The sequence below is a fragment of the Methylobacterium sp. 1A genome (genome assembly GCF_058072805.1).
Genome location: NZ_JBYQVE010000001.1, coordinates 1 through 111895 on the forward strand (window position 1 = coordinate 1; position 111895 = coordinate 111895).

At 70.7% G+C, this 111895-nt stretch carries 99 protein-coding genes, 1 tRNA gene, 8 pseudogenes and 1 other annotated feature (1 of these 109 cut by a window edge); of the genes and pseudogenes, 49 read left to right on the plus strand and 59 right to left on the minus strand.

Translation table 11 applies throughout. The annotated features are described in order from the left end of the window. Positions 1 to 398 precede the first annotated feature (398 nt). The 4 genes and pseudogenes from ACX9MN_RS00005 to ACX9MN_RS00020 all read right to left on the minus strand — a co-directional run. Positions 399 to 878 (minus strand): annotated as a pseudogene (locus ACX9MN_RS00005) (integrase core domain-containing protein); the annotation flags it as partial. A gap of 65 nt (positions 879 to 943) precedes the next feature. Next, positions 944 to 2172, minus strand: a protein-coding gene (locus tag ACX9MN_RS00010; protein WP_091713013.1) for an IS3 family transposase whose coding sequence is annotated in 2 segments (ribosomal slippage) — positions 944 to 1884 and positions 1884 to 2172 — 1230 coding nt in all. Because the reading frame shifts where the segments join, the coding sequence is not laid out codon by codon here. Beyond that, positions 1775 to 1891: a sequence feature (AL1L pseudoknot), on the minus strand. It overlaps the preceding gene by 117 nt. Positions 2173 to 2222: 50 nt before the next feature. Beyond that, positions 2223 to 2959 (minus strand): annotated as a pseudogene (locus ACX9MN_RS00015) (transposase); the annotation flags it as partial. Positions 2960 to 3338: 379 nt separating this feature from the next. Beyond that, positions 3339 to 3902 (minus strand): annotated as a pseudogene (locus tag ACX9MN_RS00020) (IS5 family transposase); the annotation flags it as partial. Positions 3903 to 4021: 119 nt separating this feature from the next. Between ACX9MN_RS00020 and ACX9MN_RS00025 the strand changes: the two are divergent. Next, positions 4022 to 4609 (plus strand): hypothetical protein, encoded by a 588-nt coding sequence (locus ACX9MN_RS00025; RefSeq protein ID WP_489723470.1) that lies wholly within the window; start codon positions 4022 to 4024, stop codon positions 4607 to 4609. A gap of 56 nt (positions 4610 to 4665) precedes the next feature. Here the strand turns inward: ACX9MN_RS00025 and ACX9MN_RS00030 are convergent, their stop codons facing one another. Both ACX9MN_RS00030 and ACX9MN_RS00035 read right to left on the minus strand, forming a co-directional pair. Then, positions 4666 to 5049 carry a hypothetical protein gene (locus ACX9MN_RS00030; RefSeq protein ID WP_489723471.1) on the minus strand — a complete coding sequence of 128 codons (384 nt, stop codon included), beginning with the start codon at positions 5047 to 5049 and terminating at the stop codon, positions 4666 to 4668. Between the two features lie 199 nt (positions 5050 to 5248). Further along, a pseudogene (locus tag ACX9MN_RS00035) lies at positions 5249 to 6468 on the minus strand (IS256 family transposase). A 62-nt stretch (positions 6469 to 6530) separates the two neighbouring features. Between ACX9MN_RS00035 and ACX9MN_RS00040 the strand changes: the two are divergent. The 5 genes and pseudogenes from ACX9MN_RS00040 to ACX9MN_RS00060 form a co-directional block, all read left to right on the plus strand. Then, positions 6531 to 6638, plus strand: a pseudogene (locus tag ACX9MN_RS00040) (IS481 family transposase); the annotation flags it as partial. Positions 6639 to 6823: 185 nt separating this feature from the next. After that, complete coding sequence (gene tnpA, locus ACX9MN_RS00045; protein ID WP_489723472.1) at positions 6824 to 7231, plus strand: IS66-like element accessory protein TnpA; 408 nt, start codon at positions 6824 to 6826, stop codon at positions 7229 to 7231. Further along, positions 7228 to 7583 (plus strand): annotated as a pseudogene (gene tnpB / locus ACX9MN_RS00050) (IS66 family insertion sequence element accessory protein TnpB). The gene tnpA and the pseudogene tnpB overlap by 4 nt, the downstream one beginning before the upstream one ends. Before the next feature lie 68 nt (positions 7584 to 7651). Further along, positions 7652 to 9175: an IS66 family transposase gene (gene tnpC / locus ACX9MN_RS00055; protein ID WP_489723473.1), complete on the plus strand. Its 1524-nt coding sequence runs from the start codon at positions 7652 to 7654 to the stop codon at positions 9173 to 9175. Beyond that, positions 9176 to 9430 (plus strand): annotated as a pseudogene (locus ACX9MN_RS00060) (transposase); the annotation flags it as partial. Between the two features lie 15 nt (positions 9431 to 9445). Here ACX9MN_RS00060 and ACX9MN_RS00065 read toward each other — a convergent pair. The 5 genes from ACX9MN_RS00065 to ACX9MN_RS00085 all read right to left on the minus strand — a co-directional run bounded on the left by ACX9MN_RS00065 (position 9446) and on the right by ACX9MN_RS00085 (position 12736). Further along, positions 9446 to 10570: a UDP-galactopyranose mutase gene (locus tag ACX9MN_RS00065; protein ID WP_489723474.1), complete on the minus strand. Its 1125-nt coding sequence runs from the start codon at positions 10568 to 10570 to the stop codon at positions 9446 to 9448. Positions 10571 to 10605: 35 nt separating this feature from the next. After that, entirely contained in the window at positions 10606 to 11661 is a 1056-nt protein-coding gene (locus ACX9MN_RS00070) for a glycosyltransferase family 61 protein (protein ID WP_489723475.1), read from the minus strand. Between the two features lie 288 nt (positions 11662 to 11949). Beyond that, complete coding sequence (locus tag ACX9MN_RS00075; protein ID WP_489723476.1) at positions 11950 to 12210, minus strand: hypothetical protein; 261 nt, start codon at positions 12208 to 12210, stop codon at positions 11950 to 11952. After that, a complete protein-coding gene (locus ACX9MN_RS00080) occupies positions 12207 to 12497 on the minus strand; it encodes a hypothetical protein (protein ID WP_489723477.1) in 291 nt (96 codons plus the stop codon). Before ACX9MN_RS00080 ends, ACX9MN_RS00075 begins: the two co-directional genes overlap by 4 nt. Next, positions 12494 to 12736, minus strand: coding sequence for a hypothetical protein (locus ACX9MN_RS00085; RefSeq protein WP_489723478.1), 243 nt, complete (start codon positions 12734 to 12736; stop codon positions 12494 to 12496). The genes ACX9MN_RS00080 and ACX9MN_RS00085 overlap by 4 nt, the downstream gene beginning before the upstream one ends. A 347-nt stretch (positions 12737 to 13083) precedes the next feature. Between ACX9MN_RS00085 and ACX9MN_RS00090 the strand changes: the two genes are divergently transcribed. Next, positions 13084 to 14604: an ISL3 family transposase gene (locus ACX9MN_RS00090; protein ID WP_489725196.1), complete on the plus strand. Its 1521-nt coding sequence runs from the start codon at positions 13084 to 13086 to the stop codon at positions 14602 to 14604. Positions 14605 to 15593: 989 nt separating this feature from the next. Here ACX9MN_RS00090 and ACX9MN_RS00095 read toward each other — a convergent pair. The 6 genes from ACX9MN_RS00095 to pdxY all read right to left on the minus strand — a co-directional run bounded on the left by ACX9MN_RS00095 (position 15594) and on the right by pdxY (position 21889). Beyond that, positions 15594 to 15683, minus strand: a tRNA-Ser gene (locus ACX9MN_RS00095). A 141-nt stretch (positions 15684 to 15824) separates the two neighbouring features. Continuing rightward, complete coding sequence (glgX, locus tag ACX9MN_RS00100) at positions 15825 to 18095, minus strand: glycogen debranching protein GlgX (protein WP_489723479.1); 2271 nt, start codon at positions 18093 to 18095, stop codon at positions 15825 to 15827. A 124-nt stretch (positions 18096 to 18219) separates the two neighbouring features. Then, positions 18220 to 19203: an ABC transporter substrate-binding protein gene (locus tag ACX9MN_RS00105; RefSeq protein ID WP_489723480.1), complete on the minus strand. Its 984-nt coding sequence runs from the start codon at positions 19201 to 19203 to the stop codon at positions 18220 to 18222. Between the two features lie 180 nt (positions 19204 to 19383). After that, positions 19384 to 20106, minus strand: coding sequence for an NUDIX hydrolase (locus ACX9MN_RS00110; RefSeq protein ID WP_489723481.1), 723 nt, complete (start codon positions 20104 to 20106; stop codon positions 19384 to 19386). Beyond that, on the minus strand, positions 20099 to 20983 hold the full coding sequence (locus ACX9MN_RS00115) for a PhzF family phenazine biosynthesis protein (RefSeq protein WP_489723482.1): 885 nt from the start codon (positions 20981 to 20983) through the stop codon (positions 20099 to 20101). Before ACX9MN_RS00115 ends, ACX9MN_RS00110 begins: the two co-directional genes overlap by 8 nt. 57 nt (positions 20984 to 21040) lie before the next feature. Then, positions 21041 to 21889, minus strand: a complete 849-nt coding sequence (pdxY, locus tag ACX9MN_RS00120; RefSeq protein WP_489723483.1) for a pyridoxal kinase PdxY — start codon at positions 21887 to 21889, stop codon at positions 21041 to 21043. A gap of 136 nt (positions 21890 to 22025) precedes the next feature. Between pdxY and ACX9MN_RS00125 the strand changes: the two genes are divergently transcribed. The 4 genes from ACX9MN_RS00125 (at position 22026) to ACX9MN_RS00140 (ending at position 25708) form a co-directional block, all read left to right on the plus strand. Continuing rightward, on the plus strand, positions 22026 to 22547 hold the full coding sequence (locus ACX9MN_RS00125; protein ID WP_020092475.1) for a DedA family protein: 522 nt from the start codon (positions 22026 to 22028) through the stop codon (positions 22545 to 22547). A gap of 33 nt (positions 22548 to 22580) precedes the next feature. Then, the gene (locus ACX9MN_RS00130) at positions 22581 to 23357 is read left to right on the plus strand and encodes a cobalamin-binding protein (protein ID WP_489723484.1); all 777 of its coding nucleotides are present in this window, start codon (positions 22581 to 22583) and stop codon (positions 23355 to 23357) included. A gap of 115 nt (positions 23358 to 23472) precedes the next feature. Then, positions 23473 to 23985 (plus strand): MmcB family DNA repair protein, encoded by a 513-nt coding sequence (locus ACX9MN_RS00135; RefSeq protein ID WP_273562923.1) that lies wholly within the window; start codon positions 23473 to 23475, stop codon positions 23983 to 23985. Positions 23986 to 24103: 118 nt separating this feature from the next. Further along, positions 24104 to 25708 carry a Na+/H+ antiporter gene (locus ACX9MN_RS00140; protein WP_489723485.1) on the plus strand — a complete coding sequence of 535 codons (1605 nt, stop codon included), beginning with the start codon at positions 24104 to 24106 and terminating at the stop codon, positions 25706 to 25708. Between the two features lie 15 nt (positions 25709 to 25723). Here the strand turns inward: ACX9MN_RS00140 and ACX9MN_RS00145 are convergent, their stop codons facing one another. After that, positions 25724 to 26002 carry a hypothetical protein gene (locus ACX9MN_RS00145; RefSeq protein WP_489723486.1) on the minus strand — a complete coding sequence of 93 codons (279 nt, stop codon included), beginning with the start codon at positions 26000 to 26002 and terminating at the stop codon, positions 25724 to 25726. A 149-nt stretch (positions 26003 to 26151) separates the two neighbouring features. Beyond that, the gene (locus ACX9MN_RS00150; RefSeq protein WP_273562921.1) at positions 26152 to 26601 is read right to left on the minus strand and encodes a GNAT family N-acetyltransferase; all 450 of its coding nucleotides are present in this window, start codon (positions 26599 to 26601) and stop codon (positions 26152 to 26154) included. A gap of 176 nt (positions 26602 to 26777) precedes the next feature. Between ACX9MN_RS00150 and ACX9MN_RS00155 the strand changes: the two genes are divergently transcribed. From ACX9MN_RS00155 to glyS, 3 genes are all read left to right on the plus strand, one after another. Then, positions 26778 to 27686 carry a glycine--tRNA ligase subunit alpha gene (locus ACX9MN_RS00155; RefSeq protein WP_103985503.1) on the plus strand — a complete coding sequence of 303 codons (909 nt, stop codon included), beginning with the start codon at positions 26778 to 26780 and terminating at the stop codon, positions 27684 to 27686. 230 nt (positions 27687 to 27916) lie between these two features. Next, entirely contained in the window at positions 27917 to 28360 is a 444-nt protein-coding gene (locus ACX9MN_RS00160) for a DUF3828 domain-containing protein (RefSeq protein ID WP_489723487.1), read from the plus strand. A 52-nt stretch (positions 28361 to 28412) separates the two neighbouring features. Further along, positions 28413 to 30512 (plus strand): glycine--tRNA ligase subunit beta, encoded by a 2100-nt coding sequence (glyS, locus tag ACX9MN_RS00165; protein ID WP_489723488.1) that lies wholly within the window; start codon positions 28413 to 28415, stop codon positions 30510 to 30512. Between the two features lie 93 nt (positions 30513 to 30605). Here glyS and otnC read toward each other — a convergent pair whose 3' ends face one another. Continuing rightward, positions 30606 to 31286: a 3-oxo-tetronate 4-phosphate decarboxylase gene (otnC, locus tag ACX9MN_RS00170; RefSeq protein WP_489723489.1), complete on the minus strand. Its 681-nt coding sequence runs from the start codon at positions 31284 to 31286 to the stop codon at positions 30606 to 30608. Beyond that, positions 31283 to 32290: a LacI family DNA-binding transcriptional regulator gene (locus ACX9MN_RS00175; RefSeq protein WP_489723490.1), complete on the minus strand. Its 1008-nt coding sequence runs from the start codon at positions 32288 to 32290 to the stop codon at positions 31283 to 31285. Before ACX9MN_RS00175 ends, otnC begins: the two co-directional genes overlap by 4 nt. Before the next feature lie 307 nt (positions 32291 to 32597). Between ACX9MN_RS00175 and ACX9MN_RS00180 the strand changes: the two genes are divergently transcribed. From ACX9MN_RS00180 to denD, 5 genes are all read left to right on the plus strand, one after another. Next, positions 32598 to 33920: an MFS transporter gene (locus tag ACX9MN_RS00180; protein WP_091682313.1), complete on the plus strand. Its 1323-nt coding sequence runs from the start codon at positions 32598 to 32600 to the stop codon at positions 33918 to 33920. Positions 33921 to 34026: 106 nt separating this feature from the next. After that, the gene (gene ltnD, locus ACX9MN_RS00185; RefSeq protein WP_489723491.1) at positions 34027 to 34935 is read left to right on the plus strand and encodes an L-threonate dehydrogenase; all 909 of its coding nucleotides are present in this window, start codon (positions 34027 to 34029) and stop codon (positions 34933 to 34935) included. Between the two features lie 12 nt (positions 34936 to 34947). Beyond that, positions 34948 to 35730: a 2-oxo-tetronate isomerase gene (gene otnI, locus ACX9MN_RS00190; protein WP_489723492.1), complete on the plus strand. Its 783-nt coding sequence runs from the start codon at positions 34948 to 34950 to the stop codon at positions 35728 to 35730. Continuing rightward, the gene (otnK, locus tag ACX9MN_RS00195; protein ID WP_489723493.1) at positions 35727 to 37001 is read left to right on the plus strand and encodes a 3-oxo-tetronate kinase; all 1275 of its coding nucleotides are present in this window, start codon (positions 35727 to 35729) and stop codon (positions 36999 to 37001) included. Before otnI ends, otnK begins: the two co-directional genes overlap by 4 nt. A 26-nt stretch (positions 37002 to 37027) precedes the next feature. Continuing rightward, positions 37028 to 38005: a D-erythronate dehydrogenase gene (denD, locus tag ACX9MN_RS00200; protein WP_489723494.1), complete on the plus strand. Its 978-nt coding sequence runs from the start codon at positions 37028 to 37030 to the stop codon at positions 38003 to 38005. 4 nt (positions 38006 to 38009) lie between these two features. On the opposite strand, the gene ACX9MN_RS00205 is transcribed toward denD, so the two are convergent. Together ACX9MN_RS00205 and ACX9MN_RS00210 are read right to left on the minus strand one after the other, a co-directional pair. Continuing rightward, positions 38010 to 38411: a type II toxin-antitoxin system VapC family toxin gene (locus ACX9MN_RS00205; protein WP_020092459.1), complete on the minus strand. Its 402-nt coding sequence runs from the start codon at positions 38409 to 38411 to the stop codon at positions 38010 to 38012. Further along, on the minus strand, positions 38411 to 38650 hold the full coding sequence (locus ACX9MN_RS00210; RefSeq protein WP_056523518.1) for a type II toxin-antitoxin system VapB family antitoxin: 240 nt from the start codon (positions 38648 to 38650) through the stop codon (positions 38411 to 38413). Before ACX9MN_RS00210 ends, ACX9MN_RS00205 begins: the two co-directional genes overlap by 1 nt. Before the next feature lie 82 nt (positions 38651 to 38732). Between ACX9MN_RS00210 and recQ the strand changes: the two genes are divergently transcribed. The 5 genes from recQ (at position 38733) to grxD (ending at position 44113) form a co-directional block, all read left to right on the plus strand. Next, positions 38733 to 40574: a DNA helicase RecQ gene (recQ, locus tag ACX9MN_RS00215; RefSeq protein ID WP_091927279.1), complete on the plus strand. Its 1842-nt coding sequence runs from the start codon at positions 38733 to 38735 to the stop codon at positions 40572 to 40574. A gap of 154 nt (positions 40575 to 40728) precedes the next feature. Beyond that, a complete protein-coding gene (purL, locus tag ACX9MN_RS00220; protein WP_489723495.1) occupies positions 40729 to 42954 on the plus strand; it encodes a phosphoribosylformylglycinamidine synthase subunit PurL in 2226 nt (741 codons plus the stop codon). A gap of 26 nt (positions 42955 to 42980) precedes the next feature. Further along, complete coding sequence (locus ACX9MN_RS00225; RefSeq protein WP_007568343.1) at positions 42981 to 43217, plus strand: BolA family protein; 237 nt, start codon at positions 42981 to 42983, stop codon at positions 43215 to 43217. Between the two features lie 23 nt (positions 43218 to 43240). Further along, the gene (locus tag ACX9MN_RS00230; protein WP_489723496.1) at positions 43241 to 43735 is read left to right on the plus strand and encodes a DUF29 domain-containing protein; all 495 of its coding nucleotides are present in this window, start codon (positions 43241 to 43243) and stop codon (positions 43733 to 43735) included. A 39-nt stretch (positions 43736 to 43774) separates the two neighbouring features. Further along, positions 43775 to 44113 carry a Grx4 family monothiol glutaredoxin gene (grxD, locus tag ACX9MN_RS00235; protein ID WP_012318124.1) on the plus strand — a complete coding sequence of 113 codons (339 nt, stop codon included), beginning with the start codon at positions 43775 to 43777 and terminating at the stop codon, positions 44111 to 44113. A 156-nt stretch (positions 44114 to 44269) separates the two neighbouring features. Here the strand turns inward: grxD and ACX9MN_RS00240 are convergent, their stop codons facing one another. Then, entirely contained in the window at positions 44270 to 44926 is a 657-nt protein-coding gene (locus ACX9MN_RS00240) for a class I SAM-dependent methyltransferase (protein WP_489723497.1), read from the minus strand. 98 nt (positions 44927 to 45024) lie between these two features. Between ACX9MN_RS00240 and rlmN the strand changes: the two genes are divergently transcribed. Beyond that, the gene (gene rlmN, locus ACX9MN_RS00245; RefSeq protein ID WP_489723498.1) at positions 45025 to 46299 is read left to right on the plus strand and encodes a dual-specificity RNA methyltransferase RlmN; all 1275 of its coding nucleotides are present in this window, start codon (positions 45025 to 45027) and stop codon (positions 46297 to 46299) included. A 103-nt stretch (positions 46300 to 46402) separates the two neighbouring features. On the opposite strand, the gene ACX9MN_RS00250 is transcribed toward rlmN, so the two are convergent. The 4 genes and pseudogenes from ACX9MN_RS00250 to ACX9MN_RS00265 form a co-directional block, all read right to left on the minus strand. Beyond that, positions 46403 to 47527: a mechanosensitive ion channel family protein gene (locus ACX9MN_RS00250; RefSeq protein ID WP_489723499.1), complete on the minus strand. Its 1125-nt coding sequence runs from the start codon at positions 47525 to 47527 to the stop codon at positions 46403 to 46405. A gap of 293 nt (positions 47528 to 47820) precedes the next feature. After that, positions 47821 to 53127 (minus strand): alpha-2-macroglobulin family protein, encoded by a 5307-nt coding sequence (locus ACX9MN_RS00255; protein WP_132368665.1) that lies wholly within the window; start codon positions 53125 to 53127, stop codon positions 47821 to 47823. A 126-nt stretch (positions 53128 to 53253) separates the two neighbouring features. Next, positions 53254 to 53553 (minus strand): antibiotic biosynthesis monooxygenase family protein, encoded by a 300-nt coding sequence (locus ACX9MN_RS00260; RefSeq protein ID WP_010685588.1) that lies wholly within the window; start codon positions 53551 to 53553, stop codon positions 53254 to 53256. 16 nt (positions 53554 to 53569) lie between these two features. Then, positions 53570 to 53990, minus strand: a pseudogene (locus ACX9MN_RS00265) (Kdo hydroxylase family protein). A gap of 206 nt (positions 53991 to 54196) precedes the next feature. Between ACX9MN_RS00265 and ACX9MN_RS00270 the strand changes: the two are divergent. Beyond that, positions 54197 to 54646 (plus strand): DNA-directed RNA polymerase sigma-70 factor, encoded by a 450-nt coding sequence (locus tag ACX9MN_RS00270; RefSeq protein WP_026604809.1) that lies wholly within the window; start codon positions 54197 to 54199, stop codon positions 54644 to 54646. A gap of 134 nt (positions 54647 to 54780) precedes the next feature. On the opposite strand, the gene olsB is transcribed toward ACX9MN_RS00270, so the two are convergent. Then, positions 54781 to 55779, minus strand: a complete 999-nt coding sequence (olsB, locus tag ACX9MN_RS00275) for a l-ornithine N(alpha)-acyltransferase (protein ID WP_091682363.1) — start codon at positions 55777 to 55779, stop codon at positions 54781 to 54783. A 172-nt stretch (positions 55780 to 55951) separates the two neighbouring features. Beyond that, positions 55952 to 56434 (minus strand): Hsp20 family protein, encoded by a 483-nt coding sequence (locus ACX9MN_RS00280; RefSeq protein ID WP_042673074.1) that lies wholly within the window; start codon positions 56432 to 56434, stop codon positions 55952 to 55954. 217 nt (positions 56435 to 56651) lie between these two features. Here ACX9MN_RS00280 and ACX9MN_RS00285 point away from each other — a divergent pair, with 217 nt between their 5' ends. Beyond that, positions 56652 to 57686: an alpha/beta fold hydrolase gene (locus ACX9MN_RS00285; RefSeq protein WP_056523499.1), complete on the plus strand. Its 1035-nt coding sequence runs from the start codon at positions 56652 to 56654 to the stop codon at positions 57684 to 57686. A gap of 4 nt (positions 57687 to 57690) precedes the next feature. Here the strand turns inward: ACX9MN_RS00285 and ACX9MN_RS00290 are convergent, their stop codons facing one another. After that, positions 57691 to 58215: a SixA phosphatase family protein gene (locus ACX9MN_RS00290; RefSeq protein WP_091979813.1), complete on the minus strand. Its 525-nt coding sequence runs from the start codon at positions 58213 to 58215 to the stop codon at positions 57691 to 57693. Positions 58216 to 58429: 214 nt separating this feature from the next. Between ACX9MN_RS00290 and ACX9MN_RS00295 the strand changes: the two genes are divergently transcribed. Continuing rightward, on the plus strand, positions 58430 to 59353 hold the full coding sequence (locus tag ACX9MN_RS00295; RefSeq protein ID WP_020092444.1) for a class I fructose-bisphosphate aldolase: 924 nt from the start codon (positions 58430 to 58432) through the stop codon (positions 59351 to 59353). Between the two features lie 13 nt (positions 59354 to 59366). Here ACX9MN_RS00295 and ACX9MN_RS00300 read toward each other — a convergent pair whose 3' ends face one another. The 4 genes from ACX9MN_RS00300 to ACX9MN_RS00315 all read right to left on the minus strand — a co-directional run bounded on the left by ACX9MN_RS00300 (position 59367) and on the right by ACX9MN_RS00315 (position 65290). Next, positions 59367 to 60287: an NAD-dependent epimerase/dehydratase family protein gene (locus ACX9MN_RS00300; RefSeq protein WP_489723500.1), complete on the minus strand. Its 921-nt coding sequence runs from the start codon at positions 60285 to 60287 to the stop codon at positions 59367 to 59369. A 16-nt stretch (positions 60288 to 60303) separates the two neighbouring features. After that, entirely contained in the window at positions 60304 to 61329 is a 1026-nt protein-coding gene (locus ACX9MN_RS00305; protein WP_244539991.1) for an MraY family glycosyltransferase, read from the minus strand. A gap of 122 nt (positions 61330 to 61451) precedes the next feature. Next, positions 61452 to 63137 (minus strand): methyl-accepting chemotaxis protein, encoded by a 1686-nt coding sequence (locus ACX9MN_RS00310; protein WP_331326228.1) that lies wholly within the window; start codon positions 63135 to 63137, stop codon positions 61452 to 61454. A gap of 110 nt (positions 63138 to 63247) precedes the next feature. Then, the gene (locus ACX9MN_RS00315; RefSeq protein WP_489723501.1) at positions 63248 to 65290 is read right to left on the minus strand and encodes a protein meaA; all 2043 of its coding nucleotides are present in this window, start codon (positions 65288 to 65290) and stop codon (positions 63248 to 63250) included. Between the two features lie 612 nt (positions 65291 to 65902). Here ACX9MN_RS00315 and ccrA point away from each other — a divergent pair. Further along, positions 65903 to 67189, plus strand: a complete 1287-nt coding sequence (ccrA, locus tag ACX9MN_RS00320) for a crotonyl-CoA carboxylase/reductase (protein ID WP_042672037.1) — start codon at positions 65903 to 65905, stop codon at positions 67187 to 67189. A 166-nt stretch (positions 67190 to 67355) separates the two neighbouring features. Then, positions 67356 to 67655, plus strand: a complete 300-nt coding sequence (locus ACX9MN_RS00325) for an alkylphosphonate utilization protein (protein WP_020092438.1) — start codon at positions 67356 to 67358, stop codon at positions 67653 to 67655. Between the two features lie 33 nt (positions 67656 to 67688). Here the strand turns inward: ACX9MN_RS00325 and ACX9MN_RS00330 are convergent, their stop codons facing one another. Next, a complete protein-coding gene (locus tag ACX9MN_RS00330) occupies positions 67689 to 67865 on the minus strand; it encodes a hypothetical protein (protein WP_012318104.1) in 177 nt (58 codons plus the stop codon). Positions 67866 to 68089: 224 nt separating this feature from the next. Here ACX9MN_RS00330 and ACX9MN_RS00335 point away from each other — a divergent pair, with 224 nt between their 5' ends. Then, the gene (locus tag ACX9MN_RS00335; RefSeq protein ID WP_132368670.1) at positions 68090 to 69559 is read left to right on the plus strand and encodes a S1 family serine peptidase; all 1470 of its coding nucleotides are present in this window, start codon (positions 68090 to 68092) and stop codon (positions 69557 to 69559) included. A 100-nt stretch (positions 69560 to 69659) separates the two neighbouring features. Here ACX9MN_RS00335 and ACX9MN_RS00340 read toward each other — a convergent pair whose 3' ends face one another. The 7 genes from ACX9MN_RS00340 to ACX9MN_RS00370 all read right to left on the minus strand — a co-directional run bounded on the left by ACX9MN_RS00340 (position 69660) and on the right by ACX9MN_RS00370 (position 75416). Further along, the gene (locus ACX9MN_RS00340; RefSeq protein WP_007563230.1) at positions 69660 to 69815 is read right to left on the minus strand and encodes a hypothetical protein; all 156 of its coding nucleotides are present in this window, start codon (positions 69813 to 69815) and stop codon (positions 69660 to 69662) included. 121 nt (positions 69816 to 69936) lie between these two features. Then, positions 69937 to 70986, minus strand: a complete 1050-nt coding sequence (locus tag ACX9MN_RS00345) for a cysteine synthase A (protein ID WP_091979824.1) — start codon at positions 70984 to 70986, stop codon at positions 69937 to 69939. A 39-nt stretch (positions 70987 to 71025) separates the two neighbouring features. Next, on the minus strand, positions 71026 to 72096 hold the full coding sequence (locus tag ACX9MN_RS00350; RefSeq protein ID WP_234080988.1) for a sulfate/molybdate ABC transporter ATP-binding protein: 1071 nt from the start codon (positions 72094 to 72096) through the stop codon (positions 71026 to 71028). After that, the gene (gene cysW / locus ACX9MN_RS00355) at positions 72068 to 72949 is read right to left on the minus strand and encodes a sulfate ABC transporter permease subunit CysW (RefSeq protein ID WP_091682273.1); all 882 of its coding nucleotides are present in this window, start codon (positions 72947 to 72949) and stop codon (positions 72068 to 72070) included. The genes ACX9MN_RS00350 and cysW overlap by 29 nt, the downstream gene beginning before the upstream one ends. Beyond that, positions 72942 to 73796 carry a sulfate ABC transporter permease subunit CysT gene (gene cysT, locus ACX9MN_RS00360; protein WP_012318099.1) on the minus strand — a complete coding sequence of 285 codons (855 nt, stop codon included), beginning with the start codon at positions 73794 to 73796 and terminating at the stop codon, positions 72942 to 72944. Before cysT ends, cysW begins: the two co-directional genes overlap by 8 nt. 11 nt (positions 73797 to 73807) lie before the next feature. Next, a complete protein-coding gene (locus tag ACX9MN_RS00365) occupies positions 73808 to 74818 on the minus strand; it encodes a sulfate ABC transporter substrate-binding protein (RefSeq protein WP_132368683.1) in 1011 nt (336 codons plus the stop codon). A gap of 412 nt (positions 74819 to 75230) precedes the next feature. Next, positions 75231 to 75416 (minus strand): hypothetical protein, encoded by a 186-nt coding sequence (locus ACX9MN_RS00370; RefSeq protein ID WP_042672044.1) that lies wholly within the window; start codon positions 75414 to 75416, stop codon positions 75231 to 75233. 223 nt (positions 75417 to 75639) lie between these two features. Here ACX9MN_RS00370 and ACX9MN_RS00375 point away from each other — a divergent pair, with 223 nt between their 5' ends. From ACX9MN_RS00375 to fdhE, 5 genes are all read left to right on the plus strand, one after another. Then, positions 75640 to 75981 (plus strand): hypothetical protein, encoded by a 342-nt coding sequence (locus ACX9MN_RS00375; RefSeq protein WP_091682271.1) that lies wholly within the window; start codon positions 75640 to 75642, stop codon positions 75979 to 75981. A gap of 153 nt (positions 75982 to 76134) precedes the next feature. Further along, positions 76135 to 79215, plus strand: coding sequence for a formate dehydrogenase-N subunit alpha (gene fdnG / locus ACX9MN_RS00380; protein WP_091682269.1), 3081 nt, complete (start codon positions 76135 to 76137; stop codon positions 79213 to 79215). Between the two features lie 15 nt (positions 79216 to 79230). Then, positions 79231 to 80163, plus strand: a complete 933-nt coding sequence (fdxH, locus tag ACX9MN_RS00385; RefSeq protein ID WP_020092426.1) for a formate dehydrogenase subunit beta — start codon at positions 79231 to 79233, stop codon at positions 80161 to 80163. A 149-nt stretch (positions 80164 to 80312) separates the two neighbouring features. Then, positions 80313 to 81035: a formate dehydrogenase subunit gamma gene (locus ACX9MN_RS00390; protein ID WP_020092425.1), complete on the plus strand. Its 723-nt coding sequence runs from the start codon at positions 80313 to 80315 to the stop codon at positions 81033 to 81035. Positions 81036 to 81039: 4 nt separating this feature from the next. After that, positions 81040 to 82035 carry a formate dehydrogenase accessory protein FdhE gene (gene fdhE, locus ACX9MN_RS00395; RefSeq protein WP_091927261.1) on the plus strand — a complete coding sequence of 332 codons (996 nt, stop codon included), beginning with the start codon at positions 81040 to 81042 and terminating at the stop codon, positions 82033 to 82035. A 211-nt stretch (positions 82036 to 82246) separates the two neighbouring features. Here fdhE and ACX9MN_RS00400 read toward each other — a convergent pair whose 3' ends face one another. The 4 genes from ACX9MN_RS00400 to ACX9MN_RS00415 all read right to left on the minus strand — a co-directional run bounded on the left by ACX9MN_RS00400 (position 82247) and on the right by ACX9MN_RS00415 (position 85281). Then, the gene (locus tag ACX9MN_RS00400) at positions 82247 to 82591 is read right to left on the minus strand and encodes a hypothetical protein (protein WP_020092423.1); all 345 of its coding nucleotides are present in this window, start codon (positions 82589 to 82591) and stop codon (positions 82247 to 82249) included. Between the two features lie 199 nt (positions 82592 to 82790). Further along, positions 82791 to 83276, minus strand: coding sequence for an SRPBCC family protein (locus ACX9MN_RS00405; RefSeq protein ID WP_012318087.1), 486 nt, complete (start codon positions 83274 to 83276; stop codon positions 82791 to 82793). A gap of 212 nt (positions 83277 to 83488) precedes the next feature. Continuing rightward, positions 83489 to 84127, minus strand: a complete 639-nt coding sequence (locus tag ACX9MN_RS00410; RefSeq protein WP_091927260.1) for a L,D-transpeptidase — start codon at positions 84125 to 84127, stop codon at positions 83489 to 83491. A gap of 167 nt (positions 84128 to 84294) precedes the next feature. Further along, positions 84295 to 85281, minus strand: coding sequence for an NAD(P)H-dependent flavin oxidoreductase (locus ACX9MN_RS00415; protein ID WP_091979832.1), 987 nt, complete (start codon positions 85279 to 85281; stop codon positions 84295 to 84297). A gap of 116 nt (positions 85282 to 85397) precedes the next feature. Between ACX9MN_RS00415 and ACX9MN_RS00420 the strand changes: the two genes are divergently transcribed. Both ACX9MN_RS00420 and ACX9MN_RS00425 read left to right on the plus strand, forming a co-directional pair. Then, positions 85398 to 86288 (plus strand): LysR family transcriptional regulator, encoded by an 891-nt coding sequence (locus tag ACX9MN_RS00420; RefSeq protein WP_091979834.1) that lies wholly within the window; start codon positions 85398 to 85400, stop codon positions 86286 to 86288. A gap of 99 nt (positions 86289 to 86387) precedes the next feature. Further along, a complete protein-coding gene (locus ACX9MN_RS00425; RefSeq protein WP_091927257.1) occupies positions 86388 to 87680 on the plus strand; it encodes an ArgE/DapE family deacylase in 1293 nt (430 codons plus the stop codon). Positions 87681 to 87793: 113 nt separating this feature from the next. Here ACX9MN_RS00425 and ACX9MN_RS00430 read toward each other — a convergent pair whose 3' ends face one another. Beyond that, on the minus strand, positions 87794 to 88855 hold the full coding sequence (locus ACX9MN_RS00430) for an SDR family oxidoreductase (RefSeq protein WP_091979836.1): 1062 nt from the start codon (positions 88853 to 88855) through the stop codon (positions 87794 to 87796). Positions 88856 to 89093: 238 nt separating this feature from the next. Further along, positions 89094 to 90428 carry an omega-aminotransferase AptA gene (gene aptA / locus ACX9MN_RS00435; RefSeq protein WP_091979838.1) on the minus strand — a complete coding sequence of 445 codons (1335 nt, stop codon included), beginning with the start codon at positions 90426 to 90428 and terminating at the stop codon, positions 89094 to 89096. A gap of 165 nt (positions 90429 to 90593) precedes the next feature. Between aptA and ACX9MN_RS00440 the strand changes: the two genes are divergently transcribed. From ACX9MN_RS00440 to ACX9MN_RS00450, 3 genes are all read left to right on the plus strand, one after another. Beyond that, positions 90594 to 91154: a cupin domain-containing protein gene (locus ACX9MN_RS00440; protein ID WP_020092415.1), complete on the plus strand. Its 561-nt coding sequence runs from the start codon at positions 90594 to 90596 to the stop codon at positions 91152 to 91154. A 118-nt stretch (positions 91155 to 91272) separates the two neighbouring features. Continuing rightward, entirely contained in the window at positions 91273 to 92592 is a 1320-nt protein-coding gene (locus ACX9MN_RS00445; protein ID WP_020092414.1) for an MFS transporter, read from the plus strand. A 68-nt stretch (positions 92593 to 92660) separates the two neighbouring features. After that, positions 92661 to 92858, plus strand: coding sequence for a hypothetical protein (locus ACX9MN_RS00450; RefSeq protein WP_091682246.1), 198 nt, complete (start codon positions 92661 to 92663; stop codon positions 92856 to 92858). 102 nt (positions 92859 to 92960) lie between these two features. Here ACX9MN_RS00450 and ACX9MN_RS00455 read toward each other — a convergent pair whose 3' ends face one another. From ACX9MN_RS00455 to ACX9MN_RS00465, 3 genes are all read right to left on the minus strand, one after another. Further along, complete coding sequence (locus ACX9MN_RS00455; RefSeq protein WP_020092412.1) at positions 92961 to 93830, minus strand: amidohydrolase family protein; 870 nt, start codon at positions 93828 to 93830, stop codon at positions 92961 to 92963. 2 nt (positions 93831 to 93832) lie between these two features. After that, on the minus strand, positions 93833 to 95137 hold the full coding sequence (locus ACX9MN_RS00460; protein WP_026604804.1) for an MFS transporter: 1305 nt from the start codon (positions 95135 to 95137) through the stop codon (positions 93833 to 93835). A 139-nt stretch (positions 95138 to 95276) separates the two neighbouring features. Beyond that, the gene (locus ACX9MN_RS00465) at positions 95277 to 95810 is read right to left on the minus strand and encodes a hypothetical protein (protein ID WP_091927252.1); all 534 of its coding nucleotides are present in this window, start codon (positions 95808 to 95810) and stop codon (positions 95277 to 95279) included. A gap of 223 nt (positions 95811 to 96033) precedes the next feature. On the opposite strand from ACX9MN_RS00465, the gene ACX9MN_RS00470 reads away from it, so the two are divergent. Continuing rightward, the gene (locus ACX9MN_RS00470; RefSeq protein WP_091927307.1) at positions 96034 to 96783 is read left to right on the plus strand and encodes a phosphodiester glycosidase family protein; all 750 of its coding nucleotides are present in this window, start codon (positions 96034 to 96036) and stop codon (positions 96781 to 96783) included. A gap of 9 nt (positions 96784 to 96792) precedes the next feature. Here the strand turns inward: ACX9MN_RS00470 and ACX9MN_RS00475 are convergent, their stop codons facing one another. After that, the gene (locus ACX9MN_RS00475) at positions 96793 to 97911 is read right to left on the minus strand and encodes an NADH:flavin oxidoreductase/NADH oxidase (RefSeq protein WP_091927251.1); all 1119 of its coding nucleotides are present in this window, start codon (positions 97909 to 97911) and stop codon (positions 96793 to 96795) included. A gap of 187 nt (positions 97912 to 98098) precedes the next feature. Here ACX9MN_RS00475 and ACX9MN_RS00480 point away from each other — a divergent pair, with 187 nt between their 5' ends. Beyond that, positions 98099 to 98572: a phospholipase A2 family protein gene (locus ACX9MN_RS00480; protein ID WP_020092407.1), complete on the plus strand. Its 474-nt coding sequence runs from the start codon at positions 98099 to 98101 to the stop codon at positions 98570 to 98572. Between the two features lie 48 nt (positions 98573 to 98620). Here the strand turns inward: ACX9MN_RS00480 and ACX9MN_RS00485 are convergent, their stop codons facing one another. Next, complete coding sequence (locus tag ACX9MN_RS00485; protein WP_103985464.1) at positions 98621 to 100549, minus strand: propionyl-CoA synthetase; 1929 nt, start codon at positions 100547 to 100549, stop codon at positions 98621 to 98623. 205 nt (positions 100550 to 100754) lie between these two features. Continuing rightward, positions 100755 to 100937 carry a YdcH family protein gene (locus ACX9MN_RS00490; protein ID WP_012318068.1) on the minus strand — a complete coding sequence of 61 codons (183 nt, stop codon included), beginning with the start codon at positions 100935 to 100937 and terminating at the stop codon, positions 100755 to 100757. 131 nt (positions 100938 to 101068) lie between these two features. Between ACX9MN_RS00490 and ACX9MN_RS00495 the strand changes: the two genes are divergently transcribed. The 4 genes from ACX9MN_RS00495 to ACX9MN_RS00510 all read left to right on the plus strand — a co-directional run bounded on the left by ACX9MN_RS00495 (position 101069) and on the right by ACX9MN_RS00510 (position 104223). Beyond that, positions 101069 to 101329 (plus strand): YdcH family protein, encoded by a 261-nt coding sequence (locus ACX9MN_RS00495; protein ID WP_081636461.1) that lies wholly within the window; start codon positions 101069 to 101071, stop codon positions 101327 to 101329. 78 nt (positions 101330 to 101407) lie between these two features. Next, on the plus strand, positions 101408 to 101908 hold the full coding sequence (gene purE, locus ACX9MN_RS00500) for a 5-(carboxyamino)imidazole ribonucleotide mutase (RefSeq protein ID WP_020092404.1): 501 nt from the start codon (positions 101408 to 101410) through the stop codon (positions 101906 to 101908). Next, the gene (locus ACX9MN_RS00505; protein ID WP_091979844.1) at positions 101905 to 103017 is read left to right on the plus strand and encodes a 5-(carboxyamino)imidazole ribonucleotide synthase; all 1113 of its coding nucleotides are present in this window, start codon (positions 101905 to 101907) and stop codon (positions 103015 to 103017) included. The genes purE and ACX9MN_RS00505 overlap by 4 nt, the downstream gene beginning before the upstream one ends. A gap of 333 nt (positions 103018 to 103350) precedes the next feature. After that, entirely contained in the window at positions 103351 to 104223 is an 873-nt protein-coding gene (locus ACX9MN_RS00510; protein ID WP_020092402.1) for a tetratricopeptide repeat protein, read from the plus strand. A 116-nt stretch (positions 104224 to 104339) separates the two neighbouring features. Here ACX9MN_RS00510 and ACX9MN_RS00515 read toward each other — a convergent pair whose 3' ends face one another. From ACX9MN_RS00515 to ACX9MN_RS00530, 4 genes are all read right to left on the minus strand, one after another. Next, a complete protein-coding gene (locus tag ACX9MN_RS00515; protein WP_132368673.1) occupies positions 104340 to 105494 on the minus strand; it encodes an acyl-CoA dehydrogenase family protein in 1155 nt (384 codons plus the stop codon). 74 nt (positions 105495 to 105568) lie between these two features. After that, on the minus strand, positions 105569 to 106765 hold the full coding sequence (locus ACX9MN_RS00520; protein WP_091979848.1) for an acyl-CoA dehydrogenase family protein: 1197 nt from the start codon (positions 106763 to 106765) through the stop codon (positions 105569 to 105571). 4 nt (positions 106766 to 106769) lie between these two features. Further along, a complete protein-coding gene (locus ACX9MN_RS00525) occupies positions 106770 to 107957 on the minus strand; it encodes an acetyl-CoA C-acyltransferase (protein WP_132368674.1) in 1188 nt (395 codons plus the stop codon). Positions 107958 to 107971: 14 nt separating this feature from the next. Further along, positions 107972 to 110041, minus strand: coding sequence for a 3-hydroxyacyl-CoA dehydrogenase NAD-binding domain-containing protein (locus ACX9MN_RS00530; RefSeq protein WP_331297954.1), 2070 nt, complete (start codon positions 110039 to 110041; stop codon positions 107972 to 107974). A 337-nt stretch (positions 110042 to 110378) separates the two neighbouring features. On the opposite strand from ACX9MN_RS00530, the gene ACX9MN_RS00535 reads away from it, so the two are divergent. Continuing rightward, entirely contained in the window at positions 110379 to 111419 is a 1041-nt protein-coding gene (locus ACX9MN_RS00535; protein ID WP_489723502.1) for an NAD(P)H-dependent flavin oxidoreductase, read from the plus strand. Beyond that, positions 111416 to 111895, plus strand: the 5' portion of a protein-coding gene (locus tag ACX9MN_RS00540) for an enoyl-CoA hydratase-related protein (protein ID WP_056523441.1). 258 nt of this gene lie beyond the right edge of the window; the window shows 480 of its 738 coding nt (coding positions 1-480); the start codon lies at positions 111416 to 111418; its stop codon lies beyond the right edge, outside the window. The genes ACX9MN_RS00535 and ACX9MN_RS00540 overlap by 4 nt, the downstream gene beginning before the upstream one ends.

Below are 111895 nucleotides of genomic sequence, written 5' to 3' on the forward strand. Positions count from 1 at the left end.
GGGCTGTATCTCTGGTTAGCCTTCGTCGTTGGTGCTCGCCAATTAGGCGCGGACCGCGCGTGACAACGGCGCTTAGAAGCTGTTCCAGGGAAGGCTGCCGTGACTGGGACAGGTGAACATAGGGTATGTCAGTGGCTTACTTCTGTCGCTTTCTGGGGCGCCGGTGGATGGAGGAGAAATCATTTGCTGCCGTGCTCCATCGCGTTGGGGAATTGGCCGGCGTTATGCCATTATCACGTACTGAAATGTGACAGCTCCATGTCTGCTATGGCTTGGCCATGACCGTAGGACGAGGCTGATGGGCGTCCGCGACATAGCATCTCGGCGAAGTAGCTTCCGCAAAAGATTCGCTGCCGCTGGAGTGCACCCTGTTTGACCGGGCAGGCAGCGGGGCCGGTTTAGGCAGTCCGGCTGAGGTACTCTCGGGGCGAGAGCATGCGCAGGCCGGAGTGCGGGTGGATCGTGTTGTAGTCCTCGAACCAAGCCGGCAGAAGCCGCATCACCGTCTCGGCGTCGACCAAGAGCGCCAAGCGGGCATAGTCGCGCTTGAGCGTCTTCACGAACGCCTCCGCGATGCCGTTGCTCTGCGGCGAACGCACCGGGGTGAACAGCAGCCGTAGGCCGAGCGCGGCGGCCGTCTGCGCTGTCTCCTTGGCGATGTAGGCGGAGCCGTTGTCGGACAGCTACTCGACCGGGTGCGGGGTCTTCGTCGCGCCGAACCGGCGCTCGCAGCAGGCGATCATCAGGTTGCAGACCATCTCGGCCGAGACTCCCGTCGTGGTCGCCGACCACGCCATGATCTCACGGTCGCACGCGTCGATGGCAAACAGCACGCGGACGACCGCTCCGTCCCGGCAGCGCAGTTCGAGGTGATCCGAGCGACCCGCTCCACGTTCGAGCGTAATGAATCGCCCCGGGTTTTCCGGAGGCCGTTTGGTTTGGCTCAGGCGGCCAAGGCTTGGACCTCGGCCTGGGCATAATAGCGTGCCTCCGCCTCGGCGGGAGGGATGTGGCCGATTGGTTCGAGCAGCCGACGGTGGTTGAACCAGTCCACCCATTCCAGCGTGGCGTACTCGACCGCCTCAAAGGACCGCCACGGCCCGCGTCGATGGATGACCTCCGCCTTGAACAGGCCGATCACCGTCTCGGCGAGAGCGTTATCGTACGAGTCGCCAACACTGCCGACGGAGGGTTCGACGCCCGCCTCGGCCAAGCGCTCGGTGTAGCGGATGCTCACATATTGCGATCCGCGATCCGAGTGACAGACGAGGCCGCTGCCGGCGAAGGGGCGGCGCTCGTGCAGGGCCTGCTCCAAGGCATCGAGCACGAAGTCGGCCCGGGCCGAGCGCGACACACGCCAGCCCACGATCCGGCGGGCGAAGACGTCGATCACGAAGGCCGCATAGACGAAGCCGCCCCAGGTGGCGATGTAGGTAAAATCCGCCACCCATAGCCGGTTCGGGCATTCGGCCCTGAACTGTCGATTGACCCGGTCGAGCGGGCAGGCCGCCGCCGGATCGGGAACGGTGGTGCGAACCCTCCGCCCCCGGACGACGCCAGCCAAGCCCATCGTTCGCATCAGCCGGACCACCGTGCAGCGCGCCACAATGATCCCTTCGCGGGCGAGCTGCCGCCAGACCTTGCGCACGCCGTAGACCCGGAAGTTTGCCTCGTACACGCGCCGGATCTCGACCATGAGTGCCGCGTCCCGCTTGGCTCGAGCCGACAGCCTCCCGGGATCGGCTCGTCGCGCGGCATGGGCGTGGTACGTCGACGGGGCGATCGGCAGAACCTTGCAGATCGGCTCGACCCCGTAGAGCGCACGATGATCGTCGATGAAGGCGATCATGACCGGAACCGGCGGTCGAGCTCCGCCTGGGCAAAATACGCGCTCGCCTTCCTGAGGATCTCGTTGGCCTGCCGGAGCTCGCGGTTCTCCCGCTCCAGCGCCTTGATCCGCTCGCGCTCATCCGTCGTCGGTCCGGCCCGCACGCCCCGGTCGCGCTCGGCCTGACGGACCCACTTGCGCAGCGTTTCGCCAGAGCAACCGATTTTGGCCGCGATCGACTGGATCGCGGCCCATTGCGAACCGTGCTCGCTCTCATGCTCCCGGGCCAGCCGGACTGCCCGCTCGCGAACCTCAGGGGAAAAGGGTGGGGTATGCTTCGTCATGGCTCCAGTCTCTCAAGAGTTGGAGCCTCCGAAAATCCCGGGGCGATTCATAACGCCACCACGGTGCCGTCGTGGGTGCGGCCGGGCCGCCGGGCGGTGTGCGGCGCGAGGGTGAGCCCGTTCGCCCGCAGGATGCGCAGCACCCGCTTGGCATTGACGCTCGCCTCGCCGCGCGAGTGCAGTGCCTGGTTCACCAGTGCGGTGACGCGGCGATAGCCGTAGCTTGGGCGGGCATCGACGATCGCGCAGATCGTCGGCAGCAGCTGCGCATCCTCGGGCTTGCGGTAGGGACCGCGCGGCTGGGCGGGGCGGCTCAGGCGCTCGGCCAGGTGGGAGCAGGCCACGCCGAGCGTGTCGGCGACCGCCTTCACCGCGAACCGCCCGTCGAACCGCCCCAGGAGCTGAGCGGCGAGGTCGGTTTTTTTGTGCGGGCGAGGTCGAGCGCCTCCTTCAGGATCTCGACCTCCATGGTCTTGCGCCCGAGCAGACGTTCGAGGTCGCGCACGCGCCGCTCCAGCTCACGAACCCGGCTGGTGCCGACGACCTCCTCGTCGGCGTGCACGGCCTGATGGCCGCCCTCCAGCATGCGCCGCTTCCACGAGAACAGCAGGCTGGGCGAGATGCCGTAGCGGCGGGCGACGAACGACACGGACGAGCCGGGCTGCTGGCTCTCCTCGACGAGGCGGATCTTCTCGGTGGTAGACCAGCGCCGTCGACGCTGAACGCCGGTCAGGATCTCGCCGTGCACCGGTGGGGCGGTCGGATCGGATGACATAGCCTTACCCATAGGCCAACGCCTATGCCTTCGTGAGCTATGCCGCCTGTCCGGTCAAAACGGGGTGCGGTTCAGCCGCCCTCGTGTGGCTGATCCGCCCCTCGGTGAAGTGGCTGTTCGTTAAGTTTGGTGGATCAGGCTGCGAGGAAGAAGCGGCGACGCAGCAGGTCGAGCTTGGCCCGGCCGTACATGGAGCGCTTGAGCAGCTTCAGCGGGCGAAGCAGGGTCATGCCCTGATTTGCGTTCTCACAACAACCTTCGTCACGGACCAACCGTCACGTGAACATTCCACCAAACCCGGCGAAGAGCCACTTCAGTCGGGGCGGATCACGGGAAGCCGCGAGATTCCATAGCGTTGCAGGTAACGGGACAGGCTTGAGCGTGTGAGTTACAGGATCGCATTCAACGCAAACTGCTCGTGGCGCTCGCCCGCCGTCAGCACCGCCGTGATCGGCTTACCCCCGCCCTCGGCACGGAGATGCAGCTTGGTCGAGAGCCCCCCTGGCTGCGCCCGGGCGCTTCGCCCATGCCCTCGACGGTCGCTTCACCCCCCGATGGCGCCGGACCGGTGTGCCCCGGCGGCGTGCTGGTGGGCGCGCACCAACGCGGCATCCACGAAGTGCGGGTCCCAATCGAGATCCCCGCACGCATATGCCTGCGCTTGCAGACGCTTCAGCACGCGGTCGAACACACCCGCTTTGCGCCACCGGTCGAACCGGCTCGACTCGGTTCCCATAACACCGTAGCGCGCCGGTAGATCCTCCCAGGGTGCGCCCGTGCGCAGGATCCAGAGCATGCCGTTGAGGACTTGCCGGTGATCTTCCGAAGGCCGGTCCGTGCCCGGCTTCTGCGGAGGCAGCAGCGGGGCAATCTGCTCCCACTGCCCGTCAGTCAGTTCAAAGCGTCGCTTGCCAGAGACATGGGGATCACCGACGAACCTGTGAAAACTTTGCAGAGACGCCCTATGTGCCCGTTCAGAAAGCGCGGCCTCCAGGTCCTGATGAACTTATCGGGTTGATACTATTTGTTAACCATTCCTATTCATGTTTTTTAAAACACAGGCTGGAGCGCGTCGTGCCCCCGCAACTCGCTACTCCGAACGGCACCTCCGCGACGGAATTTACAGACCCGGGTCGTGCGCCGGGTGGCGTCGACTTTGAAGACGTTCTTACTCTGACACATAGGCTTAGCGAGGAAGTGCTCTGCGCAAAACTGAGCGGGAGTAAACCCCAGGAACGGCATATAACAAAATTGGTTATCATCGCGACAGAATTGAAGAAAGTCGGGATTGAGTACCCACCGTCATTACGATACGCGCTAGATATACCCCGTGAGACGAGCGAAGCAGAAATAATCCAATTAAAGCAATATGGACGACTTAAGGGATTTGTTGAAGAGGCCACATCGAAATATGTCCGAGGCTGGGCTCTAAATGAGGGAAGGCCGGGGAAATTTGCGGAACTAGAGATATTAGTCAACAAAGTTCTTGTGGCCATCGTCAATGCGAATGCGTTCCGAGAAGACTTGGCAATCGCGGGCATTGGCGCGGGATATCATGCTTTCCATTATAGGTTTGTCTCGCCTATTTCTCTGATACGAGACAAAAAAATTGTGGTCCGACGGCGCGCCGACAGAGCTATTCTTCAAGTCATTGCTATGTAAATGGCGTTGCGGCGCTCACTACGAAGAGCTCACGCCGGCTAACCGGGCGGACTAATTCAGATCCGCGCCAGTAGGGGCAGAGGCTTGGATCCGACAACAGGATGCCGATCACCGGTTAATGAAAATGCCCCGCGCAGCGATGCCGCCTGGGCTGCAGGTGTGGAGGATCGCTGACGGGATAGCAGCGATGCGGTCATCGCGACATCACCTGTTCGGGGGAGGCCCGCGCGCATGAAAAGGCCCGCCTCGGCTAGGCCGGGCGGGCTGAAGTAGCGGCGGCCGTCCAAGCTGCCGGTCGCGGTGCAATAGCAGATTGCCGGGCACGAAAAAACCGCCGCGGCCGCAGCCGGGCGGTTCGATGTTAGATGTTTGATCTCAGAGTTTGATGGTGCAGTTTTCTTAAGCGAGTGGAAGGACGCGCTATGGGTCAGGTTCAGCACGGGAGTTCCACGACGACAGCGGCAGCCCGTCGAGCGTACAGCATAGTCAAGCGAGCCTAAGGGCACCGGTGGGTCGTTACGGCGTCAACCTGAAGACCATCGCGAAGTGGAAGAAGCGGTCTTCGGTGGCTGACCGGAAGACGGGCCACACGGACCCCGGGACTGTCAGGAATTCCGTGTGCGGGCGGCGGGTTGAACATCACGCCGCCATGGCCCGGGTGAAGCGCTCACCGAAGATGACGGCAAACTGCGCCTTGGCCATGACCCACTCACGTGGCCCCATCTTCCACGCCTTCTCGGAGCGGTTCAAGACCAGCTAGAGCAGCTTGAGCGCGGCCTCGTCGGTCGGGAAGTGACCGCGGGCGCGCACGGCCCGGCGCAGCGTGGCGTTCAGGGCCTCGATGGCGTTCGTGGTGTACAAGATCCGGCGAACCTCGCTGGGGAAGGCATAGAACGGGATCACCTCGCCCCAGGCTCGTCGCCAGCTCTGGGCGATGGCCGGGTAGCGTCGACCCCATTCGCTCGTCTCGAAGGCCGCCAAAGCTGCCTCGCCAGCCGCGGCATCGAGCGCGCGGTAGATGTCCTTCAGCGCGCCGCCACGAGCTTGCGGTCCTTGTAGGACACGAAGTCGAGGCTGTGGCGCAGGAGGTGGACGATGCAGGTCTGGACCAGCGCCTCGGGGAACACCGCCCGGATCGCATCGGGGAAGCCCTTCAGGCCATCGACCACGGCCAGCAGCGCGTCCTCGACGGCGCGGTTCCTGAGTTCGTTCATGACCCGCAACCAGAACTTGGCGCCCTCGTTCTGCTCCAGCCACAGGCCGAGGATCTCTTTGGCGCCGTCGGCGCGCACGCCCAGCGCGATATGGACGCCCTTGTTGCGGACCACGCCCTCGTCACGCACCTTGATCCGCAGGGCGTCGAAGAACACGATCGGATAGACCGGCTCGAGCGGCCGGGCCTGCCAGGCGGCGACCTCCTCCAGGACCGCGTCGGTCACCGCGCTGATCAGGTCGGGTGAGACCTCGATGCCGTAGAGCTCGCGCAGGTGCGCGACGATCTCCCGGGTGCTCATGCCACGCGCGTACATCGACACGATCTTGTCGTCGAAGCCGGGAAAGCGTCGCTGATAGCGGGCGATCAGCTGCGGATCGAACGTCGCCTGCCGGTCGCGCGGGATCGAAAGCTCGATCCGGCCGGTCTCGGTCGTGACCGTCTTGCGGCCATAGCCATTGCGCGTGTTGCCGGCGTCCTCGCCCGCCAGATGGTGGTCCATCTCAGCGTTGAGTGCCCGCTCGGCCAGAGCCTTCTTCAACTCGTCCAACAGACCGTCGGCCTCGAAGGCCGTCTTCGGATCCGCACCGGCCAGAAGCTGGTCCAGGATCGCGTCAGGGATGCGGGGTGCTTTGCGTCGTGCCATCGGGAAACTCCTTCGGATTCACTATGGCCGCCCCCACAAGAAATTCCTGACAGTCCCCGGACCCCCGATCCACGGTGCGGTCGGCCGAGAACGAGGCGGTGACCGTCGCCTTCAGCCGGTATACCCTTCTGCCACTCGACGACTGCCTCTGCGCCCTGCAACCGACGATCATAGACATGGGCGTCATGCCACGCCCAAGGCGAGGCACCACGCCTGCCTCCCCGCCGGACAGCAGGCGACCAGGGCTACTCCAGTGTAAGCGCTGTCTGGGCGGCACCTTCCGGCAGACGGTGTGAAGGCGACATACGGAGCGGAATGGGAGCTCCGTCACATGTCGATGTCAGGGCATATGGCTATGTCGGAGCCGATCCGGCGCCTGGAGCTGTTCACCGGGGTCGGTCGGCGCCGGACGTGGTCGGATGAGGAAAAGGCCGCCATCGTCGCCGAGAGCGACGGGCCGGCCACGTCGATCAGTGCGGTGGCGCGCCGGCATGGATTGAGCGCCTCGCAGCTGTTCACGTGGCGACGCCTGGTGCGTCAGGCTGGGAGGCACGACGGCGAGCGCCCACTGCAGTTCGTGCCGGCCGTGATGAGTGTGGGCCCGCAGGAGCCGACCTCTGCCGAGATGAGCCCCGAGCTGAGGGAGCGATGCGGCGGCCACAGCATCGAAGTTGAGATCGCTGGCGCCACGGTCCGCATCGCTCAGGGCGCGAGCGCGGTTCAGATCGCCGCGGTGATCCGGGCGCTGAAGACTTGTCCATGATCGGGCCATCTGGCGCGGTGCGCGTGATGCTGGCCACCCGGCCCTGGACTTCCGCAAGGGCATGGACGGGCTGGCCGCTCTGGTCCGGGACGCGATGGGTGCGGATCCGTTCTCCGGTACGGTCTACGTGTTCCGGTCAAAACGCGCCGACCGGGTGAAGCTCCTAGTCTGGGATGGAAGCGGGCTGGTCCTCGCGACCAAGCGTCTGGAGGCGGGTCAGTTCTGTTGGCCGAAGATCGATGACGGCGTGGTCCGGCTGAGCGCGGCGCAGCTCTCGGCGCTCGTCGAAGGCTTGGACTGGAAGCGCGTCCAGGCGGCGCGTGCCGTGGGCGTACCGGCGATTGCCGGCTGAGCAAAAAGGCTGGCCAGCGGGCTTCATCGCAGTGGTAAGTCACTGGCGGATCTGCTCTAATCCGCTTCGTGGCCGCGCCTGCTTCGCCCTCGTCCGACGATCCCGAGACGCTCAAGGCGCTGCTCGCCGAGGAGCGCGCCGAGAACGAGCGGCTGCGCCAGATCATCCTGACCATGCAGCGCCATCGGTTTGGCCGCCGCGCCGAGAGCCTGCCTGAGGATCAGCTCCTGCTCGGGCTTGAGGAGGCTGAGCAGGTCGAGGCTGCGGGCTTTGCCGCCGAGGAGAGCGAGCCCGCCAAGCAGGAAGCCCGGAGGGTCAAGCGGCGCACGAACCGTGGGGCGCTGCCCGTCCACCTGCCACGGGTCGAGTGCCTCGTCGATATCGACAGCACCGCCTGTCCATGCTGCTCAGGTGCCCTGCACCGGATCGGCGAGGACGTCTCTGAGCGCCTCGACGTGGTGCCGGTGCAGTTCCGGGTGCTGGTGATCCGGCGCCCGCGCTACGCTTGCCACGCCTGCGGGGACGCGATCGTGCAGGTACCCGCGCCGGCGCGGCTGATCGAGGGCGGCCTACCCACCGACGCTTTGGTCGCGCAGGTCCTCGTCTCCAAATACGCCGACCACCTGCCGCTCTACCGGCAGGCGCAGATCTTCGCCCGCCAGGGCGTCAGCCTCGACCGCTCGACGCTGGCCGACTGGGTCGGACGCGCCGCCTTCCTCCTCCGGCCCGTGCACGCGCGGCTGCTGGAGACGCTCAAGCGCTCGGGCAAGGTGTTTGCCGACGAGACCACGGCACCGGTGCTCGATCCGGGCCGCGGCCGCACCAAGATCGGCCAGCTTTGGGCGTATGCGCGCGACGACCGGCCCTGGGGCGGGACGGATCCGCCCGGCGTCGCCTACGTCTACGCCCCCGACCGCACGGCCGGACGACTGATCGCGCATCTCTGCGGGTTTGCAGGCGTGCTCCAAGTCGACGGCTACGCGGCCTACGAGAGCTTGGCCAAGGGCGGCGCAGTGCGGCTGGCCCACTGCTGGAGCCATGTGCGTCGGCAATTCTATGACCTTGCCGCGGCCTCGCCGATCGCCACGGAGACGCTGTCGCGCATTGCCGTGCTCTACCGGATCGAGGCCGAGATCCGCGGGCGTCCGGCCGAGGAGCGACGGGCGGCCCGTCAGGAGCGAAGCCGGCCGGTGGTCGAAGCGCTGGAGCCGTGGCTGCGGGAGAAGCTCGACCTCCTGAGCCGCAAGAGCAACCTCGCGGAGGCGATCCGCTACGCCCTGAGCCGCTGGGCGGGGCTGAGCCTGTTCCTCGATGATGGGCGCGTGGAGATCGACTCCAACACCGTCGAGCGCGCGATCTGGCCGCTGGCCCTCAATCGCAAGAATGCCCTGTTTGCTGGTTTGGACGGCGGAGGCGAGCACTGGGCGGTGATCGCCTCGCTGATTGAGACCTGCAAGCTCGTCGGCGTCGAGCCGCAGGCCTATCTGGCTGACATCATCACCCGCATCGTCGAGGGCCATCCGCAGCGGCACCTCAATGATCTGCTGCCATGGGCTTACCAGCCAACGTCAGCCCTCAAAGCCGTGGCCTGAGGACAGCGCTTACACTCCAGTCCGCCGGCCCATCGCCGCCTCCGACAACGCCGGATCGAGCCGCTGATCCCCGCCCGCAAGGATCAGCCCCGCCAGCTCAATTTCGACAAAGCCGCCTATTGCGAGCGCAACAAGGTCGAGCGGTTGATCGGCCGGCTCAAGCAGTATCGCCGCATCGCCACCCACTACGAGAAGCGAGCCGCGAACTACCTCGCCATGGTCACGCTCGGCATGACCATGCTCTGGCTTAAATGAATTTGCAGCGACACCCTAGATTCCCGCAAGCCATTTAGTTGCCCCGGCGATCGATTGATTTATAACTTGATGCATGTCGAGATACTGGTAGGTGCCGCACCGACCAATAAATTGCACCTTCCTGATTTTCGAGGCCTCGGCCTCATACAATCTATATCGCTCCTCGTTCTTTCCGTCTTGGGTCTTGATGGGATAGTAGCGTTCAAAATTATTCTGCTTGTAATCGCAAGGCTCCTCGATGGTCTTTGGCACTTTGTCAGACGCCCTCGTCATGTGCCCCGGGATGTTGTGCCACCAAGTCTCTCGTGTATACGGGCTGGTGTCGGTGTAGTTTATCGTAGTATGCTCAGGCGAGGATTCTTTCTGCTCTTCGAACAAATGGAATTTTATGGATCTATATGGCAATTCGCCGTGAACGAAATCAAAATATAAATCTATAGGCATGCTATTAAAACAAAAATCATAACCCTTTGTGTGCTTTCGGTCGAACATAGTTTCGAGATTGATGGAAATGTTCTCATGATCAAGAATCCGGTCAAAGAGCGCCGTGTATCCGTTTTTTGGCATGGCCTGAAATGTGTCCCCGGGAAAATATCTTGAATCTTCGTCCGTGCGAATTTGTATGCGTTGAACGACTGAGGCGCTTATCTCGCTAAGATCAAGATCCCACATTTTTTTTGTATATGGGCGGAAAAACAAATTAGTTAGCTTCGCTCCGATCCGAGAGTAAAGCCAATCTTCAGCCGATACCAAGGATGTCCGCGGCTCGCTCATGCCTCGAAGAAAATCTTCCACTTCTTCGTCCGAACGCAGATTTTTTTCATATACCTTGTTGATTGTAACTCTGTTTACTGGCAGCGGCACTAGCCTACTGTCGGGCAGCTTAGCCACTACGGAGTGGGAATAATTCACCCACTCGGTGTACTGCGACAACCATTCAACCACCCGCAGGTTTGATGTGTGAAACAAATGTGGGCCGTACTTGTGAATCCTGACCCCATTGCTATCAATGTAATCGTAGCAATTTCCAGCCACATGATCGCGGCTGTCAATAACGTCGACACAATGTCCTGCCTCCGCAATGATGCGAGCGTAAGTTGCGCCCGCAAAACCGGCGCCGACGATTAGCACGTGCTTCACGTTTTCATATCTCCAAACTGCTGAGAAGGAAGAAATCAAATGAAAGGTTCGCGCTGAAGCATACTTGAAAATAGATCTGGATCCAGACGCCACGGGCCGTCGTGTATATTCGACTGGTACGCTGGGTCGTGCAAATCCTGTCCTATCAAGCATCCATATCTGAGGCGAGCAGCTGAGGCGGTCCTTCTTATGGACCACTGCACCGTCGTATTTTTATGAAGCTCGCACAGAACCGTGTCAGGATCGCAGAAAATAACATTTGCTAGGCCTGCTCCATGCGGGCCTATGACATGCGTTGCTCCGGCAAATATCCTTATCTGTTCAGATACATCTTTTCCGGACAATACAACAATGTCGAAGCCAGCATCATTAGCTATGCCTTCAATCTCGGATTCATTGACCAACTTTCTGATTTGGCTGTCCGAACGGCTCACATAAATTCTTCTATCCGGCCGGCGCGTTGCACCGACGCGTGACCTCAAATGCGCTATCATACTCATCCTAGACGGGTGAGGATAATAGTCAGACCAAGTTATGCGCGGAACAAATTTGAGGGAAGCGCAGTTTACTAATATGTTTTCATCAAGAAAAATTGCTTTGCCGTCCATCTCGGGCATTAATTTTAGCGTCGCGCTTTGCCACTTTGCGCGTACTTTGGGCATTAGAATAATTGTGTCCGCGAAGGTGCTGCCGAATGGAGGAACCAGTAGAGCTGGGACAATATTGCTCCACCAGTGCCCATAGTTGCGGTTACCGCCTGCTCCACACAAAGCGTGCGCGGCTGAATGCACATGAAGTTCGGATCCAGCGGCAGGAATCGAAAGATGATCCTCATCTTCCCATCGCATGCTCCATGCTTCAGGGAACGCGAGATACAGCGATTCTCTAATCAGCAAATCGTCGACTGTGATTATGCCAGACTCGCCGTGTACCACAGCGTTGCTGATATGATAAACGAATCCGTCCTCAAACGCATAGTCTTTGCGAAGCCATTCTCCCGCCGGAAACTCGTTATAATCGAAATCCGGAGGCCGCACCTGACCGAAAGACGTTTCTACAATTGGAACAACCATATCCGTGAGGCAAGGCATTTTACTAACGAGTTGCCGCGCATCAACGTCGGACCGTAGCTTTGAGAGCGCCAGATCCGTGATTGATACTGCCTTATAAACTTTGCGCGTCCGATTTTGTGACATTTATTTGATTCTCGCATTCTTTTTTAGCAAAATTTGTAGATGTTGATGCACAGCCAGGTCGGTTGGCCTTAGCTTAACGTCGATCATGATAGTGCAACTGACTGAGGATAATAAAGGCATTATCCGTCGCGCAGGTGCTTGTGCAAGATGGCTGACGCGTTGGGCATTCAATGTTTGGTCAGCCTAGTAGGCAGCGACCTCGGTGTCGATCTCCTTATCGGCGGCCTTGCGCAGCTCGGATCCTGATCGACGCACTGGCTGACGATCATCCTCATCCCCGGCAGCGTGTCGCTTTTTCGGACCGATCAGCAGGTCGAGGTAGGCGATGGTCTCCTTGTGAACCTGCATGGCCCGCACGTCGCTGATCGCCTGACCGATCTGCGAGCGGTGGCATGAGCGCAGGTTGGACATCTCCTGCAGATAATCCTTCTGCCCGTCGGTCATGATCTACCATGCGCCAACGGCAGCCCGGTCCGCATGCTCCTAGCCTTGGCCCGGGCCCACGCAGCGGCGAGAGTCTCGATCGCCTCGTCCAGGGTGTCAGCCATCCCGTGCAGCGGCCCGACGCCGTCGACCTCGTGCACACGCTGGCAGCCGGTGCAGCTCCAGGTCGACGTGCCGTTCTGCGGGCCGCCAGCGATACGGCGGATGCGGCCGACATGCTGCCCGCCTTCCTCGGCCACGAAGTCGTGTTGGGCATCTGGGAAGGTCCGGGCCCAGACGAAGGTCACGGCTCGGCGCCCGCTCGGCTCCCAAGGCACGAAACCAGCCTGCGCCCAGCCTCGGTCATGTACCAGGCGCGCCGACCGATCCGCCCGCGAGTAGCGCGCTCCTCGACGTAGCCGAGTTCTTGCAGGATCGGCATGACGGTCGGGTAGGCCTTATGTCTGAGGCCGCCGAGATTCTCGGCGACGGCGCAAAAGGGCTCAAGGTGGCGGCCGCGGACCGGCGCGATCGGTTCGGTAGGCATGACGGCACCGAGCTACCGCGAGTGGCCACCATCTACGAGTCCCCGGCTCGCGGCGAGGCGCCACATGTCGGCGTCCGTAAAGGTAGCGGATCAGTTTGAAATTACTGCCGGATCTGATAGCATCTGCAGAGGCGGTAAGCCTCCATCAGAATGTAGCTCAGGAAGTTGTCAACGCCGAGTGCGGCGTGGTTCCTCTGCACTTCGTGTGGCGAAGTGTGTCGGCCGGAATGACGTGCCCCATCTGCGGAGATGGGCTTTTCTGAGGACGCCATGCCCGCCGTATCCTGCCCCTCGTGCCCGATGGCCTGACCGTCGTCGGCATCGAGCCAGCAACCGACCCGCTCATCGTGCGCGTCGTACCCCGTCCGGGCCCGACGTGCTGTCCCACCTGTCAATCGTCCGCGGGCCGCAAGCACGGTCACTGCGAGCGCACCCTCGCCGATTTGCCCTGGCAGGGCCAGTCCGTCCGCCTCCGGCTGCGACACTTCCGCTGTGCGAACCCAGCTTGCCCGCGGCGAACCTTCAGCGAGAGCGTCGGTGAAGTCGCTGTCGCTCACGCCCGCCGATCCGAGCGGCTGCGCGTGCTCCAGCGTCATCTCGGTCTCGCCCTCGGTGGTGCACCCGCCGCCCGTATGGCGCATCGTCTCGCGATGCCGGTGAGTGGCGATACCCTCGTGCGTCTCGTGCGTGCGGCGCTTCTGCCGGCACCGCCCGAGCCCCGCATCGTCGGGTGGGCATGGCGGCGCGGGCGCAGCTACGGCACCATGGTTGTCGACCTCGAACGTCACACCGTCCTCGATCTCCTGCCCGACCGGGACGCCGGGAGCGTCGCCGCTTGGCTGCGCGCCCGTCCGGGCATCGAGGTCGTCGCTCGCGACCGCGCCGACGTCTTCGCCGAGGGCTCCCGCGCGGGCGCGCCGCAAGCCCAGCACGTCCTCGATCGTTTTCACCTTCGGCGTAACCTCAGCGTCGCCCTGCGTGCAATCGTCGCCCATCATCATGGCGTGATCGGCGCCGTCGGTCGTGCGCGCATCGATCAGGAGGTCGAGGCAGCGCAGGCTGCGAAGGAAGCCACGCGTCCGCCGACGGTGATCGAGGTTCGGGAGCGGGCGACGCACGCGCGGCATTGGGCTCGGTACTCCGAGCTCAAGCGGCTGTCCGAGGGCGGCGCCTCGGTGGCCGGCATGGCTCGGGCTCTGGATCTCGATCGCACGACGGTGCGGGTCTGGCTGCGCCAGGACGCGCCGCCCTCCTGGCGGCGACGCCGCACCGTGCCGGCGATCCTCGACCCCTACCGCGATCATCTCGAGGCGCGCTGGCAGGCCGGCTGCCGCAACGCCGCCGAGTTCGCCCGCGGGCTGATCCGCGCGGGGGCCGACATCCGTCCGCGGGTGGTGAGGGATTGGGCGATGAGACGGCGTCGCGCGAGCGCGGACGTTATGGACGCTACGCCGGGCTCGATGAGCGCGCCGCGATGGCGGCCCCCGTCGATCAACCGAACGGCGTGGCTTCTGCAGGCGGAACCGAGCACAGGCGTTGCGGACGATCGCCACTTCCTCGATCGCCTGCGGGTGAAGGCACCCGATCTGGCGAAGAGCGTGGCCGTCGCGACGCGCTTTGCTGACCTCGTGCGACGGCGCTCGAGCGAGAGCCTGGAGGCTTGGTTCGCGGCGGCGGCCGCGACGCCGCTGGCGAAGTTCGCCGCCGGTCTCGAGCGCGACAGGGACGCGTTACGCGGTGCGATCACGACGCCCTGGTCGACGAGTCTGGTGGAGGGGCAGATCGGCAGGCTGAAGATGCTCAAGCGCACGATGTTCGGCCGCGCGGGCTTCGCTCTGTTACGCCAGCGCGCCCTCACCGCGACCTGACTTGGCGTTCCGCGCCACACGAAATGCCGAAGAACCATCATTCATCCGGCGTCGACAGGGGTTAAAGCGCTCGTTTCAGAAGCGAGAGGTCGTTGGTTCGAGTTCGACTGCCCTCGCTCTGAGTGCAGCAGCACCTGTCAGCCAGCCGGCTTGAACTTCGGGTCCCAGTCCGAAAGCTGGATGCTCGGGATGTGGTCAGGGAGGAGGCGAGCGCAGCCTAATAGGAAGTAGGCCAGTGCTGTATCCACGAAGATCTGGTGGTCTTCGGCTGCCACTTGAAGGCCCGGACCGTCCCACCGTCCCTGCCCGAGGACGCCGTAGCCTTCATCGAAGCCAAAGGGCGGCACGAATTTCTCGTCGCCCAGAGTAAACCGGGCTCACTTCGCATCACCGCCGCAGTGCTTTGCGCCATTGGCCATGCCCTCGATCACGTCGTACCACTCCTTCAAGTCCTGCTAGAGCGCCCAGCGGATGCGCTTGAGCTCGGCGTCAGCCGCGGCCCTCCTCGTTGGCTGAGCGGCCCGCATCAGGTAATCCGTGATGTGATAGGCAGCGATTGCCGACAGGTAGGCGAGTCGTCTGTCCCCGGCCTTCTCCATGAAGTCTCGCACCGTCGGCAAAACGACGACCCGGACGTACTCCGCGGGCGTCACCGAGCTGCCTCAATCATCCCTTCACCGGGTGCGTCAGCAGGATCGCGGTCCGGACCATGTTGCGCTTCCAGGCCGGCTTGGTGGCGGTCAGCGCCTCGGCCACACCGGGTGTTGGTGTGGAGCGTCTCGACGAGGTCGAGGGTGCAGCCCTTCGCGAGCGGGTAGGCTTCGGTCGCCAGATCCGAGAGCACTGCGTTGGCCGCCGCGTCAGTCTCCTGATCGGCGACATCGCGTTGCTCAGCTCGGAGACGATCGGGGGGCCTTGCCATCACATCCCGTCTTTTGGGGTGGCGGAGGCTCTAGTCTCAGAAATTCGTCAATAAAATCAACGAATAGTGGCGGAGGGAGCGGGATTCGAACCCGCGATACCGTTTCCGGTATACACACTTTCCAGGCGTGCGCCTTCAACCACTCGGCCACCCCTCCGTCCGCGAACCGGGTACCCGGGCGCGCAAGCGGCACGCCGGGCGCGGCCAGGGCCGCGCGGTGCCGTGCTGTTAGCCGGGTGCGCCGTCCGACGCAAGGCGCTGACGGACGGGCGATGCGAAAACCGCCCGGCCGCGTCGCTTACCCTTCGGCGTCGTCGAGGTGGAATCGGACATGCTCCACGTTCGCCCGTTCGAAGGCCTGCATCACGTGCTGGTAGGAGCGCTCCATAGCGTTGTCCTCGACCCCCGGGCTGTCCTCGGGCTTCAGCACGAACATCAGGAGCGAGCGCCCGGTCACGTCGTAGCCGGAGCCGAACTTGAAGCTCTCCACGTCCTGGCTGTCGGGCAGGTTGGTGTCGAGGAGCCGCGTCCAGGCCACGCCGCCGACCGATTCCGGCAGCGTGAACGTCACGAGGTCGTGGTAGGCGTTGAACATGATCAGCAGCGTCGCGTCGCCGCCGCGGCGGTGCAGGCCGGTGGCCTGGGCGCGCCCGTCGAGCTGGACCGCAAAGGCCCGGGCCTCGCCGTCCGACCAGTTCTCGCCGGCCATCTCGCTCCCGTCCGGCCGCAGCCACGTCACGTCCTTGACGCCGAACTCCTCGTCGTACTGGCCGGTGAGGAACCGCCCGCGGCTCAGGATCGGCAGGGCGTTGCGCAGGATGATCAGGCGCTGGGTGAACTCGGCTAGATCCCGCTCCTCGTCGCCGATCGCCCCCCAGTCGAGCCAGGAGACCTCGTTGTCCTGGCAGTATGCGTTGTTGTTGCCATTCTGGGTCCGGGCGAATTCGTCCCCGGCGAGCAGCATCGGCGTACCGCGGGACAGGAACAGGGTCGCCAGCATGTTGCGCATCTGGCGCAGGCGCACCGCCCGGATCTCGGGATCGTCCGTCGGGCCCTCCACGCCGTAATTGTACGAGAGGTTGTGTGAGTGGCCGTCGCGGTTGCCCTCACCGTTCGCCTCGTTGTGCTTGTCGTTGTACGAGACCGTGTCGTGCAGGGTGAAACCGTCGTGGGCGGTGAGGAAGTTCACCGAGGCCCAGGGCTTGCGCCCGCGCTTGTTGAACTTGTCGGCCGAACCCGAGACGCGCGCGGCCAAGTCCGGCAGCAGGCCACCGTCACCCTTCCAGTAGGCGCGGACGTCGTCGCGGAAGCGGTCGTTCCACTCGGCCCAGCCGGGCGGGAAACCGCCGACCTGATAGCCGCCCGGGCCGCAATCCCACGGCTCGGCGATCAGCTTGACGTTGTTGAGCACTGGGTCCTGCCGGCAGGTGTCGAGGAAGCCGCCGCCCTCGTCGAAGCCGTAGGGCTCGCGGCCGAGGATCGTGGCGAGGTCGAAGCGGAACCCGTCGACTTGCATCTCCTGCGCCCAGTAGCGCAGCGAATCGGTCACGAGCTGCAGCACCCGCGGGTGCGACAGATTGAAGGTGTTCCCGGTGCCGGTGTCGTTGATGTAGTAGCGCGGCTCGTTCGGCAGCAGCCGGTAGTAGGAGGCGTTGTCGACGCCCTTGAATGACAGGGTCGGGCCCTTCTCGTTGCCCTCGGCGGTGTGGTTGTAGACCACGTCGAGGATCACCTCGAGGCCGGCGCCGTGGAAGCGCGAGACCATCTCCTTGAACTCGGAGAAGGCGAAATCCGGCACCGCGGCGTAGCGCCGTGCGGGGGTGAAGAACGAGATCGTGTTGTAGCCCCAGTAATTCACCAAGTCCTTCTGCTGCAGGTAGTCGTCCTGCACGAAAGAGTGGACCGGCAGCAGCTCCACCGAGGTGACACCGAGACTCTTGATGTAGTCGAGCACGTCCCGGGTGCCGAGGCCGGCATAGGTGCCGCGCAGCTTCTCCGGCACCCGCGGGTCGAGCTTGGTCATGCCCTTGACATGGGCCTCGTAGACAATGGTCTTCTCCCAGGGGATCAGCGGCTTGCGGTGGCGTCCCCAGGTGAAGGCCGGGTCGATGACGCGGGAGCGGCGCGTGTAGGGGGCGCTGTCGCGCTCGTCGAAGGTCAGGTCGTCGCCCGTCTCCATCTGGTAGCCGAACAGGGCCGGGTTCCAAGTGATCGATCCGACGAGCCCTTTGGCGTAGGGGTCGATCAGCAGCTTGTTGGGGTTGAACCGGTGTCCGGCCTTCGGCTCGTAGGGGCCGTGGACGCGGTAGCCGTAGATCGTGCCGGGGCGCGCGTCGGGCAGATAGCCGTGCCAGATCTCGTCCGTGTACTCGGGCAGTTCGATGCGCTCGATCTCCTGCTCGCCCTGGTCATCGAACAGGCAGAGCTCGACCTTGGTGGCGTGGGCCGAGAACAGCGCGAAGTTGACCCCGAGCCCGTCCCAGGTGGCGCCGAGGGGATAGGGTTGGCCTTCCTGGATGCGCGAGCGGGTCGCGCGGGCCTGCGATGCGGGACGACGGGAATCGGACATGGACACTCCGGAACGCGACCCGCCCGGCCACGTGCCGCTGCGGGGAGCCCCTGGTGAACGTGCCGGAAACAGCGAAGCTCCCGCAGTGCCGCAAAAATCGCGGGGCGTGACGACCGCGCCTCCCTCAGTTTGAGGCCGCTTCCGTGAAGCTCCGGTTCACGGCCCGGCCGACGTCGAGCGTCTTCGACAGGATGCCGTACCGCGTCGCTCGGTCCGAGGCGTCCTGGACCTCCTTCACGACGCCCTCGTCGAGCGCGATCGGGCTGGTCCGCTGCGCCGTGTAGGCCGCGCGCAGGACGTCCTCCGGCATCTTGGTCAGCGCGGCCGTGTTCCGGGCGTAGGCGTCCAGATGGTCCAGCGACCAGAGCCGCGCCCGGTTCAGGCGGCTCAGGAAGTCCTGCAGCGCCGCCCGCTTGGTGGCGATGGCGCTGTCCGAGCCGACGATGAAGGTGATGGTCGGCGTAACGCCCGCGCCGTCCGCGATCGGCCGGGCCTTGTCCTTGAGCGTCGCGAACGCGACGTAGGGCTCCCAGACCGCCCAGGCATCCACCGAGCCGGCCATCAGCGCGACCTTCGCGTCGACCGGGTTGAGTGGCGCGAAGGTTGCCTCGGACGGCGCGATCCCGGCCTTCTCCAGCGTCGCGCTGATCAGGAACTGGCCCCAGCCGCCGCGGGTGCCGGCGAGTCGCTTGCCCCTCAGATCCGCGGCCGAGCGGATCGGCGAATCCGCGCGGACCAGGATCGCCTGCGTCCGGGGATCGGACTTGGTGCCGCCGATCGCCTTGATCGGTGCCCCGGCCGCGACGACGGTGAGGAAGGAGAGGTCGCCGGTGTAGCCGACATCGAGGGCGCCGGCGTTGAGCGCCTCCAGGATCGGCGCGGCGGCGGGGAATTCCGACCACACGATCCGGTAGGGCAGCTCCTTCGCGTAGCCGGCGATTTCGAGGAGCGACCGGTTCCCACCCTTCTGGTCGCCGACCCTCAGAACGACCTCTTCCGCACGGGCGGCCACCGCGGCCAGCGTCACGGTGGCCAGCGTCAGTGCGGTCGCGAGCCGCGCCCCGGCGAGCCGGCGGCCACCGGGCCGCAAGTGAGATCGGATGAACATGGGGCCTGCCGGGATACGCTGCCCACGTTGTGCGGGCCTGTTAGGTGGAAGGCCGAGTTTATGCTTGCCGCAAGGGCGGCCAATGAAACGGAAATCTGTATTGCCCGCGGTCGGCAAACGAGACGACATCCGGCTGACCTCCGCGGGGAGACGAATGTCTTTCCCCGCGCGCCGCGCCGGTCAGCGGGCGGGCGGGAACGCGTCCGCTAGGTAGGCCCGCACGAAGCCCGGCATCCGCGCGGCGTCGATGTCGTCGCGGCCCCGCACCACGTGCATCCCGGCGAGTTCCGGCTCGTCCTCGGCGCCGAGATGGTCGGCGATGCGCGCCACGAGCTGCGCGGCCGGCTCGGGAAAGCGCACTGGCCGCAGGAAGGCGAGCTGGCCCTCCCCCTCCAGCAGAACCCATTCCGTCTCGGCCTCGGCGGGCAGCGCGAGGCCGGTCTCCTCGGCGAGTTCCCGTGCGGCGCTGCCGGTAAGATCGACTCGCGCGCCGCGCACGTCGTCCGGATCCGGGGTGCCACAGGGGAAGTAGAGCTGGCCGGCATTGGCCGTGTGGGCGCCCATCTCGCCGAGCAGGACGGCGCCGTCCGCCGTCCAGGGTACGATCGCCGCGAAGGCGTTGGCGATGCGGGCCTCTGCGTGGGGCTTGTCCCGGTAGTAGGTGAAGGTCGCGTAGCGCGTCGCGAACAGGTCGAGGCGGGCGACCCCGTCGGCGACGGTGTGGTCGCAGCACAGCAGGACGGTGCCGTCGAACATGCCGGGGCTGCGCTGCAGCCGGGCCTGCCAATGGGCCGCGATGGCGGCCGCGTGGTCCCGGGGGAAGGCCCAGTCGTGCTCCACGAACCGCACCGCCACGTCCGCGACGCGGGTGATCTGGAAACCGTCGGAGACGCCGTCAGACATGCAGAGTGCCGTCAGACAGGATCACGGCGGCGCCGCCGATCTCGACGCCCTGCAGGGCGCCGGCCGCGATCGTGAGCTGGAGCGCGATGTCGCTCGGCCGCCCCATCGCCTCGCCCTGGCGGATCGCCACGTCGTGGGTGCCGTCGCCCAGCGCCTCGAACTGCATCAGCACCCCCGCGAAGGCGGAGGCCGCCGAGCCGGTGGCGGGATCCTCCGGGACGCCGACATTCGGCGCGAACATGCGGACGCGCCAGCGCTGGCCGGTGCCCTCGGGATCCGGGGTGTAGAGGTAGAGCCCGTCGGCCGGATCGGGTGCCTGGGCCGAGCGGGCGGCGTCGAGGGCGGCGACCGACGCCACCGGCACGCAGGTGAAGGTCGGCCCCACGCCGTGGCGGCTCGGCACGTGCCGGCCGGTGCCGATGTCGCCGGGCTGGAGGCCCAGCAGCGGCGCCAGCGCCGCGGGATCGGGGCCGGGCCCGAGGTAGTCCGGCAGGACCGGCAGCCGGAACCGGGCCCGGCCGCCGGTCCCGTCCGCCAGGGTCTCGACCACGCAGGGGACGATGCCGATCCCCTCCTCCAGGCCGAAGGCCCGGGCATCGCCCCGTGTCGGGTCCTGCAGCGCCAGGAGCACGGCGGTGCCCACCGTCGGGTGGCCGGCGAAGGGAAGCTCCCGGGCGGGGGTGAAGATTCGCAGCGCCGCCCGGTGCCGGGCCTCCGTGGGTGGGAGGACGAAGACCGTCTCCGACAGGTTGAACTCCCGCGCGATGGCCTGCATGGCGGCGGTGTCGAGCCCCTCCGCATCGAGCACCACGGCCAGGGGATTGCCGGCGAGCCTCCGCTCGGTGAACACGTCGAGGGTGACGAAGCGGCGCGCCATCGTGTCGATCCTTGCTGCTCTCTGCGGACTTGGACGGAGCGGTTTGCCGGGGGCGCCTCAGACCGCCTCGACCGGAAACCGCGCGCTCGGGTTCACGTACTCCTCCTGCGCGGCGACCGTCAGGATCTCCCGCGATCCCGCCTCGGCGGTGCGCTTGAGCAGCCCGTAGATCGAGGCCGCCGCCGCGCCCAGCGCCGCCTCGGCCGAGCCGGTCCGGGCGTAATGCACCAGGAACAGCGCCGCGATGCAGTCGCCGGCCCCGTTCACCGCGATGGCGAGCCGCGGCGTCCGGACCCGGAACACCCGCCCCTCCGCGCCCGCGAGCAGGTCGATGCTGTCGGCGGGCGTGTCGGCGCAGAGCGCCGAGGTGACCAGGACCACCCGCGGCCCGCGCGCCCGGAGCGCCGCGATCGCGGCCGCGGCCTCCGCCAGGGTGCCGCTCGGCAGGCCGGTGAGCAGGCCGAGCTCGAACTGGTTGGGGGTAAGGATGTCGGCGGCCGGGACAGCGCGCTCGCGCAGGAACGCCTCGATGCCGGGCCGCACGTAGACGCCCTCCTCGACGTCGCCGATCACCGGGTCGCAGCAGTAGAGCGCCCGCGGGTTCGCCGCGCGCACGGCGTCCACCGCCTCCAGGATCGCGGCGCCGATCTCCGCCGAGCCCATGTAGCCCGACAGGACCGCGTCGCAGCGGCCCAGGACGCCGCGCTCGCCGATGCCGCGCACCACCTCGCGGATCATCGCCGCGTCGAAGACAGGGCCGCGCCACGCGCCGTAGCCGGTGTGGTTTGAGAACTGAACCGTGTGGACCGGCCAGACCTCGACCCCGAGCCGCTGCATCGGGAACACCGCCGAGGCGTTGCCGACATGGCCGTAGGCGACGTGGGACTGGATCGACAGGACGTTCAACGCGGGACTCGCTCGTTGTCCCGCTACGGTTAGCCGGTTCCCGCGCCGGCCGCACCCCTGTCCCTTGCCGCCCTCCCCCGCGCGCCTCAGATGGGACCGACCCTTCTCCCATCCCCCGAGCCCCGTTCGGAGCCCCATGGACATCGAAGCCCTGCGCACCTCGACCCTCGCCTTCGTGGAGGCGCACAAGGCCTGGACGCCGGTCATCGCGGGCGGCCTCGCCTTCTGCGAATCGATCGCGATCCTGTCGCTGTTCGTCCCGGCAACCGTGATCCTGGTCGGCATCGGGGCCCTCGTCGGCGGCGCCGACATCCCGTTCTGGCCGGTGGTGATCGCCGCGGCGCTCGGGGCCGCCCTCGGCGACTGGATCTCCTACGAGGCCGGGCGCTGGCTCGGGCCGGGGGCAAAGACCAAGTGGCCGCTGCGGCGCTATCCCGAGCTCATGGCCAAGGCCGAGGCCTTCATCGGCCGGTGGGGCATCGCCGCGGTGGCCCTGGGGCGCTTCTTCGGGCCGGCCCGCGCTCTGGTCCCGCTCTTCGCTGGGATCCTCGGCCTGGCGCGGCTGCCGTTCCAGCTGGCCAACGTCGCCTCGGCGCTCATCTGGGCCTTCGTGCTGCTGGCCCCCGGGGCCGGGCTGCTCACGTGGCTCGACCGATAATGCGGCTCGACCGATGATCCGGCCCGACCGCTGATGCGCCGCTTCCCACCCGAGCGGATCGTCTGCCTCACCGAGGAGACGGTCGAGACCCTGTACCTCCTGGGCGCGGAGGCGCGGATCGTCGGCGTCTCGGGCTACGCGGTGCGCCCGCCCCGGGTCCGCCGGGAGAAGCCGCGCGTCTCGGCCTTCACCAGCGCGGACATCCCGAAAATCCTGGCGCTGGCGCCGGACCTCGTCCTGGCCTTCTCGGACCTCCAGGCCGGCATCGTCGCCGACCTCGCCCGCGCGGGCGTGGCGGTCCACCTGTTCAACCAGCGCGACGTAGCGGGCTGCCTCGCGATGGTGCGCACGCTCGGCGCCCTCGTGGGCCTGCCGGAGCGGGCCGAGATCCTGGCGGCGGGCCTCGAGGCGCGGCTGGCCGCGGCCGCCGCAGAGGTGCCGGACCGGCCGCCGCCGCGCGTCTACTTCGAGGAGTGGGACGCGCCGATGATCTCCGGCATCGGCTGGGTCTCGGACCTGATCGGCCTCGCCGGCGGCCGGGACGTCTTCCCGGAGCTGAGCCGCCAGCCGGCCGCGAGGGACCGGATCGTCACCGCCGAGCAGGTGATCGCGGCCGCGCCCGACGTGATCCTCGCCTCGTGGTGCGGCAAGCGGGTCAACGCCGAGCGGATCCGGTCCCGGCCCGGCTGGGCCGCGATCCCGGCGGTGCGCGACGGGCGCATCCACGAGATCAAGTCGCCGCTGATCCTGCAGCCCGGCCCGGCCGCGCTCACCGACGGGTTCGACGCGATCCGGGCCTGCCTCGGGTGATCGCCCCGGGCGCTGCCGCGGGGCGGTGCCGCGCCGCAGGTGACGGAGCGGGCGCGACTTGGCAGGATGTCCCGATTCGGAACAGACGCACCCGCAGACGCATCCCCCGAGCTCGATGTCCGCTTCCCTCGGCCTTCCCGATTCCGCACCCCCGTCCGTCGAGGCGCTGCTGCCGCCCGACCGGCGGCAATCGCCCACGGCCCTGCGCATCCAGCGCGGCGTGCGCCGGCTGTTCTCCGAGATGGGCTGCGTCACCCTGCCGGAATTCTCCCTCGTCAACGGCCGCCGCGCCGACGTGATCGCGCTCTGCGGCGCCGGCAAGCTCACCATCGTAGAGATCAAGTCGAGCGTGGCCGATTTCCGCGCTGACCGGAAATGGCCGGATTACCGCGACTTCTGCGACCGGTTCTTCTTCGCCATCCCGGAGGACGTGCCCGAGTCGCTGATCCCGGAGGAGTGCGGCCTGATCGTCGCCGACGCCTACGGGGCCGGGATCCTGCGGGAACCGCCCGAGCACCCGCTGAGCGGCGCCCGCCGCAAGGCCGTGACGCTGCGCTTCGCCCACAGCGCCGCGCGCATCCTGCACGCGCTGGCCGATCCGGGTGCCGTGCGGGAAGGGGCGCTCTAGGTCGCGGCCCGCGCCGCGACCCTCGGCGGACCTTCGGCCGACGCGGTATTCATCCGACCAGGAAACGTCCTAGAACGGCCGCGCTTCCTGCAGATCCAGCGCCGGGCCCGATCCACCGATGACCTCCGTCGCCCTGTTCGAGCTGATCCTCGGCCTCCTCGGCGCGGCCCTGCTGCTGTCGCTGGCGGCCGGGCGCCTGGGCTTCCCGCCGGCCGCCGCCCTCGTCGTCGGCGGCATGGCGCTGGCGGTGGTGCCGGGCCTGCCGGCCTTCGATCTCGACCCGGACCTGATCATGGTCCTGTTCCTGCCGCCGCTCCTGCTCGAATCCGCCTACTTCACCGTCTGGCGCGACTTCCGGGCGAGCCTCGGCCCGATCCTGTCCCTGTCGCTCGGCGCGGTCCTGTTCACGACCCTCGTGGTCGGGCTCGTCGCCCACGCGGTGGTGCCGTCCCTGCCCTGGGCCGCCTGCTTCGCCCTCGGCGCCATCGTCTCGCCGCCGGACGCGGTGGCTGCCAAGGCGGTGCTGGCCCGCGTCGCCCTGCCCCGCCGGATGATCACGGTCCTGGAGGGCGAGAGCCTCGTGAACGACGCCTCGGGCCTCGTGCTCTACCGCTTCGCGGTGGCGGCGGCGCTCACCGGCACCTTCAGCGCCTGGGCGGCGGCCGGCAGCTTCGCGTGGCTCGCGGTGGCGGGCGTCGCGGTCGGGATCGCGTGCGGGGTGGCGGTGACCCTGGTGATGCGGCGGATGCACGACGCCAACGCCATCACGGTGCTGAGCTTCCTCGCGGCCTACGTCGCCTACCTCGCGGCCGAGGAGATCCACGCCTCCGGCGTCCTGGCCGTGGTCGCCTGCGGCCTGATGATGGGCGGCCGGGAGCACGAGACCTTCGACGCGCATGCCCGCCGCCACTCCGTGGCGGTGTGGGAGTTCGTGGTCTTCGTGCTGGAGGCCCTGGTCTTCGTCCTGATCGGGCTGGCGCTCCGCGGCGTGCTGGCCCGGACCGGCGGCCAGCTGGGGGCGCTCTCGGCGGAGCTGCCGCTGGCCCTCGCCGTCACGACAACCTGCGTGGTCGCCCGCCTGCTCTGGGTGTTCCCCGCCGTCTACCTGCGGCGGCTCCTGTCGCCGCGGTTCCGCGCGCAGGAACCGTCGCCGAACCCGGCGGTGCCGCTGATCGTCGGGTGGGCCGGCATGCGCGGGGTCGTGACCCTGGCGGCCGCCCTGGCGCTGCCGGTGGACTTCCCGGGCCGCGACGCGATCCTGGTCGCGGCCTTCGCGGTGATCCTGTTCACCGTGCTGGTGCAGGGCACGACGCTGGGGCCGCTGATCCGGCGGCTGCGCCTCGACCCCGCGGCGCACCTCCCCGACGGCCATCTCGACGCGCCGATGGCCCGCGTGGTCGTGAACGAGGCCGGGCTCGCCGCCCTGGAAGGCCTGGTGTTCCCCGAGACCGGGGCGCCGCAGCACCCGCGCCTCGTGGAGGAGTACCGCCGCCGGGTGCGGGCGTCCTCGCGGGACCGCGACGAGCGGGCGGCGCTGGAGGCCGAGAAGACCGAGCACTTCGCCGCCGCGCTGCTCGCCGTGCGCTCAGGCCGGTCGGCCCTGATCGACCTGCACCGGCAGAACCGGATCCACAGCTCGGTTCTGCGGCAGCTGGAGACGGAGATCGACCTGGAGGAGCTCCATCTCAAGCGTCTGGCCGGGACCGCACCGGCCCACGTCTGAGTCGGGGCGCGGGCGTCAGTGGGCCGCGCAGCCGTCCGCCGACTGGCCGTAGCCGCTGTAGACCACCCGCACCTTGCGCAGGCAGCTTCCCTCAGCCTTCGGCGCGGCCGCCACGGGGGCGACCTCCACCGGCTCGACCCGCAGGGTCGCGGCCACCGGCTGGTCCTCGGACGTGGCGAGTGCGCGGCTGGCGCTCATCACGAAGGGCGTGGCGGCCAGCGACGAGATGGCGAGCGCGGCGAAGACGGCGATGTTCTTGCGGCCGAAGGTGGTGTGGGTGCGAGCATTGAACATGACGGGTCGTCCGACGTCTAATATTCGGCAGCGCTGAGGTGCCGAGATCCCCTGTTGCGCTGATAACTTGGCCGTCAGCTCGGCGGTTCCGGTTTATCGCCCAAAAACCGCCACGCTTGGGTGTCCCGGCGCACGCGGGGCGCCGGCGCTCAGAAGATCCTGCGGTACTGCACGAAGCCCGACTTCTCAGCGATCCGGTCGTAGAGCTGCATCGCGTCCGCGTTGGTCTCGTGCGTCAGCCAGTGGACGCGGGAGCAGCCGGCGGCCTGCGCGGCCGCGTAGACGTGCTCGATCAGCCGACGGCCGATCCCGAGCCCGCGGGTGCCGTCCGCCACGAACAGGTCCTGAAGGTAGCAGTAGTCGCCGACCGTCCAGGCCGAGCGGTGGCGGATGTGGTGGACGAGGCCGACCGCCTCGGCGCCGCGCCACGCTAGGGCGCCGTCCACCGGCTCGGCCGGATCGTTGAGGCGCTGCCAGGTCGTGTCGGTGACGGCGTCCGACAGGTCGACCTTGTAGAACGCCTGGTAGCCCCGCCAGAGCGGCAGCCAAGCGTCCCGGTCGCCGGGGCCGATCGGGCGGATCGCGAGGTCAGGATCCATGATTCTCTCCGTGGGTGCGCGGCCAGCGGACCATCATCGGGACCGCAGAGGCAACCCGGGATGCCGGCGCCGCGCTCCCGCGGTCGACACCCTTCGCCTTGCACCCCCGCGCGCCCGCACCTAAACCGGCCCGCTGGCGGCCCGAGCCGACGCGCGATCCCGAGCTTCCGAGACCGATGTCCGAGAAAAAATCCTTCCAGGGTCTGATCCTGACGCTTCAGGAATTCTGGGCGGCGCAGGGCTGCGTGATCCTCCAGCCCTACGACATGGAGGTCGGCGCCGGCACGTTCCATCCGGCCACGACCCTGCGGGCGCTCGGCCCGAAGCCCTGGAAGGCGGCCTACGTCCAGCCCTCGCGCCGGCCCAAGGACGGCCGCTACGGCGAGAACCCCAACCGGCTCCAGCACTATTACCAGTTCCAGGTCATCCTGAAGCCGAACCCGCCGAACCTGCAGGAGCTCTACCTCGCCTCGCTCGCCGCCATCGGCGTCGACCTGAAGCTCCACGACATCCGCTTCGTCGAGGACGACTGGGAGAGCCCGACGCTGGGCGCCTGGGGTCTCGGCTGGGAGTGCTGGTGCGACGGGATGGAGGTGTCCCAGTTTACCTATTTCCAGCAGGTCGCGGGCTTCGAGTGCGCGCCGGTGGCGGGCGAGCTGACCTACGGGCTGGAGCGGCTCGCCATGTACGTCCAGGGCGTCGAGAACGTCTACGACCTCGACTTCAACGGCGCCGAGGGCGCCGACCGGATCACCTACGGGGACGTGTTCCTGCAGGCCGAGCAGGAATATTCCCGCCACAACTTCGAGGCGGCCGACACCGCGATGCTGTTCCGCCAGTTCACCGACGCGGAGGCCGCCTGCCGGTCCTACCTCGCGGCGGGCGCGCCGGACGCGGAGGGCGCGCGCCATCGCATGGCGCAGCCGGCCTACGACCAGTGCATCAAGGCGAGCCACGTCTTCAACCTGCTCGACGCGCGCGGCGTGATCTCGGTGACGGAGCGCCAGAGCTACATCCTGCGCGTGCGCGAGCTGGCCAAGGCCTGCGGCGCGGCGTGGCTGAAGACGGCGGCCGGGGGCGCGTGAGCCATTCCGACGAAGCCGGCGCGCGTCGCAGACTTCGCACGCCCCGTCTTTGCGAGCGGAGCGAAGCGATCCAGCGGCGCCACGGCTAGGGACGTTCCGCTGCCCTGGGTCGCTTCGCTCCGCTCGCGATGACCGAGCGGCCCCCATCGCGGAGCCCCTTGAGCCCTCGCGCGTTGCAACCCCCGCCAACCGGCGCGCCTCGGCGCGTCCGCAGACGCGGGACATGCCCAATGAAGAAGACGATCCTCGCCCTCAGCCTCCTCGGATTCGGCCTCGCCCCCGCGCTGGCGGCCGATCCCGGGCCCGAGGCCACGGTCAAGAAGCTCTACGCCGAGCCGCACCCGAATCACTCCTCCGTGTACTCGAAGCGCCTGCAGAGCCTGTTCGACGCCGACGCGAAGCAGGCCAACGGCGCCACCGGCAACCTCGACTTCGACTACCGCCTGAACGGCGAGCCCCTGAAGCCCGACACGGTGAAGAACCTGACCTTCAAGGAAGCCACCGAGGGCAAGGACCAGGCGAAGGTCACGGTCGAGCGCAAGGGCGGCAACGGCGCCAACGTCATCGTGTACGACCTCGTGCGCGAGGACGGCGGCTGGAAGGTCTCCGACGCCCACGCGATCGGCGACCGGAAGTGGCAGCTCTCGACCATCCTCAAGGGCGAGGCGCGCTGAGCCCCGCGCGCCGACCCTCGACAGGGGTGCGGCGCGGCGATATGGCCGCCCCATGCCCGACCTCCTGCTCGAACTCCGCTCGGAAGAGATCCCCGCCCGCATGCAGCGGCGCGCGGCGGAGGATCTCAAGAAGCTCGTCACCGACGCCCTCGTGGCGCGCGGCTTCCTGTACGAGGGCGCCCGGGCGTTCTCGACGCCGCGGCGCCTCGCGCTCCACATCGCCGGGCTGCCCGCGCGGGGCGAGGCCGTGCGCGAGGAGCGCCGCGGCCCGCGGGTCGGCGCCCCCGAGGCGGCCGTCCAGGGCTTCCTGAAGGGCGCGGGTCTGACGAGCCTCGACCAGGCCACGACCGTCACCGATCCGAAGAAGGGCGAGTTCTACCTCGCGGTGATCGAGCGCCCCGGCCGCGAGACGCTGGACGTCCTGGCCGAACTCCTGCCCGAGATCGTCCGGACCTTTCCCTGGCCGAAATCCATGCGCTGGGGCGCGGCCTCGGCCGAGCCGGGCTCTCTGCGCTGGGTGCGCCCGCTGCAGTCGATCGTCGCGACCTTCGGGCCCGAGACGGAGACGCCGGAGGTGGTCCCCGTCTCGGTCGGCGGGATCGCGGCCGGCACGGTGACCTATGGCCACCGCTTCCTCGCCCCCGAGGCGATCGAGGTGCGCCGGTTCGACGACTACATCCAGGCGCTGGAGCGCGCGAAGGTCATCCTCGACGCCGACCGGCGCAAGGACGTGATCCTGCACGACGCCCGCGACCTCGCCTTCGCCCGCGGCCTCGACCTCGTGGAGGACGAGGGCCTGCTGGAAGAGGTGTCGGGCCTCGTAGAATGGCCGGTGGTGCTGATGGGCTCGTTCGACGAGTCGTTCCTCGACATCCCCGCCGAGGCGATCCGCGCGACCATCCGGGCGAACCAGAAGTGCTTCGTGCTGCGCAAGGGCGGCTCCGAGGACCTGGCGCCGGCCTTCATCCTGGTCTCGAACCTCGTCGCCACCGACGGCGGCCAGGCGATCACCGCCGGCAACGAGCGGGTGGTGCGGGCACGCCTCTCGGACGCGAAGTTCTTCTGGAAGACCGACAAGGCCACCCGCCTGGAAGAGCGCCTGCCCAAGCTCGACGCCATCGTCTTCCACGAGAAGCTCGGCACACAGGGCGAGCGGATCGCCCGCATCGCCGCGCTCGCGAAGGATCTCGCCCCGCGCGTGGGCGCCGACCCGGCGCTCGCCGAGCGCGCCGCCCGCCTCGCCAAGGCCGACCTCGTCACCGAGATGGTCGGCGAGTTCCCCGAGCTCCAGGGCCTGATGGGCCGGAAATACGCGGTGCTCCAGGGCGAGCACGACAGCGTCTGCGCCGCCATCGAGGAGCACTACAAGCCGCTCGGCCCCTCCGACCGGGTGCCGACCGACCCGGTCTCCATCGCGGTGGCGCTCGCCGACAAGCTCGACACGCTGGCGGGCTTCTGGGCGATCGACGAGAAGCCGACGGGCAGCAAGGACCCGTTCGCCCTGCGCCGGGCGGCGCTGGGCGTGATCCGGCTGATCCTCGACCGCGGCCTGCGCCTGCGCCTTCTGGAGCAGGTCGGCGCGGCGGATCGCGGCCTTGCCGGGCGGGCCGGTGCCGACGCGCGGGATCTCCTCGGCTTCCTCGCAGACCGCCTGAAGGTCTATCTCCGCGACCAGGGCGCCCGCCACGACCTGATCGACGCCGTCTTCGCCCTGCCCGGCCAGGACGACCTGCTGATGGTCGTGCGCCGCGTCGAGGCGCTGGCCACCTTCCTCGACACCGAGGACGGGAAGAACCTGCTCGCGGGCTACAAGCGCGCGGCCAACATCCTGCGGATCGAGGAGAAGAAGGACGGCCGCGCCTACGATTCCGCGCCCGACGCCGCCCTCGCCGCCGCGGGCGAGCCGGCCGAGCGCGCCCTGGCCGAGGCCCTGGCGAAGGCGCGGGAGACCGCCTCGGCGTCCGTGGCCCGCGAGGATTTCGCCGGGGCGATGCAGGCGCTCTCGACGCTCCGCGCGCCGGTGGACGCGTTCTTCCAGGACGTGACCGTCAACGCGCCCGATCCGAAGCTCCGCGAGAACCGCTTGGCTCTGCTCAACGCGCTGCGGGCCGCGACGCGGGAGGTGGCGGAGTTCGCGAAGATCGAGGGGTGAGCGTCGGCGCGCCGAGCTCGGAATCGGGCGCGGGTCCCCTCTCCCGCACGGGAGAGGGGGTGCGTCGCGCCTCGCACCGACCCCGAGGCACCCTCACCCGTGATCGTGCCCGGCATGGTCGTCCGGCTCCGGCAGGGTCAGGCCGAAATGGCTCACCAGATCGGCGACCTGCCCGGGGCTCAGCGGCCGCGGGTTGAGGTTGCGCAGGAGCAGGTAGAGCTTGGCGGTCTCCTCCAGCTCCTCGGTGGCGAAGACCGCGCCCTCCAGGCTATCGCCGGCCACCACCGGGCCGTGATTGGCGAGCAGCACCGAGCTGTACTTCCCGGCCAAGCCCCGGATCGCGTCCGCCACGGCCGGGTCGCCCGGGCGATAGTAGGGCACGAGCGCCGTGCCGCCGGTGCGCATCAGGTAGTAGGGCGTCAGCGGCGGCAGCACCTGACGCGGGTCGATCTCCGGCAGCATCGACACCGCCACCGCGTGGGTCGAGTGCAGGTGGACGATGGCCTTGGCCTCGCTCCGGCTCTCGTAGAGCGCGCTGTGCAGTGGGATCTCCTTGGTAGGCTTGTCGCCCGACACCAGCCGCCCCGCATCGTCCAGCCGCGCGATCCGCGCCGGGTCAAGGAATCCGAGCGACGCGTTGGTCGGCGTCACCAGCCAGCCGCCGTCGGGCAGGCGCAGCGAGATGTTGCCGGACGACCCCGGCGTCAGGCCGCGCTCGAACAGCGAGCGGCCGTAGCGGCAGATCTCCTCGCGCAGCCGGCTCTCGTCGCTCATGCGGTCGCTCCCTCGATCAGTTCGAACCCGAGATCGATTTTTCTCGGGCCTTCGCCGGTCAGGCAGGCGGCAGCCCGCCGGCCGATCTCCAGGCGCGGCGTGCGCACCGTCGACAGGGGCTGGGGCATCGCCGCCGCGAAGTCGAGCCCGTTGAAGCCGAACAGCGCGATCCGTCCCGGCACCGCCAGCCCCGCCGACAGGCAGGCGAAGTAGCCGCCGAGCGCCATGTCGTCGTTGGAGAAGTAGACCGCGTCGAGATCGGGCACGCGCGCCAGCAGCGCCTCCAGCCCGGCCCGGCCCGAGGCCGGCGAGGACGGCCCCGGCCGGATTTCCTTGCCACAGAGCGCCAAACCCGCCTCCGCCAGGGCTTGCTCGAACCCGGCCAGCCGCTTGCCCGCCCGCAGGTCGACCGCGAGATCGTGCCCGAGATAGGCCATGCGGCGATAGCCGCGCGCGACGAGGTGCCGGGCGCTCGCCGCCCCCACGGCCCGGTTGGAGAAGCCGACCACGGCGTCGATCCCCTCCCCGTCCGTGTCGATCATCTCAACCACGCGCACGCCCCCGGCCTTCGCCAGGGCGACGGTGCCGGGATTGTGCTCCAGCCCGGTGAGCAGCAGCGCCGCCGGCCGCCAGGACAGGAGCGCGGCGGCCAGCGCCTCCTCCCGGTCCGGGTCGTAGTCGCTGACGCCGATCACGCAGGGGATGCCATCGGCGTCGAGGGCGGCGGTCAGGCCGCGCAGCAGGTCAGGGAAGACCACGTTGGCGAGCGACGGGATGACGACGCCCACGAGCCGCGCGCTCGCCCCCTGGCCGGCGAGGCTGCCGGCAAGGCGATTCGGCACGTAGCCGAGCCGGGCCACCGCCTCCGCCACCCGCTCGCCGGCGCGCTTGGAGTAGGAACCGTGGTTGCGCAGGACCCGTGAGACCGTGCTCTCGCCGACCCCGGCCTCGCGGGCGACGTCGGTGAGGGTGACGAGCCGCCCCTGCGGCTGGATGTCGTCCATGGCCCCGCTCTCCCGGCGCGGTTTTTTTTCACGACGCCCGTCGAACCTCCTGGCGTCCTTCCCTCATCCTGAGACGACCGCGAAGCGGGCCCCGAAGGAGGCCTCCGCCACGCTGCAGCGCCTCGGCATAAGGCAGGAATGGGAAGACCGTCCGCGTCGATCCACGACTGACATAGCGGCCTGCATTATCTCGCACAACCGGATTGGCAGCGCTGCCAAAAGGCGATATGGCACCGCCCCAGCGCCGCCCGACGAGCGGTGAAGAGCAATGTCCGGCAGCCGTGCGGCCCGGACCAGGGAGTACGCCATGTCGGTTCAAGCCGCCCCGCTGGGGGGCGCCACCGCACCCGCGGACGAGAAGTCCTTCGCCGACCGCACCTACGCGAAGGTGTTCTGGCGTCTCGTGCCGTTCCTGATGCTCTGCTACGTCGTGGCATATCTCGACCGGGTGAATGTCGGCTTCGCCAAGCTCCAGATGTCCCAGGAGCTGAAATTCTCCGAGACGGTCTACGGCCTAGGCGCCGGCATTTTCTTCCTCGGCTACTTCCTGTTCGAGGTGCCCTCGAACGTGATCCTGCACCGGGTCGGCGCCCGGGTGTGGATCGCCCGGATCATGATCACCTGGGGGGTGATCTCCGGGGCGTTCCTGTTCGTGAACTCCGAGTGGAGCTTCTACGGGATGCGCTTCCTCCTCGGTCTCGCCGAGGCCGGGTTCTACCCGGGCGTCATCCTCTACACGACCTCGTGGTTCCCGGCCCATCGCCGGGCCCGGGTGATCGCCGTGTTCATGGCGGCGATCCCGATCTCCGGCATCTTCGGCAACCCGCTCTCCGGCTGGATCATGGACGCGTTCAACGGCGCCCACGGCCTGTCCGGCTGGCAGTGGATGTTCCTGATCGAGGCGGTGCCGGCGGTGCTGATCGGCCTCGCGGTGTTCTTCTACCTCGACAACCGCCCCGCCGAGGCCAAGTGGCTGACCGACGCCGAGAAGCAGCTCCTCGAGCGCGACATCGCGGCCGACAACCAGGGCAAGGAATCGAGCCCGCACTCTATCGCCACCGTGTTCCGCAACGGCCGCGTGTGGTTCATGAGCCTGATCTACTTCGCCTTCGTCACCGGCCAGTACGGGCTGACCTTCTGGATGCCGACGATCGTCAAGGCGTCGGGCGTGCAGGGCAACTTCAACATCGGCCTGATCAGCGCGATCCCGTTCGTCTGCGCGGCGATCGTGATGATTCTGCTCGGCCGCTCCGCCGACCGGATGCGCGAGCGCCGCTGGCACCTGATCATCCCGGCGCTGATCGGCGCGGTCGCCTTCGTGGTCTCGGCCAATGCCGGCTCGACGACGCTCGCCATCGCGGCGCTGTCGGTGGCGGCGGCCGGCGTGCTGACCTGCTCGCCCCTGTTCTGGTCGCTGCCCACGGCGTTCCTCAGCGGCGCGGGCGCGGCGGCCGGCATCGCGCTGATCAACTCGGTTGGGAACCTCGCGGGCTTCGTTAGCCCCTACGTGATCGGCGCCCTGCGTGATGCCACCGGCAGCACCGCCACGGGCCTCTACGCGCTCGCCGCCATGCTGGTGGTCGGCGCGGTCTGCGTGTTCGTGACGCCCGCCCGGATGGTCAACCGCTGACCTCTGATCCGGGCGCGACTTGGCCCCTCTCCCGCACGGGAGAGGGGACCCGCGCTTCGAGCGGCGACGCCGAGGCGCCCTTTCCCAGCTTCAGGAGCCGTCCCCGATGACCAACGCAACACCCCGCGCCGCGGTGATCGGCCTGGGCTCCATGGGCTCCGGGATGGCCGGCTCGCTCCTGCGGGCGGGCTTCGCGGTCTCCGCCTGCGACGTGAACCCGGAGGCGGTGGCGCGCTTCGCGACCGCCGGCGGCCGGGGCGCCGCGAACCCCGCCGAAGCGGCGCGGGACGCCGACGTGGTGGTGAGCGTGGTGGTCAACGCCGCCCAGACCGAGGCGGTCCTGTTCGGCGAGGACGGCGCCGCCGCCGCGATGCCGGAGGGCGCGGTGTTCGTCTCCTCCGCCACCATGGATCCGGCCGTCGCCCGGGCGCTGGCGGCGCGGTTGGAGGCCACCGGCCGCCACTACCTCGACGCCCCGATGAGCGGCGGCGCCGCCCGCGCGGCGGAGGGCGGCCTGACCTTCCTGGCCTCGGGCTCGGCGGCGGCCTTCGCGAAGGCGCGGCCCGCCCTCGATGCCATGGCGGGCACGCTCTACGAGCTCGGCGACGCCGCCGGCCAGGGCGCGGCCTTCAAGATGATCAACCAGCTGCTCGCGGGCGTGCACATCGCCGCCGCCTCGGAGGCGATGGCCTTCGCGGCCAAGCAGGGGCTCGACCTCCGGCGCGTCTACGATGTGATCACCAAGTCGGCCGGCAATTCCTGGATGTTCGAGAACCGGGTGCCGCACATCCTCGACGCCGACTACAGCCCGAAGAGCGCGGTCGACATCTTCGTCAAGGATCTCGGCATCGTGCAGGACATGGCCCGGGCCGAGAAGTACCCGGTCCCGGTGGCGGCGGCGGCCCTGCAGATGTTCCTGATGGCGTCGGGCGCCGGCATGGGCCGGGACGACGACGCCTCGGTGGCGCGGCTCTACGCCCAGGTCTCGGGGGCGAAGCTGCCCGAGAAAGCTTGAGGGGACAGAACCATGCCGCGCTTCGCCGCCAACCTGAGCCTCATGTTCAACGAGGTGCCGTTCCTCGACCGGTTTGAGGCCGCCGCCAAGGCCGGGTTCGACGCCGTCGAGTTCCTGTTCCCCTACGAGCACGCGCCGGACGACATCGGCGCGCGGCTCCGCGCGAACGGCCTGACCCAGGCCCTGTTCAACCTGCCGCCGGGCGACTTCGCCGAGGGCGAGCGCGGGATCGCGGCCTTCCCCGAGCGGTTCGACGAGCTGAAGGCGGGGGTCGACACGGCGCTCCGCTACGCCGAGGCGACCGGCGTCGGCCGGCTCCACCTCATGGCGGGCCTCGCCCCGTGGGACGATCCCAGGGCGGTCGAATCCTACCGCCGGGCCGTGACCTGGACGGCGGAGCGGCTGGCGCCGGCCGGCCTCGACCTCGTCCTGGAGCCGATCAACGGCCGCAACATGCCGGGCTACTTCCTCAACGATTTCGGCCGCGCGGCCGACCTGATCCGCGAGCTCGCCCTGCCTAACCTGAAGCTCCAGTTCGACCTCTACCATTGCCAGATCCTGCACGGCGACGTGACCGTGCGGCTGCGCGCCCTGATGCCGCTCATCGGCCACGTCCAGACCGCGAGCGTGCCCGAGCGGCATGAGCCCGGGACCGGCGAGATGGCCGACTTCTTCCTGTTCGACGAGCTGGACCGGCTCGGCTACCGCGGCTTCGTCGGCTGCGAGTACATTCCGGCCGCCGACACCGTCGCGGGCCTCGGCTGGCTCGCCGCCTACAAGGGGAGCGCCCGATGAGCCTCGCGCTGGGATGCGTCGCCGACGACTACACGGGCGCCTCGGACCTCGCCAACACGCTGACCAAGGCGGGTCTGCGCACGATCCAGACCATCGGCGTGCCTGAGGACGGCCGGTCGCTGCCGAAGGCCGACGCGGTGGTGGTGGCCCTCAAGAGCCGCTCGATCCCCGCCGACCAGGCCGTGGCGCGCTCCCGCGAGGCGGAAGCCTGGCTGCGGGCCCGGGGCGCGGCCCACGTGATGTTCAAGGTCTGCTCGACCTTCGACTCCACCGATGCGGGCAATATCGGTCCCGTGATGGACGCCCTGCGGGCCGAGGCCGGAGAGACCGTCGCCCTCGTCACCCCGGCTTTCCCCGAGACTGGGCGGAGCGTCTACCAGGGCAACCTGTTCGTCGGCTCGGTGCCGCTGAACGAGAGCCCGCTCAAGGACCACCCGCTGAACCCGATGCGCGACGCCAACCTCGTGCGCGTGCTCGGGCGCCAGAGCGGCAGTCCCGTCGGCCTGATCGACACCGCCACGGTGGCGAAGGGCGCGGAGGCCGTGGCCGCCCGCCTCGACGCCCTCGCGCAGGAGGGCAAGGGCGCCGCCATCGCGGACGCGATCTTCGACAGCGACCTCGAGGTGCTCGGCCGGGCGATCGTCGGCCGCAAGTTCTCGGTGGGCGCGTCCGGCCTCGGCCTCGGCCTCGCCCGGGCGCTCGCGGCCGACGGGCGGGGAACCAAGGACGCCGCCGGCGCGGCCGTGGGCGAACCGGTGGGTGGCGCCTCCGCCTGCCTCGCCGGCAGCTGCTCGCAGGCGACCCTCCAGCAGGTCGCCGCCGCGGAAACGATCATGCCGGTGCTGCACCTCGACCCGGCGCGGCTGCTCGCGGGCGACGACGTGGTCGCCGAGGCCCTGGCCTTCGCGGACAAGCACTTGGCCTCGGGCCCGGTACTGATCGCCACCTCGGCCCGGCCCGAGGCGGTGCGCGCGCTCCAGGCCGCCCACGGCGTCGACGCGGCCGGCCACGCCATCGAGGCGGCGCTGGCAGCGATCGCCGAGGGCCTCGTCGCCCGCGGGGTGCGCCGGCTCGTGGTCGCCGGCGGCGAGACCTCCGGCGCGGTGGTCGACCGGCTGGGCCTCACGGCCTTCCTGCTCGGCCCCGAGATCGCCGCGGGTGTGCCGGTGCTGCGCACGGCGGGCCGGCCCGAGCCGATGCTGCTCGCCCTCAAATCCGGCAATTTCGGCGGCGCCGATTTCTTCGGCCGCGCCCTCGACATGATGGCCTGACGCCACAACCCGACGGGAGGTTTTCCATGCACGCCCTGATTCTCGGCGCCGCCGGCATGATCGGCCGCCGCCTCGTGGACGCCCTGGTGAGGGATGGCCGGGTCGGCGGACAGCCGCTCACCGCCCTCACCCTCCTCGACGTGGTACCGCCCGCGGCGCCCGAGGGCTTCTCCGGTCCGGTGCGGGCCGAGGCCGCCGACCTCACGGCGCCCGGCGCCGCCGAGGCCGCCATCGCCGAGCGGCCGGGGGTCATCTTCCACCTCGCCGCCGTGGTCTCCGGCGAGGCCGAGGCGAACCTCGAGCTGGGCTACCGGGTCAACCTCGACGGCACCCGCCTGCTCCTCGACGCGATCCGGGCGGCCAGCGCGGCGGACGGCTACCGGCCGAAGCTGGTCTTCACCTCCTCACTCGCGGTGTTCGGGCCGCCCTTCCCCAAGGTCATCCCGGACGACCACATCCTGCGCCCGGCCTCCTCCTACGGGGTCCAGAAGGCCATGGGCGAGCTGATGCTCGCCGACTACGCGCGCCGCGGCTTCCTCGACGGGATCGGCCTGCGGCTGCCGACGATCTGCGTGCGGCCGGGCAAGCCCAACAAGGCGGCCTCGGGCTTCTTCTCGGGCATTATCCGCGAGCCGCTCGCCGGCCAGGAGGCGATCATGCCGGTGCCCGACACGGTGCGGCACTGGTTCGCCAGCCCTGCGGCGGCGGTGGGCTTCCTCACGCACGCGGCCGGGCTCGACCTCGCGGCGATCGGCCCGCGGATCAGCCTGACCATGCCGGGCGTCTCGGCGACGGTGGCGGAGGAGATCGAGGCTCTGCGCCGCGCGGCGGGCGACAAGGCCGTGGCGCTGATCCGGCGCGAACCCGACGCCACCATCGCGCGGATCGTCGGCTCCTGGCCGGAGGCGTTCGAGCCGGAGGCCGCCCTGGCCCTGGGCTTCCGGGCGGATGAATCCTTCGACGCGATCGTGGCCCAGCACGTGGCCGAGTTCCACGGGGGCTGAAGCCTCAGGCGAGGGCGGAGCGGATGTCGGTCTGCGGGAAATCGTCGCCGACATAGAGCAGCGGCACGCCGTGCACCTGTGCGCAGGCATAGGCGAAGCAGTCGCCGAGGTTCAGGCGCGCCGGGTGGCGGCCCTTGCCGTAGCGGGCATGGGCCGCAACGGCGATGCGGATTTCTGCAAGGCCGAGGGAGACCATCCCGATACCGACCGTCTCGCGGAAGCTGTTCACGAGTCTCTCGGCGGTCTCAGGCGGCAGCGACCGAATGCGAGCCACCGCCAAGACAGCCTCGAACTGGGCGAGGGCACTGGTCAGACGACGCGGAGCTTGGCGGAGACAATCTGCCACCCGTTCATATCCCTGCTCCTGGCACAGGATCGCCACCAGCGCCGACGCATCGATGAACATCAGTCCTCATAGAGGCTGTCGTAGAAGGTCTTGTCGGCCTTGAGGCCGGTCTTCGGGTAGGCGGCAAGGGCCTCCTGTATCGGGCGAATCTTCTCCAGAAATTCGGTCAGCGACTCTTCCCGCCGATCCAGCTCGTTCTGAAGCGCGATCCGCACCGCCTCGGTCTTGCTCACGCCGGCCCGCGATGCCAGCTTCTCGGCCAGCTGATTCACCACTTCGCTGCGGATGTTGAGCGGCATGGCGGCCCCCGTGTAGACACGGAGAGGCTAGTGTCTACACACCCCTGCCGCAAGGGCGGCCAGACTCCGACCAAGGATCCCGATGACCCGCCTCGACGAGGCCCGCGCCGCGCTGAAGAAGACGTTCGGCTACGAGGATTTCCGCCCCGGCCAGGACGAGGTGATCGGCGCGGTGCTCGACGGGACCGACGTGTTCGCCGTGATGCCCACGGGCTCGGGCAAGTCGATGACCTACCAGCTCCCGGCGCTGGTCGATCCGGGGCTCACCGTGGTGGTCTCGCCGCTGATCGCGCTGATGCACGATCAGGTCCAGCAGATGCGCAGCGTCGGCATCCGCGCCGCGACCCTGAACTCGACGGTCGGGGAATCCGAGTCCCGCGAGACGTGGCGCGCCCTGCGCTCCGGCGACCTGCGGCTGCTGTTCGTCTCCCCCGAGCGCCTGCTGATGGACGGCTGCATGGACGCCCTGCGCGGCGCCGGCGTCCGGCGGCTCGCCGTCGACGAGGCCCACTGCGTCTCGCAGTGGGGGCACGATTTCCGACCGGAGTACCGTGAGATCGCCCGCGCCCGGACGGCGCTGGGCAACGTCCAGACCCTGGCGCTCACCGCCACCGCCGACGCCGCGACCCGCGCCGAGATCGCCGAGCGCCTGTTCCCGCAGGACCGGCCCCCGAAGATCTTCGTCCACTCCTTCGACCGGCCGAACATCCGTCTGACCTTCCAGCCCAAGGACAACCCGGCCCGGCAGATCGAGCGGTTCCTGAAGCACCGGCGCGCGGAGAGCGGGATCATCTACTGCTCGTCGCGCAAGCGCACCGAGCAGCTCGCCGAAACCCTCCGGAAGGACGGCTTCGACGCCCTGCCCTACCATGCCGGCCTCGACCAAGCGACGCGGATGGCGAACCAGGACCGGTTCCTGCAGGAGGACGGGGTGGTGATGACCGCCACCGTCGCCTTCGGCATGGGCATCAACAAGCCGGACGTGCGCTTCGTCTGCCACGCCGACATGCCCAACAACGTCGAGGGCTACTATCAGGAGATCGGCCGCGCCGGCCGCGACGGGCTGCCCGCCGACACCCTGACCCTCTACGGCCTCGACGACATGGCGCTCCGTCGCCGCCAGATCGACGAGAAGGAGATCTCGGACGACCGCCGCCGGGTCGAGCGGCGCAAGCTCGAGGCGATGATCACCCTGTGCGAGGGCGCCACCTGCCGCCGCCAGTCGCTGCTCGCCTATTTCGGCGAGTCGAGCGGTGCTTGCGGCCGCTGCGACCTGTGCCGCGGCGGCGTCACCCTCGTGGACGGGACGGTCCCGGCCCAGAAGATCCTGTCGGCGATCGTGCGCACCGGCCAGCGCTTCGGCGCGGCCTATATCTGCGACGTGGTCCACGGGAAGGAGAGCGACCAGATCCGCCGCAACGGCCACGCGAGCCTCAAGACCTTCGGGGTCGGGGCGGACAAGCCGGTGGCGGCGTGGCGGGCGATCCTGCGCCAGCTTTTCGCCGCCGGGGCGATCGCCGAGAACGCCGACGGCTACGGCGGCCTGTCCATGACCGAGAAGGGCGAGGCGATCCTGTTCGGCCGGGAGCCGGTCCAGCTCCGCCCCGATCCGGAGCCGAAGACCGAGTCCCGCGAGCGCCGCCGGGCCGCCGCCCGCGAGGACGGCGAGATCGCCCTCTCGGAGACCGACGAGGCGCTGTTCCAGCACCTGCGCGGCCTGCGCGCCACGCTCGCCCGGGCCGAGGGCATCGCGGCCTTCATGGTCTTCCCGGACCGGACCCTCATCGAGATGGCCCGCCAGAAGCCCGTCGATCTCTGGGCGCTGCGCACCGTCCACGGGGTCGGCGAGCGCAAGCGCGAGGCCTACGGCGACAGGTTCGTGGCCGCGATCGCCGATTTTCTGGCCCATCCGCCGGCCGCGTGACCGGCACCCATACACGGCCAGCAGGGCCGGCGTATTGCAACGCGGTGGCGGAACGCACTAATCCGTCACCGTCGCCGCGCGCGGCCCGGTTCGGGTCGCGCATCGGGTCGAGGGCCCTGCCGGGGCTCCCGGACCGCCCTCGTCGAGACCGCCCATGTTCCGCAACGACGTTCCGATCACCCCCGAGCTCGTGGCCCAGCACGGCCTGACGCCGGACGAGTACGAGCGCTTCCGCGGCCTGATCGGGCGCGACCCGACGCTGACCGAGCTCGGCATCGTCTCGGCCATGTGGAACGAGCACTGTTCCTACAAGTCCTCCCGCAAGCATCTGCGCGGGCTGCCGACCTCGGCGCCGTGGGTGATCCAGGGACCGGGCGAGAACGCGGGCGTCATCGACATCGGCGACGGCCACGCCTGCGTCTTCAAGATGGAGAGCCACAACCACCCGAGCTACATCGAGCCTTACCAGGGCGCGGCGACCGGGGTCGGCGGCATCCTGCGCGACGTCTTCACCATGGGCGCGCGGCCGATCGCGGCGCTCAACGCCCTGCGCTTCGGCTCCCCCGACCATCCGCGCACCCGCAGCCTCGTCTCGGGCGTGGTCGCGGGCGTCGGAGGCTACGGCAACTCCTTCGGCGTGCCGACCGTTGGAGGCCTGACCGGCTTCCACAAGCGCTACGACGGCAACATCCTGGTCAACGCCATGGCGGTGGGGCTCGCCCGCACCGACGGCATCTTCTACGCGGCCGCCGCCGGCGTCGGGAACCCGATCGTCTATCTCGGCTCCAAGACCGGCCGCGACGGCATCCACGGCGCCACCATGGCGTCGGCCGAGTTCGACGAGGAATCCGAGTCGAAGCGCCCGACCGTGCAGGTCGGCGACCCCTTCGCCGAGAAGCTGCTGCTGGAGGCCTGCCTGGAGCTGATGGCCTCGGGCGCGGTCATCGCCATCCAGGACATGGGCGCGGCCGGCCTCACCTGCTCGGCGGTGGAGATGGGCGCCAAGGGCGACCTCGGCGTCGAGCTCGACATCGACAAGGTGCCGGCCCGCGAGGAGGGCATGACCCCCTACGAGATGATGCTCTCGGAGAGCCAGGAGCGCATGCTCATGGTGCTCAAGCCCGGCATGGAGGCCGAGGCGGAAGCCATCTTCGTGAAGTGGGGCCTCGACTTCGCGGTGATCGGCCGGACCACCGACACGCTGCGCTTCGTCATCAAGTGGCACGGCGAGACAGTGGCCGACCTGCCGATCAAGGAGCTCGGCGACGAGGCCCCGCTCTACGACCGGCCGCACCTCGCCAACACGCACCAGCCGGTGATCGCGGCCGCCGATGTGGCGGCCCCGGCCTCGCTCACCGACGCGCTGAGGCGCCTCGTCGGCTCACCCGACCTCGCCTCGAAGCGCTGGGTGTTCGAGCAGTACGACCACTTCATCCTCGGCAATACCGTCCAGAAGCCCGGCGGCGACGCCGCCATCGTGCGGGTCGAGGACGGGCCGAAGGGGCTGGCGCTCACCTGCGACGTCACCCCGCGCTACTGCGAGGCCGACCCGGTCGAGGGCGGCCGGCAGGCCGTGGCCGAAGCGTGGCGCAACATCACGGCGGTCGGCGCCAAGCCGCTCGCCATCACCGACAACCTGAACTTCGGCAACCCCGAGAAGCCCGAGGTGATGGGCCAGCTCGTCGGCTGCCTCCAGGGCATCGGCGAGGCCTGTCGGGCGCTCGACTTCCCGGTCGTGTCGGGCAACGTCTCGCTCTACAACGAGACCAACGGCGTCGGCATCCTGCCGACCCCGACCATCGGCGGCGTCGGCGTGCTCGACGACGTGGCGCGCCACGCGACCATCGCCCTGAAGCGCGAAGGCGACGTGCTGGTGCTGATCGGGGACAGCGAGGGCTGGCTCGGTCAGTCGGCCTACCTGTCGGTGATCGAGGGCCGCGAGGAGGGGGCGCCGCCGCCCGTCGACCTCGCCCTGGAGCGCCGCAACGGCGACTTCGTCCGCGGCCTGATCCAGGCCGGCACCGTCGACACGGTCCACGACCTCGCGGATGGCGGCCTCGCCGTCGCGCTCGCCGAGATGGCCATGGCGGGCCGGATCGGCGTGGCGCTCTCCGACGTGCCGGTGGACCTGCCGCCCCACGCCTACCTCTTCGGCGAGGACCAGGGCCGCTACCTGCTGGCGGTGCGGCCGGAAACGGCCACCGATCTCCTCGCGGCTGCCGCGGCCCAGGGCGTGGCCGCGGCCTCGGTCGGCGTCGCCGGCTCCGACCGTTTGACCCTGCCGGGCGGCGAGACCATATCGCTCGCCGACCTGAATGCGGCGCACGAGGGCTGGCTGCCCGACTACATGGCGAGCCAACCGGCCGCGCCGGCCGCCTGAGCCCCGTTCTGACGAGGAGTTTCCCGATGCCGATGGATGCGGGCGAGATCGAGCGCATGATCCGCGAGGCCCTGCCGGACGCGCAGGTGGAGATCCGCGACCTCGCGGGCGACGGCGACCACTACGCCGCCACCGTCCTGTCGGCGGCCTTCAAGGGCAAGACCCGGGTGGCGCAGCACCAGATGGTCTACGGCGCCCTCCAGGGCCGGATGGGCGGCGTGCTCCACGCCCTTGCGCTGACCACGGGCGTCCCGCAGGATTGAGCCTTCTCGCGGGAGCTCTCCCGATGGATCGACCGAGTCTCTACGACGACGACATCGTGACCTGGGCCGAGGAGCAGGCGGCGGCCCTGCGCGCGCTGGCCGAACGGCCTGAGCTGTCGAACGCGGTCGATTGGGAGAACGTTGCCGAGGAGATCGAGAGCAAGGGGCGTTCGCATCTGCGGGCCGTCGAGGGGCTGTTGATCCAGACGCTCGCCCACCTCCTCAAGCGCGCGTCCGCCCCGCTCGCGCCGGCCAGCCTGCATTGGCGGGAGGAGGTCGCGACCTTCCAGATCACCGCCTGGAACGCCTACGAAGCGTCGATGCGGCAAAGGCTGAACTGGAGCAGGATCTGGAAATCGGCCTTCACGGCTGCCGAGGCTGGTCTTAGCGCCTATGGGAACGCGCTGCTCCCGGGGCTGCCGGAAGCCTGCCCGATCCGTCCTGAGGATCTGCTGACCGAGACTTTCGATATCGAGCGCGCACTTCGTACGATCGCTGCTTCGGTTGCGCGCCGCTGACTCAGACCTCACATACGACCCACGAACAAGGACAGAGCGATGACCGACGTCAACACGACCATCCAGAACGAGATCGCCTCCCAGGACGTGGTGGTGTTCATGAAGGGCACGCCGCAGATGCCGCAATGCGGCTTCTCGGGGCAGGTGGTGCAGATCCTCAACTACCTCGGCGTGCCGTTCAAGGGCGTGAATGTCCTGGCCGACCAGGAGATCCGGGAGGGCATCAAGGCCTTCTCGAACTGGCCGACCATCCCGCAGATCTACGTGAAGGGCGAGTTCGTCGGCGGCTGCGACATCACTCGCGAGATGTTCCAGTCGGGCGAGCTGCAGACTTTCCTGTCCGAGAAGGGCGTGCCGGTGAAGACCGCCGCCGCCTGACTCTTTCGAGACTCGGCACATTGGATGAGGGCGCCCGCGGGCGCCCTTTTTCGTGCCCGTCTTTGCGAGCGGAGCGAAGCAACCCAGGGCAGCGCGAGCTCGGCGGGCGTGGCGCCGCTGGATTGCTTCGCTCCGCTCGCAAAGACGGCAACCGACTCAGCGCGGCTCGCGCGCGACGAACAGCGCCACGCAGCCGACGACCGTGATCTCGACCGACCGGAACCGCTGCTCCAGCGCCGCGCGCAGCGCCGGCAGGGTGTCGGCGGCGTTCGAGAACACCCCCTTGCGGTTGTAGACCCGCATCAGCGCCCGCGCCGCCCCCGTGGTCGGGACGCCGCCCGCGAGGATCGTGGCGCCGAACACCACGCCGTCATCGGCCAGGCACGGTCGCACCGTGTCGAAGGCCCTCGCCTTCGCGGCGATGTCGCCCGGCAGGCAGTGCAGCAGGTAGGTCATCCCGATCGAGTCGAACGGCGCGATGCCGGTGGCCGGGGCGGCGAGCACGTCGACCCGGTAGGTCTCGGGCCGGTAGCGCGCGATCCGGTCGGCCGCGAAGGCGAGGCTGTCGGCGTTGAGGTCCATCAGGCCGACCCGCGGCGCGGGCGCCGGGAACCGGCATCGGTCGAGGTACCAGCCGGTCCCGACCCCGACGTCGAGATGCGCGAGGCCCGCGTGCCGGTCGTAGAGATCAAGGATCCGCGCCGTGGGGCAGCGCCAGATCAGCGGGTTCGACAGGCGCAGCACCACGAGGTCGTAGATCTGCAGCGTCCGCGGATTGTAGATCGCCTGCCCGGCTCGGGTGTCGGTCGCCATGGCTCTCCGTCAGGCCCCCTGTGGGCGGCGCGCATTCGCCTTCGCCGCCGCGATCGCGTATATCAGACCCTTTCCAACGTATGGATCGTTTGAACGCCATGGCGACGCCGTCGCTCGACAGCGCCCGCGCGGCCGATGCCGCGATCGAGAAGGCGCCGGATCTCCTCCCCGAGGCGCTGCCCGGCCGCCGCCCCTCGCTGGTCGGCCTGACCCGCGACGCCCTCAAGGCGCAGCTCATCGGCATGGGCGTGCCCGAGCGCGAGAGCCGGATGCGCGCCGGCCAAGTCTGGCACTGGGTCAATTTCCGCGGGGCGTCTGACTTCGCCGAGATGACCAATGTCGGCAAGGCGCTGAAGGCGCAGCTCGCCGAGCACTTCACCCTGGAGCGGCCGGAGGTGGCGAGCCGGCAGGTCTCGCGCGACGGCACCCGCAAGTGGCTCCTGCGCATGGCGCCGACCAACCGGCAGGAGCACAACCGCGGCGCCGAGATCGAGTGCGTCTACATTCCGGGGCCCGACCGCGGCACGCTGTGCGTGTCCTCCCAGGTCGGCTGCACGCTGACCTGCTCGTTCTGCCACACCGGCACGCAGCGCCTCGTGCGCAACCTGTCGGCCGCCGAGATCGTGCAGCAGCTCGTCACCGCCCGGGACGAGCTCGGCGACTGGCCCGGCCAGATGCCGAGCCGCGACGCCGGCGGCGCCGGCGAGGTCGGCCGGCTCGTGACCAACATCGTGTTCATGGGCATGGGCGAGCCCCTCTACAACCTCGACGCCGTGGTCGACGCGGTCGGGGTGATGTCGGACCAGGAGGGCCTCGGCCTGTCCCGCCGCCGGATCACGGTCTCGACCTCGGGGGTCGTGCCGCAGATCCCGCGGCTCGGCGAGCAGGCCAACGCCATGCTGGCGATCTCGCTGCACGCCGTGCGCGACGACCTGCGCAACGAGTTGGTGCCGCTCAACCGCAAGTACCCGATTGCCGAGCTGCTCGCGGCCTGCCGCGCCTATCCGGGCCTGAGCAACGCCCGCCGGATCACCTTCGAGTACGTGATGCTGAAGGGCGTCAACGATTCGGACGCGGACGCGCGGGAGCTGGTCCGCCTGCTCAAGGGCATCCCGGCCAAGATCAACCTGATCCCGTTCAACCCCTGGCCGGGTAGCCGCTACGAGTGCTCGGACTGGGACCGGATCGAGCGCTTCTCCGAGATCGTGTTCAACGCCGGCTACGCCTCGCCGGTGCGCACGCCCCGCGGCCGGGATATCCTGGCGGCCTGCGGCCAGCTCAAGAGCGAGACCGAGAAGCTGCGCGCCCGCGCCCGGCTGATGCAGGAGGAAGGCATCGGCGTGGAGAGTTTTTACGCCGGCGCCGACGACTGACACCCGTCTTTGCGAGCGCAGCGAAGCAATCCAGAGTAGCGCCACGCGCACAGATGGCGCGCAGCCCTGGGTCCCTTCGCTGCGCTCGCGATGACGAGGTGGCTCACGCCGCAAACCGCCGCTCCTCTGCACGGCGAAGCGGCATCTCCGCGGCCCCGACCCATTCCGTGCGGTGCCGCGGCAGGGCCTCCGGGTGCTCGGCCTGGAGCCACGTGATCATCGCCTCGCGGACCACGCAGCGCAGGTCCCAGGCCTGCGGCGCGTTGCGGGCGCTCACCAGCATCCGGATCTCGATCGTCGCTTCCTTCGCGTCCGAGACCTGGAGGTTGACCACCTTGCCGTCCCACAGGGGCGTGGCCCTGGCGATCTCGGCGAGCTTCTCGCGCATCGCCGCGACCGGCGCCCGGTGGTCGACGTAGACGAACACGCTGCCGATCAGCGAGGCGCCGTCGCGGGTCCAGTTCTGGAACGGCTTCTGGATGAAGTAGGTCAGGGGCAGGACCAGCCTGCGCCAGTCCCAGAGGCGGACCACCACGTAGGTCGCGGTGATCTCCTCGACCCAGCCCCACTCGTTCTCGACGATGATCGCGTCCTCGATCCGGATCGGCTGCGTGATGGCGATCTGGATGCCGGCCACGAGGTTCGACAGGACCGGCTGCATGGCCAGACCGAGGACGAGGCCCGCCGCGCCCGCCGAGGCGAGCAGGCTGACGCCGTACTGGCGCACCGGCTCGAAGGTCATCAGCGCCACCGACAGGGTGACCAGCGCCACCAGCGTCACGCCGGCCCGCTCCAGGATGCGCATCTGCGTGAAGTGCTTGCGCGCCAGGAGGTTGTCCTCGGCGTCGAGCTTGAACCGCCGCAGGTAGATCACCGTGGCGATGTGGAGCGCGGTGGCGCAGCACCAGCCGGTCAGCGTCACGAACGCCACCAGCAGGATCTGGTTGAGGGCGATCCGCACCTCCCAGGACAGGTGCACGGTGGTCGAGGCGAGGCTGATCGCCACGACGATCAGGCCGAGGCGGCTCGGCCCGCGGGTGCGCGAGACCAGCGAGCGCCAGAACAGGCTCTTGCCCGCGACCGCCCGCTTCATCGCCCGGTAGACCACCCCGTGCAGGGGCATCACCACGGCGCAGCAGGCGACGATGAGGATCAGGCTCTCGGCCCACCACGGCAGGTAGGCCAGCGCGCGGGCTGCGGAGCCGGCGAGCGCGTCGAGGTCCGGCATCGGGCATCGCTCCACGGGTTCCGAACGGGACCTGTGGGAATGGGTGGGCGCTCGCGGCGGTTCCGCAGCGCACCATGTGCCTGCCGCAACGCAGCAGCCCGGCCCGGCGGGTTGCGCCTCCGTGCTCGAGGCCGAGGCCGGACGATGCCCTCAGCACCACCGTCCTTGCGAGCGGAGCGAAGCAATCCAGGGAAGCGCCACGCTCACCGACGGCGCGCTGGCCCTGGGTCGCTTCGCTTCGCTCGCGATGACGGGAGGTTGAAGTCGAGCGGAGCGCGCGAACGCCGGCCGCCCTACTTGGCCGCCCCCACCGTCACGCTGCCCGAGGCGGTCCGGCCGAACCGCGCCGGCCGGTACATGTCTTCCACGGTGGCGCCCGGATGGACGTAGGTCCCCGGCGAGACCGCACGCACCGTGTAGGCCACCGTGAAGAAGGCCGACTGGCTCGGGTCGCGGTCGTAGGCGGCCACGAACCGGTCGTCCCGGAACTCGGTGTGGACCGGCTGCACGTCGGACTTGGCGAAGGCGAGCCCCTGGAGTGCGTCGGCGTCGAGGAGCTTCGGATTGTCGATCTCCAGCCCCGCCGGCAGCGGATCGACCAGCAGGAGCCGCGCCGCCTCCGCCTTGGCCTCGGTGACCTTGAGCACCACCACCAGCCTGTCGTTCTGGCGCAGGCCGCTCGCCGGATCGACGACGCTGCCGTCGAGGCGGCGGAAGCTGCGCTCGATCGTGTAGCCCTGCTGCGCCGCCGGCTCCGGCACCAGGGGGCTGCCGTTGACGGTCACGGCCACCTGCACAGGCGCGCGGCCGGTATTGGTGAGCTGAACGCCTCGGTCGGCCAGGGCCGCCTCCCGATAGACCCGGGCCAGCAGGCCGGTCTGCGAGGCGCCGTCCAGGGTGAACGAGAGGGTGCCCGCCTCGTTCGACAGGCTCTCGGCGGCGAGCACCAGCCAAGCATTCTCCTGCGTGCTCGTCGAGCGCTCGGATTGCTGCTCCTCGCCGAGCACGGAAGCCGCGGGGCCCAGCGCCCCCTGCGCCAGCCCGCTCTCGGCGGCGAGCGTGATCAGCCCGGCTCCGTCGCGCAGGCGGGAGCCGTAATCGGCGCGGTAGACACCCTTGTCGCGCTCGGCGCGCAGGACCGTGAGCGCCGATTCCATGGTCTTGGCGGCGCGGCCGCGGTCGCCGAGCAGCGCCAGGGCGGCGGCGAGCTGCGCGCGCCCGAGGGCGGAGGAGAAGTCGCCGATCTTGGTGTCGGCGAGGTAGCGCAGGTCGCCCATCACCGGCCGCCCGTTCCGGGCGAGCACGTACGCCGCGTAGGCGAGGTCGGCGCCGCCGTTGCGCACCTCGGTGGCGTTGGCCACCGCGTTGCGCAGGTAGTCGAGGGCCTGGGCGAAGGCCTTCTGCGGCACCGCGAAGTTGCGCTCGCGGGCGCGGGTCAGGAAGTCGGTCACGTAGGCGTCGAGCCAGAGGTCGCTCGATCCCTGCGCCGACCACAGGCCGAAATCCCCGCTCGAATCCTGGCGGGCGAGCAGGCGCTCGATCGACTCGCGCACCCTTTCGTCGGCGCCGTTGTCGAGGGCGAGCTTCTCCAGCGCCGCGAGCTTGTTGACGTAGAGCAGCGGCATCGCCCGGCTCACCACCTGCTCGGAGCAGCCGTAGGGGTAGCGGTCGAGCGCCCGGAGCAGGGCCGCCACGTCGACCCCCGGCAGGGCCGTGGCCGAGAGCGAGACGCTGCCGGTGCCCGGCTGCAGGTCGGCGAGGAGGTCCGAGGTCAGCGTCAGGTTCGCCCCCGGGGCGAGGCTGCGCACCGAGCGGCGCAGCAGGGCGCCCGTCCCCGGCGAGATCCCAAGGGCGAAGCTCTGGTTGAGGGCGGCCGGGAGGCCGGGCCCCGACAGGGCGAGGTCGAGCCGGGCCGTGCCGGGTCCGGCGGCGGTGAGGGGGATCGCGAACTGGCCCTTCGCGCCGGCCTCCAGCCGCAGCGTCTGGCGCAGCGCGCTGGCGCCGACCACGACCGGGCCGGTCGGGCTCAGGTCGACCGTGTACTCGCCCGCCTGCCCCTCGACGTTGTCGAGGGCCACGAACAGGCGCGAGCGGTCGCCGGTGTCGAGGAAGCGCGGCAGCGTGGCGCTGAGCACGACCGGGTCGCGGATGATCACGTCGGCCTGGGCCTGCCCGACCCGGTCGCCGCTCCAGGCGGTGACCATGACGCGGCCGGTGCCGTTGAAGGCCGGGATCGGGAAGGTGACGCTGGCCGCGCTGTCCGGCCCCACGGTCACGACGCCGGAATAGAGCGCCAGCGGCGCCTGGGTCGGCGGGGAATCGGCGAGCTCGCCGCCGCCCGCGTCGCCGCCGGAGCGGATCGCCCCGGCCGAGCCCTGCATGCCGTCGATCAGGTAGCCGTAGAGGTCGCGGACCTCCGGCCCGAGTGCCCGCTGGCCGAGGAAGTACTGGGTCGGGTCCGGCGCCGCGTAGCGGGTCAGGTTGAGGATGCCGACATCGACCAGCGCCACGGTGATCCGCGCCGGCTCGCCGGCCTTCAGCCCGGTGAGCTGGACCGGCAGGGTCAGGTCCTGGCGCGGGCGCGCCCGCTCCGGCGCCTTCAGGGCGACCCCGAGGCTGCGGCGCTCCCGGTCCACCGAGAACCACGCCAGACCCAGCGCCCGGCCGGGCAGGCGCTTGGCCGCTTGGTCGAGGGGCCGGTAGGCGGTGGCCACCAAGTAGGCGCCGGCGCCCCACTCGGCCTTCACCGGGATGCTGACCGTGGTGCCGCCCTCCGGCACGCTGACCTCCAGGGTCTGGTGCACGCGGTCGCTGACGACCATCAAGCTGGCCTGACCCTTGAACTTCGGGCTGAGCTTGGCCCGCAGCGTGTCGCCGGCGGCGTAGGCGGCCTTGTCGAGGGTCAGGTCGAGCAGGTCGGGCGCCTCCGCGGTCTCGGAGCCGCCCCAGCCCACCTCGAAGCCGAGGCTCGCACCCGCCTCCGGAGCGCCCGCGGTCGAGACCTCCAGCCGGTAGCGGCCGAGGCCGACCGGCGCCTCGATCCGGCTCGGGCCGGCGGCCGTGAGGTCGACGGTGCCGCTGGCGACGCGCCGGGCGGACTTCACCGCCTCGAACGACCAGCGCCCGTCCGCCCGGTACCACTGGTAGGAGGAGTCGATCCGCGACAGGGTCCAGCTCACGCCCGGCCGGGCAACGAGCGCCCCGTCGGGGCGCGCGAACACCACGTCGAAGCCGGCGATCCCGCCCTCCTTGAGGTCGGTGAAGCCCTTGCGCAGGGCGAGGACCGGGCTCGCCGGGAGGATCGGCAGGGTCAGGCTGCGCGACAGCGCCCGGCCTCCGGGCTCGCCGACCGCCAGCGTGATCTTCGCCTCCAGCGCCCGCGGCGCCGCGACCTGGGGCACCGGCACCGTGACGGTGGCGGCGCCCTGCGCGTTCGTGGTGGCGTGGTCCTGCAACTCCTGGGTCGTCGGCTCCACGGCCTCGTCGTCGAGACCGATGGAATAAGTCTCCAGTCCCTTGATGCCGCTGGTGGCCGCCGCCTGCACGGTCACGCTGCCCGACACGTCGAGATCGGAGCCCGGGGCGCCGTAGAGGTAGCGGGCGGCGACGTCGACCTGCGCGGCCTCGCCCCGGTTCAGGGCCGCCTGCCGGGCCTTGAGGGTCACCTCCAGCCGCTCGGGGACGTAATCCTCCACGAGGAAGCTGGTCTCGCCGATCGCGGGCGCCTTCGGGTCCGTGTAGGCGGAGACCCGCCACGTGCCGTGCATCGCCCCCGACAGGAGCGGCAGCGGCAGGGCCCGGCCGCCGAGCCCCTGGTCGGGCACCGAGACGCGCCGGTACTCGACGCCGTCCGGCCGCTTCACCACCAGGGTCAGCGGCAGGTCCGGCACGGCGGCGCCGCGGGGGTCGCGCAGCAGGGCGGTGAGCTGGACGGTCTCGCCCGTGCGGTAGACCCCGCGCTCCGGGAACAGGTAGGCGTCGAGGCCGCCGGTCTCGGGCCGTCCCTTCACGCCGCGGTCGGTGAGGTCGAAGGCGCCGAGGTTGAGGTCGAGGAAGCCGTAATCGCCGCCCGCCTGGGCGACCACGAGGCTCGGCGCCAGACCGCCCTCCCCGCGGGCGAGCCCGGGATCGAAGGCGACGTGGCCCTGCGCGTCCGTGGTCCGGGTGCCCAGCACCTCGTTGTTGCGGGCGACAAGCCGGATCTCGGCGCCCGGCATCACCTGCGCGGAGGCGAGCGAGCGCAGGACCACGGTGACCCCGTCCCGGCCCTTGGTGGCGGTGAGCCCCAGGTCGGAGACCACGAACCACTGGGTCGCCTGGGTGTCGTACTCCTCGTCGGAGGCGGCCGTGCCGGAGGGGCGGGCCAGCATCACGTAGAGGCCGGGCTCGAGCTTGCCCACGGCCTGAAGGACCGGGAAGGCGGTGACGGCCTCCTGGTTCAGCTCGGCCTTGGCGGTGTCGAGGGTGCCCTTCCAGACGCGCTGACCCTTCTCAGACGCGATCGTCCGGGCGGTGGACCCGCTGAGCTGGCCCAGGAAGTCCTCCGACCGCAGGGTCGGCAGCAGGCCGCGATCGCCGATCCGCAGAACCTCGACGTCGAGCTTCGGCGCGTTCACCGAGACCAGGGGCACGCCCGCTTGGCCCGTCCGGGGCAGGACGTAGTTGCGCCCGGTGAAGCGCACCTGCGGGGCGCGGTCGCGGACGTAGATCTCGTAATCGGCGGCCTTGAGCAGGCTCTCGCCGACCGCGGAGGGCAGGCCCTGGCGGACCACGATGGCGTAGCGGCCGCCGTGCTTGAGTCCGTCGACGCAGACCTGAGAGCCCTCCCCGGTCACGGCGGCCGCGCTGCTGCCGGAGACGGCCACGAAGGGGGCGTAGTCGGTCTTGGGGCGGATCGCCTCCGAGAAGGTGAAGCAGGCCCGGGGAGCGGCCGCGTCGGAATCGACCTTGTAGTCGAGGATGCGGAAGCCGTGCTGCGCCCGCACGGTCTCGTAGGTCTCCCGGACCGAACCGGTCTCGGCCAGGGCGAGGCTCGCCGCGTAGGCGTCGAGCGCCGGGCGCCACGATTCCTGCTCGGCCTCGGCGGCGCCGAGCGCCGCCAGCGCGGCTGCGGCGTCGGCCGCCGTGCCGGCGCGCTCGTAGGCGCGGTAGGCGGCGGCCGTCACCCGCCCGCGCAGACGCGACCGGCCCTGGTAGTCGTTGTCCTCGAGGGCACCCAGGGCCGCCGCGGCCCCCCGGGCATAGGCCTGCCAGTTGCGCGCGTCGGCGGGATCGGCCGCCACCGCGGCGGTCAAAGGCGCCAGCGCCTCGTCGGGCTTGTCGGCGGCGAGCAGGGCCAGCCCGGCCGCGCGGGACTGGCCGGCGGGCCGCAGCGGGCCCCCGGCCTCCGCCTTCAGCGCGGTCTCCAGGCGGACCGCCGCGCTGGCGAGGTCGGCCCGGACGAAGGTCCTGGCGAACGGCGCGGCGACAGCCGTCGCCGGGCGGGGCGCGGTGCGGGCCGCAGGTGGGGACAGGGCTGGCGAGGTCTGGGCGAGGGCCGGATTGCCGGCGATTCCTCCGAGGAGCGCCAGGGCACCCGCGAGCCGTCCGAGCCGCGCCATCAGCCTGTTCCCCACCCGCAATCCCGATGATTCGTTCCGGGTCCCGTCGCGCGGGAGCCTAGCACCGGCGGTCGGGCTCGCAACGCTTCGGATCGCTGTAGGCCCCGCCCGGCTTCGCGCCGAGGCTCAGAACGCCTTCAGCACCTGCTCGGCGTGCTCGACGGCGACCGGGCCGGCGAAGCAGTGGGAGACCAGGGCGCGGTAATCCTGCCAGGGCTGCGAGCCGGTGAAGTCCTTGGTGTGGGCCTCCAGCGTGTCCCAGTGGATCAGCAGGCGGTAGCGCTGCGGATGCTCGATCGAGCGCCGAACCTCGAAGTGCCGGCAGCCCTTGGCCTGCTTGAAGATCGCCGAGGCCTCGGTGATGCCCTTCTCGAACTCGGCCTCGAGGCCGGGCTTGATCTCGATCTGCGCGATTTCGAGGATCATCGGTGCGGTTCCTGTCTCAGGTGCGACGGGCGCGGCCGAGCTTGGCCGCGAGGATGCGCTGCGGGCTTAAGGTGGGGTCGGCCTGGGCGGCGACCGGCAGGTAGGCGGTCTGCTCCAGCATGTAGCGGCCGCCCATGGCACCGTGCATCACGAGGTCCGAGAGGGTCCCGGGTGAAGGCGGGGACGCGGATCAGCAGCCGGCGCAGGAACTCCTGCACCTCCGGCGTGCCGGCCGCGCCGCGCAGCTCGGCGGCCGCGCCGCGGATGCTGACGTTCTCGGCCCTGCCGTCCGCGAAGGGCCGCTCGGTGAACCGGCGCTCGAACGCGCTGAACGGGAAGGGCAGATCGGGGAACAGCAGCACCGCCGCGGCCTCCAGCCCCCGCGCCCGGGAGCCGGACGCCTCGCCGGGGACAATTCTGCGGATCGGGGTGATCATCGTCTGCGCGCCCGCGGCCGTCACGGTCCGGCCCCCTCTAGCGGAGCCGCCGGGGGGAGGCCAGGGCCGCGCATTTCCGGTGGACGGCGGGTGTCATCCACCGGCGCGGCGGTGGGCACCCGCCGGATCGGCTTGCGCAACCGCTTCGTTCCCGGCACGTTCCCCGGCCAGCACCCGGCCCGAGAGCCCGGCGGAGGATGGCGCCGATGGCGACCCTGAAGGAATTCGAGGAGGCCCTGCGCGAGCACGGCATGAACATGGCGCTGGCGCTGCTGGAGCGCCTGCGCGAGCGCGACCGCGCCACCCGGACGGTGAAGCCCGCCCGGCGGCTGACCGGACAGAAGATGACCCCGGAACTCGCGCGGGCGATCCTGGACCTGCACGCCACGACGGGCATGACCCAGCAGGAGATCGCCTTCAAGGTCGGGGTCAACCAGGGCCGCGTGAACGAGGTGATCAAGCGCGGCAAGTGGCTGAGCGACGACCCGAACGCCCCGGAGGCCGTGGCCCGCGACAAGGCGGTGGCCCGGATGCGCGGCGACCCGAAGCCCAGGAAGGCGGCCGCCGCGCGCCCCGCCTCCGGGCGGGCCAAGGAGCGCAAGGCCGCGCCGCCGAAGGCGCGCAACCAGGGTCAGCTGGCGCTGGGGGATCTCTGAGGGGCGGCCGCCGTCGTCCTCGCGCGGATCGGAGCAACCCAGGGCAGCGCGACCCTGCGAAGCGCGGCGACGCTGGATCGCTCCGCTCTGCTCGCGAGGACGGTACGGGCTCCCGCCTCCGATGCCCCGCGCTCTCACCCGGCCGGCGCGAAATGGCCCCGGTAGCGCGCCCCGATCACCTCGACCGGCAGCGCGACGAACACGTCCGTCGTTCCGAACTGGCGGTCGATCACCGCGCCGTCGCCGAAGGTGGCGCCGAGGCGCAGGTAGCCCTTGATCAGTGGCGGCAGCGCCTGCAGGGCCGCCTTGGCGTCCACCGCCTCGCGCGGCATCCGGTCCATCGCCACCGCCCGCTCCGGCAGCGCCCGGGCCCGCCAGCCCTCCGGCGCGCGGGCGTGGTGGTGCAGGAAGGCGAGCGGCAGGGCCAGCCGGTCCGGGTCGGTGCCCTCCAGGCTCGCGCAGCCGATCAGCGCGTCGATCCGGTGGTGCAGGACGTAGGCGTAGATCCCCTGCCACAGCAGCTCGACGGTCCGCTTGCTCCGGTAGGGCTTGAGCACGCAGGAGCGGCCGAGCTCTAGGAGCCGCCGGTGCCCCTGCGCGGCGAGAAGCGGCGCGAGGTCGTACTCGCTCTCCGAGTAGAAGCCGGTATGCCGCTCGGCCACCTCGCCGCGCAACAGCCGGTAGGTGCCGACGACCTTCGGGCGCGGCTCGACGAAGGGCTTCTTCCGCCGCGGCGCCGCGTGGTCGAGGACGAGGAGGTGGTCGCAGACCGCGTCGTAACCGTCGACGTCGCGGCGGGACAGGGCGGCGAGCCCGGAGGGCACCGCCGACATCTCCTCGTAGAAGACCTTGTAGCGCAGCCGCTGGGCCCGCCGGATCTCCGATTTCCGCGTCGCCAGCCGGACCTCGAGGCTGCCGATGCGGCCGAGGCTGCGGCCCTCGAACGGCTCGGGCAGGCGGATCGCCCGCTCGGCCGAGAGCACGTCGTCGATTCCGCCCACGCCCGCGACGCCCGGCAGCGGGACCGACCGGCGGCGCAGCTTGGCGATCGGCGCGCCGACGCCCCATTGCACGCCCCTGTGCCAGCCGGCTCCGAGCGCGCTGTAGGCTCCGCGGGCGAGATTGGCGACCATCGTCGGGTTCACTCCGGGTGCGCGTCCGTGCACCGTCGAATCCGACAGAGAGCACGACGGCCACACGCCATTATGACAGCCGCCACGAGAAAGCGCCCCGGCCGGGGCCGGGGCGCTCCAAGAACCTCATCGGTACCTGATATGGACCTGACGGTTCCCCCGCGGGGCGGGGTCAGGCGGCCTGCTGGACCGCGTCCTTGCGGACGTCGCCCTCGATCACCGGGGCGCTGGGGCGCGCCGCCGAGGCGATCTCGATGCGACGGGGCTTCTTCGCCTCCGGAACCTCGCGGACGAGGTCGATGTGGAGGAGGCCGTTCTCGAGCGCCGCACCCGTCACCTGGACGTGGTCGGCGAGCTGGAACCGCCGCTCGAAGGCGCGGGCCGCGATGCCCTGGTGCAGGAACTCCGCCCTGCCCTCGGCCTTGCGCTCGCCCTTCAGCGTGAGGGCGTTCTCCCGCACCTCGATCGACAGGTCTGACTCGGTGAAGCCGGCGACCGCGACGGTGATGCGGTAGGCGTTCTCGCCGGTCCGCTCGATGTTGTAGGGCGGGTAGGTCGGGGCCGCCTCGGCGCTCGCGAACTGGTCGAGGGCGGAGAACAGGCGGTCGAAGCCGACGGTGGAGCGGTACAGGGGAGCGAGATCGAACTGACGCATGACATATCCTCGTCTGAGCAACATGCAATTCCGGTCCGCCCGATGGGCCGGACCCGTCTCTCGTGCCGCCTGACGGCCGGCACAGACGAGATATCGGAGGGGGAAAATCGCGCTTCAAGACCCCCGGTGAGGGTCGGAAACGAGATTTTTTCGCTACGGTCGCAGAGTGCATCCGGGCGTGTATCGGACGATGCGCGGAGGCGCTGAGGTGAGGCCAGTGAGACGCTTCGACGGTGACACCGGGCGCGAGCCGCCGCTCCTGACCCTGCGCAGCACGCCCGACAACCCGGTCCCGCCGGGCGGCACGCTGATCGCCGTCGGCACGCGCGACGACTGCACCCTGCGGGCGGCCTACTGGCAGACCACGGCGCGCACCTGCCGGGGCACGGTCTGCCTGCTCCAGGGCCGGGCCGAGTTCATCGAGAAGTACTACGAGACGATCCACGAGCTGCGCGCCCGGGGCTTCGCGGTCGTGGCGTTCGACTGGCGCGGCCAGGGCGAATCGGACCGCCGGGTCGACGACCCCCACAAGGGCCACGTCGCCCGGTTCGACGATTACCGGCTCGACCTGCGGGCGGTGGCCGAGACGATCTTGGTGCCGCTGATGCCCGAGCCCCATGTCGGCCTCGCGCATTCCATGGGCGGATGCGTCGCCCTCCTCGCGGCCCTCGACGGGGCGCTGCCGTTCCGGCGGTTGGTGACCCTGGCGCCGATGCTGTCGATCCGGATGGTCCGCTGGCCGGCCGGCGCCGCGATCCTGTCGCGGGGCCTGCAGAGGCTCGGCCTCGGGAGCCGCTACATCCCGTTCGGCAAGCCGGTCTCGATCGCCACCAACCCGTACGCCGGCAACCGCCTGTCGCGCGATCCCATCCGCTACGCCCGCAACGCCGCGGCGGCGCGGCAGGTCGGCGCCGGCGCGGTCGGCGACCCGACGATCGCGTGGCTCGCCGAGGCGTTCCGCGCGATGGCGCGGCTGCGCGACCCGCGGGCGGCGCCGCGGATCGGGCTGCCGACCCTGATCGTCGCGGCGGGCGCCGACCCCGTCTGCGGCACGGCGGAGACCGAACGCTTCGCCGCCCGGCTGAAGGCCGGCCATATCCTGGTCCTGCCGGATTCCCGGCACGAGATCCTGACCGAGCGCGACGCGATCCGGCAGGATTTCTGGGCGGCCTTCGAGGCCTTCGTGCCGGGCTCGCCCCTGCCGACCCACGCGGAGGTCGAGGCGCACGCCGTGGCGGTGCCGGTCGCCTGAGGCGTCAGCCGCCGAGATCCGGGTCGATGTCCCGCGGGCGCACGTACCGGTCGAGGTGCCCGCGGTCCGGCGCGATCTCCGCCCAGCGGTCGCCGTCGAAGTCGATCACCACGAAGGCCGCGGTCGGGAATTCCAGGGCCAGCCGGTCCCGGGCCGCCCGCGGTCCCGAGCCCGCGAGGATTGCGGCGAGGTCGCCGAGGCCCGGATTGTGGCCGACGACGATCAGCGTGGCGGCCGCGTCGGGCGCCTGCCGGATCACCCCGAGGATCCGGTCCGCCGGCGCCTCGTAGATCTCGGAATGCCAGCGCGTCTCGGGGCTGCCGAGGGCCGCCTCCATCGCGGCCCAGGTCTCGCGGGTCCGCGTGGCGGTGGAGACCAGGGCGAGGTCCGGGCACAGGCCCTCCCGCGCGAGGTGGGCGCCCACCGCAGGGGCGGCCCGGTCCCCGCGCGCGTTGAGCGGGCGCTCGTGGTCCGCCACGCCCGGCGGACGGTCGGACTTGGCGTGCCGCAGCAGGATCAGCCTGCGCATGAGCGAACCTCTGACGCGTCTCGTGGGCCGGTCTCGGGGCTGCCGGTCCGGGCGCGCGCGACCGGACCGGGCGGCGCCCGCTCCCGCCCGGTTAGCCGAAAGCGCCGCGTGCGGGAACCGCGGCTTTGCCCGCACCGTTCCGACCGGGAGCCGTCCGCAGCACGGCCCGCGGCCCGATCCGCGGCGCGACGGTCTCTGGCCAGGAGGCTGCCCGATGGACCGATCCGCCCGCGTCACCGAGATCCTGTCGTGGTACGGGGCCGACAGCCCCGGGACCCTCACCAACCTCGCCCGGATGCTGGAGCACGGCAAGCTCGGCGGCACCGGCAAGATGCTGATCCTGCCCGTCGACCAGGGCTTCGAGCACGGGCCCGCCCGCAGCTTCGGCCCGAACCCGCCGGCCTACGACCCGCACTACCATTTCGAGCTGGCCCTGGCGGCGGGCTGCAACGCCTACGCGGCGCCGCTCGGCTTCCTCGAGGCGGGCGCGCGCGACTATGCCGGGCGCATCCCGCTCATCCTGAAGCTCAACGATCACGACCTCCTGGCCGACGAGGAGGATCCCGAGCAGGCGATCACCGGCTCGGTGGCCGACGCCCTGCGGCTCGGCGCCTGCGCCATCGGCTTCACGATCTACCCGGGCTCCGCCCACCGCAACGCCATGTACGGGCAGATCCGCGCGATCGCAGAGGAGGCCAAGAGCGTCGGCCTCGCCGTGGTGATCTGGTCCTACGCCCGCGGCTCGGCCCTGTCGAAGGAGGGCGAGACCGCCATCGACGTGATCGGCTACGCGGCCCAGATCGCCGCGCAGCTCGGCGCCCACATCATCAAGGTGAAGCTGCCCTCGGCCCATATCGAGCAGCCGGCGGCGAAGAAGGTCTACGAATCGACCGGCATTCCGATCGGCACGGCGGCCGAGCGCGTCCGCCACGTGGTGCAGTGCGCGTTCAACGGCCGGCGGATCGTGATCTTCTCCGGCGGCGCCCAGGCCGAGGAGGCCAGCTTCCTCGACGAGATCCGCGCCATCCAGGCGGGCGGCGGCTTCGGCTCGATCGTGGGCCGCAACGCGTTCCAGCGCTCGAAGGCGGACGCCCTGTCGCTGCTCGGCAAGATCACCGACATCTACGCGGGCCGCTGAGGCAGCCCCGCGTTCAGCCGCCGTCGCGGGCCAGCCGGGCGAGCCCGTCGCGGGTCGGCCCGGCCGGCCGCCAGCCGAGGGACGCGAGCCCGTCGGCGCGGGCGACGAGACCCTCGGCGACGCGGGCGAACTGCGCGTCCCGGCCGGTCAGCCGGCAGGCCAGCCGGAGGAGCCCGGCCGGGACCGGGACGAGGCCCGGGCCGCGGCCGAGGCCTCGTCGGAGGGCCGCGATCATCTCGGGCAGGCTGAGCGGGTCCGGATCGGCCGCGACGAGGGCGCGGTTCAGGGGGGCGGGCGCCGCCAGCACCGCGTCCACGGCACCCGACAGGCTCTCCAGCGAGATCAGCGAGCGCCGCGCCGCGAGGCCGCCCAGCGGCAGCGGGTAGGGACTGCGCGCCAGTCGCAGGAGCGCGGCCATGTTGCCCTTCACGCCGGCGCCGTAGACGAGGACCGGGCGCAGCGCGACCCAGTCCAGGCCCGTCTCGGCGAGCGCCGCCTCGGCCTCGAGCTTTGAGCGGCCGTAGGCGTCGGTGGGCCGGGGCGGATCGCCCTCCCCGACCACGCCCGGCGCGCTCGCCCCGACCTGCGCGCGGATCGACGACAGGAACACGAAGCGGCGCACCTTCGCGCGCGCCGCGGCCTCCGCCAGCCGGCGCGTCGCCTCGGTATTGAGCGTGCGGTAGTCGTCCTCCGGTGCCCCCGACATAGCATGGGCGAGGCCGGCCGAGTGCACCACCGCGTCGACGCCGCTGAGGGCCGCCGCCATGTTGATCGGGCGGGTCAGGTCGCCGACGACCGCGCTCGCCGCGCCCTCCGGCACGGTCGTGGGCCGGCGCAGCAGCACGCGGACCCGGTAGCCGCGCGCGGTGAGGTCGGCGAGCAGGTGGCGGCCGATGAACCCGGTCGCCCCGGTGAGCGCGATGAGTCCGGTCACGGCTGGGCGGCCTCTGTCACGGCTGGGCGGCACCTTCGGCTGGGGCCGGCGCCGGGGCGCGGGCGAAGCGGCGGAGCAGGACGGAAACCAGGGCGAGCCCGGCGACCGATGCGGCGAGCGTGACCGGCCAGGACGGCCAAAACAAGGTCGCGGCGGCGAGCGCCGCCAGGGCGAGATTGACCGCGAACACCCGTCCGACCACGCCGGGCACGGACAGCCCGTTGACGGTGGCCCGCTGGTAATAGTGCCCGCGATGGGCCTCCCAGACCCGCTCGCCCCGCGCCGCCCGCGCGGCGAGGGTCAGGCTGGCATCGGCGAGGTAGACGAGCGGCAGCAGCAGGGCGGCGGCGAGCCCGCCCGCCAGGGCGAGCTGGCACAGCAGCCACGCGGTGACGAGCCCGACCGGCAGCGAGCCGACATCCCCGAGGAAGAGCCGCGCGACCGGCCGGTTGAACGGCGCGAAGCCCAGCACCGCGCCCAGCAGGCTCGCCGCCACCAGGGTCGGCAGCGGCGGCAGGTGCCCGGCGAGGCCGATGAGCAGGAGCGCGCCCGCCACTGGGACGATCTCCGCGACCGTCATCCAGTCGAGCCCGTCCATGAAGTTCGTCAGGTTGACGAACCACAGGCCCGCCAGCAGCGCGAGGCCGCGCTCCAGCCAGAGCGGCAGGCCGGGCAGCAGGCGCCCGTCCAGGTGCCAGACCAGCAGGCCGACCACGACGGCCTGCACGGCGAGCCGCAGGGCGGCTGGCAGCGGCCGGACGTCGTCCACGGCGCCGAGGACCGCCAGGGCCAGGGCTCCGCCGGCGAGCCAGATCCAGTCCGGCCGGCCGCCGATCTCCGGCGCCGCGATCAGCAGGCCCGAGATCGTGACCAGCGCCGTCACCACGGCGATCCCGCCCCCCTGGGGGGTCGGCACGGTGTGGCTGGAGCGGGCGTTCGGCCGGGCCAGAGCGTAGCGCTGCAGCAGCGGGCGCAGGCGCAGGATCAGGCCCGCCGAGAGCGCGGCGGCGAGGGGCACCGCCAGGAGCAGGATCGCGGTCAGGGCGGACGGCAAGGCGGACGGGAGGACGGACAGGGCGGGCGGCGCGTCGGGCGGCAAGTTGGGCGGCAAGTTGGGCGGCATGGCGCCGTCCTACGCGATCCGCCGCCCGACCGTGAGGGGGGCTACGCCGCCCGCACCGTGTCGAGGAAGCGCGCGACCTCGGCCCCGAGATGCTCGGACTGACGCGACATCTCGCTCGCGGCCCCGAGCACCTGGGCGGCGGCGGCGCCGGTCTCCTCGGCGGACTGGGCGAGGCTCGCGATGGTGCCGGTGACCGCGCCGGTGCCGGCGGCCGCCTCGGCGACGTTGCGGACGATCTCCTGCGTGGCCGCGCCCTGCTGCTCCACGGCGGCCGCGATGCTGGAGGCCACGCCGTCGATCTCGCGGATGCGCCGGCCGATCCCGTCGATCGCCGACGCCGCCTGCCCGGTGGAGGACTGGATCCGGCCGATCTGGCCGGTGATCTCCTCGGTGGCCCGGGCGGTCTGCTCGGCGAGCGCCTTGACCTCCGAGGCCACCACCGCGAAGCCGCGGCCCGCGGCGCCGGCGCGCGCCGCCTCGATCGTGGCGTTGAGCGCCAGGAGGTTGGTCTGGGCGGCGATCCCGGAGATCAGCGCCACCACGTCGCCGACCTTCGCGGCCGCGCCGCTCAGGTCCTGGACCAGCGCCACCGTGTTGGTCGCCTCGGCGACCGCGACCCGCGCGAGCTCCGCCGAGCTGCTGACCTGCCGGCCGATCTCCTGCACCGAGGAGCCGAGCTCCTCGGCGGCGGCCGCGACGGTGTTGACGTTGGCGGCGGCGTCGCTCGCGGCGCCCGCGACGGTGCCGGACTGCCCGGCGGCCTCGGTCGCGCTGCCGGTCAGGGTCCGGGCGGTGGCCTCCAGCTCGGTCGCGGCCGCCGACACGCCGCCGACGATGCCGCCCACCGCCTGCTCGAAGGCGTCGGCCATGGCCCGGGTCGCGGCCCGGCGCTGCGTCTCGGCATCGGCGCGGGCCAGCGCCGTCTCGGCCTCCAGGGCGCGCGCGCGGACGAGGTTGTCGCGGAACACCACCACGGAGCCCGCGAGCGCCCCGATCTCGTCGCGGCGCTCCTGCCCGGAGATCGCCACCTCGGCGTCGCCCGCCGCGAGGCGCTGCGTGACGGCGGCGATCTTGCGGAGCGGCCCGCTGACGCCGCGGGTCACCAGCACGAAGGCCCCGAGCGCCACCAGCAGGGCGAGGCCGGCGAGCGCCAGCACGTTCCGCTTGGCGGCGTCGTAGGTCTGCCCGATCAGCGTGCCGCTCGCCTGCGAGCCTTCGCCGTTCAGGGCGACGAGCTTCTCCCAGTCGGCCATGATGGCGCGGATGCTGTCCGACATCACCGTGTTGTAGATCCGCTGGCCGCCGGCAACGTCGCCCGCCTCGGCCTTGGCCACCGCCTCCCGCTGCTGCTCGGCGTAGGTGGCCACGTGCTGGCGGAAGGCCGCGTAGGCCTCGCGCTCGGGCTGGGTCAGCGGCAGGGCCTCGTACCGGGCGTACTGGGCCGCGAGCAGCGCGTCACGCTTGGCGATCTGGTCGGCGACCTCTGCGCGCAGCGCGGGCGTGTCGGCGGTGATCAGGCGGACGGCGTTGACCCGCTGCCGCATGAAGTTAATGCCGATCCGGCCGAGGGCGTCGGTGGCCGGGATGCGCGTGTCGCGCAGCTGCGCGGCGGCGGACTCGATGCGGCCGAGCTCGGCCAGCGAGAGGCCGCTCGTCGCGGCGATCAGCAGCACCAGGGCCGCGAGACACAGGCCGAGCTTGGCCGCGATGGAGATACCGGCGCGCATAGGATTCGTCCCCGGTCCCGCACTTGGGACCGGGGCCTATGCTTGTCTGAGAAATATTAAGGTTGTTTGGTCCTGCCCGGACCGCGCGCGGTCCGGGCAGGCTCGGTCCGCTAGTAGACCTGGGCCTCGGCGCGCGGCGGATCCGCCGGGCCGTCCCGTCGATCCAGACCCTTCTCCACGACCTTGGCGAGCCCGACCATGATCTGGTCGATGGCGTAGTCCTTCGGCGTGTAGACGGCGCGCACGCCCATGTTCTTGAGGACCAGCTCGTCCTCCGGCGAGATGATGCCGCCGACCACCACCGGGATGTGGTCGAGCCCGGCCTCGCGCATCTTGGCGCGGACCTCCCGCACCAGCGGCACGTGGGAGCCGGACAGGATCGACAGGCCGACCACGTGGGCGCCGGTCTCCTTGGCCTTCGCGACGATCTCGGCCGGCGTCTGGCGGATGCCGTCGTAGGTGACGTCGAAGCCGACGTCCCGGGCGCGGAGCGCGATCTGCTCGGCGCCGTTGGAGTGGCCGTCGAGGCCCGGCTTGCCGACCACGAGCTTCGGCGTCTCGCCGAGCCGCTCGCCGAGATCGGCGATCAGGAGCTTGGCCTCCTCGGCCGCGCCGCTGGAGACGGTCTCCACGGTGACGCCGGTGGGCGCCCGGTACTCGCCGAAGACCGCGCGCAGGCGCGCGCCCCACTCGCCCGTCGTGACGCCGGCCCTGGCGGCCTCGATCGAGGGCGGCATGATGTTGGCGCCGGAGCGCGCCGCCTGCTCCAGGGCGTCGAGGGCTTGGCCCACGACGTTCTCGTCGCGGCGGCCGCGCCACTCGCGGATCCGGCTCTGCGCCTCCATCTCGACGGTCTCGGAGACGGAGAAGATCGCCCCCTCCCCGGCCGTGAGCGGCGACGGCTCGCCCTGCTGCCACTTGTTGACGCCGACCACGATCTGATCGCCGGCCTCGATGGCCGAGATCCGGCGCGCGTTCGACTCCACCAGCGCGCGCTTGAGCGCCCCGGTTTCCACCGCCGCGACCGCGCCGCCGATGCCGCCGATCCGCTCCAGCTCGGCGCGGGTCTGCGCCTTCAGCTCCTCGACCTTGGCCTCGATCACGTGGCTGCCGTCGAAGATGTCGTCGTATTCGAGGAGGTCGGTCTCGAAGGCCAGGATCTGCTGCATGCGCATGGACCATTGCTGGTCCCAGGGCCGCGGCAGGCCGAGCGCCTCGTTCCAGGCCGGGAGCTGCACCGCGCGGGCGCGGGCGCGCTTGGACAGCGTCACCGCCAGCATCTCGATCAGGATGCGGTGGACGTTGTTCTCGGGCTGCTGCTCGGTGAGCCCCAGGGAGTTCACCTGCACGCCGTACCGGAAGATGCGCTTCTTCGGGTCGTCGATGCCGTAGCGCTCCCGGGCGATCTCGTCCCAGAGCTCCGAGAACGCCCGCATCTTGCAGATCTCGGTGACGAACCGCAGGCCCGCGTTCACGAAGAACGAGATCCGGCCGAAGACGTCGGAGAAGCTCTCGGCGTCGAACTCGGGGTCCTCGCGCACGGTGTCGAGCACCGCGATGGCGATGGCCAGCGCGTAGGAGAGCTCCTGGACCGGCGTCGCCCCCGCCTCCTGCAGGTGGTAGGAGCAGACGTTCATCGGGTTCCACTTCGGCACGTTCTTGGTCGTGAACAGGATCACGTCCTTGGTGAGCCGGAGGGACGGCGCGGGCGGGAACACGTAGGTGCCGCGCGACAGGTACTCCTTGATGATGTCGTTCTGGGTCGTGCCCTGGAGGGCGGCGATCGGCGCGCCCTGCTCCTCGGCCACCGCGAGGTAGAGCGCCAGCAGCCACGGGGCCGTGGCGTTGATCGTCATCGAGGTGTTCATCTGGGCGAGCGGGATGTCCTGGAACAGGGTCCGCATGTCGCCGAGATGCGCGATCGAGACGCCGACCTTGCCGACCTCGCCGCGGGACAGCTCGTGGTCGGGGTCGTAGCCGGTCTGGGTCGGCAGGTCGAAGGCAACCGACAGGCCGGTCTGGCCCTTGGCGAGGTTGCCCCGATAGAGCTTGTTGGACTCCGCCGCGGTCGAGTGCCCCGCGTAGGTGCGGATGATCCAGGGCTTGTCGCGGCTCGACTTGTCGCTCCTGGTCTCGGCGACGCTCGCGCCCATTCCTCGCCTCCGTGTGATCTTTGTATCCGCGCGGGGCGCGGCCTTGCGGTCACCGTAGCGAAGGCTTGAGCACGCGTCATCCGGGACGGAAGTGCAAGACGCCCGCGCGGGCATCCGCGGCTCATGAAAAAACTTGCCCGCCGGAACAGCGGGATTTGAAGGCGCCGCGGCGCGCCGCCGCTCGCGCGCCGCCCGCACCCGCGGTCCGGACGGCGCCGCGCGACGGTCCCGATCCGCTTTATCAGTGCTGGTATAATGTCCACCTGAACTGTTCTTCGCGGGACTTGCCGCTGTTCAGGCGCGAGAGGGCAAGTCGAACCAATGACTTAGAGGTGCATGTGCTCGCCGGACGGCCCGGAGCAGCTCGGGCGCGCGGCGGTGGAGTCGGGCAAGGTCTCGGGGTCGGGGCGACCGAGGCCGGCGCCGAATAATACTTGGTCTGCCGGAAAGCCGATTTTGAATACGTGGTCGCGCGCCCTGTGCTCGCGCTTTTTTCATGTCGGAAACCGTCGGCTTTCGACTTTCGGCCCACTTGGACGCCTCCGGCATCGCCGGTATAGCGCGATGGAGAACCGCGGCCGTGAGAAACACGCGGGACGAGAGGAGAGCGAGATGGCGGCGAGCGCTGCGATCAGTCCGACGGGCGGGGAGGTCAAGGACCTCTACGAGATGGGTGAGATCCCGCCGCTGGGTCATGTGCCGGCCAAGATGTATGCCTGGGCGATCCGGCGCGAGCGGCACGGTCCCCCGGAACAGTCCCACCAGCTCGAGGTGCTGCCGGTCTGGGAGATCGGCGACGACGAGGTGCTGGTCTACGTCATGGCGGCGGGCGTCAACTACAACGGCGTCTGGGCCGGCCTCGGCGAGCCGATCTCGCCCTTCGACGTCCACAAGGGCGAGTACCACATCGCGGGCTCCGACGCCTCCGGCATCGTCTGGAAGGTCGGCTCCAAGGTGAAGCGCTGGAAGGTCGGCGACGAGGTCATCGTCCACTGCAACCGCGACGACGGCGACGACGAGGAGTGCAACGGCGGCGACCCGATGTTCTCGCCCTCGCAGCGGATCTGGGGCTACGAGACCGGCGACGGCTCGTTCGCGCAGTTCTGCCGGGTGCAGTCCCGCCAGCTCATGGTCCGGCCGAAGCACCTCACCTGGGAGGAGGCCGCCTGCTACACGCTGACGCTCGCCACCGCCTACCGCATGCTGTTCGGCCACGCCCCGCACACGGTGAAGCCGGGCCAGAACGTGCTGATCTGGGGTGCCTCCGGCGGCCTCGGCGTGTTCGGCGTGCAGCTCTGCGCGGCCTCGGGCGCCAACGCCATCGCGGTGATCTCGGACGAGTCGAAGCGCGACTACGTGATGAGCCTCGGCGCCAAGGGCGTCATCAACCGCAAGGACTTCGACTGCTGGGGCCAGCTGCCCAAGGTCAACAGCCCCGAGTTCCACGCCTGGACCAAGGAGGCGCGGAAGTTCGGCAAGGCGATCTGGGACATCACCGGCAAGCAGGACGTCGACATCGTGTTCGAGCATCCGGGCGAGGCGACCTTCCCGGTCTCGGCGCTGGTGGTGAAGCGCGGCGGCATGGTGGTGTTCTGCGCCGGCACGACCGGCTTCAACATCACCTTCGACGCCCGCTACGTCTGGATGCGGCAGAAGCGCATCCAGGGCTCGCACTTCGCCCACCTCAAGCAGGCCTCGTCGGCGAACCAGTTCGTGCTCGACCGGCGGATCGACCCGTGCATGAGCGAGGTCTTCCCCTGGGACAAGATCCCCCAGGCCCACACCAAGATGTGGAAGAACCAGCACCCGCCGGGCAACATGGCCTGCCTCGTCAACTCCCCGCGCGCCGGCCTGCGCACGGTCGAGGACGTGATCGAGGCCGGTCCGCTGAAGCGGTAAGGCGCTCCGTCGGGCCGGTTCCCGCTCTCGCGCGGGGCCGGCCCGATCGGCTAGGCTCGCGGCGTCCCGCGCCGACTCGGCGACCGATTCGGTGTGCCGGGGCGCTGATGACGGGCCCACGCGATCCTCACAGGACCCGGCCCCGATCCGGACAGGGGGCACGGTTTTGAGCGGCGACGACGAGGCTTACGTCTACGACGAGGCGACGGGCGAGTGGCTCCCGCCCGGGTCCGCGGCCGCGCCCGCCGAGGCGAGAGCCGTCCGCGACGCGGCCGGCAACGTCCTGGCCGACGGCGATTCGGTCACGCTGATCAAGGACCTCAAGGTCAAGGGCGCGAACCAGACCCTGAAGCAGGGTACGGTCATCCGGTCGATCCGGCTCACGGACGATCCGGAGGAGATCGACTGCCGCCACGACACCATCAAGGGCCTCGTGCTGCGCACCGAGTTCGTGCGCAAGCGCTGAGGCCGATGCGGGGCGGCGCTTCTCCCGGCCGCGCTACCGCCGCCGCGTCTCGTCCTGCGGCAGGTGGCGGCCGTAGGCCTCCTGCTTCTCGGCGCGCTCCTGGATCAGGTCGGCGTAGGCCTGCCGCATCTCCGGCGAGACGCTGATGCTCTTGCCCTTGGCGGCCTTGCGCTTGGGCGCCTTCTTGAAGGTGTTGTTCGTGTCGCTCATGCCGGGCTCCGCGTCGAACCGTGGCGGCATCGCGTGGCCGGACGACCGACCCGGGATCCGGCCGCCGCCCAGGGCCGGACATCCGCCCTGTAGCGCATCGCGGCGCCGGACGCACGGCTGCCGGGACCGGGCCGACACCGGCCCGGCACCGGATTGATCTGGCCTGTCGCGGCGGCCTCTGCCAGGATCGGGACGACGCGGTGCAAAGCGGGTCGGGGGCGGGCATGGATTCGGGTGACGCGTCGCGGTGTCGGAACCCGGATACCCTGCGCGGCCGCGCCCGGCGCGCGACGGCCCTCGCGATCCTGATCGTTCTCGGCACCGGGCCTGTCGGGGCCCAGGACCGGCCGGCGCCCGCCCGGGCCGCCCCCAGACCCGCGCCGGCGGCCGGCGCGCCGGCCGACCCCGTCTTCGAGGCGATGCGGGCGGGCTTCGAGGCCCTGCCGGAGGCCGACCGCAAGGCCGTCCAGGACGCCCTGGTCTGGACCGGCGATTTCAACGCCGTCGTGTCGGGGGCCTTCGGGCGCCGGACCTTCGAGGCGCTCACCGCCTACGGCGCCCGGACCGGCGGGGCCGACCCCCTCGATCCGCGCGGCCGGGCGGCGCTCCTGGCCGCCGGCGCGGCGGCGCGGAACGCGGCGCGCTTCCGCGTCGCGGTCGATCCCGGGACCGGCGCCGTGATGGGCGTGCCCGAGAGGCTCCTGGCGAGACGGACCGCCCTGCCCTCCGGAACCCGCTGGCAGAGCCAGGACGGCCGCGTCACCCTGGAATCCCGCGCCTTCCCGCCGGGGGCCGAGAGCCTCGACGCGCTGTTCGAGAAGGCGACCGCGCCGCTCCCCGGCCGCAAGGTGACCTACAAGCTGCGGCGGCCGGACACCGTGGTGGTCACCGCCGAGACCGGGCCGGGACTGTCCTACATCCGCTACGCGTCCGGACCGGAGGGCGTGCGTGGGTTCCTGCTCGGCTACGATCGCGCCCTGGCGCCGGAGGTCGACCGGCTCGTGATCGCCGTGGCGAACGCCTTCGTGCCGTTTCCCGATCCTGCCGCGGCGCCGGCCGCGCAGCTACCCCCGGGTCTGGCGCCGGCGGCCCGCGCCGCCGCCCACCCGGCGCCCCAGCCGCAGGCCGCGCCGCTGAGGCCGGCGAGCCTCTCCCCCGCGCCGGCCTCGGGCGCGGGTCTCGCGGTGGCGCCAGGACGCGTGCTGACCGCCGCCGCCGTGCTGGAGGGCTGCGCCCAGCCCAGGATCGGCGCGGCATCGGCGCGGGTGCTCGCCACCGATCCCGCCGGCCTCGCCCTCCTCGATGTGCCCGGCGCCCCCGCCCCGCTCCGGCCCGCGCTCCGGACCGAGCCCGTCGGTGCCGAGGAGAGCGTGATCGCCCTGGCGCCGGGTGCGGACGGGGTCCAGGCCGCTCCCGGTGAGGCGCGGGGCGGCGACGTGATCGCGGCGCTCCAGCCGGGTTCCGGCGGCGCGCCGGTGCTGGACCGGTCGGGGGCCCTCGTCGGTCTCGTCGCCCGCTATCCCGCGGCGCCGCGCCGGGTCGCCGGGGTGGTGCCGCCGGCACGCCTGCCGGTCGTTTCGGCGCGGGCGATCTCCGCCTTCCTCGCCGCCCAGGGCATCGCCGCGGCGGCGCCGCATTCGGGTGGCGGGCCCAGCGCGGTCGCGCCTGCCGTGGTGGGGATCACCTGTCGCTGAGATGCGGATCGCGCGGCGGATCCCCTGTCGCTCGCGCGGGATCCGCCAGCGTTCACGAGCCTGGGCGGACGAGCCGTCCGCCCAGGCGACGGGCCGCCGCTCAGAGCCGCCCGGTGACCAGGAGCACGATCAGCACGATGAGCAGGATGCCGCCCAGGCCGAAGCCGGGGCCGCGATACGCGCCGCCGCCGAGGAAGCCGCCGCCGCCGAAGGCCAGAATGATCAGGATGATGAGCAGGATGGTGACGAGGGACATCGGTCGCGTTCTCCGGACGGTCGCGCTGGTGCGAGCGTGACCGTTCAAACGCTGCGACATTCCGTTCCGTTCAACGCCAAGCCACGCTTTTGTGAGGAAAATTCCGGATGAGACCCCGGCCTCAGGCGTGCCAGTCCGGCAGAGCGTCCGCGGGCGCGTCGAGCCAGCCGGGAACCGGCAGGTCGCGCTCGGTGAGGAAGGCCGGGTTGAACAGCTTCGAGGCGTAGCGGGCCGCCCCGTCGCAGAGGATCGTCACGATCGTGTGACCGGGCCCGAGGTCCCGGGCCAGCCGGATCGCCCCGGCGACGTTGATGCCCGACGAGCCGCCCAGCGACAGCCCCTCCTCCTGCATCAGCCCGAAGACGATGTCGAGAGCCTCGCGGTCCGGGATCCGGAAGGCGCGGTCGGGGGTGAAGCCCTCGAGGTTCCGGGTGATCCGCCCCTGGCCGATCCCCTCGGTGATCGAGGAGCCCTCGGCCTTCAGGGTGCCGGTCGTGTAGTGGGCGTAGAGGGCCGAGCCCTCCGGATCCGACAGCGCGATCCGCACCTGCGGGTTGCGGGCGCGCAGGGCCTCGGCGGTGCCGGCCAGCGTGCCGCCGGTGCCGGCCGCGCAGACGAAGCCGTCGACCCGGCCACCGGTCTGCGCCCAGATCTCCGGGCCGGTGCCGTCGACATGTGCCTGCCGATTGGCGACGTTGTCGAACTGGTCGGCGAAGAAGGCGCCCGCCGGCTCGGTGGCGGCGAGCTTCTCCGCGAGCCGCCGGGCCACGTGGACGTAGTTGTTCGGGTTGGCGAAGGGCACCGCCGGCACTTCCACCAGCCGGGCGCCCGCGAGCCGCAGGGTCTGCTTCTTCTCCTCGGACTGGGTGACCGGGATGACGATCAGCGTCCGGTAGCCGCGCACCGAGGCCACCAGGGCGAGACCGATGCCGGTGTTGCCGGCGGTGCCCTCGACGATCGTGCCGCCCGGGCGGATCAGGCCCCGCGCCTCCGCGTCCCGCACGATCGAGAGCGCCGCCCGGTCCTTCACCGACAGGCCGGGATTTAGGAACTCCGCCTTGCCGTAGATGGTGCAGCCGGTCTCCTCGGAGGCGCGGCGCAGGCGGATCAGCGGCGTCTGGCCGATGGCGGCCAGGACGTCGGAGGCGGGTTCGCGACTCGGTACGGTCATGGTCGGGAGCCTAGGGTGCCGCGCGGCCGCTGGCGAGCCTCACCCGAACACGTGCCCGCCGTTGATCCGCAGGCCGACCGGGTGGCCGGCCGGGTAGCGCACGCCGTCGAAATCCTCCACGGCGAGGACGCGCCCCTCAGCGTCGGCCACCTCGATCCGCTGGCGCCCCTGCGTCCGGTACGAGCTGCGCACGGTGCCCGACAGGTGCGCGGCCTCGGGCTCGGCGAGCTGCAGCTGCCAGGGCCGGACGTAGAGCTTGACCGGGCCGAACAGGCTGGCGGGCGCGGCGACCGGCGTCTCCCGGCCCCGGACCAGCACCCGGCCGCCCTCGGCGATCGCCTCCACCTCGACGGAATCGCCCAGGAACTTCATCACGGTGGCGGAGGCCGGGTTCTCCTGCACCTCGTCCGGGGTGCCGACCTGCTCCAGGCGGCCGCGATCGAGCACGGCCACGCGGTCGGACAGCTCCAGCGCCTCGTCCTGGTCGTGGGTGACGAAGATCGTGGTCTGGCCGGTGCGGTCGTGGATCTCGCGCAGCCAGCGGCGCAGGTCCTTGCGGACCTGGGCGTCGAGCGCGCCGAAGGGCTCGTCCAGCAGGAGAACCCGCGGCTCGACCGCGAGGGCCCGGGCGAGCGCCACCCGCTGCCGCTGGCCGCCGGAGAGCTGCGACGGGTAGCGGTCGCCGAAGCCGGAGAGGCGGATCAGGTCGAGCAGGTCGCCGACCCGGCGCTTGATCTCGGCCTTGGCCGGCCGGTCGGCGCGGCGCCGCGCGTTCAGCCCGTAGGCGATGTTGTCGGCCACGCTCATGTGCTTGAACAGGGCGTAGTGCTGGAACACGAAGCCCACGGCCCGCTCCTGCACCGGCAGGCCGGTGGCGTCGTCGCCGCCGAACAGGATCCGGCCCCGGTCCGGCGCGTCGAGCCCGGCGATGATCCGCAGCAGCGTCGTCTTGCCCGAGCCCGACGGGCCGAGGAGCCCGATCAGCTCGCCCGCCCGCACGTCCAGCGACAGGTCGTGCAGCACCGCCGCCGTGTCGAACGTCTTCGAGACGTTCTCGACCCGGATCGCCGTGGAGGGGCGATCAGTGTGCCCGGCCGTGCGCGAGCTCACCCGCGAAGCGCCATTCGAGGACGGATTTGAGGACGAGGGTGATGAGGGCAAGGACGGCGAGGAGCGAAGCGACGGCGAATGCGGCGACGAAGTTGTACTCATTGTAGAGGATCTCCACGTGGAGTGGGATGGTGTTGGTCAGGCCGCGGATGTGGCCCGACACCACCGACACCGCTCCGAATTCGCCCATCGCCCGGGCATTGCAGAGGAGCACGCTGTAGAGCAGGCCCCAGCGGATATTGGGCAGCGTCACCGTCCGGAACGCGTGCAGGCCCGAGGCGCCGAGCGTCAGCGCCGCCTCCTCCTCGGCGGTGCCCTGCTCCTGCATCAGCGGGATCAGCTCGCGGGCGACGAACGGGAAGGTCACGAACACCGTCGCCAGGACGATCCCCGGCAGGGCGAACAGGATCTGGACGCCGTGGTTGAGGAGCCAGGAGCCGAACAGGCCCTGGGACCCGAACAGCAGCACGTAGATCAGGCCGGAGACCACCGGAGAGACCGAGAACGGCAGGTCGATCAGGGTGATCAGCAGCGCCTTGCCGGGAAACTCGAACTTGGCGATCGCCCAGGAGGCGGCCAGCCCGAACACGACGTTGAACGGCACCGCGATCGCCGCCACGGTCAGCGTCAGGCGGATCGCGCTCCAGGCGTCGGGCTCCCGGAACGCGTCCAGGAAGGCCCCGAGCCCCTTGGAGAAGGCCTGGAGGAAGACCGCGAACAGCGGCAGCACCAGGAACAGCGCCAGGAACGCCACGGCGATCCCGATCAGGACTGCGCGGACGCCGACCCCTTCCGAGGCGACCGGGGCCGGCTTGGCGGCCGGCACGAAGGCGGGGGAGAAGATCTCAGACATAGCCGAACCGCCGCCGTGACCAGGCCTGGATGAGGTTGATGGCGAGCAGCGTCAGGAACGAGATCCCGAGCATGATCGTCGCGATGGCCGCCGCGCCGCCGTAGTCGAACTCGGAGAGCTTGATGACGATGAGCAGCGGCGCGATCTCCGACACGTAGGGCAGGTTGCCGGCGATGAAGATGATCGAGCCGTACTCGCCGACACCCCGGGCGAAGGCGAGCGCGAAGCCGGTGAGCACCGCCGGGATCAGGGGCGGCAGCACCACCCGGGTGAGGGTGACGAGGCGCGTCGCCCCGAGGGTGGCCGAGGCCTCCTCGATCTCCTTGTCGATCTCGGCGATCAGCGGCTGCACGGTCCGCACCGCGAAGGGCAGGCCGATGAACACCATGGCGATGAAGATGCCGACCGGCGTGTAGGCCGCCTGGATGCCGAGGCGCGCGAGCGGCGCGCCGAGCAGACCGTCCGGCGCGTAGAGCGAGGCGAGCGCGATGCCGGCGACCGCGGTGGGCAAGGCGAAGGGCAGGTCGACGGCGGCGTCGACCAGCTTGCGGCCCGGGAAGCGGTAGCGGGTCAGCACCCAGGCCACCAGGAAGCCGAAGGCCGATGCGACGAGCGCCGCGATGGCCGAGACGCCGAAGCTGATCCGCAGGGCGCTGGCGACCCGCGGATCGGTGGCGACCTCCCAGATGCCCGACAGGCCGAGCCCCGAGGCCTTCACCACCAGTCCGGCCAGCGGCAGCAGGACGATCAGGCCGAGGCAGGTCAGCGTGTAGCCGAAGCTGATCCCGAAGCCCGGGATCACGCTCGGCCGTCGGAATGTCCGACGGGGACGGGGCGTCTGGACCATGATCTGATGCCTCAGCGGCCGGCCCGGCTCAGACGGTCGAACAGGCCGCCGGCGTCGAAGTTCCGCTTCTGGATCTCGTCCCAGGATCCCTGGAGGTCCTCGATCTTGAACAGCTTGATCTCGGGCAGCTGGGCGAGGTCCGCCGGGGCGGCCGCCTCCCGGCGGATCGGCCGGTAATGGTGCTTGGCGAAGATCGCCTGGGCGCGGTCGCTGTAGAGGAAGTCGAGATAGGCCTGGGCCGCCTTCGTGGTGCCCTTCCGCTCGGCATTGACCGCCACCAGGGCCACAGGCGGCTCGGCGTAGATCGAGGTCGGCGGCGAGACGATGTCGAACTTGTCGGCGCCGAACTCCTGGAGCACGAGGTAGGCCTCGTTCTCCCAGGTCGGCAGGACGTCGCCGAGGCCGCGCTGCGCAAAGGTCACGGTCGAGCCCCGGGCGCCGGTGTCGAGCACCGGCACGTTCTTGTAGACCTGCCCGACGAAGGCGTCGGCCTTCGCGGCGTCCTTGTCCTTCCCGTAGGCGTAGCCCCAGGCGGCGAGGAAGTTCCAGCGCCCGCCGGCCGAGGTCTTCGGATTCGGGGTGATCACCTTCACGTCGGGCTTGACCAGGTCGTCCCAGTCCTTGACGCCCTTCGGGTTGCCCTTCCGGACCAGGAACACCACCGTCGAGGTGTAGGGCGTCCCCTGGTTCGGCAGCTTGCTGCGCCAATCCTCGGGGATCTTGTGGGTGAGCTTGGCGATCGCGTCGATGTCGGACGGGATGCCGAGGGTGACCACGTCGGCGTCCACCCCGTCGATCACCGTGCGCGCCTGCGCGCCCGAGCCGCCGTGCGAGGCCCGCACCGTGATGGCCTCGCCGGTCTTCGCCTTCCACTCCTCCGCGAAGGCGGCGTTGATCTCGCGGTAGAGCTCGCGGGTCGGGTCGTACGAGACGTTGAGGAGCGCGGTCTCGGCCGCGGCCGGCAGCGCGCAGGTCAGCAGGCCGGCTCCGGCCAGAAGGGTCAGCCCGATCGCCCGAGCCATCCGGCCCAGACCTGAAGCGTTCGTCATCACGTCCGATCCCCCAGCCATCCGCGGTTGCGACGCAGGGGACAGGCGTCCCCGGGAGGCGCGAAATCGTTCTTTTTACCGAACGAAGTCAAGCCTCGGGTGTGGACCCGCGTGATGCCGTAACGTGATCAGGATCGACGATCGTGCCGGAAATGCAAGATAACTCAGGGTGGTAGACGATCAGAACGCATGGATCTTCTCTGCGACGCCGCCGATGGAGAAGATTTCGTGCGCGGAATCGGGTTTCTCAGAACGAACGATCTTAAGTGCTCTAGCGCACATCGGGCGGCATTCTGCGGGCCGGCGATAGCCGTCGGCGGTTCGCGCCGCACGCGGTTGCCCGCAAGACGGCGATCCTCCGCTCCCCTGTCGGCGGCGGTCCGGGTCAGCGCTTCGGCTTGTCGAGCCGGGCGATCAGGGCCTCCAGCCGCTTGTCGACCGGGGCCGCCAGCGTGTCGGTGAAGAGCGCGCGCAGGTTCTGGCCGAGATGGCGCCGGATGTCGGAGCTCAGCGGCGGCGCGTCGACCGACCGCTCGGTCTCGCAGGGGCGTTCGGGATGCGGCTTCGACATGACCGGGAAATCCTCGCACCTGTGGACACGTACGGTTGCAAGGTTTGGTTAAGGAGCCGTCACCGCCGCGGCCGCGCTTCCGCCACGCGACCCCGGTGCCCCGTGCCGGGTCGGTGTCGCAGGCCGGAACTGCCGCCGCGAAGGCTACGTTGCCCGGGCATTCCCCGCTGTTCATCCCCTGCTGCCATTCTCCCGCATTCCCCCTGCTGCCAGGAGGCGCCCCGTGTCCCGCTCGATTCCCCTGATGATGTCGCTGCTCCTCGGTCTCGCGACGGTGGCGTCGCCCTGTCTCGCGCAGACGAAACCGGGCGAGATCAAGGGCGTCGACGCGATGGGCGACAAGTCCCGCAGCGCGCAGGACGGCTGGAGCCAGGCCCCGGTGCCGCGGGAGCAGTCGGCCGCCAAGGACGCGCCGGACCCGGGCGGCAACTCGATCAAGGAGAATGCCGACCGTCCCGTGCCGCCGGCCCAGCCCGGCGGCACCTCCGCCACCGAGCCGCAGGCGCCCCTGGAGCACCGCACGGCCGGCCCGTCAGGCGCCAATCCGGCCAATCCCAGCAAGTAAAAAAACCGTTCTCATGCAGGATGATGCCGGTGCGACAAACGTGTTGCTTCGGCTGAGACACGGCAACTTGCTGTGTCACGCAACCGCACTTGCCTCGCGCACGCTTTTTTGGGACAGCTTGGAATTATACCAGATCGCTTTTACGGAGCGGAGATGACGGTCCAGGTCTCAAGGCGTGGCCTGCTCAAGGGGGCCGGCGCCGGCCTCGCTGGCGGCTCGCTGGGCGCGCTCGGATTCGGCGGACTCGAGCCCGCCATGGCCGCCGCGGTGCGGCCGTTCAAGCTCGCGCAGATGCGCGAGACCCGCAACACCTGTCCGTACTGCTCGGTCGCGTGCGGCGTGATCCTCTACAGCCTGGGGGACCGTTCGAAGAACGCGCGCTCCTCGGTCATGCACATCGAGGGCGACCCGGATCATCCGGTCAACCGCGGCACGCTCTGCCCGAAGGGCTCGGCGCTGCTCGACTTCGTGCACGCCGAGACCCGCACCAAGTACCCGCTCCACCGCGCCCCGGGTTCCTCCGAGTTCAAGCGCGTGTCCTGGGATTTCGCCCTCGACCGCATCGCGCAGCTCATGAAGGAGGACCGGGACAAGAACTTCGTGGCCAAGAACGGCGACCTCACGGTCAACCGGTGGACCACGATGGGCTTCCTCGGGGCCTCGGCCACCACCAACGAGACGGCCTGGCTGACCTACAAGACAGTCCGAAGCATGGGGGCCCTGGTCTTCGATAATCAGGCCAGAGTTTGACACGGTCCGTCGGTCGCCAGTTTGGCGCCCTCCTTCGGACGCGGTGCGATGACCAACCTCTGGATGGACATCAAGCACGCGGACGTGATCACCGTGATGGGCGGCAATGCCGCCGAGGCTCACCCCTGTGGCTTCAAGTGGGTCGTGGAGGCGAAAGCCCATAACAATGCCAAGCTGATCGTCGTCGATCCGCGCTTCACCCGTACGGCGTCGGTGGCCGATCTCTACTGCCCGATCCGGCAGGGGACCGACATCGCGTTCCTGTCGGGGGTGGCCAAGTACCTGCTCGACAACGACAAGCTGCAGCACCGCTACGTCTCCGCCTACACCAACGCCGGGTACGTGGTCCGCGAGGGCTACGACTTCAGCGAGGGGCTGTTCACGGGCTACGACGCCGACAAGCGCGACTACGACAAGACCACCTGGGACTACGAGATCGGCCCCGACGGCTACGCCGTGGTCGACGAGACGATGCAGCATCCGCGCTGCGTGATGCAGCTCCTGAAGAAGCATCTCGCGATCTACACGCCCGAGATGGTCGAGAAGATCTGCGGCTCGCCCAGGGAGACCTTCCTGAAGGTCTGCGAGCTGATGGCGACGACGGCTTCCCCCGAGAAGTCGATGGCCTCGCTCTACGCGCTCGGCTGGACCCATCACTCCAAGGGCTCGCAGAACATCCGCTCGATGTGCATCGTGCAGACGCTGCTCGGGAACATCGGCGTGCTCGGCGGCGGCATGCAGGCCCTGCGCGGTCACTCCAACATCCAGGGGCTGACCGATATCGGGCTGATGTCGAACCTCATCCCCGGATACCTGAACATCCCGGTGGAGAAGGAGCCCGACTACGCGAGCTACATCGCCAAGCGGCAGTTCAAGCCGCTGCGTCCCGGGCAGACGAGCTACTGGCAGAACTACAACAAGTTCTTCGTCTCGTTCCAGAAGGCGATGTGGGGCGACAAGGCCACCAAGGAGAACGACTGGGCGTACGACTACCTGCCCAAGCTCGACGTGCCGACCTACGACGTGCTGCGCGGGTTCGAGCTCGCCAAGCAGGGCAAGATGACCGGCTACGTCATCCAGGGCTTCAACCCCCTGCTGTCGTTCCCCAATCGCGCCAAGATGACGGAAGCCTTCTCCAAGATGAAGTTCATCGTGGTGATGGATCCGCTCAAGACCGAGACGGCCCGGTTCTGGGAGAATCACGGCGAGTACAACGACGTCGATCCGACCAAGATCCAGACTGAGGTGTTCGAGCTTCCGACCACCCTGTTCGTGGAGGAGGAAGGCTCGCTGTCGAACTCCAGCCGGTGGCTGCAGTGGCACTGGCAGGCGCAGGAGGCGCCGGGCGAGTGCCGCTCCGACATCGAGATCATGTCGGAGATCTTCCTCCGCATGAAGGCGGCCTACAAGAAGGATGGCGGGGCCTTCCCGGACCCGATCGTCAATCTGAAGTGGGATTACGCGATCGCCGAGGCGCCGACGCCGACCGAGCTCGCCCGCGAGCTGAACGGCTACACGCTGGCGCCGACGCCGGACCTCAACGGGACGATCATCCCGGCGGGCAAGCAGGTCGACGGCTTCGCCCAGCTCAAGGACGACGGGACGACCGCCTGCGGCTGCTGGATCTACTCGGGCTGCTACACCGAGAAGGGCAACATGATGGCCCGCCGGGACAACACCGACCCCGGCGACCGCGGCATCGCGCCGAACTGGGCCTTCGCGTGGCCGGCCAACCGGCGCGTGCTCTACAACCGCGCCTCATGCGACCCCGAGGGTCGCCCGTGGTCGGAGAAGAAGAAGCTCATCGAGTGGAACGGCAAGCAGTGGATCGGCTTCGACGTGCCGGATTACGGCGTCACCGTCGCCCCCGATAAGGGCGTCGGCCCGTTCATCCTGAACCAGGAGGGCGTCGCCCGCCTGTGGACCCGCGGCCTCATGCGCGACGGGCCGTTCCCGACGCACTACGAGCCCTTCGAGTCCCCGGTGGCCAACCTCGCCTTCCCGAAGATCAAGGGCGCGCCCGCGTCCCGCATCTTCAAGGACGACCTCGCCGACCTCGGCGACGCGAAGGAGTTCCCCTACGCGGCGACGAGCTACCGCCTGACCGAGCACTTCCACGGCTGGACCAAGCACGCCCGGATCAACGCGATCCTCCAGCCGGAGGCCTTCGTGGAGATCTCGGAGGAGCTCGCCAAGGAGAAGGGCATCGCCAAGGGCGGCTGGGTCCGCGTCTGGTCGAAGCGCGGCTCCCTGAAGGCCAAGGCGGTGGTGACCAAGCGGATCAAGCCGCTGATCTGCGACGGCAAGCCCGTCCACGTCGTCGGCATCCCGCAGCACTGGGGCTTCATGGGCCACACCAAGAAAGGATGGCACCCGAACTCGCTGACGCCCGTCGTCGGCGACGCGAACACCGAGACGCCGGAGTTCAAGGCTTGGCTCGTGAACATCGAGCCGACCACGCCTCCGTCGGACGCGGTCGCGTAAGGGGGAGCGGCAGACATGGCTGACTACAGCTCCCTCGACATCCGCCAGCGCTCCGCCTCCACGGAGACGCCGCCGGAGATCCGCCGTCAGGTGGAGGTCGCCAAACTCATCGACGTGTCGAAGTGCATCGGCTGCAAGGCCTGCCAGTCGGCGTGCGAGGAGTGGAACGACCTGCGCGACGACATCGGTGTCAACACGGGCACCTACCAGAACCCCCACGACCTCACGCCGAAGTCGTGGACCCTGATGCGGTTCACCGAGTACGAGAACCCGGAGACCAACAACCTCGAATGGCTGATCCGCAAGGACGGCTGCATGCACTGCACCGAGCCGGGCTGCCTGAAGGCCTGCCCGTCTCCCGGCGCGATCGTGCAGTACTCCAACGGCATCGTCGACTTCATCGAGGAGAACTGCATCGGCTGCGGCTACTGCGTGAAGGGCTGCCCCTTCAACATCCCGCGCATCAGCCAGACCGACCACAAGGCGTACAAGTGCACCCTGTGCTCGGACCGGGTGGCGGTGGGTCAGGCCCCGGCCTGCGCCAAGGCCTGCCCGACCGGCTCGATCATGTTCGGCACCAAGCAAGCCATGATCGATCAGGCCCACGACCGCGTCGAGGACCTGAAGTCGCGCGGCTTCGCCCATGCCGGCCTCTACGACCCGGCCGGGGTCGGCGGCACGCACGTCATGTACGTGCTGCACCACGCCGACCAGCCGAACCTCTACGCGGGCCTGCCGAACGACCCGAAGATCTCGCCGCTGGTCGCCTTCTGGAAGGGCGGTGCCAAGGTGTTCGGTCTCGCCGCGATGGGCTTCGCGGCGGTGGCGGGCTTCTTCCACTACGTCACGGCCGGCCCGAACGAGGTCGTGCCCGAGGAGGAGGAAGAGGCGGTCGAGTACGACGAGGCCAAGCGCCGGGAGAATGGCGGCGAGGCCCGGCCGCACTGAGACGCGACGGTCTCCCTCCCCCGCGGGGGGGAGGGAGCGCCGCGCCGAACGGTTTCGGCAGGGCGGAGACGGCTCGGGCGCCCGACCCGATTTCGAGTTTCACGGCCCGCCCGCCGCGACGGGCGGCCCCGTCAGGCGAGTGAAGGCCGATGACGATCCAGAACGATGTCCGGGACGGCGATTCCCGCCCCCTCCACCACGCCAAGTCCGAGGCGCCGGAGGTGATGTACGTCCCGCGCTACACCGGCGTGCAGCGCGTGAACCACTGGATCACCGCGATCCTGTTCACGCTGCTGACCCTCTCGGGGCTGGCGATGTTCACGCCCTACCTGTTCTCGCTGACCGGCCTGTTCGGCGGCGGACAGGCGACCCGGGCGGTCCACCCGTGGTTCGGCGTGGCGCTGGCGATCAGCTTCCTCTTCCTGTTCGTGCGCTTCTGGCGGCTCAACATCCCCAACAAGGACGATGTCGAGTGGTCGAAGAAGATCGGCGACGTGGTCACCAACCGCGAGGACCGGCTGCCGGAGCTCGGCAAGTACAATGCCGGCCAGAAGGGCGTGTTCTGGGGCCAGACCGCGCTGATCGGCGTGATGTTCGTGACCGGCCTCGTGATCTGGAACACCTATTTCGGCGGCCTCACCTCGATCGAGACCCAGCGCTGGGCGCTGCTCGCGCACTCGCTGGCCGCCGTCATCGCCATCGCGATCATCGTGGTGCACGTCTACGCCGGCATCTGGGTGCGCGGCACCGGCCGGGCGATGGTCCGCGGCACGGTCACGGGCGGCTGGGCCTACCGGCACCACCGCAAGTGGTTCCGTCAGATGGCCGGCGGCCCGGCGCGCCGCGGCTCGGTGGACAAGCGCGGATCCTGATCGCGTGGCCAACTTCTTCAGGCGGAAACCCGCGGCTCCGGCCGCGGACAACACCCCGAAACCCGCCGAGGCCCCGAAGCCCCGCCGCCGGGATTTCAGCGAGCTCAAGCCCGATCCCGACAAGATCGGGATCTCGGGCTCGGTCCCGCTCGTGCGCCTGCCCGATCCCGCGACTCTGTTCGCCGACCGGGCCGCGCGCCTGGCGGAGGCCGCGCCCGGGCACCCGCTGGAGGCCTATCTCCGGTTCGTCGGTGAGGTCGCCCGCGCCCAGGCGGCGATCCAGGCACGGTTTCCGGCCCCGCCGGCGCCGGATCCCGCCGATCAGGCGCTGCGGAGCGAGCACGGCATGCCGCCGCTGTCGCGGCACAGCCTCGAGGCCGACCAGGATTTCGACGCGTGCCTCCTGGCGCTGCTCGACGCGCTGGATCTCGCGACCGCGCCCGAGGCCTCGGCCGCGGCGCGGGATGCCCTGCGGGCCGCCGCGCCGGAGGAGCGCCGCGATCTCGCCGTGCAGGTTTTCGAGGGCGCGCTGCCGGTCGACCGGATCGCCGAATGCCTGTTCGTCTCAGCCGCATTGCAGGTGCGCTTCGCCGAGCGGGCCGCGCGCCTCGACACGCGGACGCTGAAGCCCGTCGCGGACGGCGTCTGCCCGTGCTGCGGCGGCGCGCCGGTGGCGAGCGTCATCGTCTCCTGGACCCCGGCCGACAAGGCCCGATATCTCAGCTGCTCGCTCTGCGGCACGTACTGGAACCACGTCCGGATCCGCTGCACCGCCTGCGGTGACGGCGAGAACGTGAGCTATTACGGGCTCGATGAGGTCTCGAAGGACGTTCAGGTCGAGACCTGCACGACCTGCCACAGCTACATCAAGCACCTCCACCAGCACCGGGCGCCGGCCCTCGACCCGGTGGCGGACGACATCGCGTCCTACGGGCTCGATCTGAAGATCGCCGAGGACGGGTTCCGGCGCGCCGGATTGAACCTGCTGTTCGTGATCTAGCGCGGGATGCGCCTGTCCGAACCGACGGCCTCGTCCCGAGGTGGCCGTGTCGGCGGGCCTCGAGGGCGAGTTCCAGGGAGCGCGCGGCGCCTGGAGGCCGCCTTCGAGACCTCCGCCGCGCTCCGCACCGCGGGATGAGGGGCCGGGTCGGACGCGCCTGCAGGATCGACGGCGCGATCCTGCAACGCGGCGGGAAAGGAAAGCCCCGCGCTCAGCGGTAGCCGTAGCGGCTCTTGGCGGCGGCGAGCAGGTGCAGGGCTTCGCCCGACTTGCCGGCCGAGCACTCCGCGGCGGCGTGGGCGAGGTCGGCGCTGAAGCGGTCGCCCACCGGCTTGTTGAGGTTGCCGGTGGCCACGTCGCTGTCGACGATCGCCTTCGTGCGGGCGATCTCCGGGCCGCAGCCGCTGCCCGTGGGCAGGGCCAGGGGCGCCGGCACGATCGGCGAGGGCTCGGTGACCGCGGGCGTGGCGCGCTGCTGGCAGGCGCCCAGCGCCGCGACGGCGAGGGCGACGAGGCTGAGGCGCATCGGGAGGCGGGACGCGGGCACGGCGATCATCCTGTTGGGGCGCGAGGGGCCGCGCCGCCGAGGTTCTGAGCCGAGCTTGGCAAGGGGTCAATCGCCCCGGCGACATGCCGAAGGGGCGCGAAGCGCGGGACGCGGTTCGCCGCGAACGCGCGATTCCGCTGTTGCCGGAGGGACTTGGTGCGCGCCGCCGGCATCCGGCGTCGGCGGCGCGCTCCGAATCGTGACGGGCTTACTTCGCCTTGTCGGCGAGCGCCTTCAGGCCGGAATCGTAGATGCCCTGGATCGCGTCGGTGGCGACCGTGTCCGGCGCGCCCTTGGCGTTGAAGGTCCCGGTCCAGGTCACCTTCGAGCCGGAGCCGGCGGGGGCGACCGAGAGGGTCGACTTGTAGTCCGAGACCGGCAGCGGGCTCTCCAGGATCGTGTAGGTGTAGCTCATCACCTTGTCGTCGCGGGAGACCTGCTCCTCCTTGATGGTGCCGCCACCCTTGAGGCTGAGGGTGCGGACCTTCATGCCGTCCTTGTCCGACAGGACGCACTTCTCGATGGCGGGGTGCCAGTCGCCGATGCCGCAGAACTCGCCGATGGTCTGCCAGACCTTGGCCGGCGGCGCGGCGATGTCGGCCGAGCGCGTCACCTCGAGGGCGTAGCCCGGCACGGTGGCCGCGGCGAGCGCCAGGGCGGCGAGGGGAAGGGACCGGCAGAAAGCGAAGGGCATCTCGGGGTGTCTCCGTCCGTCTCAGGTCGCGGCAGGGGCCGCGCAGGCTCTGATGGCCGCGCAGGAGCTAGGCCGGGAGGGCGCGCTCGGCAATGGGCGGGAGCGGCGGCGCATGACTTTCGCGCTCAGACGACGCGGTCGGTGATCGTCTGCGCGCAGGGGCTGTCGTGCCGCCGATCGGCCGATACTCGGGGCCTGGGCCGCGATCCGGCCTACCAGCCGTCCGTCTCGTCGGCCTCGGCCGGGTAGCCGTAGACCGTCGCGGGCGCGTAGGCGGGCCGGGCCGCCGGGCGGTAATAGGCCGGCACCGACCGGCGCCCCATCTGATCGCTGTTCGCCAGCAGGTCGTCCGGCTCGTAGGGGCTGCGGTTCCGGGCGAGCCGGGTGCCGCGCCGCCCGCGGTCCGCCATCGGGACATCCGCCCCCTCGATCACCACCCGCGTCCGGCCCATGCCCTGGCTCTTCACGAGGTTGAACAGGGTCGCGGCGTTGCGCACCGACAGGCGCACGCAGCCGTGCGAGGCCGCGCGCCCGAGGCTCCGGACGTGGTTGGTGCCGTGGATGGCGTGGCCCTGGGTCGTGAAGAACATCGCGAACGGCATGGGCGCGTCGTCCCACTCCTTCGAGAAGTGCGTGCGCTCCATCCGGAACGGGCGGTAGGCGCCGGACGGGGTGTCGTAGCTCGCGACGCCGGTCGAGACCGGCCAGGAATAGCGCGGCTGGCCGTCGACGGAGACCTCCATGCGCTGGGTGGTCTTGTCGACGTTGACGAGCACGTCCGCGCTGGCCGTCGCGGGAATCCCCGCGCACAGGAGCAGCCCGGACAGGACGGAGATCAGACCGATACGCATGAGCGACTCCGACTCGAGACGCGCCTCGAGAAACCGCGACGGTTTGCCGTCACGCTAAACCGTCGGCAACACCGAGGTTCCGGTCCGCGGCAACCCTGCGTAGTCACGCTTTGCTGAGCACCCTCACAGCACCCTCACAGCACCCTCACAGCACCCTGGCGGCGCCCTCACGGCGCCGCGGCGGCCATGCCGGAGATCCGGCGGATCGCGGCCTCGGCCTCCTCGGCGATGCGTAGGACGAGGTCGCCGGCGCCCGGCAGGTCGGCGATGAGCCCGACGGCCTCGCCGACCGTGACGTTGGCGACGTCGTAGTCGCCCGCCGCGTCGGCATCCTCCACGTCCCGGCGCCGCTCGGCCGAGGCCGCGCGCAGCGCGTCCTCGCGGCCGTGCCACGTCTCGATGAAGGTGTTGCGCAGGAGTCGCCCGGTATAGGGCGCCGGCCAGGCCCGCTGGCGGACGATGTCGTAGACCTGCGTGCGGATCGTGTCGTCGCCGGTGGCGGCGAGAACCCGCTGCTTCGCGGCCGGGTGGATCAGCGCCTCCCGGCTGGCCCAGAACCGGGTCCCCATCAGGACACCGTCGGCCCCCAGCGCCAGGGCGGCGGCGAGGCCGCGCCCGTCCGCGATGCCGCCCGCCGCGAGGAGCAGCGTCTCGGGGCGCTCGCGGGCGATCAGGTCGGCGACCGCCGGCACGAACGCCGCGGTGCCGCGGGCGGTGAGGCCGTGGCCGCCGGCCTCCGTCCCCTGCGCCACCACCGCGGCCGCGCCGACCTCCAGGGCACGCCTCGCATGCGCCAGGGTGTGCACCTGGCAGATCAGCGGCACGCCGGCGGCGCGGATCCGGTCCGCGAAGGGCGCGGGATCCGCGAAGGAGAGCATCAGGGCCGCGGGCGACCGGGCGAGCGCCGCGTCGAGGAGCGATGGGTCCCGGGCCATCGACCACGTGATGAAGCCGCAGCCGACCCGCTGATTGCCCGCGCGGGCAAATTCCCGGTCGAGCGTCGCGTGGTCGCCGTAGCCGCCGCCGATCAGGCCGAGGCCGCCGGCGGCGCTCACCGCCGCCGCGAGGGCACCCCCCGAGGCCGGGTCCATGGGGGCCAGCACGATCGGGTGTCGCAGCCCGAAGGCGTCGGTGAGTCTGGTCCTCAAGGCCATGGATCCCCTCCCCGGGTAGCGTCTCGGTTGCGCGCGCCGCCCGCCAGGGATTAGCGCTCGCGCGATGGCGGAAAAAATGATTCCTTCTGAAGGAAGGCATCGGAAAAGCAGATGGCATGAACAGCACCGACCTGATGTTCTTCGCGGCGGTGGCCGAGACCGGCGGCATCGGGCGGGCGGCGGCGCGGCTCAACACCGTCCAGTCCAACGTCACAGGCCGGATCCGCGCCCTGGAGCAGGCCCTGCGCGTGCCGCTGTTCCACCGCGGCAGCCGCGGGGTGACGCTGACCCGGGCGGGGGAGCGGCTCCTGCCCTACGCGCTCCAGGTCGGGCAGCTGCTCGCGGAGGCGCGCCACGCCCTGCTGGCCGAGGGCGAGCCGCGCGGACCCCTGCGGATCGGCGCCATGGAGACGACCGCGGCCCTGCGCCTGCCCGGCCCGCTCGCGGATTTCGCCGCGCGCCACCCGGAGGTGGACATCGAGCTGGAGACCGGCCCGACCGAGCACCTGATCGCCCGGGTCCTCGACCGGAGCCTGGAGGGGGCCTTCGTGGCCGGCCCGGTCGCGCAGGCCGACCTCGTCGGGCTCCCGGTCTTCACGGAGGAGCTGGTGCTGGTGGCGCACCCGGCCGTCGGCGACCTCGCGGCGCTGCTCGACCGGCTGGCCCGGGCGCGCGACGCGAAGGTGCTCGTGTTCCGGGCCGGCTGCTCGTACCGGAGGCGCCTGGAGGCGTTCCTGGCCCGCCAGGGCCTCGTGCATGTGCGACGCATGGAATTTGGGACCCTCGACGGCATCCTCGGCTGCGTGGCGGCCGGCCTGGGCGTGACCCTGGTTCCGCGGGCCGTGGCAGAGCCGGCGCACCGCGCGGGCCGGGTCTCGGTTCACCCGGTGCCCGACGGGGACGGGCACGTCCCGACGCTGCTGGTCCACCGCGCCGACGACCGGCCGAGCGCGGCCTTCGCGCGGTTCGCCGAGCAGGTGCGGACGGCGCTCCCGGATGTGACCTAGGATCCCGGTTCCGGCACGCGCCATGCTCTCGGCAACCGCCGGTTGACAGCGGCCCGGGCCCGGGCGCTTCCTCCCGGCCGCAGACGGTTCGGAGTTTCCATGGCCCTCGACCCCACCCTCGCCGCCGAGATCGAAGCCTCCGTGGCGGAGGGCTTCGCCGATCAGGTCGCCCACACGCAGGCGCTCGTCCGGTTCGCGTCCCTGCGCGGGGAGGAGCATGCCTGCCAGGACTACGTCTTCGACCAGTTCCGTGCCCGCGGCTACGCCACCGAGCGCTTCGCCATGGACCGGGACGCCATCGCGGCCCATCCGGGCGGCTCGAAGATCGACGCCGCGCACCATTCTGACGCGCCGATCGTCGTCTGCCACCACAGGCCGGGCACCGAGACCGGGCGCTCGCTGATCCTGCAGGCCCATGTCGACGTCGTGCCGCCGGGGCCCCTCGACCTCTGGACCCACCGGCCCTTCGATCCGGTAATCCAGGGCGACTGGATGTACGGCCGCGGCGCCGGCGACATGAAGGCCGGGCACGCCGCCAACCTGTTCGCCCTCGACGCCCTGGCGCGCCTCGGCCTGCAGCCGGCGGCCTCCGTGACGGTGCAGTCGGTGGTCGAGGAGGAATCCACCGGCAACGGCGCCCTGATGACCCATCTGCGCGGCTACCGCGCCGACGCCGTGCTGATCCCCGAGCCGGAGGACGAGAAGCTCGTGCGCGCCAATACCGGCGTGCTCTGGTTCACCGTCGAGGTGCGGGGCGTCCCGGTCCATGTCCGCGAGATGGGCGCCGGCGCCAACGCCATCGACGCCACGTACCGGGTGATCGGCGCGCTGCGCGATGTCGAGGCCCGCTGGAACGCCGAGAAGGCCGCGCACCCGCATTTCGAGACCGAGGACCACCCGATCAACCTCAACATCGGCAAGATCGAGGGCGGCGACTGGGCCTCCTCGGTCCCGGCTTGGTGCCGGATCCACTGCCGGGTGGCGCTCTACCCCGGCGTGAGCGCCGCGCAGGCCGCCGCCGAGATCGAGGCCGCGGTGGCGTCCTTCTCCCGCACCGACCCGTTCCTGGCCAACAGCCCGCCGCGGGTGGTGTTCAACGGCTTCTTCGCTGAGGGTTACGTGCTGGAGGAAGGCTCGGAGGCCGAGGCGGTGCTCGGCCGCGCCCACGAGCGGGCGATCGGGTCGCCGCTCCAGAGCTTCATGACGGCGGGCTACCTCGATACCCGCGTCCACGCTCTCTACGACCGGGTGCCGGCCCTCTGCTACGGCCCGACCTCCCAGAACATCCACGGCTTCGACGAGCGCGTGAGCCTCGCCTCGGTGAAGCGGATCACGACCACCATGGCGCTGTTCGTGGCCGAGTGGTGCGGGACGGAGCGGAAGGTCTCCTGATCCGCCGCCGTCTTTGCGAGCGCAGCGAAGCCATCCAGGGCAGCGCTGCGCTCACGGGCGTCGTGCATCCCTGGGTCGCTTCGCTGCGCTCGCGATGACGGTGGTGTCCTCCGTCAGGGGATCAGCCGGTCCGCGCGGAGCTGGGCGAACAGGTCGTAGAACGCGTCGTCGGTCGGCTGGTAGGTCGTGAAGCCGAGGCGGCGGCTCTTGCTCATGTCGGTGACGACCTCGATCGGCCGGCCGAGATCGGCATCCGTGTGCCAGGGCGAGGCCAGCTTCTCGAGGTTCGGCTCGGCGAGGCCGTGGCGCGCCGCGATCTCGGCCCAGGCCGGGCCGTCCTGCGCCATCCGGGGCTCCAGCGGCCGGTGCGTGCCGTCGAACGGCACCGCCTCGATCCCGAACCACGCGGCGATCCGGCCCCACATCCAGCTCCAGCGGAAGACGTCGCCGTCGACGACGTTGAACGCCTCGTTGGCGGCCCTCGGCTCGGTCGAGGCCCAGAGAAGCTGGCGGGCGAGAAGCCGCGCGTCGGTCATGTCGGTGAGGCCGTTCCACTGCGCGGCGGAGCCCGGGAAGATGAACGGGCGTCCCAGCTCCCGGCACAGGGTGGCGTAGCAGGCGAGCGTCGTGCCCATGTTCATGGCGTTGCCCACCGCCTTGCCGATGATCGTGTGCGGGCGGTGCACGCTCCAGGTGAAGCCGTCGCGCGCGGCGGCCGCGAACACGGCGTCCTCCTGGGCGTAGTAGAAATTCTCGATGTCGAGGCGGCCCTGGTCCTCGCGGAACGGCGTCTGCGGCAGGGTGCCTTTGCCGTAGGCCTCGAACGGGCCGAGATAGTGCTTCAGCCCGGTCACCAGGGCGACGTGGCGGACGCTCTTCTTGGGGCGGAGCGCGTCGAGCAGGTTCTCCACCATCGCCCGGTTGACGCGGATCATCTCCGCCTCGGTCGGACGCCGCTGCCAGGTCGCCAGGAACACGTGGCTCGGGGCGAGGTCGGAGAGCGCCTCCTCCAGGGAGGCCGGATCCTGCAGGTCGCCCGCCACCGGCGCGACGCCGTCCTGCTGCACCGGGTGACGGGCGAGGCCCGCGACCATCCAGCCTTCCTGGGTCAGCAGCGCCGCGGTGGCGCTGCCGACGATCCCGCTGGCGCCGACGATCAGGGCGGTGTTCGACATGGAAACCCTCGTGCCCGGCTTAAATCCGGGTCCGGGGCAGATGGGCGCGGGTGGTGTCGCGACAACCCCGCCGCGCGGCGGGGACGCCTGTGCGGCGCGCAAGGGTTGTGTGATCGCAAGCCCCACGTCATCGCGAGCGTAGCGAAGCGACCCAGGGCAGCGCGCGGTTTCGAAGCATGGCGCTATCCTGGATTGCTTCGCTCCGCTCGCAAAGACGGTGGGGCAGCCGAGAAAGCTCTCAGGCGACCCGGTCGATCGCGGCGCCGAGGATGTCGACGATCTCGCCGATCTGGCCGCGCTCGATGATCAGCGGCGGCGACAGGGCGATGATGTCGCCGGTCACCCGGGTGAGCAGGCCGCGCTCGAAGCAGTCCACGAACACGTCGTAGGCGCGCTTGCCCGGCGCGTCCGGGCGCGGCGCCAGCTCGACGCCGGCGACGAGCCCGATGGTCCGGATGTCGATGACGCCCTTGCGCCCGCGCAGATCGTGGATCGCCGCCGCCCAGTCGTCGGCGATGTCGGCGACGCGGGTGAGCAGACCCTCCTCCCGGTAGATGTCGAGCGTCGCGATGCCGGCCGCGCAGGCGATCGGGTGCCCGGAATAGGTGTAGCCGTGGAACAGCTCGATCCCATCCGGACCCTGCATCAGCGCGTCGTGGACCGCGCGGCTCGCGAAGACCGCGCCCATCGGCACCGTGCCGTTGGTCAGGCCCTTGGCGCTGGTCACGAGGTCGGGGACGACGCCGAAGAAGTCGGTCGCGAAGGGCGCACCCAGGCGGCCGAAGCCGGAGATGACCTCGTCGAAGATCAGCAGGATGCCGTGCTTGGTGCAGATCTCGCGCAGGCGCTCGAGGTAGCCCTTCGGCGGGATCAGCACGCCCGTGGAGCCCGCTACCGGCTCGACGATGCAGGCCGCGATGGTCTCGGCGCCGTGCAGCGCCACCAGCCGCTCCAGATCCTCGGCGAGCTCCGCCCCGTGCTCGGGCTGGCCCTTCACGAAGGCGTTGCGGGCCGGGTCGTGGGTGTGGCGCAGGTGGTCGGTGCCGTTGAGCTGCGGGAAGACCCGCCGGTTCGACACGATGCCGCCGACCGACAGGCCGCCGAAGCCGACGCCGTGATAGCCGCGCTCGCGGCCGACGAGCCGGGTCCGCGTTCCCTGCCCGATCGCCCGCTGGTAGGCGAGCGCGATCTTGAGGGCGGTGTCGACCGATTCCGAGCCGGAATTGGTGAAGAACACCCGGTCGAGGCGCTTGTCCGGACCGCCCGGGGCGATCTCGGCGAGGCGCTCGGCGAACTCGAAGGCGACGGGGTGGCCCATCTGGAAGGTCGGGGCGAAGTCGAGGGTCGCGAGCTGGCGCTCCACGGCCGCCGCGATGCCCCGCCGCCCGTGGCCGGCGTTGACGCACCAGAGGCCCGCGGAGCCGTCGAGGACCTTGCGGCCGTCGTCGGCGGTGTAGTGCATGCCCTCGGCCGAGACGAGCAGGCGCGGCGCCGCCTTGAACTGGCGGTTGGCCGTGAACGGCATCCAGAAGGCGTCCATCGCGGGCGTGTTGCGGAGCGGATGGTCGGTCATGGGCGGTTCTCCGGGACGGGCGACGCGGATCGGCGGCGGGACCAGGGGACACCTTCGCCGATCGGGCAACAAGTCCTTTTCTGGTCGCCGCCAACCCCTTGCAGGATCGGGGCCGCGGGTGGCACCGTTGCGGGATCCGCAACACCTGAAACGGGCCCTGGCCGGATGAGCATCGATGTCGGCGCGCGCCTGCGCTTCGTTCGGGCCCGCCACGGCCTGTCGCAGCGGACCCTCGCCAAGCGCGCCGGCGTGACCAACTCCGCGATCTCGCTGATCGAGGCCAACCGGGTGAACCCGTCGGTGGGCGCCCTGAAGCGGATCCTCGACGGGGTGCCGATCGGCATGGCCGAGTTCTTCGCCCTGGAGCCGGAGCCGGAGCGCAAGGCGTTCTTCGCCGCCGAGGACCTCACCGAGATCGGCCGCCGGGCCGCCAAGGGGGCGATTTCGTACCGTCAGGTCGGCGACAGCCTGTTCGGGCGCAAGCTCCAGATCCTCAAGGAGCGCTACGAGCCGGGCGCCGATACTGGCCGGGTGCCGCTCTCCCACGAGGGCGAGGAGGGTGGCATCGTGCTCTCCGGGCGCCTGGAGGTGACGGTCGATGCCGAGCGCCGGATCCTCGGCCCCGGCGACGCCTACAGCTTCGACAGCCGCCGCCCGCACCGATTCCGCTGTGTCGGGCCCAACCCCTGCGAGGTGGTGAGCGCCTGCACGCCGCCGAGTTTCTGAGACGGAGCCCGGCTGCGGCGGATGAAACGCCCGCCCTGTCGCGTGCAGGCGTTGCGGTCGGCCGGCAGACTGGCGCATGCAGGGCGGCGTTTGAATTCATAATGCCGCGCGAGGATCGATGGCCGTCACGACCGCAAGCCCGGCCGCCGGGCCCGGACAGAACCAGTCGGCGCGCGCGGCGCTCGCGGCCTTCGTGGGCACCACGATCGAGTGGTACGACTTCTTCATCTACGGCACGGCGGCGGCCCTGGTGTTCGGGCCGCTCTTCTTCACGGCGGAATCGCCCTACATCGCGACGCTCTCGGCCTTCGGCACCTTCGCGGTCGGCTTCCTCGCACGGCCACTCGGCGGCCTGATTTTCGGCCATCTCGGCGACCGGTTCGGGCGCAAGCGCGCCCTGGTGGCGACGCTCGTGATGATGGGCATCGCCACCTCGTGCATCGGCCTGCTGCCGACCTACGCGTCGGTCGGCCTGTGGGCGCCGGTGATGCTGGTGGTCCTGCGGCTGATCCAGGGTCTCGCGGTCGGCGGCGAGTGGGGTGGGGCGGTGCTGATGGCCGCCGAGCACGCGCCGGCCGGGCGCAACACCTTCTTCGCCTCCTTCGCGCAGCTCGGCAGCCCGGCCGGGCAGATCCTGTCGCTGCTGGCCTTCCGGCTCGCGGGCCTCCTCGACAAGGAGAGCTTCCTGACCTGGGGCTGGCGGGTGCCGTTCCTCGTCAGCATCCTGCTGCTCGGCGTCGGGCTCGCGATCCGCCTCGGCGTCGCGGAATCCCCGGCCTTCGAGAAGGCCCGGGCCGCCGGCGGGCCGCCGCCGGCGCCGGTGCGCGAGGTGCTGACGACCTGCCTGAAGCCGGTGCTGCTGGCGGCGGGGGCCAACACCTTCGCGATCGCCTCGGTCTACCTGTTCAACACCTTCATGATCGCGTTCACCACGCAGTATCTCGGCATCGCGCGGGCGACGATCCTCGACGCCCTGCTGATCGCCGCCGTGGTCCAGCTGGTGATGACCCCGGTGGGCGCCCGGATTGCCGAGCTGATCCGCAATGAACGGCTGTTCCTCCAGGGGACGCTGGTCTGGGCGATGCTGGCCCCCTACCCGCTGTTCTGGCTGGTCGAGACGCAGTCGGTGCCCCTGATCGTGCTGGGGCTCGCCCTCAACGTCATCGGCAGCGCGACCTTCTACGCGGTGATCGCCGGCTACCTCGCGGGCGCCTTCCCGACGCGGGTGCGCTACACGGCGATCTCGATCGCGTACCAGTTCTGCGGGGCGCTCGCCGGCGGCCTGACGCCGATCGTCGGCACCGTGCTGGCCGAGCGCTTCCAGGGCCACTGGTGGCCGATCGCGGTGTTCGGCACGGCGCTGGCCGGCGTGTCGTTCCTGTGCGTCACGGCGATCGGCGGCTACCGGGCGCGGCAGCGGGGTTTCCTCGACGGGTGAGCGCGGCCGGTCAAAGGCGCCGGATCCGGGTAACGCGGGATTCAGACCGGTGGTCCAGGATCGGCGGCATGGATTCGATCGCCGCAGCCGCCGTCCAGATGCTGGGTTCGTCCCAGAACCAGCAGATCGGCATCGCCGTCGCCAAGCAGCAGCTCTCCGCCGACAAGGCGGTCGCCGGGCTGGTGGCGGACAGCGCCGCCCAGGCGGCGAGCGCCGGCCCGCCGGCCCCTCCCGGACAGGGCCAGAGCGTCGACCTGCGGGTCTGACGGAGACGCCGCGCTCCGCTTTCCGGGCCTCGCGCGAACCTGGGGTGCTTCGCTGCGCGCGCGATGTCGGCGGGCTCTCCGGCGGCCGTTGAACGGCCGCCCCTACCCGAAGCCGTAGAGCCGCCGTGGGTTGTCCACGAACACCATCCGGCGCCGGTCCGCGTCCGGCACCCAGTCGGCCATCAGGTCGAGGAGTTCCCGCGTCCGCGGCGGCCCGTCCCAGGCGGCCACGTGCGGCCAGTCCGAGCCCCAGAGGCAGCGGTCCGGCGCGGCGTCGTTGAGCGCCCGGGCGAAGGGGATCGTGTCGGCGTAGGGGGGCCCGGTCACGGAATCCCGGAAGGCGCCCGAGAGCTTGACCCAGTTGCCGTCGGCGACGAGGCCGAGCAGTGCCCGGAACCCCGGATGGTCCACGCCCGCCGAGGTCGGCATGTGGCCCATATGGTCGAAGACCAGCGGCACGGGCAGCCGCGCCAGCCGGCCGGCGATCGGCGGCAACTCGCGGGCATCGAGCAGGAACTGGAGGTGCCAGCCCATCTCGCGGGCGAGCGCCCCGTAGGACTCGACCGCGTCGAGCCCGACCCCGCCGCCGAACAGGACGTTGAGGCGCAGGCCGACCACGCCTGCCTCCTTCAGCGCGGCGAGCTCCGCGTCGGGCAGGCCGAGCGGGATCACCGCGACGCCGCGCAGGCGCTGCCGGTGGGCGCGCAGCGTCTCGACCATCAGCCGGTTGTCGGTGCCGTGCACGCTGACCTGGATCAGCACGCCGTTGGCCATGCCGGTCCCGTCGAGCATCGCCAGATACCGCTCGGCCGGCGCCGCCGGGGGCGTGTAGCTGCGGTCCGCCACCAGGGGATAGTCCGGCGGCAGGCCGATGACGTGGGCGTGCGTGTCGACCGCACCCTCCGGCACGGCGTAGCGGGTCGGGCCTTCCGGATGCGGGTCCGGGGCGGGGCAGTCTCGGATCTCGGGCATGATCAGGAATCCGCGTGCAGGACCTTGCCGCGCGTCTCGGGCAGCGCGAAGGCCGCCAGGAAGAAGATCCCGTAGGCGACGGCCGCGAAGATCGCGATGGCCGAGGCGAGGCCGGCGCGCTCTGCGAGGTAGCCGACCAGCGCCGGGAACAGGGCGCCGATGCCGCGGCCGAAATTGTAGCAGAACCCCTGCCCCGAGCCGCGCAGGCGGGTCGGGTACAGTTCGGTCAGGAAGGCGCCCATGCCGGAGAAGTAGCCGGAGGCGAAGAAGCCCAGCGGGAAGCCCAGCACCCAGAGCACGCCGTTCGAGAGCGGGATCTGCGTGTAGGCCACGATCACCGCGATGGCGCCCAGCGAGAAGATCAGGAAGAGCGGCCGCCGGCCGAGCCGGTCGGCGAGCCACGCGCCCACGAGGTAGCCGGTGAACGAGCCGATGATCAGGGCCGCGAGGTAGCCGGTGGAGGACACGATCGACAGGTGGCGCTCGGTGGTCAGGAAGCGCGGCACCCAGGTGGTGATCGCGTAGTAGCCGCCCTGGCAGCCCGCCGCCGCCAGGGAGGCGAGCAGCGTCGTCTTGAGGATCGGGCCGGAGAAGATCTCCCAGATCTGCGGCCGGTCGCCCGTGGCGGCGGCCCGGGCGCGGGATTCGGCGGCGACCTCCGGCTCCTTCACGTAGCGGCGCAGGTAGAACACCAGCAGCGCCGGCAGCGCGCCCACCGCGAACATCCAGCGCCACGCGGTCTCGGGCGGCAGAAGCGAGAACAGCACCGCCTGCGACAGGACCGCGAGGCCCCAGCCGATCGCCCAGCCGGACTGGACCGAGCCCACCGCCCGGCCGCGATACTCGGCCCGGATCGTCTCGCCGATCAGCACGGCGCCGGCCGCCCACTCGCCGCCGAAGCCGAGGCCGAGCAGCGCCCGCGCGATGAGCAGCTGCTCGAAGTTCTGCACGAAGGCGCAGAGGAGGGAGAACAGCGAGAACCAGAGGATCGTGATCTGCAGCGTCAGCACCCGGCCGATGCGGTCGGCGACGAAGCCCGCGAGCCAGCCGCCGAGCGCCGAGGCCAGCAGCGTCACCGTGGCGGCGAGCCCGGCCGTGCCGGCATCGACGTGCCACAGCGCCATGATCGTGCCGATCACCAGCGGGTAGATCATGAAGTCCATGCCGTCGAGGCACCAGCCGGCGGCGCACGCCCAGAAGGTGTGCCGCTCCGGCGGCGTCATCGATCGGTAGAAGGCGGTGAGGCTGGCGTCGCGGATCTCGACCGCGTCCACGCCCGTGGGCCCCTGCCCGGTTGCTGAACTCATCACCGCCTCCCGCCGCCCGATACCAGTATCAGCGTCCCGGGCAGAGCTGTCCAACGATGCGGCGGATCACGCAAGCAAACGGAAAGGAAAAGGCCGCCCGGAGGCGGCCTGTCCCGTTCTTTTCACGCTCGATCGAGGCTCAGTAGCAGCGCTCGACCAGAACCCGCCGGTAGCCGTAGGGCGTCCAGCGCACCCGCGGGACCGTGTAACAGCCGCCGCCGTAGCCGTAATCGCCGCCGTACCCGTAGCCGACGGGGGCGTAGCCGCCGCCGTAACCGTAGCCGTAACCCGGGTAGCCGTAGCCGCCGTAGAGACCACCGGCCGCGAGGCCGAGCCCGACGCCGAGGCCCAGGCCGCCGAGCCCGTAGCCGTAGCCGCCGCGGTAGCCGTAACCGCCGCGCCAGCCGTAGCCCCGGCCGTAGAAGCCGCGGCCGTAGCCGAAGCCGCCCGGACGGAAGCCGACGCCGCGGAAGCCGCCGCCGAAGCCGCCGTTGCGGAAGCCGCCGAACCCGCCGCCGCGGAAGCCGCCGCCGAACCCGCCACCGTGGAAGCCGCCGCCGAAACCGCCGCCATGGAAGCCGCCGCCGCCGAAGCCGCGCGCGTCCGCGCTGGCCGGCGCCAAGGCCAGAGCACCCGCCGCCAGCAGGGCCGAGCCGAGCACTGCACCCTTCATCACGTCATCTCCGTGGAAACACGCCCTCTGCGGCTAAGAACGCTCGAACCGGTAAAACGGTCCAGCCCCGGCCGCGGCGCGCGGTCGCGAGACGCACCCGGCCGCGTCCGGACCCATCCGGGCGCGGCTCGGACACGAAATTCGCCGCTTTCCAGGGCGAAGGGCGGGCCGAACGAGCTTCGCCGTCCCCGACTCGCCGTCCCCGAGCTGCCTGGAACGAATGATGATGCTGCGCCCGGCTCACGCCCTCTTGATCACGCTGCTCGCCCTCGCGGCCCCGGCCCGGGCGGCCGCCCCGGCCGCGACGGAGCCCTGCCGGGCGGTCGAGGCGCAGGGTGAGACCTTCACGGTCTGCACCATCGACCTCCGGAAGCAGCGGCTGCGGCTGTTCTGGCTCCAGGACGACGGCAAGCCCTACGGCGCCCTCGGCACCCTCGCCGAGAAGCAGGGCGGCCGCCTCGCCTTCGCGATGAACGCCGGCATGTACGACAAGGACCAGGCGCCGGTCGGCCTCTACGTCGAGAACGGGCACGAGCTGAAGCGCGTCTCCACGGCGGACGGGCCGGGCAATTTCCACCTGAAGCCCAACGGGATCTTCTGGCTGAAGGGTGAGCGCGCCGGGGTGGTCGACACGTCCCGCTACCTGCGGGCGAAGATCCGGCCGGATTTCGCCACGCAGTCCGGGCCGATGCTGGTGATCGACGGCCAGATCCACCCGAAGATCGCCGCCGACGGGCCGAGCCAGAAGATCCGCAACGGCGTCGGCGTGCCCGGCGACGGGCACGTGGCGATCTTCGCGATCTCCGAGCGCCCGGTGACCTTCGGCGCCTTCGCGCGGCTGTTCCGCGACGATCTCGGCTGCCGGAACGCCCTGTTCCTCGACGGCTCGGTCTCCAGCCTCTACGCGCCGAACCTCGGCCGCACCGACATCAGCCGCCCTCTCGGGCCGCTGGTCGGCGCGCTGCCGCGGTGAGGGCCGCCCTCAGCGCTGGCCGAAGGCCGTGTCCTTGAACAGGTCCTTGTACTCCCGCGGCTGCGAGCGCCAGTACTGCTTGGGCGCGCGCACCCGGGCGCCGAGCTCGGCGGCGGCGTGCCAGGGCCAGCGCGGATCGTACAGCATGGCGCGGGCGAGCGAGATCGCGTCCGCCCGGCCCTCCTGCAGGATCGTCTCCGCCTGCCGGGCCTCGGTGATCAGCCCGACCGCGATGGTGGTGAGCCCGGTCTCCGCCTTGATCCGCTCGGCGTAGGGCACCTGATAGCCCGGCCCGAGCCTGATCGCCTGCTTGGGCGAGACGCCGCCCGTGGAGACGTGGAGCGCCGGCGATCCGGCCCGCTTGAGGGCCTGGGCCAGCTCCACCGTCTCGTCGAGATCCCAGCCGTCCTCGACCCAGTCGGTGGCCGAGACCCGCAGCCAGACCGGGCTGCCGGCGGGGACGACATCCCGCACCGCGTCGTAGACCTCCAGGGGGAAGCGCATGCGGTTGGCGAGGCTGCCGCCGTATTCATCTGTCCGCTTGTTGGCGATCGGCGACAGGAACTGGTGCAGCAGGTAGCCGTGGGCGCCGTGCAGCTCGACGGCCTCGATGCCGAGGCGCACGGCCCGCTTGGCGGTGGCCACGAACTGGTCGCGGACGCGCTTCAGGTCGGCGGCGTCGAGGGCGTGGGGCGGGACCTCGCCCTCCCCGTGCGCGACCGCCGAGGGCGCCTCGGTGCGCCAGCCGTAGGCGTGCTCCGGCGCGATCTGCTGGCCGCCGGCCCAGGGGGCCTCGCTGGACGCCTTGCGCCCGGCATGGGCGATCTGGATGCAGACCGGGATCGGCGCGTACTCGCGCACGGCGTCGAGCACCCGACCCAGCGCCCGCTCGCAGCCGTCGTTGTAGAGGCCGAGATCCCAGGCGGTGATCCGCGCCTCCGGGGAGACCGCGGTGGCCTCCAGGGTCAGCAGGCCAGCCCCCGACATGGCGAGCTGGCCGAGATGCATCATGTGCCAGTCGGTCGCCTCGCCGTCCCGCGCCGAGTACTGGCACATCGGCGCGACGAGGATGCGGTTCTCGAGCGTCAGCGCGTCGAGCGTCAGCGGTTCGAACAGGCGAGCGGTCATCGGCAACTCCTGGTGGAGGGTTCACTCTGGCCCAGGACGGGCGCGCCGGCCAGTGCGGTGCGGCAGAGCACCTCTGCGAGCGGGCGTTGCGGGAACTTGCGGATGTGGCCGCCCGTTTCCTGGCCTGTCGCCGCATCGCGGCAATCGACGCGAACCGCCTGAGGGGGCGAGATCGCCCGAGGTCCAGATGATGCTCACCAGACTCGCCGTCCCGCTCGCCCTGGCCGCCGGCTGCGCCGCCCTCGCGGGCACCGCCCAGGCCCAGCCCGCCGCCTTCGGCGGCCCCAAGATGCTGATCCACGGGAATTACTGCGGACCGGGCAACAACGCGCCCCTCCCGCCGATCGACGCCCTCGATGCCGCCTGCGCCCGCCACGACGCCTGCACGCCGAACGGCGGCCTGCCTTCGGAGGCCTGCAATCTCCGCCTGCAACAGGAGGCGACGCTGATCTCGCGCGATCCGCGGCAGCCGCAGGATGTCCGGTCCCTCGCCGGCCTCGTGGCCGCCACCGCGACGCTGATCCCGTCCGAGCCGAACGCCCGGCGCGTCCCGGCCTCGGTCACCACGGGTCCGACCGCGGGGACCTACGCGCCCGCCCTGACGCAGCCGGCGCCGACGGTCGATATCGACACCGACGACGACGGCGCCGACGCGGATTGAGGCGGGCCGCGATCGCCCGTCAACGCGCAAGCGGCGCGGTCCGGCACCCTACCGGTCCGCGCCGATCCCCCGGTCCTTCAGGCTGTCGCCGATCTCGTCGAGAGCCGCCGCGTCGTCGATCGTCGCCGGCATCGTCCACGGCTCGTGATCGGCGATGCGCTTCATCGTGGCCCGCAGGATCTTCCCCGACCGGGTCTTGGGCAGCCGCGGCACGGTCAGCGCCAGCTTGAAGGCCGCCACCGGGCCGATCTCGTCCCGCACCTTGGCGACGAGTTCCCGCTCGATCGTCTCGGTCGGCCGGGCGACGCCGGCCTTCAGCACCACGAACCCGCAGGGCACCTCTCCCTTCAGCGCGTCGCGGATGCCGATGACCGCGCATTCCGCCACGTCCGGGTGGCTCGCCAGCACCGCCTCCATGCCGCCGGTGGACAGACGGTGGCCCGCGACGTTGATGATGTCGTCGGTCCGTCCCAGGACCGTGATGTAGCCGTCGGCGTCGATCACCCCGGCATCCGACGTGTCGTAGTAGCCCGGGAAGGTGGCGAGGTAACTCGACCGCATCCGGTCGTCCGAGCCCCAGAGGGTCGGCAGGCAGCCGGGCGGCAGGGGCAGGCGGATCGCGATGGTGCCCATGGTCCCCGCCGGAACCGGCTTCCCGCCCTCGTCCAGGACTTCGACCCGGTAACCCGGCATCGGCACGCAGGTGCTGCCGTGCTTCACCGGCAGGAGGCCGAGGCCCATCGGGTTGCCGGCGATCGGCCAGCCGGTCTCGGTCTGCCACCAGTGGTCGACGACCGGTCGGCCCAATACGCGCTCGGCCCAGGCGACCGAGTCGGGGTCAGCGCGCTCGCCCGCCAGGAACAGGCTGCGGAAGGCCGAGAGGTCGTGATCGGCGATCCGGGCGCCCTTCGAATCCTCCTTCTTGATCGCCCGCAGGGCCGTGGGCGCGGTGAACAGGCAGACCACCCCGTACTCGGCGACCACCCGCCAGAAGGCACCGGCATCGGGCGTGCCGACAGGTTTTCCCTCGTAGAGGACCGTGGTGCAGCCGTGCAGGAGCGGCGCGTAGACGATGTAGGAATGACCGACGACCCAGCCGATGTCGGAGGCGCAGAAGTAGGTCTCGCCGGGCTGGACGCCGTAGAGGTTCGGCATCGACCAGGCCAGGGCGACGAGGTAGCCACCGGTATCGCGGACCACGCCCTTCGGCTTCCCGGTCGTGCCGGAGGTGTAGAGGACGTAGAGCGGGTCGGTGGCGGCGACCGGCACGCACGCCGCGCTCCGCCCCGCCGTCCGGGCGGCCGCCACGGTCTCACCCCAGTCGCGATCCCGGTCCGCGACGAGGGTCGCGGGCCCTTGCGGGCGCTGGAGGATCAGGCAGGCCTCCGGCTTGTGCCGCGAGGCCGCGATCGCCGCGTCGAGGAGCGGCTTGTAGGCGACCACGCGGTTCGGCTCGATCCCGCAGGAGGCGGCGAGCACCACCTTCGGCGCCGCGTCCTCGATCCGCACCGCCAGCTCGTTGGCCGCGAAGCCGCCGAACACCACCGAGTGAACCGCGCCGAGCCGGGCGCAGGCCAGCATGCCGAACAGCGCCTCGGGCACCATCGGCATGTACAGGATCACCCGGTCGCCCTTGCCGACGCCGAGGTCGGCCAGCACGGCGGCCAGCACCGCCACCTCGTCGCGCAGCGCCCGGTAGGTGATGCTGCGCTTGGTCCCGGTCACGGGCGAGTCGTAGCGGATCGCCACCTGATCCGCCCGGGCCCCGTCCGCGTGGCGGTCCACCGCGTTGTGGCAGGCGTTCAGGGTGCCGTCCGGGAACCAGCGTCCGTAGGGGCCGGAATCCGGCGCGAAGGCCCGCTCCGGCGCCCGCGCCCAGTCGAGGGCCCGCGCCGCACCGAGCCAGAACGCCTCGGGGTCGCGGCAGGCCGATTCGTAGATCTCCGGGTAGCGGCCCGGCAGGCTGGCTCTCGTCATCGGTTGGGCGTTTCCTCGCGGACCGCTCTCCGGCGGCGGGTCGCAGAGTAGCCCATTCTCGCGCGCACGGGAGTGGCCACGGGAGGGAGTGGCCACGGGCGTGACGGCCGCGGCTCGGTGCCCCCCATGAGAAAACCGCCGCACCGGGGCTCCCGATGCGGCGGTCGTCAGCGTGAATTCGCTATCGGATTGGACGTCTCAGGCGTCAGTGCAACGTGTCGTTGCCCGCCTGAAGCTTGTTGATCTCGTCCTTGAGGAGGAGTTTCCGTCGCTTCAGCTCGGCGATGTGGAGGTCGTTCGCCGAAGGTCTGTGGATCGCTTCCTGAATCTCGCGCTCGAGGGCTTCGTGCTTCCGGGCGAGTTGGTTCAGATGCGTCTGCAGCGACATGAGTCGAATCTCCTGTCATCGTTTCGACACAACGAGATTGGCACAGGATGCCGGACCTGTCGAAGCGTTTTCTGCTGCTAAGTCTGATGATTGCTTACCGCGCCGCCTTGTCCGGCGCCGGAGCGTGACGCATGCTCTCGGGCGACGAACGGTCTTCGGGTTCTCAGGTGACGATGGCGGACGAGGCGGGTGAGGGTGCGCAGTCGGACCTCCTGGGCGAACTGGCGCGGCTGCGCGAGGAGCACCGGGATCTCGACAGCGCCATCGAGGCGCTGGAGCGCAGCGTTGCCGGGGACCAGCTCCAGATCCAGCGCCTGAAGAAGCGCAAGCTCACGCTGCGCGACCGCATCTATCACATCGAGGACGCGCTCACGCCGGACATCATCGCCTGATGCCGGTGGACGCCCTCCGGCCCCGCCTTGCCGCAGGCCCGCGCCGCCTGTAAGCGCCCTCTTTTGCCGGGATCAACGATGGCGTCGCCTCCTCCGGTCGCGATCATCATGGGCAGCCAGTCCGACTGGGCGACCATGCGTCATGCCGCCGAGACGCTCGACGCGCTCGGCGTACCCTACGACGCGCGCATCGTGTCGGCCCACCGCACGCCGGACCGGCTCGTCGCCTTCGCCAAGGGCGCGGTCGCAGCCGGCCTCAAGGTGGTGATCGCCGGTGCGGGCGGCGCCGCGCACCTGCCCGGCATGGCGGCCGCGATGACCCGCCTGCCGGTCTTCGGCGTGCCGGTGGAGTCGAAGGCCCTCTCCGGCCAGGACAGCCTGCTCTCCATCGTCCAGATGCCGGCCGGCATCCCGGTGGGGACCCTGGCGATCGGCCGGGCCGGGGCGGTGAACGCGGCCCTGCTCGCCGCCGCCGTCCTGGCGCTGACCGATCCGGACCTGGCGGAGCGCCTGGAGGCGTGGCGCGCGGCCCAGAGCGCCTCGGTGGCCGAACGGCCGGTGACGGAAGAGAACGCGTGACGGACAAGATCCTCGGCCCCGGCTCCATCCTCGGCATCGTCGGTGGGGGCCAGCTCGGGCGCATGATCGCGCTCGCGGCGGCCGATTACGGCCTCAAGGCGCATGTCTACGCGCCCGACGCGGACAGCCCCGCCTTCGACGTGGCCGCCCGGACCACCTGCGCGGCCTACGACGACGCCGCGGCGCTGGCGGATTTCGCCCGCGGCGTCGACGTCGTGACCTACGAGTTCGAGAACATCCCGCACGCCACCGCCGACGTCCTCGCCCGGCACGCCGTCCTGCACCCGAACGCGCGCGCGCTCTCGACCACGCAGGACCGGCTCTCCGAGAAGGAGTTCATCAACGGCCTGGGCATTCCGACGGCGCCGTTCCGGGCGGTGGACACGCCCGACGACCTCGACCGGGCGATCGAGGTGATCGGCCTGCCGGCCGTGCTCAAGACCCGCCGCTTCGGCTACGACGGCAAGGGGCAGCGCATGCTCCGCGAGCGGGCCGAGGGCGACCGCAATGCCCTGTTCGCCGAGTTCGGCGGCGCGCCGCTGATCCTGGAGGGCTTCGTGCCGTTCGAGCGCGAGGTCTCGGTGGTGGGCGCGCGCGGGCGCGACGGCAGCTTCGCGGCCTACGACCTCTGCGAGAACGAGCACCGCGACCACATCCTCGCCCTGACCCGGGTGCCGGCGCCCGGCGTGTCCGCCGAAACGGGCCGCGCCGCCGTCGAGATCGCCCGGCGGATCGCCGACGCCCTCGACTATGTCGGCGTGCTCGCCGTCGAGATGTTCCTCGTCCGCGAGGACGGGGCGGAGCGGCTCGTGGTCAACGAGATCGCGCCCCGGGTGCACAATTCCGGCCACTGGACCAGCGAGGGCGCGCTGACTTCGCAGTTCGCCCAGCACGTGCGCGCCGTCTGCGGCTGGCCGCTGGGCGATGCGGGCCGGGTCGGCGGCCTGCCCGTCGAGATGCGCAACCTGATCGGCGCCCAGGCCGACGACTGGCACGCCCTGCTGGCCGAGCCCGGCGCCCACCTGCACCTGTACGGCAAGGGCGAGGCGCGCCCCGGCAGGAAGATGGGCCACGTCACGCGTCTCGGGCCTGGCCCGACCGGATCCTGAGGCTTCGAGGGCACACCCGCGTCGCCGCATGACCGCCGGAAGGCCGTTCGCGGTCCCGCGGAACGGTCGAGCCATACCTTCGCCACATCCCGCCGCTTCCACGACACCGTGGTCGGTTCCGAATGCTGCCGCTCGAGCCCGCCCGCACCGCTCCGGTCCCGCCGGGACCGGCGGGGGCCGGATCACGACGCGGCGCTTCTTAAGCCGGCCTTCACCGTGATGCGCGACGGTGCCCCGAACTCGGGCGTGCCCGGCGCTCGGCGCGGGCTCTTGGACTGTGAGGGGCGGGGCGGGCGCGCGCGGAGCGGGCGACGCCTCGGGGAGAGTGGGGCAATGAACGTACGCAACCGGCTGGGACGGAAGACGGCACTGATCGGCGCGGCCTTGGTCTCGGCTGCCGGCCTCGCGGGCTGCGAGACCGTCGGCAGCGCGGCCGGCCCGCGGCAATACGCGGTCCTGGAGAAGGACACGACCGGCGCCACGAACGTCAACATCGCCTCCCTGACCGAGGTCGTGCAGCGCAACCCGAACGACGCGGCGGCCTACAACACCCGCGGCGCCGCCTACGCCCGCGCCGGCCAGTTCAACGACGCCATCGGCGACTTCACCAAGGCGATCCAGCTCGATCCGAACTCCGCCTCCGCCTACAACAACCGCGCCCTGGCGAACCGCCAGATCGGCCGCGACGGCCCGGCGCTGCAGGACTTCTCCAAGGCGATCGGGATCGATCCGAATTACGGGCCGGCCTATATCGGCCGGGCCAATGTCGAGCGCGCGCAGGGCAACCTCGACCAGGCGCTGAACGACCTCAACGTCGCGATCCGCCTGAGCCCCGAATCCGCGCAGGCGTACCATGCCCGCGGCCTCGTGAAGCAGAAGCAGGGCCAGGACACCCAGGCGATCGCCGATTTCGACGCCGCCATCGACCGCGACCCGTTCGTGGCCGCGCCCTACGCGGCCCGCGGCCAGAGCCTGATCGCGACCAACCAGTACGCGAAGGCGATTGAGGACTACAACGCCGCGCTCAACGTGAATGCCAAGGACGCCACCTCCTGGGCCTATCGGGGCCTCGCCTACGAGAAGCAGGGCCAGCGCAAGGAGGCGATGGAGAACTACCAGCGCGCCTCGACGATCGACCCCAACAACACCGTCGCGCGGGCCGGCCTCGGCCGCGTCCAGGGCGGGGTCGGCACGCTGTTCAACTGATCGCTCCGTCATCGCGCGCGGAGCGAGGCGGCCCGGGGCAGCGCGACACGTTCGCGCGCGGCGCCACCGGATCGCTCCGCTCCGCCCGCAGGGACGGTGCCAGCGCCTGAGGCGAACTACGCCGCCAGCAGGCCGTTCTCGTCCTGCGTGATCCGGCGCAGGTGGTGGGCGGTGTCGCCGAGCTGGTACTCGATCATGGCGAGCCGCTTGAAGTGGTGGGCGCCGATATACTCGAGCGTCATGCCGATGCCGCCGTGGAGCTGCACCGCCTCCTGGCCGACGTAGCGGCAGGCCTTGTTGATCTGCACCTTCACGGCCGACAGGGCCGCCGCCCGCGCGCGCGGCTCGGGTGTGTCCATCATCATGGCGGCGTAGAGCGCCATGGAGCGGGCCTGCTCAAGCTGGATCAGCATGTCGACGGCGCGGTGCTGCAGCGCCTGGAACGAGCCGACGCTGACGCCGAACTGCTTGCGGGTCTTGAGGTACTCCACCGTGAGCTTGTGGAGCGCGTCCATGGAGCCCACCGCCTCGGCGGCGAGCGCCGCGATCCCGTGCTCCACCACCCGCTCCAGGAGCGGCAGGCCGCCCTCCGGGTCGCCGAGCGCCGCGTCGGCCGGGAGCGTCACGTCGGAGAAGGACACCTCGGCGGCCCGGCCGCCGTCCTGGGTCGGGTAGGCCTCGATGGCGACGCCGGGGGCGTCGGTCGGGACGAGGAACAGGCCGATCCCGCTCGGGTCGCGCCGCTCGCCCGAGACGCGGGCCGAGACCACCATCAGGCCGGCCGCGTCGGCGTTGGGCACGACGCTCTTCGCCCCGCTCAGCACGTAGCCCTCGCCGGAGCGCCGGGCGGTCGTCGCCACGTCGGCGAGGTCGTAGCGGGACTGGCGCTCGGTGTGGGCGAGGGTCAGGCGGAGGTCGCCGGCGACGAGTCCCGGGACGAGGCGCTCCCGCTGCGCGGCGCTGCCGCCGAGCCGCAGGGCCGTCGAGCCCAGCACGAGGCTCGCGAGCAGGGGCTCGACCACGAGGTTGCGGCCCACCGCCTCCATGACCAGCATGGTCTCGACCGGGCCGCCGCCGAGGCCGCCCTCGTCCTCGGAGAAGGGCAGGCCGGCGACCCCGAGTTCCGCGAAGGCCGCCCAGCCGTCCTCGGGGAAGCCGAGGGGCGCCTTGAGGCGCGCCTGCCGGCTCTCCAGCGACGGGTAGAGGTCGGCGGCCAGCCGCTCGACGCTGTCGCGCAGGAGCGACTGGTCCTCGTTCAGGTCGAAATCCATGGTGTTCCCTCGCGGAAATCGTCGGAGGCGCCCGGCACCTCAGGATGAGGGGGAGGACGGGGCGAGGCGACCGCTCACAACCCCAGGATGCCCTTGGCGATGACGTTGTGCTGGATCTCGTTCGAGCCGCCGTAGATCGAGACCTTGCGGTTGTTGAAGTAGCTCGGCGCCGCCGCGTCGACCCAGTCGAAGCCGCCGGGCAGGTTGTTGGCCCCGGCCCCGCGCGCGGGCGCCGCCAGGGCGAAGGGCCCGGCGAGCTCCACCAGCAGCTCGGTCGCCGCCTGCTGGAGCTGCGAGCCGCGGATCTTGAGCAGCGACGAGGCCGGGTCCGGCTCCACCGAATCCGCCCTTCCCTGCTTGGCCGCCACCCGCATCTGGGTGATCTCCAGGGCCTTCAGCTCGACCTCGACCTCCGCGACGCGGGCGCGGAAGGCGGGATCGTCCCACATCGTGCCGGACCCGGCCGGCATCTCGCGGGCCAGCCGCTTGATGCGGGCGATCCGCTCCTTGGTCAGCCCGATCCGGGCGATGCCGGTGCGCTCGTTGGCGAGCAGGAACTTCGCGTAGTCCCAGCCCCGGTTCTCCTCGCCGACGAGGTTCTCCACGGGCACGCGCACGGCGTCGAAGAAGACCTCGTTGACCTCGTGCCGCCCCTCCAGCGTCAGGATCGGCCGCACGGTGATCCCGGGCGTCGTCATGTCGATGAGCAGGAAGGAGATGCCGCGCTGCTTCTTGGCCTCGAAATCGGTGCGCACCAGGCAGAAGATCCAGTCGGCGTGCTGGCCGAGCGTCGTCCAGGTCTTCTGGCCGTCCACGACGTAGTGGTCGCCGTCGCGCACCGCCCTGGTCTTCAGCGAGGCGAGGTCCGAGCCGGCGCCCGGCTCGGAGAAGCCCTGGCACCACCAGTCGTCGAGGTTGGCGGCGCGCGGCAGGAAGCGCGCCTTCTGGTCCTGCCGCCCGAAGGTCGCCAGCACCGGGCCGAACATGTAGCAGTTGAATTGCTGGGGCAGCGGCACCGCCGCCTGGAACAGCTCCTCGGTGTAGATGTAGCGCTGGATCGGGGTCCAGTCCCGGCCCCCCCATTCCTGCGGCCAGTGCGGCACCGCCCAGCCCTTGGCGTTGAGGATCCGCTGGCTCGTGACGTAGTCCTCCTTCGAGAGACTGCGCCCCTCCGAAACCTTCTTCCGGATCTCCGTCGGGATTTCCGTCCTGCAGAAGGTCCGGACCTCGTCGCGGAACGCGATCTCGTCGTCGGTGAAGCGCAGGTCCATCGGCTCAGCTCCGGGCGATCTCGAACAGGCCGGCGCAGCCCTGGCCGCCGGCGACGCACATGGTCACGACGGCGTAGCGCGCGCCGCGGCGGCGGCCCTCCAGCAGGGCGTGGCCCACGAGCCGCGCCCCCGACATGCCGAACGGGTGGCCGACCGCGATGGCGCCGCCGTTGACGTTGACCTTCTCGGGGTCGATCCCGAGCGTGTCCCGGCAGTAGACCGACTGGGACGCGAAGGCCTCGTTCAGCTCCCACAGGTCGATGTCGGAGACGCGCAGGCCCTGGCGCTCGAGGAGCCGCGGCACCGCGAAGACCGGGCCGATGCCCATCTCGTCCGGCCCGCAGCCCGCCGAGGCGAAGCCTCGGAAGATGCCGAGCGGTTCGAGGCCGCGCCGCGCCGCCTCGTCGGCCGACATCAGCACGCTGGCCGAGGCGCCGTCCGAGAGCTGGCTGGCATTGCCCGCCGTGATGAAGGCCCCCTCCCCGCGCACGGGCTTGAGCTTGGACAGCCCCTCCAGGGTCGTGTCCGGGCGGTTGCCCTCGTCCTTGGCGAGCCGGGCCTCGACCTCCCGGGTCTCGCCGGTGGCCTTGTCGGTCACCGCCATGACGGCGCTCATCGGGACAATCTCGTCGTCGAACAGCCCGCATTCCTGCGCCGCAGCGGTCCGTCGCTGGCTCTCCAGGGCGAAGTGGTCCTGCGCCTCCCGGGAGATCCGATAGCGCTCCGCCACGATGTCGGCGGTCTCGATCATCGGCATGTAGATCGCCGGCAGATGCGCCTCCAGCCACGCGTTGCGGGTCAGCTCCCGCTGGACCTTCGGTTGGACGAGGCTGATCGACTCGACGCCGCCCGCCACCGCCACCGGCACGCCGTCGAGGATGATCCGGCGCGCCGCGCTGGCGATCGCCTCCAGGCCCGAGGCGCAGAAGCGCGAGACCGTGACGCCGGCCGACTCGACCGGGATCCCCGCCACCAGGGCCGCGTGGCGGGCGACGTTGCCGCCCGTGGCGTTCTCGGGATAGCCGCAGCCGAGCACCACCTCCTCGACGGCCGCGGGCTCCAGGGACGCCCGATCCAGGGCGCCGCGGATCGCGTGGGCCGCGAGGTCGGCGCCGCGGGTGAGGTTCAGCGCGCCGCGATGCGCCTTGCCGATGGGCGTGCGGGCGGTCGAGACGATCACCGCTTCGGTCATGATCGCTCTCCCGCTCAGGCGTTCTTCAGGCCGGCGAAGCTGCCGCCCTCGGCGGCGAGCTTCTTCAGGAGCGGCGCCGGCTCCTGGCTGTCGTCGCCGGTCTCGGCCGCGAAGCGCGACAAGGCTTCGACGACGGTCTTCAATCCGACCGTGTCGGCCCAGTGCATCGGGCCGCCGCGCCAGGCGGGCCAATTGTAGCCGTTGATCCAGATCGTATCGATGTCGCCGGGCCGGGCCGCGATGCCCTCCTCCAGGATCCGCGCGCCCTCGTTGACCATCGGGTACATGAGCCGCGCGACGATCTCGTCGGCCGTGAAGCTGCGGCGCGCGACGCCGTGCTCGGCGGCGACGCGCGCGATCAGCGCCTCCACCTCCGGGTCGCGCGTGCCGGCGCGGGCGCCGTCCGGGTAAAGGTAGAAGCCGCGTCCGGTCTTCTGGCCGAACCGGCCCTGCTCGGCGAGCGAGTCCGCCACCGGCGCCCGACCGCCGAAATCCTTGCGCGAGCGCCAGCCGATATCGAGCCCGGCGAGGTCGGCCATGGCGAAAGGCCCCATCCGGAAGCCGAAGCCAGTGACCGCCGCGTCGACCTCGTGGGGCAGCGCGCCCTCGAGCAGCAACCGCTCGCCGGCCCGGCTGCGGCGCTCCAGCATCCGGTTGCCCACGAAGCCGAAGCAGACTCCCACCGTCACCGGCAGCTTGTTGAGGCGCTTGCCCAGGTCCAGCGCGGTGGCCAACACGTCCGGTGCGGTTTTCTCCGCACGGACCACCTCGACGAGGCGCATGACGTTGGCCGGGCTGAAGAAGTGCAGGCCGAGCACGTCCTGCGGCCGGTTGGTCACCGCCGCGATGGCGTTCACGTCGAGGTAGGAGGTGTTGGTGGCCAGGATCGCGCCGGGCTTGGCGACCTGATCGAGTTTGGTGAAGATCTCGCGCTTGACGCCCATGTCCTCGAAGGCCGCCTCGACGACGATGTCGGCCTCCCCGGCGTTCTCCAGGCCGAGCGCCCCAGTGATCCGGCCGACCCGCTCGTCGCGCTGGGCCTCGGTGATCGAGCCGCGCTTGGCCGATCCGGCGTAGAGCCCCCTCACCCGGTCGAGGCCGCGCGCCAGGGCGCCCTCTTCCGTCTCGATCACCGTCACGGGGATCCCGGCATTGGCGAAGCACATGGCGATGCCGCCGCCCATCGTGCCGGCGCCGATCACCGCGGCCGTGCGGACGGGGCGGCGGGGCGTGTCCTTCGGCAGGCCGGGCACCCGGCCGGCCTCGCGCTCGGCGAAGAAGGCGTAGCGCAGGGCCTTCGAGCGCGGATCCTCCACCAGGGTGCGGAACTCGGCCCGCTCCACCGCCACGGCGGCATCGAAATCTCGCTCCAGGCCCGCGCGGACCGCCCGCGCCAGGGCGTGGACGTTGGTGGCGTCGGGATCGCGCTTCACCGCCTCCGCGGCCTGCGCCTCGAATTTTTCCCGTGCTTCCGGCGTCAGCGTCTCGGACCGGTCGCGCGCCCGCGGCAGGGCGCCGGAATCGGCGAGTTCCAGGGCGCGGGTGCGCGCTTCCGCGACGAGGTCGCCGAGCACCACGGCGTCCACGATGCCCAGCGTCGCCGCCGTCTCGGCGGAGACCGGCTCGCCGGTGAGCATCATCGCGAAGGCGGCGTCGGGCCCGATCAGCCGCGGCAGGCGCTGCGTGCCCCCCGCCCCCGGGATGATCCCGAGCTTGATCTCCGGCAGGCCGATCCGCGCCGACGGGGACGCGACGCGGCCGTGGCAGGCCATCGCCAGCTCCAGGCCGCCGCCGAGGGCCGCGCCGCCGATCGCCGCCACCACCGGCTTCGGGCTGGCATCGAGCCGGTCCAGGATGTCCGGCAGGCTCGGCGGGTGCTGCGGCTTGCCGAACTCGCCGATATCGGCGCCGCCGACGAACACCTTGCCCTCCGCGGCCAGGACGACGGCCCGGACCGACGCGTCCGCGATGGCGTTCGTCAGGGCCTCGTCGAGGGCCGCCCGCAGCGCGGCGCCCAGCGCGTTGACCGGCGGGTTGGCGAGCGTGAGCACGGCCACGCCGCCGTCGACCTCCTGACGAACCACCCGATACTCCCTGTTGTTCTGCAGTGCAGAATAAGTGTCCGCATTTCGGAGGGATGTTGGTCCGAGTGCCCGCCAGCGTCAAGGACGGGCAAGGTCTGTCATCGGGGTGCGGTCAATTGTTCTGCAATGCAGAAAAGTATCGCCTCGGCCGTTTGACCCGCGGCCCGGGGCCATGCCATCACAACGGCCCTGAATGAGACTCGGTTGCGGACGCCGCCCGGCGCGCGAAGGCCGGGCCGCCGGAGGCACGGGGGAGGATCGCGGTGCGCGGCAAGGATCAGGGCGAGCGGCCCGGGGGCGCCTGTCCGGCGCGGCTTCCGGCAGCGGGGAGCGGGCGGTGAGCGACGGTCCCGAGCGCGACCCGGGCGGGCGCCTGCCCGAGATCCTGCGCGGGCGGCTCGCCCTGCCGGTGATCTGCGCCCCGATGTTCATCGTCTCCGGCCCGGAGCTGGTCATCGCCCAGTGCCTGTCCGGGGTTGTCGGCTCCTTCCCCGCGCTGAATGCCCGGCCGGCCGAACTCCTCGACGCGTGGCTCGCGCGGATCACGCAGACGCTCGCGCAGGCCCGCGCCGCCGACCCGTCGCGGCGGATCGCGCCGTTCGCGGTGAACCAGATCGTCCACGCCTCCAACGACCGGCTGGCGCAGGATGTCGAGGCCTGCGTCCGGCACCGGGTGCCGATCATCATCACCTCGCTGCGGGCGCCGGACGCGGTGATCCGCCCGGTCCACGCCTATGGCGGGGTGGTGTTCCACGACGTCACCAATGTCCGCCACGCCGAGAAGGCGCTGGAGGCCGGCGTCGACGGGCTGATCCTGGTCTGCGCCGGGGCGGGCGGGCACGCGGGGACACTGAGCCCCTTCGCCCTGGTGGGCGAGATCCGGCGGTTCTACGACGGGCCGCTGATCCTGTCGGGGGCGATCACCTCGGGCTCCGCGATCCTGGCGGCCCAGGCCATGGGCGCCGACCTCGCCTACATGGGCACCCGCTTCATCGCCACCCGGGAGGCGAACGCGGCGGCGGCCTACAAGGACATGATCGCTGGCAGCGCCGCCGCCGACATCCTCTACACCCCCTACTTCACCGGCGTTCCGGGCAACTACCTGACGCCGAGCATCCGCGCCGCCGGGCTCGATCCCGAGGCCCTGCCGGTGCGCGACAAGACCGCGATGGACTTCGGCAGCGCCAGCGTGAAGGCGTGGCGCGACGTCTGGGGTGCCGGCCAGGGTGTCGGCACCATCGCGGACGCGCCGGCGACCGCCGACCTCGTCGCCCGGCTCGCCCGGGAATACGCGGCGGCGCGGGCGCGGACGGCCGGCAGCTCCGCGGACTACGCCGCGGACTACGTCGCAGACCGCGACGGCGGGGCCGTTCCGTGAGCGTCCGCCTCGCCGATCCGGAGCCCGGGATCCGGCTCGTCACGATCGACCGGCCGGACCGGCGCAACGCCCTCGACCGGGCGACCTACGCGGGCCTGACCGACGCCCTGGAGGCCGCGGGACGGGACGCGGAGGTGCGCGCCCTGGTCCTCACCGGCGCGGGCGGATGCTTCACCGCCGGCAACGATCTCAAGGATTTCCAGGACGTCGAGACCGGGGGCGACAGTCCCGGCCTCACCTTCCTCAAGGCCCTGCGCGCCTGCCCGCTCCCGGTCGTGGCCGCCGTGGAGGGCCACGCGGTCGGCATCGGCACGACGCTGCTGCTCCACTGCGACCTCGCCTACGCGGGGGACGGGGCACGGTTCCGCCTGCCCTTCACGGCCCTGGGCCTCAGTCCGGAGGGCGGGTCGAGCTACCTTTTGCCCCTGGTGGCGGGATCGAAGCGCGCCGCCGAGTTGCTGATGCTCGGCGAGCCC

Coding starts and splice junctions, on each gene's coding strand:
- fdxH (WP_020092426.1), top strand. CDS start 79,231: ATGGCTGACTACAGCTCCCTCGACATCCGCCAGCGCTCCGCCTCCACG.
- ACX9MN_RS00520 (WP_091979848.1), bottom strand. CDS start 106,765: ATGGACCTGCGCTTCACCGACGACGAGATCGCGTTCCGCGACGAGGTC.
- ACX9MN_RS00075 (WP_489723476.1), bottom strand. CDS start 12,210: ATGACCGACGGGCAGAAGGATTATCTGCAGGAGATGTCCAACCTGCGC.
- ACX9MN_RS00295 (WP_020092444.1), top strand. CDS start 58,430: ATGGACCGATCCGCCCGCGTCACCGAGATCCTGTCGTGGTACGGGGCC.
- ACX9MN_RS00290 (WP_091979813.1), bottom strand. CDS start 58,215: ATGCGCAGGCTGATCCTGCTGCGGCACGCCAAGTCCGACCGTCCGCCG.
- ACX9MN_RS00070 (WP_489723475.1), bottom strand. CDS start 11,661: ATGCCTTGCCTCACGGATATGGTTGTTCCAATTGTAGAAACGTCTTTC.
- ACX9MN_RS00455 (WP_020092412.1), bottom strand. CDS start 93,830: ATGCCCGAGATCCGAGACTGCCCCGCCCCGGACCCGCATCCGGAAGGC.
- ACX9MN_RS00490 (WP_012318068.1), bottom strand. CDS start 100,937: ATGTCGCTGCAGACGCATCTGAACCAACTCGCCCGGAAGCACGAAGCC.
- cysT (WP_012318099.1), bottom strand. CDS start 73,796: ATGGTCCAGACGCCCCGTCCCCGTCGGACATTCCGACGGCCGAGCGTG.
- cysW (WP_091682273.1), bottom strand. CDS start 72,949: ATGTCTGAGATCTTCTCCCCCGCCTTCGTGCCGGCCGCCAAGCCGGCC.
- ACX9MN_RS00515 (WP_132368673.1), bottom strand. CDS start 105,494: ATGGATTTCGACCTGAACGAGGACCAGTCGCTCCTGCGCGACAGCGTC.
- ACX9MN_RS00110 (WP_489723481.1), bottom strand. CDS start 20,106: ATGTCTGACGGCGTCTCCGACGGTTTCCAGATCACCCGCGTCGCGGAC.
- ltnD (WP_489723491.1), top strand. CDS start 34,027: ATGACCAACGCAACACCCCGCGCCGCGGTGATCGGCCTGGGCTCCATG.
- ACX9MN_RS00415 (WP_091979832.1), bottom strand. CDS start 85,281: ATGGCCTTGAGGACCAGACTCACCGACGCCTTCGGGCTGCGACACCCG.
- ACX9MN_RS00130 (WP_489723484.1), top strand. CDS start 22,581: ATGCGCCGCTTCCCACCCGAGCGGATCGTCTGCCTCACCGAGGAGACG.
- denD (WP_489723494.1), top strand. CDS start 37,028: ATGCACGCCCTGATTCTCGGCGCCGCCGGCATGATCGGCCGCCGCCTC.
- ACX9MN_RS00465 (WP_091927252.1), bottom strand. CDS start 95,810: ATGAAGGGTGCAGTGCTCGGCTCGGCCCTGCTGGCGGCGGGTGCTCTG.
- ACX9MN_RS00175 (WP_489723490.1), bottom strand. CDS start 32,290: ATGGACGACATCCAGCCGCAGGGGCGGCTCGTCACCCTCACCGACGTC.
- ACX9MN_RS00470 (WP_091927307.1), top strand. CDS start 96,034: ATGATGCTGCGCCCGGCTCACGCCCTCTTGATCACGCTGCTCGCCCTC.
- ACX9MN_RS00085 (WP_489723478.1), bottom strand. CDS start 12,736: ATGCCTACCGAACCGATCGCGCCGGTCCGCGGCCGCCACCTTGAGCCC.
- ACX9MN_RS00400 (WP_020092423.1), bottom strand. CDS start 82,591: ATGATCGCCGTGCCCGCGTCCCGCCTCCCGATGCGCCTCAGCCTCGTC.
- ACX9MN_RS00480 (WP_020092407.1), top strand. CDS start 98,099: ATGATGCTCACCAGACTCGCCGTCCCGCTCGCCCTGGCCGCCGGCTGC.
- ACX9MN_RS00115 (WP_489723482.1), bottom strand. CDS start 20,983: ATGGCGCGCCGCTTCGTCACCCTCGACGTGTTCACCGAGCGGAGGCTC.
- ACX9MN_RS00230 (WP_489723496.1), top strand. CDS start 43,241: ATGGATCGACCGAGTCTCTACGACGACGACATCGTGACCTGGGCCGAG.
- ACX9MN_RS00460 (WP_026604804.1), bottom strand. CDS start 95,137: ATGAGTTCAGCAACCGGGCAGGGGCCCACGGGCGTGGACGCGGTCGAG.
- glgX (WP_489723479.1), bottom strand. CDS start 18,095: ATGTCCGATTCCCGTCGTCCCGCATCGCAGGCCCGCGCGACCCGCTCG.
- ACX9MN_RS00260 (WP_010685588.1), bottom strand. CDS start 53,553: ATGATCCTCGAAATCGCGCAGATCGAGATCAAGCCCGGCCTCGAGGCC.
- otnI (WP_489723492.1), top strand. CDS start 34,948: ATGCCGCGCTTCGCCGCCAACCTGAGCCTCATGTTCAACGAGGTGCCG.
- recQ (WP_091927279.1), top strand. CDS start 38,733: ATGACCCGCCTCGACGAGGCCCGCGCCGCGCTGAAGAAGACGTTCGGC.
- ACX9MN_RS00485 (WP_103985464.1), bottom strand. CDS start 100,549: ATGACGAGAGCCAGCCTGCCGGGCCGCTACCCGGAGATCTACGAATCG.
- ACX9MN_RS00210 (WP_056523518.1), bottom strand. CDS start 38,650: ATGCCGCTCAACATCCGCAGCGAAGTGGTGAATCAGCTGGCCGAGAAG.
- glyS (WP_489723488.1), top strand. CDS start 28,413: ATGCCCGACCTCCTGCTCGAACTCCGCTCGGAAGAGATCCCCGCCCGC.
- ACX9MN_RS00340 (WP_007563230.1), bottom strand. CDS start 69,815: ATGTCCCTCGTCACCATCCTGCTCATCATCCTGATCATTCTGGCCTTC.
- olsB (WP_091682363.1), bottom strand. CDS start 55,779: ATGGTCGCCAATCTCGCCCGCGGAGCCTACAGCGCGCTCGGAGCCGGC.
- ACX9MN_RS00140 (WP_489723485.1), top strand. CDS start 24,104: ATGACCTCCGTCGCCCTGTTCGAGCTGATCCTCGGCCTCCTCGGCGCG.
- ACX9MN_RS00270 (WP_026604809.1), top strand. CDS start 54,197: ATGGCGACCCTGAAGGAATTCGAGGAGGCCCTGCGCGAGCACGGCATG.
- ACX9MN_RS00145 (WP_489723486.1), bottom strand. CDS start 26,002: ATGTTCAATGCTCGCACCCACACCACCTTCGGCCGCAAGAACATCGCC.
- ACX9MN_RS00225 (WP_007568343.1), top strand. CDS start 42,981: ATGCCGATGGATGCGGGCGAGATCGAGCGCATGATCCGCGAGGCCCTG.
- ACX9MN_RS00240 (WP_489723497.1), bottom strand. CDS start 44,926: ATGGCGACCGACACCCGAGCCGGGCAGGCGATCTACAATCCGCGGACG.
- ACX9MN_RS00405 (WP_012318087.1), bottom strand. CDS start 83,276: ATGCCCTTCGCTTTCTGCCGGTCCCTTCCCCTCGCCGCCCTGGCGCTC.
- ACX9MN_RS00255 (WP_132368665.1), bottom strand. CDS start 53,127: ATGGCGCGGCTCGGACGGCTCGCGGGTGCCCTGGCGCTCCTCGGAGGA.
- ACX9MN_RS00475 (WP_091927251.1), bottom strand. CDS start 97,911: ATGACCGCTCGCCTGTTCGAACCGCTGACGCTCGACGCGCTGACGCTC.
- aptA (WP_091979838.1), bottom strand. CDS start 90,428: ATGACCGACCATCCGCTCCGCAACACGCCCGCGATGGACGCCTTCTGG.
- ACX9MN_RS00525 (WP_132368674.1), bottom strand. CDS start 107,957: ATGACCGAAGCGGTGATCGTCTCGACCGCCCGCACGCCCATCGGCAAG.
- ACX9MN_RS00180 (WP_091682313.1), top strand. CDS start 32,598: ATGTCGGTTCAAGCCGCCCCGCTGGGGGGCGCCACCGCACCCGCGGAC.
- ACX9MN_RS00440 (WP_020092415.1), top strand. CDS start 90,594: ATGAGCATCGATGTCGGCGCGCGCCTGCGCTTCGTTCGGGCCCGCCAC.
- ccrA (WP_042672037.1), top strand. CDS start 65,903: ATGGCGGCGAGCGCTGCGATCAGTCCGACGGGCGGGGAGGTCAAGGAC.
- ACX9MN_RS00205 (WP_020092459.1), bottom strand. CDS start 38,411: ATGTTCATCGATGCGTCGGCGCTGGTGGCGATCCTGTGCCAGGAGCAG.
- ACX9MN_RS00450 (WP_091682246.1), top strand. CDS start 92,661: ATGGATTCGATCGCCGCAGCCGCCGTCCAGATGCTGGGTTCGTCCCAG.
- ACX9MN_RS00125 (WP_020092475.1), top strand. CDS start 22,026: ATGGACATCGAAGCCCTGCGCACCTCGACCCTCGCCTTCGTGGAGGCG.
- ACX9MN_RS00315 (WP_489723501.1), bottom strand. CDS start 65,290: ATGGGCGCGAGCGTCGCCGAGACCAGGAGCGACAAGTCGAGCCGCGAC.
- ACX9MN_RS00420 (WP_091979834.1), top strand. CDS start 85,398: ATGAACAGCACCGACCTGATGTTCTTCGCGGCGGTGGCCGAGACCGGC.
- grxD (WP_012318124.1), top strand. CDS start 43,775: ATGACCGACGTCAACACGACCATCCAGAACGAGATCGCCTCCCAGGAC.
- ACX9MN_RS00160 (WP_489723487.1), top strand. CDS start 27,917: ATGAAGAAGACGATCCTCGCCCTCAGCCTCCTCGGATTCGGCCTCGCC.
- rlmN (WP_489723498.1), top strand. CDS start 45,025: ATGGCGACGCCGTCGCTCGACAGCGCCCGCGCGGCCGATGCCGCGATC.
- otnC (WP_489723489.1), bottom strand. CDS start 31,286: ATGAGCGACGAGAGCCGGCTGCGCGAGGAGATCTGCCGCTACGGCCGC.
- purL (WP_489723495.1), top strand. CDS start 40,729: ATGTTCCGCAACGACGTTCCGATCACCCCCGAGCTCGTGGCCCAGCAC.
- ACX9MN_RS00510 (WP_020092402.1), top strand. CDS start 103,351: ATGAACGTACGCAACCGGCTGGGACGGAAGACGGCACTGATCGGCGCG.
- ACX9MN_RS00345 (WP_091979824.1), bottom strand. CDS start 70,986: ATGACCGTACCGAGTCGCGAACCCGCCTCCGACGTCCTGGCCGCCATC.
- ACX9MN_RS00430 (WP_091979836.1), bottom strand. CDS start 88,855: ATGTCGAACACCGCCCTGATCGTCGGCGCCAGCGGGATCGTCGGCAGC.
- ACX9MN_RS00310 (WP_331326228.1), bottom strand. CDS start 63,137: ATGCGCGCCGGTATCTCCATCGCGGCCAAGCTCGGCCTGTGTCTCGCG.
- ACX9MN_RS00135 (WP_273562923.1), top strand. CDS start 23,473: ATGTCCGCTTCCCTCGGCCTTCCCGATTCCGCACCCCCGTCCGTCGAG.
- ACX9MN_RS00445 (WP_020092414.1), top strand. CDS start 91,273: ATGGCCGTCACGACCGCAAGCCCGGCCGCCGGGCCCGGACAGAACCAG.
- ACX9MN_RS00390 (WP_020092425.1), top strand. CDS start 80,313: ATGACGATCCAGAACGATGTCCGGGACGGCGATTCCCGCCCCCTCCAC.
- ACX9MN_RS00250 (WP_489723499.1), bottom strand. CDS start 47,527: ATGCCGGACCTCGACGCGCTCGCCGGCTCCGCAGCCCGCGCGCTGGCC.
- ACX9MN_RS00280 (WP_042673074.1), bottom strand. CDS start 56,434: ATGCGTCAGTTCGATCTCGCTCCCCTGTACCGCTCCACCGTCGGCTTC.
- ACX9MN_RS00495 (WP_081636461.1), top strand. CDS start 101,069: ATGCTCTCGGGCGACGAACGGTCTTCGGGTTCTCAGGTGACGATGGCG.
- otnK (WP_489723493.1), top strand. CDS start 35,727: ATGAGCCTCGCGCTGGGATGCGTCGCCGACGACTACACGGGCGCCTCG.
- ACX9MN_RS00365 (WP_132368683.1), bottom strand. CDS start 74,818: ATGGCTCGGGCGATCGGGCTGACCCTTCTGGCCGGAGCCGGCCTGCTG.
- ACX9MN_RS00105 (WP_489723480.1), bottom strand. CDS start 19,203: ATGTTCATCCGATCTCACTTGCGGCCCGGTGGCCGCCGGCTCGCCGGG.
- ACX9MN_RS00150 (WP_273562921.1), bottom strand. CDS start 26,601: ATGGATCCTGACCTCGCGATCCGCCCGATCGGCCCCGGCGACCGGGAC.
- tnpA (WP_489723472.1), top strand. CDS start 6,824: ATGTCGGAGCCGATCCGGCGCCTGGAGCTGTTCACCGGGGTCGGTCGG.
- ACX9MN_RS00410 (WP_091927260.1), bottom strand. CDS start 84,127: ATGCGTATCGGTCTGATCTCCGTCCTGTCCGGGCTGCTCCTGTGCGCG.
- purE (WP_020092404.1), top strand. CDS start 101,408: ATGGCGTCGCCTCCTCCGGTCGCGATCATCATGGGCAGCCAGTCCGAC.
- ACX9MN_RS00425 (WP_091927257.1), top strand. CDS start 86,388: ATGGCCCTCGACCCCACCCTCGCCGCCGAGATCGAAGCCTCCGTGGCG.
- ACX9MN_RS00155 (WP_103985503.1), top strand. CDS start 26,778: ATGTCCGAGAAAAAATCCTTCCAGGGTCTGATCCTGACGCTTCAGGAA.
- ACX9MN_RS00335 (WP_132368670.1), top strand. CDS start 68,090: ATGGATTCGGGTGACGCGTCGCGGTGTCGGAACCCGGATACCCTGCGC.
- ACX9MN_RS00370 (WP_042672044.1), bottom strand. CDS start 75,416: ATGTCGAAGCCGCATCCCGAACGCCCCTGCGAGACCGAGCGGTCGGTC.
- ACX9MN_RS00330 (WP_012318104.1), bottom strand. CDS start 67,865: ATGAGCGACACGAACAACACCTTCAAGAAGGCGCCCAAGCGCAAGGCC.